At 45.0% G+C, this 115,343-nt stretch carries 114 protein-coding genes, 2 tRNA genes, 1 pseudogene and 1 riboswitch (2 of these 118 cut by a window edge); of the genes and pseudogenes, 78 read left to right on the top strand and 39 right to left on the bottom strand.

Features of this window, described 5'->3' with window-relative positions:
- A protein-coding gene (locus tag ACBP46_RS05235) for a DMT family transporter (RefSeq protein WP_371015686.1) crosses the window boundary here: on the top strand, positions 1-92 show its 3' portion. It extends 868 nt beyond the left edge of the window; only the last 92 of its 960 coding nucleotides appear in the window; the start codon falls outside the window, past its left edge; its stop codon occupies positions 90-92.
- On the opposite strand, the gene ACBP46_RS05240 is transcribed toward ACBP46_RS05235, so the two are convergent.
- A complete protein-coding gene (locus ACBP46_RS05240; protein ID WP_371015687.1) occupies positions 50-424 on the bottom strand; it encodes a YkgJ family cysteine cluster protein in 375 nt (124 codons plus the stop codon). The genes ACBP46_RS05235 and ACBP46_RS05240 overlap by 43 nt on opposite strands.
- Positions 425-575: 151 nt before the next feature.
- Here ACBP46_RS05240 and nhaA point away from each other — a divergent pair, with 151 nt between their 5' ends.
- The 4 genes from nhaA to ACBP46_RS05260 all read left to right on the top strand — a co-directional run bounded on the left by nhaA (position 576) and on the right by ACBP46_RS05260 (position 3,851).
- Positions 576-1,925 carry a Na+/H+ antiporter NhaA gene (nhaA, locus tag ACBP46_RS05245; protein ID WP_371015688.1) on the top strand — a complete coding sequence of 450 codons (1,350 nt, stop codon included), beginning with the start codon at positions 576-578 and terminating at the stop codon, positions 1,923-1,925.
- A gap of 8 nt (positions 1,926-1,933) precedes the next feature.
- Entirely contained in the window at positions 1,934-2,266 is a 333-nt protein-coding gene (fdxA, locus tag ACBP46_RS05250; protein ID WP_371015689.1) for a ferredoxin FdxA, read from the top strand.
- Positions 2,267-2,706: 440 nt separating this feature from the next.
- Positions 2,707-3,198 (top strand): hypothetical protein, encoded by a 492-nt coding sequence (locus ACBP46_RS05255; protein ID WP_371015690.1) that lies wholly within the window; start codon positions 2,707-2,709, stop codon positions 3,196-3,198.
- A 140-nt stretch (positions 3,199-3,338) separates the two neighbouring features.
- Positions 3,339-3,851, top strand: coding sequence for a hypothetical protein (locus tag ACBP46_RS05260; protein ID WP_371015691.1), 513 nt, complete (start codon positions 3,339-3,341; stop codon positions 3,849-3,851).
- 16 nt (positions 3,852-3,867) lie between these two features.
- Here the strand turns inward: ACBP46_RS05260 and ACBP46_RS05265 are convergent, their stop codons facing one another.
- From ACBP46_RS05265 to ACBP46_RS05305, 9 genes are all read right to left on the bottom strand, one after another.
- Positions 3,868-5,715, bottom strand: a complete 1,848-nt coding sequence (locus ACBP46_RS05265; protein ID WP_371015692.1) for an ABC transporter ATP-binding protein — start codon at positions 5,713-5,715, stop codon at positions 3,868-3,870.
- Positions 5,716-5,818: 103 nt separating this feature from the next.
- Positions 5,819-7,546: a ribonucleotide reductase N-terminal alpha domain-containing protein gene (locus ACBP46_RS05270; protein WP_371015693.1), complete on the bottom strand. Its 1,728-nt coding sequence runs from the start codon at positions 7,544-7,546 to the stop codon at positions 5,819-5,821.
- Entirely contained in the window at positions 7,536-8,549 is a 1,014-nt protein-coding gene (locus ACBP46_RS05275) for a ribonucleotide-diphosphate reductase subunit beta (protein WP_371015694.1), read from the bottom strand. Before ACBP46_RS05275 ends, ACBP46_RS05270 begins: the two co-directional genes overlap by 11 nt.
- A gap of 1,092 nt (positions 8,550-9,641) precedes the next feature.
- Positions 9,642-9,932, bottom strand: a complete 291-nt coding sequence (locus ACBP46_RS05280; RefSeq protein WP_371015695.1) for a hypothetical protein — start codon at positions 9,930-9,932, stop codon at positions 9,642-9,644.
- 89 nt (positions 9,933-10,021) lie between these two features.
- Positions 10,022-10,327: a hypothetical protein gene (locus ACBP46_RS05285; protein WP_371015696.1), complete on the bottom strand. Its 306-nt coding sequence runs from the start codon at positions 10,325-10,327 to the stop codon at positions 10,022-10,024.
- Positions 10,328-10,398: 71 nt separating this feature from the next.
- A complete protein-coding gene (locus tag ACBP46_RS05290; RefSeq protein ID WP_371015697.1) occupies positions 10,399-10,824 on the bottom strand; it encodes a hypothetical protein in 426 nt (141 codons plus the stop codon).
- Positions 10,825-10,936: 112 nt separating this feature from the next.
- Positions 10,937-11,275, bottom strand: coding sequence for a PRC-barrel domain-containing protein (locus ACBP46_RS05295; RefSeq protein WP_371015698.1), 339 nt, complete (start codon positions 11,273-11,275; stop codon positions 10,937-10,939).
- A 112-nt stretch (positions 11,276-11,387) separates the two neighbouring features.
- Entirely contained in the window at positions 11,388-11,804 is a 417-nt protein-coding gene (locus ACBP46_RS05300; protein WP_371015699.1) for a PRC-barrel domain-containing protein, read from the bottom strand.
- 341 nt (positions 11,805-12,145) lie between these two features.
- The gene (locus ACBP46_RS05305; RefSeq protein WP_371015700.1) at positions 12,146-13,216 is read right to left on the bottom strand and encodes a linear amide C-N hydrolase; all 1,071 of its coding nucleotides are present in this window, start codon (positions 13,214-13,216) and stop codon (positions 12,146-12,148) included.
- 346 nt (positions 13,217-13,562) lie between these two features.
- Here ACBP46_RS05305 and ACBP46_RS05310 point away from each other — a divergent pair, with 346 nt between their 5' ends.
- The 3 genes from ACBP46_RS05310 (at position 13,563) to ACBP46_RS05320 (ending at position 15,556) form a co-directional block, all read left to right on the top strand.
- On the top strand, positions 13,563-14,171 hold the full coding sequence (locus ACBP46_RS05310) for a tRNA-uridine aminocarboxypropyltransferase (RefSeq protein ID WP_371015701.1): 609 nt from the start codon (positions 13,563-13,565) through the stop codon (positions 14,169-14,171).
- Positions 14,172-14,238: 67 nt separating this feature from the next.
- Positions 14,239-14,625, top strand: coding sequence for a DUF1090 domain-containing protein (locus ACBP46_RS05315; RefSeq protein WP_371015702.1), 387 nt, complete (start codon positions 14,239-14,241; stop codon positions 14,623-14,625).
- 574 nt (positions 14,626-15,199) lie between these two features.
- Positions 15,200-15,556: a YgiW/YdeI family stress tolerance OB fold protein gene (locus ACBP46_RS05320; protein WP_371015703.1), complete on the top strand. Its 357-nt coding sequence runs from the start codon at positions 15,200-15,202 to the stop codon at positions 15,554-15,556.
- Positions 15,557-15,638: 82 nt separating this feature from the next.
- On the opposite strand, the gene ACBP46_RS05325 is transcribed toward ACBP46_RS05320, so the two are convergent.
- Positions 15,639-15,947: an Arm DNA-binding domain-containing protein gene (locus tag ACBP46_RS05325; protein ID WP_371015704.1), complete on the bottom strand. Its 309-nt coding sequence runs from the start codon at positions 15,945-15,947 to the stop codon at positions 15,639-15,641.
- A gap of 183 nt (positions 15,948-16,130) precedes the next feature.
- Positions 16,131-16,207 (bottom strand) — tRNA-Val (locus ACBP46_RS05330).
- A gap of 383 nt (positions 16,208-16,590) precedes the next feature.
- Between ACBP46_RS05330 and thrS the strand changes: the two genes are divergently transcribed.
- The 16 genes from thrS to ACBP46_RS05410 all read left to right on the top strand — a co-directional run bounded on the left by thrS (position 16,591) and on the right by ACBP46_RS05410 (position 31,108).
- Positions 16,591-18,513 carry a threonine--tRNA ligase gene (gene thrS, locus ACBP46_RS05335; RefSeq protein WP_371015705.1) on the top strand — a complete coding sequence of 641 codons (1,923 nt, stop codon included), beginning with the start codon at positions 16,591-16,593 and terminating at the stop codon, positions 18,511-18,513.
- A gap of 38 nt (positions 18,514-18,551) precedes the next feature.
- Entirely contained in the window at positions 18,552-19,091 is a 540-nt protein-coding gene (gene infC, locus ACBP46_RS05340) for a translation initiation factor IF-3 (protein WP_371015706.1), read from the top strand.
- Positions 19,092-19,167: 76 nt separating this feature from the next.
- Entirely contained in the window at positions 19,168-20,130 is a 963-nt protein-coding gene (gene gshB / locus ACBP46_RS05345; RefSeq protein ID WP_371015707.1) for a glutathione synthase, read from the top strand.
- Complete coding sequence (locus ACBP46_RS05350) at positions 20,123-20,542, top strand: PTS sugar transporter subunit IIA (protein ID WP_371015708.1); 420 nt, start codon at positions 20,123-20,125, stop codon at positions 20,540-20,542. Before gshB ends, ACBP46_RS05350 begins: the two co-directional genes overlap by 8 nt.
- An 8-nt stretch (positions 20,543-20,550) precedes the next feature.
- Entirely contained in the window at positions 20,551-20,820 is a 270-nt protein-coding gene (locus ACBP46_RS05355) for an HPr family phosphocarrier protein (RefSeq protein WP_371015709.1), read from the top strand.
- A gap of 5 nt (positions 20,821-20,825) precedes the next feature.
- Positions 20,826-22,571 carry a phosphoenolpyruvate--protein phosphotransferase gene (ptsP, locus tag ACBP46_RS05360; RefSeq protein WP_371015710.1) on the top strand — a complete coding sequence of 582 codons (1,746 nt, stop codon included), beginning with the start codon at positions 20,826-20,828 and terminating at the stop codon, positions 22,569-22,571.
- Positions 22,572-22,820: 249 nt separating this feature from the next.
- Positions 22,821-23,264 (top strand): hypothetical protein, encoded by a 444-nt coding sequence (locus ACBP46_RS05365; protein WP_371015711.1) that lies wholly within the window; start codon positions 22,821-22,823, stop codon positions 23,262-23,264.
- An 89-nt stretch (positions 23,265-23,353) separates the two neighbouring features.
- Positions 23,354-23,629 (top strand): accessory factor UbiK family protein, encoded by a 276-nt coding sequence (locus ACBP46_RS05370; protein ID WP_371015712.1) that lies wholly within the window; start codon positions 23,354-23,356, stop codon positions 23,627-23,629.
- A 90-nt stretch (positions 23,630-23,719) separates the two neighbouring features.
- On the top strand, positions 23,720-25,267 hold the full coding sequence (locus ACBP46_RS05375) for a YifB family Mg chelatase-like AAA ATPase (protein WP_371015713.1): 1,548 nt from the start codon (positions 23,720-23,722) through the stop codon (positions 25,265-25,267).
- A gap of 151 nt (positions 25,268-25,418) precedes the next feature.
- Positions 25,419-25,616 carry a 50S ribosomal protein L35 gene (gene rpmI, locus ACBP46_RS05380; protein WP_077734932.1) on the top strand — a complete coding sequence of 66 codons (198 nt, stop codon included), beginning with the start codon at positions 25,419-25,421 and terminating at the stop codon, positions 25,614-25,616.
- Between the two features lie 14 nt (positions 25,617-25,630).
- A complete protein-coding gene (rplT, locus tag ACBP46_RS05385) occupies positions 25,631-25,990 on the top strand; it encodes a 50S ribosomal protein L20 (RefSeq protein ID WP_077733020.1) in 360 nt (119 codons plus the stop codon).
- A gap of 78 nt (positions 25,991-26,068) precedes the next feature.
- Positions 26,069-27,091, top strand: coding sequence for a phenylalanine--tRNA ligase subunit alpha (pheS, locus tag ACBP46_RS05390; protein WP_371015714.1), 1,023 nt, complete (start codon positions 26,069-26,071; stop codon positions 27,089-27,091).
- 19 nt (positions 27,092-27,110) lie between these two features.
- Positions 27,111-29,516: a phenylalanine--tRNA ligase subunit beta gene (gene pheT / locus ACBP46_RS05395; RefSeq protein ID WP_371015715.1), complete on the top strand. Its 2,406-nt coding sequence runs from the start codon at positions 27,111-27,113 to the stop codon at positions 29,514-29,516.
- Between the two features lie 8 nt (positions 29,517-29,524).
- The gene (locus tag ACBP46_RS05400; protein ID WP_371016052.1) at positions 29,525-29,827 is read left to right on the top strand and encodes an integration host factor subunit alpha; all 303 of its coding nucleotides are present in this window, start codon (positions 29,525-29,527) and stop codon (positions 29,825-29,827) included.
- A gap of 47 nt (positions 29,828-29,874) precedes the next feature.
- On the top strand, positions 29,875-30,258 hold the full coding sequence (locus tag ACBP46_RS05405; RefSeq protein ID WP_371015716.1) for a MerR family transcriptional regulator: 384 nt from the start codon (positions 29,875-29,877) through the stop codon (positions 30,256-30,258).
- A 58-nt stretch (positions 30,259-30,316) separates the two neighbouring features.
- Entirely contained in the window at positions 30,317-31,108 is a 792-nt protein-coding gene (locus ACBP46_RS05410; RefSeq protein WP_371016053.1) for a ferritin-like domain-containing protein, read from the top strand.
- Positions 31,109-31,115: 7 nt separating this feature from the next.
- Here ACBP46_RS05410 and ACBP46_RS05415 read toward each other — a convergent pair whose 3' ends face one another.
- Complete coding sequence (locus tag ACBP46_RS05415; protein ID WP_371015717.1) at positions 31,116-32,675, bottom strand: anti-sigma factor domain-containing protein; 1,560 nt, start codon at positions 32,673-32,675, stop codon at positions 31,116-31,118.
- A gap of 140 nt (positions 32,676-32,815) precedes the next feature.
- Between ACBP46_RS05415 and ACBP46_RS05420 the strand changes: the two genes are divergently transcribed.
- From ACBP46_RS05420 to ribB, 10 genes are all read left to right on the top strand, one after another.
- Positions 32,816-33,304: an SUF system Fe-S cluster assembly regulator gene (locus tag ACBP46_RS05420; RefSeq protein ID WP_371015718.1), complete on the top strand. Its 489-nt coding sequence runs from the start codon at positions 32,816-32,818 to the stop codon at positions 33,302-33,304.
- On the top strand, positions 33,304-34,752 hold the full coding sequence (sufB, locus tag ACBP46_RS05425; RefSeq protein ID WP_371015719.1) for a Fe-S cluster assembly protein SufB: 1,449 nt from the start codon (positions 33,304-33,306) through the stop codon (positions 34,750-34,752). Before ACBP46_RS05420 ends, sufB begins: the two co-directional genes overlap by 1 nt.
- 12 nt (positions 34,753-34,764) lie before the next feature.
- The gene (gene sufC / locus ACBP46_RS05430; protein ID WP_371015720.1) at positions 34,765-35,538 is read left to right on the top strand and encodes a Fe-S cluster assembly ATPase SufC; all 774 of its coding nucleotides are present in this window, start codon (positions 34,765-34,767) and stop codon (positions 35,536-35,538) included.
- Positions 35,535-36,842, top strand: coding sequence for a Fe-S cluster assembly protein SufD (sufD, locus tag ACBP46_RS05435; RefSeq protein WP_371015721.1), 1,308 nt, complete (start codon positions 35,535-35,537; stop codon positions 36,840-36,842). The genes sufC and sufD overlap by 4 nt, the downstream gene beginning before the upstream one ends.
- A 1-nt stretch (position 36,843) precedes the next feature.
- Positions 36,844-38,094 (top strand): cysteine desulfurase, encoded by a 1,251-nt coding sequence (locus ACBP46_RS05440; protein ID WP_371015722.1) that lies wholly within the window; start codon positions 36,844-36,846, stop codon positions 38,092-38,094.
- Positions 38,087-38,539 (top strand): Fe-S cluster assembly sulfur transfer protein SufU, encoded by a 453-nt coding sequence (gene sufU / locus ACBP46_RS05445; protein ID WP_077733030.1) that lies wholly within the window; start codon positions 38,087-38,089, stop codon positions 38,537-38,539. Before ACBP46_RS05440 ends, sufU begins: the two co-directional genes overlap by 8 nt.
- Positions 38,540-38,553: 14 nt before the next feature.
- Positions 38,554-39,111: a putative Fe-S cluster assembly protein SufT gene (gene sufT, locus ACBP46_RS05450; RefSeq protein WP_371015723.1), complete on the top strand. Its 558-nt coding sequence runs from the start codon at positions 38,554-38,556 to the stop codon at positions 39,109-39,111.
- A gap of 115 nt (positions 39,112-39,226) precedes the next feature.
- A complete protein-coding gene (locus tag ACBP46_RS05455; RefSeq protein ID WP_371015724.1) occupies positions 39,227-40,444 on the top strand; it encodes an EAL and HDOD domain-containing protein in 1,218 nt (405 codons plus the stop codon).
- A gap of 75 nt (positions 40,445-40,519) precedes the next feature.
- The gene (locus ACBP46_RS05460) at positions 40,520-41,842 is read left to right on the top strand and encodes an NAD(P)/FAD-dependent oxidoreductase (RefSeq protein ID WP_371015725.1); all 1,323 of its coding nucleotides are present in this window, start codon (positions 40,520-40,522) and stop codon (positions 41,840-41,842) included.
- Positions 41,843-41,955: 113 nt separating this feature from the next.
- Positions 41,956-42,097: riboswitch (FMN riboswitch) on the top strand.
- 86 nt (positions 42,098-42,183) lie between these two features.
- Positions 42,184-42,828, top strand: coding sequence for a 3,4-dihydroxy-2-butanone-4-phosphate synthase (gene ribB / locus ACBP46_RS05465; RefSeq protein WP_371015726.1), 645 nt, complete (start codon positions 42,184-42,186; stop codon positions 42,826-42,828).
- Between the two features lie 95 nt (positions 42,829-42,923).
- On the opposite strand, the gene ACBP46_RS05470 is transcribed toward ribB, so the two are convergent.
- Positions 42,924-43,217 (bottom strand): hypothetical protein, encoded by a 294-nt coding sequence (locus ACBP46_RS05470; protein ID WP_371015727.1) that lies wholly within the window; start codon positions 43,215-43,217, stop codon positions 42,924-42,926.
- Positions 43,218-43,416: 199 nt separating this feature from the next.
- Positions 43,417-43,890: a nuclear transport factor 2 family protein gene (locus ACBP46_RS05475; RefSeq protein WP_371015728.1), complete on the bottom strand. Its 474-nt coding sequence runs from the start codon at positions 43,888-43,890 to the stop codon at positions 43,417-43,419.
- A 252-nt stretch (positions 43,891-44,142) separates the two neighbouring features.
- Here ACBP46_RS05475 and ACBP46_RS05480 point away from each other — a divergent pair, with 252 nt between their 5' ends.
- The 3 genes from ACBP46_RS05480 to ACBP46_RS05490 all read left to right on the top strand — a co-directional run bounded on the left by ACBP46_RS05480 (position 44,143) and on the right by ACBP46_RS05490 (position 46,985).
- Entirely contained in the window at positions 44,143-45,102 is a 960-nt protein-coding gene (locus ACBP46_RS05480) for an alpha/beta hydrolase (RefSeq protein ID WP_371015729.1), read from the top strand.
- 161 nt (positions 45,103-45,263) lie between these two features.
- Positions 45,264-45,461 carry a hypothetical protein gene (locus ACBP46_RS05485; RefSeq protein ID WP_371015730.1) on the top strand — a complete coding sequence of 66 codons (198 nt, stop codon included), beginning with the start codon at positions 45,264-45,266 and terminating at the stop codon, positions 45,459-45,461.
- A 279-nt stretch (positions 45,462-45,740) separates the two neighbouring features.
- Complete coding sequence (locus tag ACBP46_RS05490; RefSeq protein ID WP_371015731.1) at positions 45,741-46,985, top strand: MFS transporter; 1,245 nt, start codon at positions 45,741-45,743, stop codon at positions 46,983-46,985.
- Between the two features lie 180 nt (positions 46,986-47,165).
- On the opposite strand, the gene ACBP46_RS05495 is transcribed toward ACBP46_RS05490, so the two are convergent.
- Positions 47,166-48,107, bottom strand: a complete 942-nt coding sequence (locus ACBP46_RS05495) for a LysR substrate-binding domain-containing protein (protein ID WP_371015732.1) — start codon at positions 48,105-48,107, stop codon at positions 47,166-47,168.
- Between the two features lie 429 nt (positions 48,108-48,536).
- Between ACBP46_RS05495 and ACBP46_RS05500 the strand changes: the two genes are divergently transcribed.
- The 7 genes from ACBP46_RS05500 (at position 48,537) to ACBP46_RS05530 (ending at position 57,141) form a co-directional block, all read left to right on the top strand.
- Positions 48,537-49,730, top strand: coding sequence for an aromatic ring-hydroxylating oxygenase subunit alpha (locus ACBP46_RS05500; protein ID WP_371015733.1), 1,194 nt, complete (start codon positions 48,537-48,539; stop codon positions 49,728-49,730).
- 9 nt (positions 49,731-49,739) lie between these two features.
- Complete coding sequence (locus ACBP46_RS05505; protein ID WP_371015734.1) at positions 49,740-51,182, top strand: aldehyde dehydrogenase family protein; 1,443 nt, start codon at positions 49,740-49,742, stop codon at positions 51,180-51,182.
- On the top strand, positions 51,183-52,496 hold the full coding sequence (locus tag ACBP46_RS05510) for an NAD(P)/FAD-dependent oxidoreductase (RefSeq protein WP_371015735.1): 1,314 nt from the start codon (positions 51,183-51,185) through the stop codon (positions 52,494-52,496).
- Positions 52,497-52,732: 236 nt separating this feature from the next.
- Positions 52,733-53,944, top strand: coding sequence for a glycine betaine/L-proline ABC transporter ATP-binding protein ProV (gene proV, locus ACBP46_RS05515; RefSeq protein ID WP_371015736.1), 1,212 nt, complete (start codon positions 52,733-52,735; stop codon positions 53,942-53,944).
- Between the two features lie 18 nt (positions 53,945-53,962).
- Positions 53,963-54,934 carry a glycine betaine/L-proline ABC transporter permease ProW gene (proW, locus tag ACBP46_RS05520; RefSeq protein WP_371015737.1) on the top strand — a complete coding sequence of 324 codons (972 nt, stop codon included), beginning with the start codon at positions 53,963-53,965 and terminating at the stop codon, positions 54,932-54,934.
- Between the two features lie 23 nt (positions 54,935-54,957).
- Positions 54,958-55,962 carry a glycine betaine/L-proline ABC transporter substrate-binding protein ProX gene (proX, locus tag ACBP46_RS05525; RefSeq protein WP_371015738.1) on the top strand — a complete coding sequence of 335 codons (1,005 nt, stop codon included), beginning with the start codon at positions 54,958-54,960 and terminating at the stop codon, positions 55,960-55,962.
- 78 nt (positions 55,963-56,040) lie between these two features.
- Entirely contained in the window at positions 56,041-57,141 is a 1,101-nt protein-coding gene (locus ACBP46_RS05530; protein ID WP_371015739.1) for an FAD-binding oxidoreductase, read from the top strand.
- An 854-nt stretch (positions 57,142-57,995) separates the two neighbouring features.
- Here ACBP46_RS05530 and ACBP46_RS05535 read toward each other — a convergent pair.
- Entirely contained in the window at positions 57,996-58,265 is a 270-nt protein-coding gene (locus ACBP46_RS05535) for a Fic family protein (protein WP_371015740.1), read from the bottom strand.
- Positions 58,266-58,494: 229 nt separating this feature from the next.
- Positions 58,495-58,571 (bottom strand) — tRNA-Pro (locus ACBP46_RS05540).
- Positions 58,572-58,697: 126 nt separating this feature from the next.
- Between ACBP46_RS05540 and ACBP46_RS05545 the strand changes: the two genes are divergently transcribed.
- Positions 58,698-58,859, top strand: coding sequence for a YodC family protein (locus ACBP46_RS05545; protein ID WP_371015741.1), 162 nt, complete (start codon positions 58,698-58,700; stop codon positions 58,857-58,859).
- Complete coding sequence (locus ACBP46_RS05550) at positions 58,856-60,112, top strand: DUF445 domain-containing protein (protein ID WP_371015742.1); 1,257 nt, start codon at positions 58,856-58,858, stop codon at positions 60,110-60,112. Before ACBP46_RS05545 ends, ACBP46_RS05550 begins: the two co-directional genes overlap by 4 nt.
- On the opposite strand, the gene ACBP46_RS05555 is transcribed toward ACBP46_RS05550, so the two are convergent.
- The gene (locus ACBP46_RS05555) at positions 60,102-60,788 is read right to left on the bottom strand and encodes a putative quorum-sensing-regulated virulence factor (protein WP_371015743.1); all 687 of its coding nucleotides are present in this window, start codon (positions 60,786-60,788) and stop codon (positions 60,102-60,104) included. The two genes, ACBP46_RS05550 and ACBP46_RS05555, sit on opposite strands and share 11 nt — an antisense overlap.
- A gap of 105 nt (positions 60,789-60,893) precedes the next feature.
- On the opposite strand from ACBP46_RS05555, the gene ACBP46_RS05560 reads away from it, so the two are divergent.
- A complete protein-coding gene (locus tag ACBP46_RS05560; protein ID WP_371015744.1) occupies positions 60,894-61,256 on the top strand; it encodes a YgiW/YdeI family stress tolerance OB fold protein in 363 nt (120 codons plus the stop codon).
- On the opposite strand, the gene ACBP46_RS05565 is transcribed toward ACBP46_RS05560, so the two are convergent.
- The 5 genes from ACBP46_RS05565 to pbpG are packed head-to-tail and all read right to left on the bottom strand — an operon-like array spanning position 61,253 to position 65,547.
- On the bottom strand, positions 61,253-62,623 hold the full coding sequence (locus ACBP46_RS05565; RefSeq protein ID WP_371015745.1) for a TrkH family potassium uptake protein: 1,371 nt from the start codon (positions 62,621-62,623) through the stop codon (positions 61,253-61,255). The two genes, ACBP46_RS05560 and ACBP46_RS05565, sit on opposite strands and share 4 nt — an antisense overlap.
- A 5-nt stretch (positions 62,624-62,628) precedes the next feature.
- Positions 62,629-63,282 carry a potassium channel family protein gene (locus ACBP46_RS05570; RefSeq protein WP_371015746.1) on the bottom strand — a complete coding sequence of 218 codons (654 nt, stop codon included), beginning with the start codon at positions 63,280-63,282 and terminating at the stop codon, positions 62,629-62,631.
- 8 nt (positions 63,283-63,290) lie between these two features.
- Positions 63,291-63,710: a carboxypeptidase regulatory-like domain-containing protein gene (locus tag ACBP46_RS05575; RefSeq protein ID WP_371015747.1), complete on the bottom strand. Its 420-nt coding sequence runs from the start codon at positions 63,708-63,710 to the stop codon at positions 63,291-63,293.
- 44 nt (positions 63,711-63,754) lie between these two features.
- Positions 63,755-64,552 (bottom strand): NRDE family protein, encoded by a 798-nt coding sequence (locus ACBP46_RS05580; RefSeq protein ID WP_371015748.1) that lies wholly within the window; start codon positions 64,550-64,552, stop codon positions 63,755-63,757.
- A 26-nt stretch (positions 64,553-64,578) separates the two neighbouring features.
- A complete protein-coding gene (pbpG, locus tag ACBP46_RS05585; protein ID WP_371015749.1) occupies positions 64,579-65,547 on the bottom strand; it encodes a D-alanyl-D-alanine endopeptidase in 969 nt (322 codons plus the stop codon).
- A gap of 171 nt (positions 65,548-65,718) precedes the next feature.
- Here pbpG and ACBP46_RS05590 point away from each other — a divergent pair, with 171 nt between their 5' ends.
- The 3 genes from ACBP46_RS05590 (at position 65,719) to ACBP46_RS05600 (ending at position 67,822) form a co-directional block, all read left to right on the top strand.
- The gene (locus ACBP46_RS05590) at positions 65,719-66,072 is read left to right on the top strand and encodes a hypothetical protein (RefSeq protein ID WP_371015750.1); all 354 of its coding nucleotides are present in this window, start codon (positions 65,719-65,721) and stop codon (positions 66,070-66,072) included.
- 110 nt (positions 66,073-66,182) lie between these two features.
- A complete protein-coding gene (locus ACBP46_RS05595) occupies positions 66,183-66,980 on the top strand; it encodes a motility protein A (RefSeq protein ID WP_371015751.1) in 798 nt (265 codons plus the stop codon).
- 2 nt (positions 66,981-66,982) lie between these two features.
- Complete coding sequence (locus ACBP46_RS05600; RefSeq protein ID WP_371015752.1) at positions 66,983-67,822, top strand: OmpA/MotB family protein; 840 nt, start codon at positions 66,983-66,985, stop codon at positions 67,820-67,822.
- Between the two features lies 1 nt (position 67,823).
- Here the strand turns inward: ACBP46_RS05600 and ACBP46_RS05605 are convergent, their stop codons facing one another.
- On the bottom strand, positions 67,824-71,495 hold the full coding sequence (locus tag ACBP46_RS05605; protein ID WP_371015753.1) for an AAA family ATPase: 3,672 nt from the start codon (positions 71,493-71,495) through the stop codon (positions 67,824-67,826).
- A gap of 1 nt (position 71,496) precedes the next feature.
- The gene (locus tag ACBP46_RS05610) at positions 71,497-72,714 is read right to left on the bottom strand and encodes an exonuclease SbcCD subunit D C-terminal domain-containing protein (protein WP_371015754.1); all 1,218 of its coding nucleotides are present in this window, start codon (positions 72,712-72,714) and stop codon (positions 71,497-71,499) included.
- 112 nt (positions 72,715-72,826) lie between these two features.
- Between ACBP46_RS05610 and ACBP46_RS05615 the strand changes: the two genes are divergently transcribed.
- Positions 72,827-74,131 (top strand): serine hydrolase domain-containing protein, encoded by a 1,305-nt coding sequence (locus ACBP46_RS05615; protein ID WP_371015755.1) that lies wholly within the window; start codon positions 72,827-72,829, stop codon positions 74,129-74,131.
- 17 nt (positions 74,132-74,148) lie between these two features.
- Here the strand turns inward: ACBP46_RS05615 and ACBP46_RS05620 are convergent, their stop codons facing one another.
- Positions 74,149-75,093, bottom strand: a complete 945-nt coding sequence (locus ACBP46_RS05620; RefSeq protein ID WP_371015756.1) for an AraC family transcriptional regulator — start codon at positions 75,091-75,093, stop codon at positions 74,149-74,151.
- Positions 75,094-75,250: 157 nt separating this feature from the next.
- Here ACBP46_RS05620 and ACBP46_RS05625 point away from each other — a divergent pair, with 157 nt between their 5' ends.
- Positions 75,251-76,705, top strand: a complete 1,455-nt coding sequence (locus ACBP46_RS05625; protein WP_371015757.1) for an aldehyde dehydrogenase family protein — start codon at positions 75,251-75,253, stop codon at positions 76,703-76,705.
- A gap of 209 nt (positions 76,706-76,914) precedes the next feature.
- Positions 76,915-77,961, top strand: coding sequence for an AraC family transcriptional regulator (locus ACBP46_RS05630; protein WP_371015758.1), 1,047 nt, complete (start codon positions 76,915-76,917; stop codon positions 77,959-77,961).
- Here ACBP46_RS05630 and ACBP46_RS05635 read toward each other — a convergent pair.
- Both ACBP46_RS05635 and ACBP46_RS05640 read right to left on the bottom strand, forming a co-directional pair.
- Positions 77,951-78,463, bottom strand: a complete 513-nt coding sequence (locus ACBP46_RS05635) for a 2,4'-dihydroxyacetophenone dioxygenase family protein (protein ID WP_371015759.1) — start codon at positions 78,461-78,463, stop codon at positions 77,951-77,953. The genes ACBP46_RS05630 and ACBP46_RS05635 overlap by 11 nt on opposite strands.
- 195 nt (positions 78,464-78,658) lie before the next feature.
- On the bottom strand, positions 78,659-79,120 hold the full coding sequence (locus tag ACBP46_RS05640; RefSeq protein ID WP_371015760.1) for a MarR family winged helix-turn-helix transcriptional regulator: 462 nt from the start codon (positions 79,118-79,120) through the stop codon (positions 78,659-78,661).
- 172 nt (positions 79,121-79,292) lie between these two features.
- Between ACBP46_RS05640 and ACBP46_RS05645 the strand changes: the two genes are divergently transcribed.
- From ACBP46_RS05645 to ACBP46_RS05700, 12 genes are all read left to right on the top strand, one after another.
- Complete coding sequence (locus ACBP46_RS05645; RefSeq protein WP_371015761.1) at positions 79,293-80,252, top strand: PDR/VanB family oxidoreductase; 960 nt, start codon at positions 79,293-79,295, stop codon at positions 80,250-80,252.
- Between the two features lie 34 nt (positions 80,253-80,286).
- Positions 80,287-81,402 (top strand): Rieske 2Fe-2S domain-containing protein, encoded by a 1,116-nt coding sequence (locus ACBP46_RS05650; protein ID WP_371015762.1) that lies wholly within the window; start codon positions 80,287-80,289, stop codon positions 81,400-81,402.
- 77 nt (positions 81,403-81,479) lie between these two features.
- Positions 81,480-82,811 (top strand): MFS transporter, encoded by a 1,332-nt coding sequence (locus ACBP46_RS05655; RefSeq protein ID WP_371015763.1) that lies wholly within the window; start codon positions 81,480-81,482, stop codon positions 82,809-82,811.
- Positions 82,812-83,266: 455 nt separating this feature from the next.
- Positions 83,267-83,443, top strand: coding sequence for a helix-turn-helix transcriptional regulator (locus ACBP46_RS05660; protein ID WP_371016054.1), 177 nt, complete (start codon positions 83,267-83,269; stop codon positions 83,441-83,443).
- A 56-nt stretch (positions 83,444-83,499) separates the two neighbouring features.
- Entirely contained in the window at positions 83,500-84,561 is a 1,062-nt protein-coding gene (locus ACBP46_RS05665; protein ID WP_371015764.1) for a Fic family protein, read from the top strand.
- Positions 84,562-84,619: 58 nt separating this feature from the next.
- Entirely contained in the window at positions 84,620-85,546 is a 927-nt protein-coding gene (locus ACBP46_RS05670) for a GIY-YIG nuclease family protein (RefSeq protein ID WP_371015765.1), read from the top strand.
- Positions 85,547-85,653: 107 nt separating this feature from the next.
- Entirely contained in the window at positions 85,654-87,204 is a 1,551-nt protein-coding gene (locus tag ACBP46_RS05675) for a type I restriction-modification system subunit M (RefSeq protein ID WP_371015766.1), read from the top strand.
- On the top strand, positions 87,201-88,433 hold the full coding sequence (locus ACBP46_RS05680; protein WP_371015767.1) for a restriction endonuclease subunit S: 1,233 nt from the start codon (positions 87,201-87,203) through the stop codon (positions 88,431-88,433). The genes ACBP46_RS05675 and ACBP46_RS05680 overlap by 4 nt, the downstream gene beginning before the upstream one ends.
- A 1-nt stretch (position 88,434) precedes the next feature.
- Positions 88,435-89,658, top strand: a complete 1,224-nt coding sequence (locus ACBP46_RS05685) for an AAA family ATPase (protein WP_371015768.1) — start codon at positions 88,435-88,437, stop codon at positions 89,656-89,658.
- On the top strand, positions 89,655-92,753 hold the full coding sequence (locus ACBP46_RS05690; protein WP_371015769.1) for a type I restriction endonuclease subunit R: 3,099 nt from the start codon (positions 89,655-89,657) through the stop codon (positions 92,751-92,753). The genes ACBP46_RS05685 and ACBP46_RS05690 overlap by 4 nt, the downstream gene beginning before the upstream one ends.
- Positions 92,754-92,801: 48 nt before the next feature.
- A complete protein-coding gene (locus tag ACBP46_RS05695) occupies positions 92,802-93,542 on the top strand; it encodes a HipA family kinase (protein WP_371015770.1) in 741 nt (246 codons plus the stop codon).
- A complete protein-coding gene (locus ACBP46_RS05700) occupies positions 93,539-94,366 on the top strand; it encodes a DUF3037 domain-containing protein (protein ID WP_371015771.1) in 828 nt (275 codons plus the stop codon). The genes ACBP46_RS05695 and ACBP46_RS05700 overlap by 4 nt, the downstream gene beginning before the upstream one ends.
- A gap of 55 nt (positions 94,367-94,421) precedes the next feature.
- Here ACBP46_RS05700 and ACBP46_RS05705 read toward each other — a convergent pair whose 3' ends face one another.
- On the bottom strand, positions 94,422-95,348 hold the full coding sequence (locus tag ACBP46_RS05705; RefSeq protein WP_371015772.1) for a YicC/YloC family endoribonuclease: 927 nt from the start codon (positions 95,346-95,348) through the stop codon (positions 94,422-94,424).
- An 84-nt stretch (positions 95,349-95,432) separates the two neighbouring features.
- On the opposite strand from ACBP46_RS05705, the gene rph reads away from it, so the two are divergent.
- Genes rph through hemW form a run of 3 tightly spaced genes read left to right on the top strand, consistent with a single transcriptional unit; the run spans position 95,433 to position 98,009 of the window.
- Positions 95,433-96,200 (top strand): ribonuclease PH, encoded by a 768-nt coding sequence (rph, locus tag ACBP46_RS05710; protein ID WP_371015773.1) that lies wholly within the window; start codon positions 95,433-95,435, stop codon positions 96,198-96,200.
- A 4-nt stretch (positions 96,201-96,204) separates the two neighbouring features.
- Positions 96,205-96,810 carry an RdgB/HAM1 family non-canonical purine NTP pyrophosphatase gene (gene rdgB, locus ACBP46_RS05715; RefSeq protein ID WP_371015774.1) on the top strand — a complete coding sequence of 202 codons (606 nt, stop codon included), beginning with the start codon at positions 96,205-96,207 and terminating at the stop codon, positions 96,808-96,810.
- Positions 96,807-98,009 (top strand): radical SAM family heme chaperone HemW, encoded by a 1,203-nt coding sequence (gene hemW, locus ACBP46_RS05720; protein WP_371015775.1) that lies wholly within the window; start codon positions 96,807-96,809, stop codon positions 98,007-98,009. Before rdgB ends, hemW begins: the two co-directional genes overlap by 4 nt.
- 88 nt (positions 98,010-98,097) lie before the next feature.
- Here the strand turns inward: hemW and ACBP46_RS05725 are convergent.
- Positions 98,098-98,355: pseudogene (locus ACBP46_RS05725) on the bottom strand (transposase).
- Positions 98,356-98,376: 21 nt separating this feature from the next.
- Here ACBP46_RS05725 and ACBP46_RS05730 point away from each other — a divergent pair.
- The 3 genes from ACBP46_RS05730 to ACBP46_RS05740 all read left to right on the top strand — a co-directional run bounded on the left by ACBP46_RS05730 (position 98,377) and on the right by ACBP46_RS05740 (position 101,653).
- Positions 98,377-99,597, top strand: a complete 1,221-nt coding sequence (locus tag ACBP46_RS05730; protein ID WP_371015776.1) for an RNA-guided endonuclease InsQ/TnpB family protein — start codon at positions 98,377-98,379, stop codon at positions 99,595-99,597.
- A 136-nt stretch (positions 99,598-99,733) separates the two neighbouring features.
- On the top strand, positions 99,734-101,149 hold the full coding sequence (glnA, locus tag ACBP46_RS05735) for a type I glutamate--ammonia ligase (protein WP_371015777.1): 1,416 nt from the start codon (positions 99,734-99,736) through the stop codon (positions 101,147-101,149).
- 192 nt (positions 101,150-101,341) lie between these two features.
- The gene (locus ACBP46_RS05740) at positions 101,342-101,653 is read left to right on the top strand and encodes a hypothetical protein (protein ID WP_371015778.1); all 312 of its coding nucleotides are present in this window, start codon (positions 101,342-101,344) and stop codon (positions 101,651-101,653) included.
- Between the two features lie 58 nt (positions 101,654-101,711).
- On the opposite strand, the gene ACBP46_RS05745 is transcribed toward ACBP46_RS05740, so the two are convergent.
- The 3 genes from ACBP46_RS05745 to ACBP46_RS05755 form a co-directional block, all read right to left on the bottom strand.
- A complete protein-coding gene (locus ACBP46_RS05745) occupies positions 101,712-102,500 on the bottom strand; it encodes an ABC transporter ATP-binding protein (protein ID WP_371015779.1) in 789 nt (262 codons plus the stop codon).
- 10 nt (positions 102,501-102,510) lie between these two features.
- Complete coding sequence (locus tag ACBP46_RS05750) at positions 102,511-104,169, bottom strand: ABC transporter permease (RefSeq protein ID WP_371015780.1); 1,659 nt, start codon at positions 104,167-104,169, stop codon at positions 102,511-102,513.
- 94 nt (positions 104,170-104,263) lie between these two features.
- Entirely contained in the window at positions 104,264-105,304 is a 1,041-nt protein-coding gene (locus ACBP46_RS05755; RefSeq protein WP_371015781.1) for a Fe(3+) ABC transporter substrate-binding protein, read from the bottom strand.
- 270 nt (positions 105,305-105,574) lie between these two features.
- On the opposite strand from ACBP46_RS05755, the gene ACBP46_RS05760 reads away from it, so the two are divergent.
- From ACBP46_RS05760 to ACBP46_RS05785, 6 genes are all read left to right on the top strand, one after another.
- Positions 105,575-106,351, top strand: coding sequence for a ferredoxin--NADP reductase (locus ACBP46_RS05760; RefSeq protein WP_371015782.1), 777 nt, complete (start codon positions 105,575-105,577; stop codon positions 106,349-106,351).
- Positions 106,352-106,428: 77 nt separating this feature from the next.
- Entirely contained in the window at positions 106,429-106,815 is a 387-nt protein-coding gene (locus ACBP46_RS05765) for a Rid family detoxifying hydrolase (protein ID WP_371015783.1), read from the top strand.
- Between the two features lie 17 nt (positions 106,816-106,832).
- Positions 106,833-108,896, top strand: a complete 2,064-nt coding sequence (gene recG / locus ACBP46_RS05770) for an ATP-dependent DNA helicase RecG (protein WP_371015784.1) — start codon at positions 106,833-106,835, stop codon at positions 108,894-108,896.
- Entirely contained in the window at positions 108,897-109,820 is a 924-nt protein-coding gene (locus ACBP46_RS05775) for a LysR substrate-binding domain-containing protein (protein WP_371015785.1), read from the top strand. It abuts the gene before it with no gap.
- A gap of 71 nt (positions 109,821-109,891) precedes the next feature.
- On the top strand, positions 109,892-110,401 hold the full coding sequence (locus ACBP46_RS05780) for a Dps family protein (RefSeq protein ID WP_371015786.1): 510 nt from the start codon (positions 109,892-109,894) through the stop codon (positions 110,399-110,401).
- Between the two features lie 105 nt (positions 110,402-110,506).
- On the top strand, positions 110,507-111,631 hold the full coding sequence (locus tag ACBP46_RS05785) for a high-affinity branched-chain amino acid ABC transporter substrate-binding protein (protein ID WP_371015787.1): 1,125 nt from the start codon (positions 110,507-110,509) through the stop codon (positions 111,629-111,631).
- Between the two features lie 77 nt (positions 111,632-111,708).
- On the opposite strand, the gene ACBP46_RS05790 is transcribed toward ACBP46_RS05785, so the two are convergent.
- A complete protein-coding gene (locus ACBP46_RS05790) occupies positions 111,709-112,494 on the bottom strand; it encodes an RsiV family protein (RefSeq protein ID WP_371015788.1) in 786 nt (261 codons plus the stop codon).
- A 9-nt stretch (positions 112,495-112,503) separates the two neighbouring features.
- The gene (locus tag ACBP46_RS05795; protein ID WP_371015789.1) at positions 112,504-113,205 is read right to left on the bottom strand and encodes a glutathione binding-like protein; all 702 of its coding nucleotides are present in this window, start codon (positions 113,203-113,205) and stop codon (positions 112,504-112,506) included.
- A gap of 19 nt (positions 113,206-113,224) precedes the next feature.
- On the opposite strand from ACBP46_RS05795, the gene arsC reads away from it, so the two are divergent.
- Positions 113,225-113,563 carry an arsenate reductase (glutaredoxin) gene (gene arsC / locus ACBP46_RS05800; protein ID WP_371015790.1) on the top strand — a complete coding sequence of 113 codons (339 nt, stop codon included), beginning with the start codon at positions 113,225-113,227 and terminating at the stop codon, positions 113,561-113,563.
- A gap of 91 nt (positions 113,564-113,654) precedes the next feature.
- Here arsC and ACBP46_RS05805 read toward each other — a convergent pair whose 3' ends face one another.
- The 3 genes in view from ACBP46_RS05805 to ACBP46_RS05815 are tightly spaced (at most 26 nt apart) and all read right to left on the bottom strand, a layout consistent with a single transcriptional unit that may run on beyond the window.
- A complete protein-coding gene (locus tag ACBP46_RS05805) occupies positions 113,655-114,236 on the bottom strand; it encodes a YceI family protein (protein WP_371015791.1) in 582 nt (193 codons plus the stop codon).
- 26 nt (positions 114,237-114,262) lie between these two features.
- Positions 114,263-114,817: a YceI family protein gene (locus ACBP46_RS05810; RefSeq protein ID WP_371015792.1), complete on the bottom strand. Its 555-nt coding sequence runs from the start codon at positions 114,815-114,817 to the stop codon at positions 114,263-114,265.
- Positions 114,818-114,828: 11 nt separating this feature from the next.
- Positions 114,829-115,343: the 3' portion of a cytochrome b gene (locus ACBP46_RS05815; protein WP_371015793.1), read on the bottom strand. It continues 7 nt past the right edge of the window; the window shows 515 of its 522 coding nt (coding positions 8-522); its start codon lies beyond the right edge, outside the window; the stop codon is at positions 114,829-114,831.

The following is a 115,343-nucleotide window of genomic DNA, read 5'->3' on the forward strand; positions in this document are numbered from 1 at the left end:
TTGTTATGGGGGCTGCCTGCGTGGTTTTAGGTATTATTTTAGTCAGTGGCTATGATTGGTTTTTTAAAAAAGGCATGGCTAAGCCCAACTGATAACGTAAACGTAGGCAATCAGGATTCATCATTCCCTGATCATCAAGCACATTAAACTCACGGCAAGGACTGGGTCTGTTTTCGTAAATAGTGCAATGCACGCCGGGCTTGCCTAACTCCCCGCGCAGCGCAATACAGCGGCCTTGGCCTAGTTCTGTACCTTTCATACACGCCCGTAACGGGCCTATTTGAGTGGTTAGTTCTGCAGGGACTAGACCTCCAGTGGGCCCTTTTAGTTCACCACTATAAAAAGACACCCGAAAATGGGCACAACAAGCCCCGCAACTTAAACATGGGTTTGCGTTACTTGGGTTATCGGATAATACATGCATGTGGTAGGAATACAAACAAGTTATGTTGGTAGCAGGTTTGCATAGCTAAAAAATATACGTTACGCTTTACGTGGGTATTTGTCTAGCATGGGGCTAGGTAAATAGGTAACGTACAGGTCGGGCCGCCTGTGCATTTCATTATTTTAAGGTTATGAAAAATAATACCTCACCCAATCAGCTCCCGCTTGGCCATCGTCTTGCTCAGTCCATTTCGGATCAATTCACTCGTTTAACTCATATCGAAGCCTTTGGTGGCATAGTTTTAATTGCTGCCGCTGTGGCTGCTCTTGTGTGGGCGAATTCGTCCTATGCACAGCAGTATTTCGATTTTTGGGGACAAACGCTGGGGATAGAGCTTGGTGATTTCGCCATGTCGGGAAGCCTGCATTTTTGGGTTAATGATGCCTTAATGACTGCTTTTTTTCTAGTGGTCGGGATGGAGATTAGACGAGAAATACACGAAGGGGCTTTATCCAGCTTTACTCAAGCCTCCTTACCCTTGGTAGCAGCAGCAGGCGGTGTGATCGTGCCTGCTTTGATTTATCTGATGATAAATACGGATCCAGTACAGGGTAGAGGTTGGGCTGTGCCCACCGCAACAGATATTGCTTTTGCGGTGGGAGTGCTCGCTTTGTTAGGGCGGTCTATACCGTCTAATGTGCGTATTATGCTTTTGGCAATTGCCATTATCGATGATGTGGTCGCGGTACTTATCATTGCTTTTTTCTATTCAGGAGGGTTGGATTACAGTGGTCTCTGGCTCATCGTAGCGGGCATAGCCTTGGTGATGCTTTGGCAGCGCTTAGGGGTTGCTTCCGCTTTTGCTTATTTGCTACCTGGAGCTGTGCTGTGGTTTGGGGTACTTCAACTGGGGGCACATCCCACTTTAGCGGGTGTAATTCTAGGTTTAATGACCCCCGTGTATGCGCGTCCTTTACGGGCTGATCCACTAACAGTAGTCGAAGAAAACATGCAGCGCATCAAAGCGCAAGCACAATACTCAGATAAAGACGAGTTAGTGATATTGCAGTCTATAGAGAAAGTGCGCGAGGCGCATCGCGAGCTATTACCACCTGTAGCCCGAGTGCAAATGCAGTTGCACCCTTGGGTTGCGTTTCTTGTCATGCCCGTTTTTGCCTTAGCGAATGCGGGCGTAAGCTTTCAAGGCTTAGAGGTCAGTGCCGGAGGAGCGCAATCGGTGATGTGGGGGGTTATTCTTGCTTTGGTTATAGGCAAACCGCTAGGTATTTTTATAGCGTGTCGTTTGGCGGTGGCTTTAAAAGTCTGTCAGTTAGCCGAAGGGGTAACTTGGTCAGGCATCACGCTAATAGGTTTATTGGCTGGGATTGGTTTTACCATGTCAATTTTTATTGGCACGCTGGCTTTTGATAATGAAAGTCTGCTCAATGCTGCTAAACTAGGGGTGTTATTAGCTTCTTCTAGCGCTGCTTTATTAGGATTATTGTGGGGCGCATGGTATGTGCGCCGCCTCAATAAGTAGTAAAAATTATGCCCTTTGTTGTTACTGAATCCTGTATTCAATGTAAATACACAGACTGTGTTGCCGTTTGTCCCATGGATTGTTTCTTCGAGGGGCCTAATTTTTTGGTGATTCACCCTGACGAGTGCATTGACTGTTCTATTTGTGTGGCCGAATGCCCAGTAAATGCCATTGTTAATGCCAGTGAAATCAGTGCGGATCAGGCTGAGTTTGTCGAGCTTAATGCTCGGCTCGCTCAGCATCCTGACTGGAAACGTATTCGCATCTCAAAAGCACCTTTGCCCGAGCACGAGCATTGGAAGCACCAGTCATCTAAAAGACATTTACTCCAACTACCTTAATTCAGCCAGCCACTGCTTAGGCTGGGTAGTAGGGGGTACACTTAGACAATAATGATACACGCCGCACCTATGCAAGGCTGTGTCTTCTAAGGTCCTATCAATAGGCGACAATGCGGTCCTTCCTACTTGAACATAATCGTATAGATCAATCTTTTGGGTGTGGATTGCTCTCGGGCAGTGGGCAACCTGCCTAGTCACGCAGAGCAAGCGCTTTTAGTTATGGGGTTAGCTCTTGCTGGTGCTTTATATAAAAAAGAAAGTGAGTAGGTTGATCTAGTGCACGGCAAACCTCGCCCTAGAGGGTGGGGAAAGATAGCGCAGATGCCATAGGTGCCCTTCGCCTTTAGACGGAAAAAGATATCAAAGAGTACAGTGAATGCAAGTCATAATGAATAAAAAGCATTACAATCAAATCTTTGTTATTTTATTGTGGAATCTTTATGTGGTGGCTAGTCATAGCAATAGTACTGATAGCGGTTGTGCTTATGGTCAAAGGCGGCAGCTGGTATTTTCGCGAAGATAATAGCGTTGAGTACGCACCTATAAAACGTAAAGGTGCCTATTTTATTGGGGTTGGTGCTATTCTTTTATTAAGCTTGGCATTTTGGAATGAGTTTGTTTATAAAAAATCCCAAAGCGCACAGCAGCGCGAGGAGAAACGTATCGCTGCTATTTGCACAGATGTGGTTAAGGCCTTTAATAAAACCAAAGAAGATGTCGAGGCAAGCCTTACCGATATGAAGCTAGTGCAGTTTCCATTTTTACCAAAAACTTCCTCTAAAGCCCTAGGTCAATGTCAATTTTCTATTGTGGCAACGGTAGAGGCTAGTCATAGAACAGACGGCACCCACAGTAAAACGTATAACGCTTTGGTCGAGTTTGAGCCTCAACAAGAAACCTGGTATGTACGTCAGGTAGAGTGGTTAGACTAAGCGCAAAGTTGGCCTCAGATTTCAAGTCGTTGTGTTGTATGGAATCACCTAGATACCGAGTATTAAGATAATTCAGCGATCTTAACCGTAAGGTACGAGATGGCTTTGTTTTTTAACGCTTTATTACGGAGATAAAAGCTATGACAATTACGAGACAAGGAAGTAATGTAGGCGTTTGGTTTCAAGCCGATGAGTGGGGGCAGTTAACTGGGGGGTTGCCTATCTATCGTGGTTTTACTCGACCTCTTGAGTCTGAGACGGTGCATTTAAAAGCCCCCAGCAATCGGCCCCCTAAAAATATCCCTGAACATGATCACCATGCTATTGATGCTTGGTTTCTTGAGCGTTTTGGTGCCCCTTTTCGTTCTGGAGCTATTTATGGCACTGGGAATTTTGAAAAAGCCGTTGCTCATGCGGGGCCGGAAGGAGAGGTAGCATTAATGCGCCCTAATGCCGAGTTTGCGTTTTGCTGGAGTCCGCATAGCTATGACCTAGTGGGTGAGTATGCACAACGCGAAGCGGACTCCGATTTGATTACTTTTTTAGAAGGGCTGCAGTTTCAACAGCATGATCTTGAGCAAGCCATTTTGTCTGGTCATGAAATTATGCTAATTAGTCCTTCTTTTACTATAGAGCGCGTACTAAGTATTTAAGTCGAATTTACGTTTTTTAGGTTGAGCTTTTTGATTCGGTTTCCCCTAAAAAGCCACCACTTTGATGCCGCCATAAACGAGCATAAATGCCATCTAAAGCAAGTAGCTCGTGGTGGCTACCACTTTCTATGATTTTGCCTTTATCCATTACGATTAGGCGATCCATGGCAGCAATGGTTGATAAGCGATGGGCAATAGCAATTACCGTTTTGCCTTGCATTAGTCGATCTAGGCTGCTTTGTATAGCCACTTCGACCTCAGAATCTAAAGCACTAGTGGCTTCATCTAACAGCAAAATAGGTGCATCTTTTAACATGACACGTGCAATGGCTACCCGTTGTCGTTGACCTCCGGATAATTTCACTCCACGTTCGCCAACCTGAGCTTCATAACCCGAATTACCATACCGATCATTTAAGCGTTCAATGAATTCAGCTGCTTCTGCTTGTAGTGCTGCGGCGTGCATCTCTGCCTCTGTGGCATCCGGATTGCCGTACAGAATATTTTCTCGCATTGATCGGTGTAATAACGAAGTGTCTTGGGTCACCATCCCAATGGCTTGGCGTAAACTGTCTTGGGTAACTAAGGCAATGTCTTGGTTATCTATGAGTATTCGACCCTGTTGAGGCTCATGAAACCTAAGTAATAAGTTCACCAAAGTGGATTTGCCTGCCCCAGAGCGACCAATTAAACCAATGCGCTCTCCTGGTTTAATCGTGAGATTGAGTTGATTAATAATGGGTTGCGGGCTGTCTTTATAACCAAAAAGTACGTTCTCAAAACGAATTTCGCCCGTTTTTACTTGTAAAGGCAAAGCATTAGGGTGATCAGTGATGGTTTTAGGTTGGCTTAGGGTATGCATGCCGTCTTGAATAGTACCTATGTTTTCAAAGAGGCTGGTCATTTGCCACATAATCCAATGCGAATAACCTGATAGACGCAATGCCATTGCTATTACAGCTGCTACTACGCCTGCGCTGGCTTGGTTGATAGACCATAAATACAAGGCCGTGCCAGTAGACCCCAGTAATAGGGCAGTGATCATAATATGGTTAGTGGTTTCAAATAGACTGACCAAGCGCATTTGCTTGTAGCCAGTTTGCTTGAACGCATCCATGGCACGTCGGGCATAATCCGCCTCGCGTTGGCTATGTGCAAATAATTTCACTGTAGCAATATTTGTATACGCATCCGTAATGCGGCCTGTCATTAATGAGCGGGCGTCTGCTTGTTCTTTGCCTACTTTACCTAGGCGGGGCACAAAATACCAACAGGCACCACTATAAGCGAGCACCCAAATGATGAAAGGAATAAGCAAGCGGATTTCGAAGCTACCTGCAAGAATCAAAATACCGATTAAATACACCACCACACCCACCAGCACATCCACCACTACAAACACTACATCCCGCACAGCAAGCGCTGTTTGCATGACTTTGGTTGTGATGCGACCGGCAAATTCGTCGGCGTAAAAAGAAAGACTTTGACCCAGCATGTGGCGATGAAATAGCCAACGTAAACGCATAGGGAAATTGATGGCGAGGACTTGATGCATTACCATGGTATGCAAGACTAAAACAGCAATGCTGCCTAGTAAAATGGCCCCTATGCCAACTAAGGCCGACCGCTGCTCGGCCCAAAGCTCTGTAGGCGCAATAGCACCTAGCCAGTCCACAACTTGGCTTAATACAGCAAATAAAAATGCCTCGTAGCCAGCCATAACGGCCGAGGTGAAAGTAAGTAAACCTATCCAACCCCGTATTCCTGTGGTTGAGCGCCACATAAAAGAAAAAAAGGTTGCGGGTAATTTTTGTGAGCTTGGTGTGGGGTAGGGTTGGACGCGGCGTTCAAAAAAAGAAAACACAAGCTACCTATAAATAAAAACAAAATCTATAAAAGTAAAAACCCCGTAAAAGCACAAGATGGATTGGACTTTTACGGGGCCTAATGGCGTGCTTAAAGGTGTTTTAAGCAGAGCAAGATAAACATTCATCTGGTACCACTACACCGCTCTTTGAGTAGAAGTAGTATTGGCTGAGAATGTTTTCATCCAAAAATGCCATGGTGATTAATTCAGCGATTTGGTCTTCGGAGCCTTCATCTGCAACAAAGAAGTTGAGCGACTGACCTTGACACGTGTATTTCTGACGCTGAGAAGCATGGCGTAAAATAATTTTTTGCTCGACCTCGTATGCGTTCATGAAGACTTGCTTTTCTTCATCGGTGAGCCAGTCTACATGTTGGACACTACCGATATGATTAATGATATCGCGAATAGTGTCTTCGTTGTACACCCCTTTTTCTTTCATTTTTTCATAGAAAACGGGTGGGATACGACGTAATTCACCTACAGCTGAGGCCATATCAAAAACCATGCCTGGGTCAGGAGACCATGATTCACTTACACCGCCCATTAATAGCGCTGTGGATTTGGTTGGCGCGTAGGCGGTACGATGGGTATTGCGCACGCCATAACCTTTACACCACTCGGGTTCACCAAATTTTTCAGCTAGCCACTGTGAGGCACGTAATGACTCATCGTGGATGTGCTTGGCCATTTCATTAGAAAGAAATTGGGCTTCTAGGCTTGCGTACGGAATATTTTTTGCTTGGAGGTAGGTGTGAAAGCCCATTGCGCCTAAACCAATTGCACGACCTCGGATAGTGAAGTCACGTACTTTTTCTAGGCCTGGTACACCTTCGCTGTTGCGAATAAAGTCTTCACATAAGCAATCAAGGAACACAGTCGCAATAAAGACTGAGTCAGAGTCTTTGATCTTATCCCAGTTGGCTAAGTTCATTGAAGCCAAAATGCAAGAGTACGTGTAGTCCTCAGAGCTGTGCAGCATAATTTCAGTACAAAGGTTGGTGGCTTTAATGTCTAAGCCATGCGCCTTATACATTTCTGGGCGTTGACGGTTAGCTTTGTCAATAAAGAAAAAATAGCCTTTACCTGTAACAAGCTTAACGTAGAGGGCGCGGGTAAATTTGCGTTGAGCCTCTGGATCACCATTTTTTAATGCTTCAACAAAGGTATCGCGTACTGTCCAGCCAAAGTTTTTACCGTCAGGATCACGCATGAGCAGATCTACGGCTTCGTCCCAATCGGCGTGTTCTATATCTAGGTAGCCGGCTACTGCGCCACGACGGTTACCGCCCTGGCTGATTTTTGAAGCACATGTAAAGAAGTCTTCCATGACAGGAATAGGGCCACTGGCTTCACCACCTGCAGTGATGGGAGCACCGCGTGGGCGGATGGAGCTGAAGTCTGCACTAGTGCCAAAACCATTTTTAGACAGCAATGCCATTTCTTTGAGGCCATCGTAGAAAGACACAACACTGTCACCAATAAACTGACCAGAGCAAGACACATTCATGCCTCGATCTGTACCTGTGTTTGACAGAGCAGGAGTCGCGGGGGACAAGATTCCATCCCAAAGCTCGTTAAAGAAAAGCTCTTCCCACTTTTCTTCCTCGCCCACCATGTATTGGGCTAGAGTTTTGGCAATAGTACGGTGACGGCCTAGTAAAGCAGGCTCGTCTTTGTACTGATACTTTTCTTTGAAAAGTTGCCAGCCTTGAGTGATGTACCAGGAGGGAAGATGTCCAATTTCTTGTAGATGCTTGCGCTCGGCGCTGAGCTGCTCAAACATCTGTACTTTTTCTTCGCTAATCCCTGACTGTCTAAAGGACATTTTCTACCTCATTTCTAAATGTAAGCTTGTAACGATCCCAGTTGCGGCGGTATTGAATTTGGGTGCCAGCAAAGAAGTCTGGGACTTTTACCGTATTAAGTTGGTTGTAGAACCACCCAGAAATAAGCCCAGGTTCTTGATCGAACATAGGGGGCATTTCTAAACGCTCAAGCACGATATTGATACGGTCGCGTACAAACTCGAGAAGCTCTTCTTTGGTAGTGACGCGGTTGCCTGGTACTTCGAACATCAAGTCAATAATGCGACTTTCATGTAAGTAAAGCATCTCCGCCATTTTCCAAATGGATTCACGTAGCTTTTTGTCATCGTCTTCACTGTGATAGCCCATGACTTGGCGTTCGTGTTTGCACTCTTTGTGCAAGAAGCTAGAGGCAATGGAGTGAAAGTTCTCGTCTTTAGCGGATGCATCAATGCCAGAGACAAAATGGGGAATTAAGTTAAAGCCGCGGCTGTTAAAGCCTTTGAAAAAACCAAAAGCGGAATACAACACAACGCCTTCGAGTAGAGCAAGAGCAGCTGTAACCTCGAGAGGACAATCGCCTTCAGCATAACGGTCAATAAAAGCAATACGGTCTGCCAACACAGAATCGCGTTTCCACTGAGAGTAAAACTCGTCAGTTGAGTTACCCATAACGACGTTACCAATATCGTAGAAAGGAGCGTGTACGTGTAGCTCTACGTCTGTGAATTTAGCGCACATACGAGCAATCTCTGGACGCGGAAACATTTTGGGGATTTTACCGCCCCAAAGGTTTTCGCCGCCGAGCATTAATTCGTATTGGGTCAAAATGGACTGAGCGGTGATGACGCCGTGCAATTCGGCTTTATTTAGATTGATCTTGAAATCTTGCTCGTCTTCTTCGACGCCTAATTCCTCGGCAGTCCAATAGATGTCTTGTTGACCAATGGCCATTTCGGTAGCCCATGGATACCTAGCTACGTAGGAATCGGTAGGCGTTTCTATTTGACTTTTATAGATCATAAACTCCTAGTCCTTTTCTGTGTTAGTTCGTAATCTGTGGCGCAGACGCGATATAACAACGCAGCAACAAGCTGTGACTGGTCGCGGTCCGTGCAGCAGGACGTCCCTGTAGGGAATAAGTTAATTGGGAAATTCGGGGTAATTCAGCTTTGGTTCTGAATTTATAACACACTGTACATCTATACAGTGTAGTGTAATCTGGTGTTAACGATACTTAAAAATTCGGTTTATGCGGTGCTGCACGTAAGGTGTTTCGGTACAGCGCTTGTGACTCGATCTGATCTTGGGGTAAGTCCCTGAGTAAAGCTAAAAGGTAGATCACGACAAGTCATGTGCAAATTAATTCAAAATATCTAGTTAACGAGAGAGTATGTTGTGGAGTAACCAGTCAACGAGAAATGTGCGTTGAAACTTGCCCCGCTAAAAGGGCAAGGAGCTATTCTAGTACAACAATTTGTCCCGTTAAAGCCTAAAGTAAAACGCTTGATTATCTGCGAAGCACTGACTTTATGATGTGAAGCCGATGATGCCTAGCTTTGGGCTCGTTACGACGTGAGATGCCAAGGCTTGTAAGGCAGCACATTGGGTAAACTCTGTTGTTTTTAAGCCTTGCTTAGTAACCACAGTTTTTAACCAAAACCACAACATTTAGTGTCGCATGGGTAAATAATACGCCTAGGTTGTGGTTTAAAGCAAGTCGATCACTACGGTTTGTGGGGGTTTAAATTGTGTGCAATTATAAAATTGCAGTGCAACATATAGCTTGTTTTAGCTTCAGCTAAGGACGCCAAGCATATGATTAATCGACGACTTAGACCATTTCTCTTGCTGAAAAAAAGCAGAAAAACTAGCTTTATGGCAGCAATATTTCGTCGTTTTTTTGCTGACATGGTGCATCATTATATGAACAAGAAATTGCGATTAAGTTTTAGCCAAATGGTTGGCCGTAAAAACAAGACATCATTTGGAATGAGCTAGGTAGGCGCAGTCTATCAGAGCAGGCACCCCAATACACTAGAGAGCTACCTCGCACAGGTCGGCCCTAAGCCCAAGTGCTAATGCAGTGGCTACATAACACAGCAAAATGTGTTTTTAGTGAGTATTAGGATTAATAGGTTTTAGATTATTTTTACCAATAATAGCGACTGCCATATCCAACGATTTTTCTATGCGCGCTTGCATGGTGTCTTTAGCTAACTGAGGCAATTGATATTTTTCGCTGATCTCCGTGGCGATTTCATGTAGCAGAGCTAAAGTTTCTTGAGGGTTGGCTGTTTTGGCCGCAAACATAGCAATATGTGAGGTAATTAGAGCTTGATCAGCGAGAGCAATGCCCAATAATGTTTGCTGGTCTTGGACAGAAGTAGGGGAGGAGTCAGACATGGGTAATAATGATAAATAAAAATAAAGGCAAGTTTAAGCCGATTAGGCTTAATGCCAAGCAACACTTGTGGTGTTTAAATACTAAAAGACTATTGCAGACGTTTTTTAGCTATGGTTAATTGTTCTTGAGTAAAAAGGGCCGACCACGGCTCTTGTTGCACTAAGTATTCCACTGAGTACTGCAGATTTTCTAATCCCGTCAAGGCTAAGTTGGCTAAACCATCACCCACACGCTCATTCGCTAGCACGCGGTCTGCAGCGGCCTTGGCTCCGATTTGATTCACCATTTTACTAAGACGTGTAAAACGTACGGGCGGCTCTAAACCGGCGGCATGTTGGATAATAGTACGTAAAGCGGTTTCAAATTCCTGCTCAAGCGTGGTACCAGTAGACATTATTTACTTAATATAAAGACAAAAGCTAAAAATTATGCCCCTAATCGGGAAAGTCTGTCAAATAACGTCTGTCAAAGCACCTTATTGACTTGGTCCTCTGTAAAGAAAACCGAGTCACCTTCTTGGAAAATACTGTTGGCGACCAACTGCTGCGTAATCACCCCACGGTAGTACACACTATTTGTTTGCTCAGGTAGCTCTTTAATGCGGGCGGGTATGTATTTTTCTGTGGTTAAAGCAATAAGTTGCACTTCATCATTTATTTGTAGTTCTAGTGCCCCAGGGTAGCGATCATAGTCATGGTGACCCACTACGACTCGGAAAGCGCTGGGACGATGTTTAACGTAATGTTCTTTTAGTGTTTTATGTAGCGCTAAGATTCGTTGGGCATCAGTGGAGTGTGGGGTAGAGGCAGGATCAAGCAGTTCTTGCTCAAGTTGGGGGCTAAGCGTTATCTGTAAAAGCTGAGCTAATAAAACAAGCTGAGAGGGGCTCATAATAAAATCAAATTACTACTGACTTTAATAAATAAGGCAGAGGTTATTTATACAAAACAAACCTCAGCCCTACGTAAACCATTACGCAGGGCTGAGGTCTTGGAGGCGTTAATTAGATTTGACGTAAATGATGCGAGTTGGGTAATTCTTTAAGCTGATCTTTGGTGTAGCCTTTTAAAACAAAATGGTCAGCATTGTGATGAATATGATCGCATGCAATACGAACGTTATGTTCGCCTAGACCTAAAAAACCGCCTACACCAATAACGTAATATTGAGCTCTACCATCAGCCCCTAAAATCACATCACGTAAATCACCGATTTTTTCATCAAACTCGTTATATATATCACGGTTTAACAAATCTTCCTTTACAGCACATCCGTTTGGATAGTGACTATAAAGAGTGGAGGTGGTGGTAGGAATAGGTTGATTTGGATCGGTGGGGTGCATAATAAACTCCTTACAGCTCAACGGTGAGATCTGGTTGCTTAATTGCTATGTGCTAATTAAGTATTAGAAAAGAATCCGCGACCGAGCGGACATAAAAGCTAAGGCTATTTAATTAATTAACCTCAACTTTAGGCAGCTCTTTAAGTTGGTCTTTGGAATAGCCCTGCAACATGAAGCGATCGTTGCTTGGGTGGAGTTGAGCGAAAGGGATAGCTACATCGTGTTCCCCCACACCAAGGAAACCGCCTACCCCAATGACATAGTGGGTTGCTTTACCTTGGGGGTCTAAAACCACATCACGAATATCTCCCACTTTTTCGTCTTGTTCGTTATAGACGTTTTTACCCATCAGGTTATTTTTTACGCTCCAACCGCTCAACATCTCTTTACCCGGTTCATGGGCAGGAACGGCAGTGGTGACAGGAGCGCCAGGTGTAGAAGGCTCTGGGGTAGCGGGCGTTTGGGCAAATGCAGCAGAGGCGAGTGTAAAAGATAATGAGCATACAGTGATAGCAGTTAATTTCTTCATTGAGCTCTCCTTTTCATTAGTGAAAACAAAACAGCTTAAATAACCAATTAAGGCTGCTTAACTGAATTGTTACCTCCACGCTATCATGCCTGTTACGGCAAAAGTACCCACAAAACATATGTAAATGTTGCAAAAGACAACCTGATTTGCAAAGGGGCTTTTATGCAAATCATTGGCTTTATGCAGAGACCTATATAGGGTAGGGCCGCGATAAATAGTGCATGGATTGTTACATTTATACTCAGGCTTTAAAGAAAAGACGAGATTTATTATAAAGATGCAACCTGTGAATTAAATAAAAAAAACCACCTGTGTGGGCTTTTGATTGAAAACTCAAAGGCTTAGGATGGCAGCCCTAAGAATGTAAATGGTTTTGCTTCAATAAATTGATCATTAACGGCTCCAGCGAAAACATTGGATTGATTCGGACCTAATTCTAATTTTTTTATTTGACCTGAGTCTTTAGAAAAATCAATTTTTTCAAGATCAACCCAAAATACATTGGGTGCAATCGCTGATTCAAAAAAATAACGTTTGTTTTTTTGATCAGAAACCGTACGCCATCGTGTTGATGAAATATTTGGCTCATTTGGGGTGGAAATGCCATACGGCACAGATACATTGCGGATTACGCTAAATACACTAGCAAGCGCTTCGTGTTCTTTGTTTGTTTTAGGAACAGCGTTTACATAAAAAGAAGCACGTGCAAAACGATCGGCGGCTCGATTTGTTCCGGGCAACATGGTTAACCCACCTATTTGTTCCCAGTAACTATTAAGTGTGAGTTGCTGATCGAAAGTTGGAGAGTTAGTCATGACTTGGTAATCACGGCTGTGGTGAATAACTTGCTCGCCATTAATGTATTCAATAATAGCGCTGTCTCCACTTGCATCAGACATAGAAAGATGAAGGGTTGCTAAGCGATTTTCTCCTGGAACATGGTCGGTCACCAATGTAAAAGGTTGCTTTTCTAGAGCTTGTACAGCTTCACTTACTGTTGCGTAGTTATCTAATATATATTGGGCCCAAGCTGAGATAGACAGACCGGGTGACTTGCCATCGTATGCCGGGTATTCTGACTCAACAAGCCACAACACATTGGCTACTAAGCCTTTCTCATTCATGCCATCTGTGGTGGAGATGTCATAGCCTGATGCAATCACGCTTCCATATTTGGAGGTCCAAGTAACGGAGTTTGGACCCGCCATTCCCTCGCGCTGCATACCTTGAGGAAAGATCCAAAGATTTGTTTCTACATCAGATTTCCAGTCCATTGAACGGCCAGTAATCACTTGATTATCTTCGCCTAAATAAACAAAACGGGTACAGGCATCGGCAACGGGAGCAGTTAGAAAAGATAATGACAGGGCAGAAGCCGCCGCATAAAGGGGGAGAGATAATTTGAGCCGCATAGTTGATCTTATCTTTAGTTGAAAGAGACAGCGCTAAGAGAAAACGCCTTTGAGACTTTCTTGTCTAGAAGGCACAAAAGCGTAAAACAGCAGCAATTAAGGGGTAGAGGTACTAATACATAGCATATGCCTAGTCTTTGTTAACTATAAACCACTGTATAAAAAAGAAAATTGAAGCCGCACTAAAAAACGCAAAATGGCAAGAAAGTAAAAGCATGGTTTGTTTACTTTCATAATGCTTTTGTTACGTGCTTAAAAATTAACACAGATTTAAAATGGGCAGTGATCTGACTGTGACATACTATACAGTTTTAGCGTAGTGCGCTAAATCTTATATGCTAGGGTTATGCATAACTCCTTTTCTATACGTTTAAAATGCGTCCAGTGCCTAAGGCCCCAAACACATTGCCTTTGCGCTTATGTGGCTAATATAGCAAACCGGACTCATGTCTTGGTTTTGCAGCATCCCAATGAGCACAAACATCCGCTTAATACAGCGCGTTTGGCAGTGCAGGGCCTAAAAAACGCCGAGCTATTGATAGGCGAGCAGTTCACTGATTTAATAAGTCGACTGCATAGCGTGGATAAGGCGTTTTTACTTTTCCCTGCTCAGTCTCATCATACGGTGCAAGCGCTTGCGCCTTTACCGGTTGATTCAACCTCACTGCTGATTGTGCCAGATGGTACCTGGCGAAATGTACGTAAAATCATTCAGCTTAATCCTGTGCTCGACACCTTGCCGCGTCTGACTTTACCTTTAGGTGAGCCCTCTCTTTACCGAATCCGAAAAACCAAGCAAACAGGGGCTGTTTCTACCATTGAGGCCATTGCACGCGCTTTAACATGCTTAGAACCAGAGCACGATTATGCCTCGTTATTAACACCTTTTCATATTATGGTGGAACAGCAGATTGAGGCGATGGGGGCGGAGGTTTATGCACGCAATCATAAGTAAATGCTTGTAAATATACAGCTTTTTAGCAGGGCTTTATCGTTTTAAAATTAATAGAGTAGGTGGTCTCATGAAAATGAAAACAGTATTGGTACTTATCCTGAGCGTTTGCGCTTCAATGACTGCATCTGCAGCTTCAACTCACTGCCAGCAGAAATTTGCGAACATAGAAAAGCAAATCGACTACGCGAAAAAAAACGGTAACTACCATCGCGTTAAGGGTTTAGAGAAAGCATTAATGAATGCCAAAAGAAACTGCTCTACTGCTTCGCTTATAGATGACAAAGAAAAAGACGTTGCTAAGCAGCAAGAGAAAATTAATAAAACTTTAGAGAAGATCCAAGAAGGAAAGCAGGACGGAAAAGTTGATAAAGTACATAAACTAGAAGAAAAACTACAGCATGAGCGAGAAAAGCTAGACGAGTTACAACGTGATTTACGTGTTTTAGAAAAATAATGATTTATTTTAGCTAGCTGAGTTTTTCATTTTTCCTACCAAGTGACTAAAAGACTGTTTTTCATGCCCAGGCTGATGCGTGTCAGCTCGTTTGGTTTGTCAAGGTAAGTCTTTTCCTCAAGAAGGGGTCTTATTTGTCTGATTAGAAAAGGTGACTGCCCTCATTGTGGGGCAGAAAATATGACCTTTAGCTGCCGTGGTGAGGTTTTAAGAAAGACGTTAAAAGACGGCTACTTAGAGTGGGATCTATTTATGAGCTGCAATAGGTGCTCGTCAGGAATCATTGTTCGAGTTGCTGGGAATGCCAAGCCCCCATTAAGCGCGTTGCCTTTCCGTATTTATTTAGATAAAGGTATTTATGCTGCTCAGGACGGAATCACATTTTAAATTCCTTTGTCTAATCTGACAGAGTCGTGAATTCGTCATAGCAGAGATATACGTAGCTTTCGTAAATGATAGAAAAGTCCCACCAGACGAAGAAAAACAGATAGGATGTAATTTATGCTTATGCAGTAGCTGTTTTATGTAAGCCAATAATGCGCATATTCGTTTTCATAGTAAAGGAGATCGGGTTATGAAAAATCATTTGCTGTTAACAGTATTCTCGGCGGCGTTTATATTTACCTCCTCTGCGCAAGCTCAGTATACGGGGCCATCAGCAGCCCCTGCTGCTAGTGTTGAAGCCATTTTGAAAAACCCTGTAGATGATCAAGAGGTTTTGTTGAAAGGCCACCTTCTGCGCCAAATCGGCCCAAAAAAATACATTTTCTCAGATGGAACCGCGGAAATCGTTGCTGAGATAAAACCTAAGCGGTTTGAAGGTTTACCAAAAATTGATGAAAAAACGAATGTTGAGTTGTTAGGTGAAGTGGATACTAGTTTGTACCGCGCTCCTGAACTTGAGGTGGATTCGCTTCGAGTTATCCAATAAGCCTAAGTCGTAGGTCGCTCTTTCGTTGTAGCCGCTTTGAAAGCACAGGGCAGCAAAACCCGAGGAGGAAATAATGAAAACGTTAGAGCGGGGTAATGGCCGCTTGTTTTAATAGCTCTCTTTCTACTATAGGATCTCGATTTTGGGCTAGAAGAAGTTTTATTTCTTCACGCTGGGCGCGGGCGTTGGCTAGCGATATATCTGGGTAAGGGCCTAAAGAGATAGTACTGTCTTTGCCGTTCAATTGTTTAAATCGCAGATGCCAGATTTTTGAGCCGGACTTGTTTAGTTGTAAATAAAGCCCACCACCATCAAAGAGGCGAGCTTTGCCATCTGATAGCTTTGATCGCCTACATTCGAGATCCGTTAGTGGGGTGATAATTCGAGCCATTTTGGATGTACCCTTATTCTAGATGAACATACCCTCAAACGTACCCTTATTAAGCATGGGCAGCATTGAGCATCATGGAGCAGAATGGGAAACAAACAGGCAATAAAAAACCCGCAAAGCCAATGACTGTGCGGGTTTTAAAGCATCAATGATTCTGATATGGCATCACTGAAACATGAATTCTGGTAGGCAGTACTGGATTCGAACCAGCGACCTCTACGATGTCAACGTAGCGCTCTAACCAACTGAGCTAACCGCCTAAAGATATAACTATAGAATCAAATGGTGACTTGTGTCAAGCCCTTGGGTGAAAATAAATAAAAATAGCTATTTTCGGTCTGAGTTGTGGGAGTTTAATTAGGTATAAAAAGTAGTATTGGCGTAGCAAGATTGCAACAATTGTTTAGCTATTTGAGTAGAGGATGGTTTTTTTCTAGTCGGTTGCTGCATGAAAAGCTGCGCGGTGTTAGACTTATATATAACTAATATTCTTGAATTAACGATGGAAATATACATGAGCACAACGCGAACTACTACCTTGCGACAATAATTTTGGCCGCATGTGTTCGCTCGTTATTCAAGCTATTCACAGATACCTTAAACGCGGCCATGGAGCCGCGTTTTTTATTAATTAGGAAGTTGTATGGTTCAGATTACCTTACCCGATGGTTCACAGCGCTCGTTTGATGGGCCTGTCTCTGTTGGCGATGTGGCTCATTCTATTGGTGCTGGCTTAGGGCGTGCTGCTCTTGCAGGACGAGTGACTACGACGGGTTCTGAGCCTACCTTAGTGGACACAAGCTTTATCATTGATCAAGACGCCGAGTTAGCAATCATCACTGCCAAAGACGCTGATGGTTTGGATGTGATCCGTCACTCTACGGCTCACTTGCTGGCTTATGCGGTTCAAGAGCTATTTCCTGAGGCCCAGGTTACGATTGGTCCGGTCATTGATAATGGCTTTTATTACGATTTTGCTTATAAACGTCCTTTTACTCCCGAAGACCTAGTGGCCATAGAAAAGAAAATGGCCGAGCTAGCTAAAGCCGATATTCCTGTTTCTCGCGAAGAATGGGATCGGGACGAGGCTGTTGCATTCTTCAAGAGTATTGGTGAGGTCTATAAAGCAGAAATTATTGAATCGATCCCATCTGGCGAGACCATTAGCTTATATCGCGAGGGCGACTTTATTGATCTGTGTCGCGGGCCACACGTGCCTTCTACGGGCAAGCTAAAAGTTTTTAAGCTGATGAAAGTGGCGGGGGCGTATTGGCGCGGCGATAGCAGCAATGAAATGCTGCAGCGTATTTACGGTACAGCTTGGGCAAGCAAAGAAGATCAAAATGCGTATCTGACTATGCTTGAGGAAGCAGAAAAACGCGACCACCGTCGTTTGGGTCGTGAGCTAGGTTTGTTCCAGTTTCACGAGGATGCACCAGGTTTGATTTATTGGCATCCAAAAGGGTGGACAGTATGGCAGCAGGTTGAGCAATACATGCGCAAGGTATACCAAGACAATGGTTACCAAGAAGTGAAGGCACCGCAGATTTTGGACTTGTCTTTATGGAAAAAAACAGGTCATTGGGATAACTATGCGGAAAACATGTTTACCACCGAGTCTGAAAATCGAGTTTATGGCCTAAAGCCCATGAATTGCCCAGGACATGTGCAAATTTTTAATCAAGGCTTGCACTCATACCGTGAATTGCCATTGCGTTATGGCGAGTTTGGGCAATGTCACCGCAATGAACCTTCTGGTGCGTTGCATGGCATGATGCGCGTGCGTGGCTTTACTCAGGACGATGGTCACATTTTCTGTACAGAGGACCAGCTCCAAGAGGAGTGTGTGAATTTCACTGCGTTGCTGCAGAAAGTCTATAAAGACTTTGGTTTTACTGAAATTTTGTACAAAGTAGCGACTCGACCTGAAAAGCGTATTGGTGACGATGAGGTATGGGACAAGGCCGAACAAGCCTTAATGGAAAGCTTGCGCCGTACAAACTGTGAGTTTGAAATTGCTGAGGGTGATGGGGCTTTTTATGGTCCCAAAATCGAGTACACCCTTAAAGACGCCATTGGGCGTCATTGGCAGTGTGGCACTATTCAGGTGGACTTTTCCATGCCAGCACGTTTGGGGGCTGAATACGTTGATGCCAACGACCAGCGTCGTACGCCCGTTATGTTACATCGTGCCATTTTGGGTTCGTTCGAACGCTTTATTGGTATTTTAATTGAAAACTATGCAGGAGCCTTGCCTGCTTGGTTATCACCAGTACATGCTGTGGTGTGCTGTATTGCAGAATCATCCGCCGATTATGCTAAACAGGTGGCTGATGCACTTCGTGCAAAAGGTCTACGTGTTAATAGCGATTTGCGTGGTGAAAAAATCACCCGTAAAATTCGGGAACACAGTATGCAAAAAATTCCTTACATTCTCGTGGTAGGGGATAAAGAGCAAGAGGCAGGTGCGGTCGCAGTGCGCGGTCGTGGGGGCCTCGATTTAGGGGTTATGCCATTGACCGACTTTGCGGAACGCATGCAAAATGAGATTGACAGCCGTCAATAAGCTTATTTGTATGCTGGCATAGAACTTTTTATTTAATTTTGGGAGTCTTAGACATCGCAACCGAAAAGAAACATCGCATCAACGGTGAAATCCGTGTTAATGAAGTGCGACTCATTGGTATTGAGGGTGAACAGCTTGGCGTCGTTAAGCTGGCTCAGGCATTAGACATGGCTGAAGAGCATGAGGTCGACTTAGTGGAGATAGCACCAACCGCAACTCCACCTGTATGTCGTCTCATGGATTATGGCAAGTTCCGCTATCAGGAACAAAAACGCCAACAAGAGGCCAGAGCCAAGCAAAAAGTGGTTCAAATCAAAGAGGTGAAATTCCGTCCTGCTACGGACGAGGGCGACTACAACGTAAAACTACGTAATGTTCGTCGTTTCATCGAGGATGGGGACAAAGTCAAAGTGTCACTACGTTTTAGAGGGCGCGAAATGGCTCACCAAGAGCTAGGTATGCGCGTTTTAGAGCGTGTACGTGATGATGTAGAGGATATCTGCCAGGTCGAATCCTTCCCACGTTTGGAGGGTCGTCAGATGGTCATGGTGCTTGCGCCTCGCAAGAAAGCCAGCTAAACCGTCTCTGCGCCGACTACTTTACTACCCCTTCGCGACCTCCGTTGCGAAGGGGTTTATTTCAGGAATCTCCGTCATGCACGTTTTATTTATTATTGATCCATTACCTTCACTTTCTGCATACAAAGACACCTCGGTGGCAATGATGCGGGCGTTGCTTGCGCAAGAGCATACGATTAGCGTAGCGTTGCAAACAGATCTTTATATTGATCAGGGTCGCGTAAAAACCGTGGCACAGCCTATTCACATTGCACCCAGTGCCGATTTGCATGCTGCTGATTGGTGGACTGAGCCTGGGCCAGCTCTAGAGCTTGAGCTTAATCATTTTAGTGCGGTTATTATGCGCAAAGACCCGCCGTTTGATATGGAGTATTTTTACTCTACGCACTTGCTTAGTTTTGCTGAAGAGCAGGGTGCCAAAGTGTTTAATACTGGCGAGGCACTGCGTAACCATCCAGAAAAATTAGCTATCACAGAGTTTCCTGAATTCACTCCGCCCACCTTGGTCACTCGGGATATGAAACGCATTCGTGCTTTCCATCAGGAGTACAAAGATGTCATCGTTAAACCGCTTGATGGTATGGGCGGTATGGGCATATTCCGTATGCGCGAAGGCGAAGTGAACGTAGGTGCTATTTTAGAAACTTTAAGCAAGGACGGTGCTGAAACACTAATGGTGCAACGCTATATTCCTGAAATTAAGGATGGCGATAAGCGTATTTTAATTATTAATGGCCGTCCTGTGCCTTATTGCCTTGCACGCATTCCTTTAGCAGGAGAGACGCGGGGCAATTTAGCAGCAGGTGGTCGTGGTGTGGCACAACCGTTAAGCGAGCGGGACTGGCAAATTGCTAATACCATTGCTCCACATTTAGTAAAGCGCGGCTTGTTTTTAGTTGGCTTGGATGTCATCGGCGATTACATCACAGAAATCAATGTAACTAGCCCGACTTGTTTTGTGGAAATTACGGAACAAACTGATTGTGATGTGGGGGCATTGTTTGCAGATGCTTTAGCCGAAGTGGTGGCTAATGCTTAGGCAATCACCGATTGCTGTGGTGTTGGTAACACATGCTCCGCTGGGTAAAGCGCTCTATGCTTGTGCTGAGCATGTATTGCAAACACCACCTGCTTTGCTGGTGGCTGATGTGCTGCCGGCAGATTTGCCTCAGCCATGGGTGAAAAAGTTAGTTCATGAAATCGCCGAGCTCAACACTAAAAAAGTATTGTTGCTTTGCGATTTATATGGGTCTACCCCATACCATATAGCCACAGGGGTGCAGCGTCGATTATCCCTTCGCGATTATCAGGTGCATCTTGTATCAGGTGTAAATGTCAGTATGGTGCTTAAAGCATTAACTGATGCAGGCCCTAGTGTAGAAGACGTGGTGACGCAGGTGTTAGCTGCAACACAAAGAGGGATCGTTCACCAGTCTCCAACTCTTTCATAAATAGAATTATGCCTTCCATTGACATAGAAATAACAAACCAGCTTGGATTACATGCACGTGCTGCAGCCAAACTTACCAAAGTAGCAAGCCAATACAACAGTGATATCCATATTGCCCGTGGCGATCGGCGCGTCAATGCGAAAAGTATCATGGGGGTGATGATGTTGGCGGCAGGCTTAGGGGTGACAGTAACCCTAGACGCAGAAGGGGATGATGCAGAGCAAGCCCTAGGTGCCTTAGCCGAGCTATTTGCTAATAAATTTGATGAGGAAGCCTAAGGCTTATGCTTGAGCCCAATAACTCGCCCGCTATGTGGACTATGGCTGGACAGGGAGTAGTCAATGGTTATGCCATTGGTAAAGCGGCGGTGATGGGTGCGGCCGCCCTTGAGGTCCCACATTATTATATCGAACCACAAGCGGTGGACGCAGAGTGCTCTCGACTCTATGAGGCCATGGATAAAGCGCGGGATGATCTAGCGTTAATTGCACAGCATTTACCTGCGGACACGCCCTTAGAGGTCATCCCTGTACTTGAGGTGCATCGTTTGTTGCTTGATGACCCTATGCTGAGGCAACAAAGCTGTGTGTATATTACCGAACGGTTGTACAACGCCGAGTGGGCTTTAACCACACAAGGGCAAAATTTAGCTGCCCAGTTTGAGCAAATTGAAGACCCCTATCTGCGCGAACGCAGTGCTGATATACGTCAGGTCATTGAGCGTGTGTTGCTTATATTAAGTGGGCAAACACCTGCCCATCATAGCTTAGCCATTCATGCCGAATCGTACGATGCGGGTCTGATTGTGGTTGCGCGTGATATATCTCCTGCTGATATGTTGCGGTTGCGAAAGATTCGGTTTGCTGCTTTTTTGACTGACTTGGGCGGTCCAACCTCGCATACGGCTATTGTGGCGCGTAGTATGAATATCCCAGCCGTGGTGGGGTTGGGCGAGTTTAGGCGTATGGTGCGCGATGGGGATCACCTCATTGTTGATGGTTTTAAAGGGGTGGTGATTGTTAACCCATCTGAGCAGGTATTGCAGCAATATCGCAAACTCCAAGCCGCTCATTTAAGTCAGCGTGAGCAACTGGTTCAGTTGCGTGATACGCCGGCTGTAACGTTGGATGGGGTGACGGTGCAGTTAGAGGCCAACATCGAGTTACCCCACGAGGCCCAGGCGGCTTTTGATGCAGGGGCAGATGGGATAGGTTTATTTAGAAGTGAGTTTTTGTTTATGGGGCGAGCTGATTTGCCCTCTGAGCAAGAGCAGTACGAGGCGTATGCGTCAGTAGTGCAAACGATGCAAGGCCGTGCCGTCACGATTCGCACCCTTGACCTAGGCGCGGACAAAGCCTTAGATGGAGAGCAAACGGTGGCAACCAACCCGGCTTTAGGTTTACGGGCTATTCGCTATTGTTTGGCTCACCCTGACTTATTTCAAACACAGTTGCGTGCGCTATTAAGGGCCTCCGAGTTAGGCTTGGTGCGTATTTTGATTCCTATGGTTTCCTCTATGGAGGAAGTCAAAGCCGTTCGTATAGCGCTTGAACAAGCAAATCATAGCCTTCGTGCGGACGGCCACATGGGTGCGTTTAACTACGAGTTAGGTGCCATGGTTGAGGTTCCCGCCATTGCTATTGCTATTGAGCCTTTTGCGCAAAACCTTGATTTTCTTTCTATTGGCACCAATGACTTAATTCAATATGTGATGGCGGTTGACCGTACAGATGCTGAGGTGATGGATTTGTATGATCCCATGCATCCTGCGGTGTTGCGTTTAATCGCACATACCATTAATCGAGCTGAAAGCTATGGCAAACCTGTTTCTGTATGTGGGGAGATGGCAGGGGATGCGCGTTTGACTCGTATGCTATTAGGTTTGGGGTTACGGTGTTTTTCTATGCCTGCTTCGCAAATCCTGCTTGTTAAACAACAAGTGCTGCAAGCTCATACAGTAGATTTGCAGCATAAAGTTGCCACGGCATTAAACCGCGCAGAGCGTATTGATTTATTAAAATTGAACTAAGTAGCAGGTTTTGTGCTTGTTATGAGGGTTTACACCACAACTTAAATGTAACAAAACAAGCTAATCGTATCGTTGAAACCTTCAAAACAACTGTTGAGGCAGGCCTTGGCAAATAAAATCTTTACAATGTTACAAATTGGACATGTGCGTTTACACTAGGTAGCTTGCGTCCGAGACAGAGCTAGTTAGAATTAATTGTAACAAGGGGCCTATAGCAGGCACCTACTGCTTTTATATAAAAGGAACGATATGAAAAAGACACGTTTATCTCTTGCCATTCTTGCCTCATTTTCAGTAGCTTTTTTGGCCGCATGTTCTGATGAAAATAAAGACCAGCCAGCACCTGCTGGCGCGCCAGCCGTAGAAGCTCCAGCCCCAGCACCTGTTGTTACGCCAGAGCCTGAAACAAAAACTGAGCAGCTCAAGCAGGACGTAAAAGAAGAGGCTGAAGATCTAAAGGAAAAAGCAGAAGAGCTGAAAGAGGAATCCAAAGACAATGCAGCTGAAGCCAAAGAGGACATCAAAGAGCGCGCTCAGGACATTAAAGAAAAAGCTGCTGACTTAGCTGATAAAGTGTCTGACGATGCGTCTAAAGCTGCCCATGATGCTAATACAGCCATTAAGGATGCTGCTGCTAAGGCTGATGCAGCCATTCAAAATGCAGTAAATAGCGATAAAACCGATACACAGTAAACTGTCTTCTCTGTATCTATCGAAGATTAAGCCGCCTTTGCGCGGCTTTTTTGTTTAAACTAAAGCTATTAATACAAAGGAGAGTCATTATGAGCTCACGCAATGATATTTTTAGTCAAATACAGCAGAATATCTCTGATTTAATCGCTAATAGCCCTGCGGCCGATTTAGAGAAAAACATTAAGGCTTTTATGGGGCAAACCTTTAATCGAATGGACTTACTTACTCGTGACGAGTTCGATACCCAAATAGCACTACTGGAGCGCGCATTAGCGCGTGTGACGGCATTAGAGCAACGTGTCCAAGAGCTAGAGACCAAACTCGCAGCACAAAATACCGCTCCAGCATCAGATAACAATTCTTAGTTTTACTCATAGCTCAAACTAGCCATCTATGCCGTAAAGACCTTGTGTTTTACGGCATAATTTTTTTATTAAACATACACAAGGTGCGCTATGAGTTTGGCTATTTTAAGCAGTGGTGTGTTGTGGGGGTTTGAGCTTATTCCGGTTCGTGTGGAAGTTCATGTGGGTGCCGGTTTGCCCAGTTTTAATCTGGTTGGCATGCCGGATCTGGGTGTGAGAGAAAGCCGTGAGCGGGTGCGCGCGGCTATTTTAAACAGCGGGTTTAGTTTTCCTGCTGCGCGCATTACTGTAAATTTAGCGCCTGCTGATTTACCTAAAGACTCAGGGCGTTTTGATTTGGCTATTGCGCTGGGTGTATTGCTTGCGTCGGGACAGCTGCAGCAAGAAAAGCAATCACCCAATGATCAGGCCGAACCGCCTGATCTGGATGCATATTTTTTTGCTGGTGAACTATCGTTAACAGGGGCTGTGGTGGCGGTGGGAAATGCGTTGGCTTTAGCTTGTGGGGTAAGGCAGCAGTTTCCGCAAAAAACCTTAGTTTTGCCTTTGGTGTCAGCACAGATGGCTGCGCATGTGCCTGATGTAAAAATAGCAGCAGTCCATAGCCTACAGCATGCTGTGCAGTTCTTTTGTGGTGCAGAGCCAGCAGAGCCCATAGAAAAATGCAGTTTGTCTAGTTCATCAACCCCAACTGCTTGTTTGTCAGAAGTATATGGTCAGCAACAGGGGCGATTTGCATTGGAGTGCGCTGCCTCAGGAGGCCACAGTTTATTGTTTAGTGGGCCCCCTGGGGTGGGTAAAAGTATGTTGGCGCAAAGACTGCCAGGGCTATTACCGCCTCTTGATTCACAGCAGCAGCTTGATGTGGCTATATTGCATCAAATGCAATCACACGCTGATCAGGCTGTGCAACTTACCGCTGTGCCGCCTTATCGCGCACCACATCATTCTTGCTCAATGGCTGCAATGGTGGGTGGAGGGCGTAATATACGCCCTGGTGAGATCACCTTGGCGCATCATGGGGTATTGTTTATGGACGAGTTCCCAGAGTTTGATCGACGGGTATTAGAGTCTTTGCGGGAGCCTCTAGAAACCGGGGAAATACTCGTTTCTCGAGTTAATCAGCGTTGCCGTTTTCCTGCTCGGTTTCAGCTTATCGCGGCTATGAATCCTTGTCCATGCGGTTATTTCGGCCATCAAAAAGCGCTTTGTCGCTGTTCAGCGGACCAAATTATACGTTATCAACAAAAGCTGTCAGGGCCGCTGCTTGATCGTATTGATCTATTTGCTGTATTGCCTTACGAGCCCCAGTTCAACAGCTCTTCGCAAAAGCCCGAGAGCTCGTATAGCGTGCGTCAACGTGTGGTGGCAGCGCGTCAAAGACAAAAAGAACGCCAAGGGGGGTTAAATGCCCATTTACATGGCGATGCGTTGCAGCGCCACGTCCATCTAACTAAAGAAGCAGAACGGCTCTTGGGCCACGCAGCGCAAAAATGGAGCTGGTCCTTGCGTGTGCTACATCGCATTCAGCGCGTTAGTCGCACAATAGCGGATATGGCGAATAGTGCCGTGGTTCTCGATGAGCATGTGGCGTCAGCCATGCAATTTAGGTATCAAATGCGTGCTGACAAGCTCTAAGCATAGACAAATCCTTTTTTTACTTTTATAATTTTCTTTTTATTGGGTTTAATTACTTAATAAAAACAATAAGTGCCTACAGGGTTATTGAAGCGTGGCTTATCAGTTTTAGCTGCCACCTATGGGTCACAACTTAATTTTGAGTGTTCTTATGCCTAAAATGAAAACAAAGCGTGGCGCTGCCAAACGCTTTCAAGTACGTGGCAGTGGTTCCATCAAGCGCGGTCAGGCGTTCAAACGTCACATCTTGACCAAGAAAACCACTAAAAATAAACGTCAACTACGTGGTGCTGTAGAAGTACACAGCTCTGACGTTGCATCCGTAAAACAGATGCTTCCTTTTGCTTGATTGGAGTATAAAACATGTCACGCGTAAAACGTGGGGTTAACGCCCGTGCACGTCACAAAAAAGTATTAGCCGAAGCCAAAGGCTTCCGTGGTCGCCGCAGCACCGTCTATCGTGTTGCTAAACAGGCGGTAATGAAAGCGGGTCAGTATGCGTACCGCGACCGTCGTAATCGCAAACGTGTATTCCGCGCATTGTGGATCACACGTATCAATGCTGCTTGCCGCGAACTCGATTTAACCTACAGCCAGTTCATCGCTGGTTTAAATAAAGCCAATATCGAACTCGACCGCAAAGTATTGGCAGATATGGCTGTAAACGATAAAGCCGGTTTTGCTGCAGTAGTTGCTCAAGCCAAAACTGCTTTGGCTGCTTAACAAGCACAAATCGATTCAGTATATGTACAAACGGGCTCTTTATAGGGCCCGTTTGTTTTTGGAAATAGACTTTTAGACATGACTTTACCAGCCGACGATATTATTCAACGTGCGCAGACGCTTTTCGCTGAATCTGCTGACGCGGTGGCTTTGGAAAATGCCAAAGCAGTTTTTTTAGGAAAACAAGGGGAAATCACCGCCCTAATGAAAGGAATGGCGCAACTTAGCCCTGATGAAAAGCGCACTCAAGGAGCGGCGATTAATCAAATTAAACGCCAAATTGAAACCTTGCTTAACGATCGTCGTGCTGAATTAGCTCAAGCTGAACTCAATCAGCGCTTAGCCTCAGAGGCTATTGATGTCAGTTTGCCTGGGCGTGGTCGTCAGGTAGGGGGGATTCATCCCGTCATTAAAACTTGGCAGCGTGTAGAAGCCATTTTCCGCTCTATTGGCTTTGATGTGGCAGATGGGCCAGAGATAGAAAACGACTGGACTAACTTTACTGCGCTCAACAATCCAGAAAATCACCCTGCGCGCTCAATGCAGGATACTTTTTACGTGGATATGAAAGACGGAAGTGGCTTGCCGTTGTTGTTGCGTACGCATACCAGTCCAATGCAGGTCCGCTATGCGCGCATGCACAAGCCCCCCATCAAAGTCATTGCGCCGGGCCGTACCTATCGGGTAGATAGCGATGCCACCCACTCACCTATGTTTCATCAAGTTGAAGGCCTGTGGATTGCAGAAGACATTTCGTTCGCCGACTTAAAAGGTGTATACACCAATTTCCTGCGTGCTTTTTTTGAAACAGACGATTTAGTCGTGCGTTTCCGTCCTTCTTTTTTCCCGTTTACCGAGCCCTCTGCAGAGATTGACATGATGTTTAGCTCTGGCCCAAATAAAGGCAAATGGCTAGAAATCTCCGGTTCGGGTCAGGTGCACCCGGATGTGATTCGCAACTTTGGCTTAGATCCAGAAAAATACATGGGCTTTGCTTTTGGTTCGGGTCTAGAGCGGCTAACCATGCTGCGCTATGGCGTCAATGATTTACGTCAGTTCTTCGAAGGCGATTTACGCTTCTTAAAACAGTTCAACTCTTAATTAGCCTGGGCATTTACGCATGTTAGTTTCTGAATCTTGGTTACGTACCTTTGTTAATCCTACGATGGATTCCGACGAGCTTTGCCATCGCCTTACCATGGCGGGCTTAGAGGTCGAAGAGTCCACGTTAGCTGCGCCTGCATTTAGTGGCGTGGTTGTTGCAGAAATTGTGGAAATTGCTCCACATCCTGATGCTGATCGTTTACGTGTATGCCAAGTCAACACGGGCGCAGAAACGGTACAGATTGTATGTGGTGCACCCAATGCGCGTCAGGGCCTCAAAGCGCCTTTAGCCCAATTAGGGGCTCGTCTGCCTGGTGACTTTAAAATCGGCAAAGCCAAAATGCGCGGTGTTGAGTCATTTGGTATGTTGTGCTCAGCAAAAGAGCTTGGCATTTCCGAGGAGTCCGATGGCTTGCTCGAATTGCCTTCTGATGCACCGGTTGGTACTGATATTCGTTCATACTTAGATCTAGATGACCATGTTATTGAGATCAAAATGACACCGAATCGCGCTGACTGTCTCTCCATGCTTGGGGTGGCGCGTGAGGTTTCAGCATTAACAGGGTTGCCCTTGCAGGTACCTTCTTTTGAGCCCGTGCCTGTAAGTATTGACGATAGGCTGCCAGTCTCAGTCTCTGCGCCGGACTTATGTGGGCGTTTTGCTGGGCGTGTGGTGCGAGGAGTGAATGCCGCTGCGGCCACGCCAGCATGGATGGTCAAACGGTTAGAGCGAGCCGGACAGCGTTCTTTATCCGCGTTGGTCGATATTTCTAACTACGTCATGCTTGAGTTAGGGCGTCCGTCACATGTTTTTGATTTAGATAAAGTAAAAAACGGTTTGGATGTGCGTTGGGCTAAAGAGGGCGAAACGCTCTTGTTGTTAAGTGGTAAAGAGATTGAGCTAACCGAAAACGTAGGGGTGATTGCCTCTGACGGCGTACCGCAAAGCTTGGCTGGCATAATGGGTGGTGAAGACAGCTCGGTCAAGGCCGAAAGTACTACAGACATTTTCATTGAGTCTGCTTTTTGGTGGCCAGAAGCTATTATGGGGCGGGCACGTCACTATAAATTTAACTCCGATGCAAGTCATCGCTTTGAGCGTGGGGTCGATTACGATCATGTGGTCGAGCACCTAGAGCGTATGACGCAGTTGGTACTAGAAATTTGTGGTGGTCAGGCTGGGCCTATTGTTGATCAACAAGTCAATATGCCAGAACAGCCTCAAGTCAGTATGCGTCTAGATCGTTGTCAGCGTGTATTGGGTATTCCCGTTACCGCCCAAGAGGTTCACTCTGTGTTTCAAGGTCTCGGTTTTGAGTTCACCGAGGAAAATAACGTCTTTCATGTGACTTCACCTACCTACCGATTTGATATTCGTATTGAAGAAGATCTGATCGAAGAAGTAGCGCGTATTTATGGGTTTGAGCGTATTCCCGATGTAGCGCCAAAAGCGCGTGCTGATATGCTTATTAAGCCTGAAACAGTGAAAGGTCCTCATTTGTTGCGTGCACAAATCGCAGCACTCGACTACCAAGAGGTCATTAATTTTGCCTTCGTCGAGGAAAAGTGGGAGAGTAACTACGCCGGTAATCAGAATCCCATTCGATTACTGAACCCTATTGCGAGTCAGTTAGCCGTGATGCGATCCTCCTTATTAGGTGGGCTGCTTGCCAATATTGAACATAATGCGCGTCACCGCCAGTCTCGTGTTCGTGTGTTTGAGCTGGGTAAAGTCTTTATGCGCGATGCGCAAATTAAGGACGATGATTTAAGCGTAGCAGGTGTGCATCAGCCATTACGATTAGCAGGGGCTGCCTGGGGGCCTGCGTACCCCGAGCAGTGGGGTGTAAAAACGCGTCCTGTAGACTTTTTCGATGTGAAATCGGATGTAGAAAACTTATTTGGTTCACGTGCTCACCAATTGCGTTTTGTGGTCGCAGAGCATCCTGCTTTGCACCCAGGACGTAGCGCACGTATCGATTTAGACGGACAAGAGGTTGGTTGGATAGGTGAACTGCATCCGCAGTGGTTGCAGCAGTTAGATATCAAATCGGCTCCGATTCTATTTGAACTAGATGCCGATGTTCTTTCTCAAGCGGATATGCCAGCCTTGGCCGTTCAGTCACGTCAACCTGTAGTGCAACGTGATTTGGCATTTTGGGTAGATACTACTGTGTCTTATCAGCAAATTACCGATACATTGCATCAAGCTATAACTGCTGACTCTGCTTTGGCTATAGTTAAGTCTTTCCGCCTATTTGATGTATGGAAAGCCGATGACAAGGCCACAGAGCAAAGCTTAGCTATGCGTTTTTGGCTTCAAGATGTCGAAGTCACTTTGGATGATGAGCGTGTGGATGCTGCCATGCAAAAGCTACTAGAGGCGTTGAGCCAAGCCTATCAAATTCGTCAGAGAGCTTAATACTAATGATGCTAATTGATAAAACCCTAACTAAAGCAGAGTTGACCGAGTGCATTTTTGAGCAAGTCGGTCTAAACAAACGTGAAGCCAAAGAGGTTGTGGATGCTTTCTTTGCGGAAATTAGCGCTGCGCTAGAGCGTGGTGAAGAGGTGAAACTCTCGGGCTTTGGTAATTTTCAAGTGCGTGATAAGTCATCGCGTCCTGGGCGCAACCCAAAAACAGGTGAATCCATACCTATTTCTGCACGGCGAGTAGTCACGTTTCACGCCAGTCAGAAACTCAAGTCAGCGGTAGAAAATGCGCCCCAATAAGCAAAAAAGAAGTAGATAGCTTATACTAGCTGCAAAGGATAATTTAGATGAGCGCTATGGAAAATCACAACTTACCCCCCATTCCTGCCAAACGTTATTTCACTATTGGCGAAGTCAGCGAGCTCTGTGCGGTTAAGCCGCATGTGCTGCGATACTGGGAACAGGAATTTACCCAGCTCAGTCCCATGAAACGTCGGGGTAACCGTCGTTATTACCAGCATCACGAGGTGTTGCTCATTCGTCGCATTCGCCATTTGCTCTATGACGAAGGCTTCACAATTAGCGGAGCACGCAATCGGCTATTAGGGGGGGCGGGGGCTGTTGAAATTAACGCAGAGGCTGCGGTTCGTATTTCAGGCGCTGATCTACAGGCTATACGCAACGATTTGCAACAGGTTAAGCACGTGCTCGAGCAAGCTTTAGCCAATTAAGTTTTTGCTTTAATCACAAAACAGTCCGGGTATAGCCCGGACTTTTTCTATGAAAAAAATGTATTTACGCGAATTGGCTTTACAAGCCTTGCTTATTAATGACCCGGTGGAAAAAGCCACGCAAGTGAAGCGGTTGCAGCAGGTCTGGGGCTTGCCAGTAGGTGCAGAGCTGGTGCTGCATGAACCAACTGAAGGCATACCAGGGCGGCCAGAAAAACCTGTAATTGTAGCGCCACAACAGGTTAAGCAACGTTCATTGCATACAAATGAAGGTCGAGCCGCGCTTTTGCATGCCTTAGCACATATTGAGTTTAATGCCATTAATTTAGCTTTGGATATTATTTGGCGTTATGCACATTTGCCCGATAGTTTTTATGGTGATTGGCTATGTGTAGCGTACGAGGAAGTGACGCATTTTGAGTTGCTTAATGCACACCTACATACTTTAGGTTTTCAGTATGGGGATTTTCCGGCACACGATGGCTTATGGGATATGGCCGAGCGTACTAAAGACGACTTGGTGGCTAGGCTAGCATTGGTGCCGCGCACCTTAGAGGCGCGAGGCTTAGATGCATGTCCAATTGTACGTGCCAAACTGGCTCAGGCTGGCGATAATGAAGCCGCGGCTATTCTCGATATTATTTTACGCGATGAGGTAGGTCATGTTGCGTTAGGCAATAAATGGTTTCGCTGGCTGTGTGAGCAACAGCAGTTAGACGCTATTGCGCTCTATCCGACCTTGGCAGAAGATTATCGTGCGCCCCGATTGCGAGGCCCGTTTAATATTCCAGCGCGCTTGGCGGCAGGTTTTTATGCTGAGGAAATTGACTATTTAAAGAGCCAAGCGTAATACCGATTTAAATATCAGATTGATCTACAGTGGGTTTAAATTCACCAAAACGCACTATACGTCCAAGAAACAAAATAGAGCCCGATGGGGCAGATACCCCTTGGCCTGACTCTAGAGTCATTTCAAAAATCTGGCCCACCTCGACTGGACCAATGAGTTCAGCTGGCAATGTAACCGGTTGATTTGGGTTAATTCGCCCTAAAGAGCGTATCTGAGTGTCATTGGGGAGTTGCGTCCAAAGCTGCACGATTTGATCCGCTTCTAATTCTGTTCTGACTTGTGGGCTCAGTAAAACGTGCCCTTCAGCATCTACACTGAGTATCCAGCCTGGGGTAGCGCTTTGACCAGGAGCTTGCAGTACTGCGCCAGCTTGAGGGCTCATTTGCACTAATTGCACCACAGGAGCCTTGGGCATAAAGGCCCAAATAGCAAAAGCGCTCAGAGCTGCTAACGTACCACCAGCGACCCACCAGCCGATTTTGGTTTTGCGCTTTAGAGGTGCTGTGGGTTCATAAGCCGCCTCAGCTAACTCTGCTTTGGTTTGTTCACCAAAACTGGCTGGCACAGGAGGAGGGTCCATAAACACAGCAGGTGGATCTTCAGGTGCCTCTGGTTCGGGCGTTTTGAAAACAGGGTCAGGGCTACTTAGATTGCCATACGCAGGGGTGGGTGACGATTTGCTGGTAGGGGTTGCTGATACAGACGCGCCGTTTGAAGGTGCCTCGTTATGTAGAATCTCTAATAAACTGGCGCTTGGTGTAGGAGCGGCAGTAGACTGGGTTTTAGGTGTAACTGGGTTTTCAGAGGGCGCTAAGGCTTGGCTTAAAGGCAGACCTAGGTCTTGATAAATACGGCTTAAAACATATGCAGGAGGGGATAGGGTAGGCAAGCACGCAGTTAAATGGCTAAAAACGTCTTCCCATAAAAGTAAATCCTGAGCTGCGGTTGTATCTGTTTGCAGTAACTGATGCGCTGCACTGGCTTCAGTCGCCGTATTGAGTAGACCTAAACAATACTCACCTAAAACAATTAAATGGGTATCCGAGGAATTTTGCCAGCCTGTAAACAAATGGGTGAGTAGCAATAAGCCTTCTTGGACAGCGGCTTGAGTTTCTTGAATAGAGCATTGGCATGCTTTAGCTATTTCGGCATAGTTAAATCCATATAAATAGGCTAGCGCTATTTTATGCCGTGTTTCTGCACGTAGATGTTGGAATTGCAGCAGGTCTGTTGAGGCCGAAGCAGGCAAATAAAAATGATTTTTTGCTTTGGCTAATGGGTTTAAATTGCCTGAGTTTTTTCTTTTTTGCTGTGCTCTGAAGCGGAAAATACTGTAGAGCCAGGCTTTGGCTGAACCAAGGCTGGGGTCGTACGCATTGGCGTTACGCCATATTAAAACAAAGCTCTCTCGTAACAACTCTTCGGCATCAGAGCTACGTTGCACCAAGCTTTGCCCTAATGCTAAAAAATGCGGACCTTCTAGTTCATAAAGCTGCTTTAACGCTAAGCTGTGTTGATGAGCGCATTGCTCTAACAGTTGTTGATAAGAAACGGTGCCAGTAGCCATAAGCGTTGTGAAGTCGATGAATAAAAAAATATTGTAGAGGTGAGTTACGTAGAAATACAGTAACAGAGTGCAGCAATCTATTTGACGTATATAGTACCAAAGCGGTACTATATACATATATTGAAAAAAACGAGGCCTTTATGCTGCGAATAAGCAAAATCATCGACTATGGCACGCTAGTGCTAACACACATGGGGGGAGATCCTTCACGTGTGTTTAGCGCTGCCGAGCTTGCGACGGCACTGGGCCTTGGGCAGCCCACCGTTAGCAAAGTGTTAAAGATGCTTTGCCAAGACGAGCTAGTTGTTAGTTCGCGTGGCCCTAAAGGCGGTTATGCTTTGTCGCGTCCTGCCGAACAAATCAGCGTGGCACAAATTATTGATGCGCTGGATGATCAACCGTTTGGTTTAACTGAATGTGTAGCGCATCCAGGTGCTTGCTCTGTCGAGCAAGATTGCCATATACGCAGTAACTGGCAGCGAATAAACGACATTGTACGCCGAACCCTTGAAGATGTCAGCGTTGCTGATATGATACGCCCAACCCATGAATACCCTTTAAAGCAATCCGACGGATTTATGACTAAATCTCGACGTCAAAGCAGCACTTCCACAGCGGAGTTATCCTAATGAGTACAGTTAATGAACACCTCGACACGTTCTTAGACCGTGATTACGAGGCCGGGTTTATTACCGAAATCGAATCGATCACTATCCCTAAGGGGCTAAGCGAAGACACGATTCGTCGAATTTCGGCACTTAAAAAAGAGCCAGAGTTTATGCTCGAGTGGCGGTTGGCGGCTTATCGTCAATGGCTTGAAATGAAAGAGCCAACATGGTCAGTTGTTAAGTACGAACCTATCGATTTCCAAGACATCAGCTATTATTCAGCGCCAAAAAGCAAAGCCGATGGCCCTAAAAGTCTAGATGAAGTGGACCCAGAGTTACTGCGCACCTATGAAAAATTAGGGGTGCCTTTGCACGAGCGTGCTCGTCTAGCAGGTGTGGCCGTGGATGCGGTGTTTGACTCCGTTTCAGTCGCCACTACGTTTAGAGAGCAGCTCAAAGAAGTAGGGGTGATTTTCTGTTCGTTCTCAGAGGCCGTACACGATTATCCCGAGCTAATTCAGAAATATCTCGGTACCGTCGTGCCTCCTACCGATAATTTTTATGCTGCGCTTAACTCCGCAGTGTTCTCAGACGGTTCATTTGTGTACATACCCAAAGGCGTGAAGTGCCCGATGGAGCTGTCCACGTATTTCCGTATTAACTCACCCGACACCGGGCAGTTTGAGCGCACCTTAATTATTGCCGAAGAAGGTGCTTCTGTTAGCTACCTCGAGGGCTGTACTGCCCCTATGCGCAAAGACAATCAACTGCACGCAGCTGTGGTTGAGCTCGTTGCCTTAGATGATGCCAAAATTAAATATTCCACCGTCCAAAACTGGTACCCCGGCGATAAAGATGGCGTAGGTGGCATTTATAACTTTGTGACCAAGCGCGGTGAGTGCCGCGGTGCACGTTCACACATCTCTTGGACACAGGTTGAAACGGGTTCTTCTATTACGTGGAAATACCCTAGCGTAATTCTACGTGGTGATGACTCGGTTGGTGAGTTTTACTCGGTCGCTCTTAGCAACCATCGTCAACAAGCCGATACCGGCACGAAAATGATTCACATGGGTAAAAACACGACCAGTACGATCATCTCTAAAGGGATTTCAGCCGGTCAGGGTTTAAATACTTATCGTGGCTTAGTGCGTATTACCCCCGGTGCAGAAAACGCTCGCAACTACACACAATGTGATTCGTTACTTATTGGTAAAACCTGTTCGGCGCATACTTTTCCCGTCGTCGAGGTGCAAAACCCCACAGCCAGTGTAGAGCACGAGGCAACGGCATCGCGTATTGGCGAGGATCAGTTGTTTTATGCCATGCAGCGCGGTATTTCGGCCGAGGATGCGGTATCAATGATTGTGAACGGATTCTGTAAAGACGTAATTAAAGAACTACCCATGGAGTTTGCTGTAGAAGCTCAAAACTTGCTTGGTGTCAGCCTCGAAGGCAGTGTTGGTTAAGGAATAATAGAAATGCTAAAGATTAAAGATTTATACGCCTCAGTAGAAGGTAAACAAATTCTACGAGGCCTAAGCTTAGATGTGAAACCAGGCGAAGTGCATGCAATCATGGGGCCAAATGGCTCAGGTAAAAGTACGCTTTCTCAGGTCTTAGCAGGTCGTGAAGACTACACCGTCGATTCCGGTTCAGTCGAGTGGCTAGGCCAAGATCTACTAGACATGAACGTTGAAGACCGTGCCCGCTCTGGTTTATTCCTTGCTTTCCAATACCCCATCGAAATTCCAGGCGTTTCTAATGCTTACTTTTTGCGTACTGCGGTCAACGCGGTGCGTCGCGAACAGGGTAAACCAGAATTAGATGCCATCGACTTTTTGAAGCTGGTAAAGCAAGAAATGAAAGACGTGGGGATGCGCGAAGAATTCTTGCACCGCTCTGTTAACGAAGGCTTTTCTGGCGGTGAGAAAAAACGCAATGAAGTCTTGCAAATGAGCTTACTCGAGCCCAAATTGGCTATTTTGGACGAAACCGACTCGGGCTTAGATATTGATGCTTTACGTGTTGTATCAGATGGGGTGAATCGCTTGCGTTCACCAGATCGCTCTATGGTTGTGATCACACACTACCAGCGCTTGTTGGATTACATTGTGCCTGATTTTGTTCACGTATTGGCAGGTGGTCGCATTGTGCGCAGTGGCGATGCCTCATTAGCTAAAGAGCTCGAAGAGCGTGGTTACGGTTGGGTACTAGAGCAGGCCGGCGTTGATGCCAAAGGAGTAGCAGTATGACCTCATTGCCCACTTGGGTTAATCCATTTGTTGCCCAAGCTGCCGAGCAAACTGGTACGCCCAGTTGGCTTAGCGAGCTACGTCAACAGGCATTAGCGCGTTTTGCTGCAGAGGGATGGCCCACCAGCCGCCTCGAAGCATGGCGTCATACCTCTTTGGCGCTCATGGAGCAAAAAACCTACGAGCTGGCTCAAAATGCGTCTGCTGCCGACGAGCTGATTCGTGCCTGTAAAGAGGACGATGAAGGGTACTGGCTTAGTTTTGTTAACGGCCAGTTCGATGCTAATGCATCAACTACTGCAGGTATTGAGTCTGGTTTACGTTTAGCTTCAGTCGCTCAATTACTACGCGACGAGAGCGATACGCTGAAAGAGATCTATGGCAAGGTCGATATGGGCTCAAGTCCAGAGGCCTTGAACTTAGCTTTGGCTCAAGACGGTGCCTATGTGCGCGTAGCCAAAGGGGTTCAGGTAACCAAACCCATTCACTTGGTTTATATCAATACGGATGCGCAGTCGGCTACGTTTACACGCAGTTTTATTGCACTAGAGGCCGGAGCTCATGCTACGGTTGTTGAGCACTACCTTAGTACAGACGAGTATGCTGGTCTAACCAATTCTGTTAGCCGCATTTGGACTGACCGTGATGCCAACCTGGTCCATCTTAAATTGCAAAACCAAAGCGAAAAATCGGTACACTTAGCTGCCGTGGATGCTGACCAAGAACAAGCGTCTCATTATGAGTCACACTCTTTATCGTTTGGGGCTCAGCTAGCACGTACAGGCATTGAAACGCACTTCAAGGGGCAACAGTGTCATGCCTTGTTGAACGGTTTGTACTACGTGAATGATCGTCGTCATGTGGATCACTTTACGCAAATTCATCACGAGCAACCAAATTGCACCAGCCACGAGTATTACCGCGGCATTATGGCGGATCGCGGTCGCGGTGTGTTTTCAGGTCGTATTATTGTGTACGAAGGCGCAGATGGTACGGATGCAATCCAACGCTCAGACAGTTTGTTGCTATCTAAACTCGCACGCGCTGATACCAAGCCAGAGCTTGAAATTTACGCCGATGACGTGAAGTGTGCGCATGGTGCAACCGTAGGTCAACTAGATAAAGACAGTATGTTTTACTTGCGCTCACGGGGCCTAAGTTACGAAGAAGCCTACGACGTCTTAATTTATGCGTTTGCAGCGCAGGTCCTAGAGCGCATTCAGTCAGAAAGTTTACGTCAACGTGCTACCAAAGGCATTCAAAATTTATTGCCTGGCGGTAAAAAAATCGGAGAGCAAATCTAATATGTCACAGCCGATCAATCAACCTGCATTGCAGCTCGATCGGCGTGCCGATTTTCCAATCTTGGCGCAGCCTATTCGTGGGCAGCGCCTTGTTTATTTGGATAACGGTGCGACCACGCAAAAACCTGCTGCAGTCATTCAGGCAGAAAAAGACTTTTATGAAAAGCATAATGCCAACATTCATCGTGGGGTGCATTGGCTTTCGCAATATGCAACGGATGAATACGACGAGGCACGTGTTGTTACGCAAACATTTCTTAATGCCGCTCGCGTTGAGGAAATTGTTTTTACAAGTGGCACCACTGACGGTATTAACTTAGTGGCATATGCATGGGGCTTAGATAATCTACACCCCGGTGATGAAATTGTACTGACTGGACTTGAGCACCATTCCAATATTGTACCTTGGCAGCTAGTGGCTAAAAAAACAGGCGCAGTGATCAAGGTGGTGCCTGTGTTAGACAATGGCGAGCTAGATCTTGACGCTTACCAAGGTTTATTAACATCTAAAACCAAACTGGTTGGTATCACTCATGTGTCTAATGCTTTGGGTACAGTGAACCCCATTGCGGAAATGATCCAGCAGGCGCATCAGGTCGGAGCCAAAGTTCTTATTGATGGGGCACAGGCGGTTGCGCATACCAAAGTGGATGTGCAAGCTCTAGATTGTGATTTTTACGTGTTTTCTGGGCATAAAATCTATGGCCCAACAGGCACAGGGGCTTTGTACGCCAAATACGATATCCTAGATGCCATGTCGCCATGGCGCGGTGGAGGCGATATGATCCACACCGTCAGCTTTGAAGAGAGCACCTTTGCGCCAGTGCCTCAGCGCTTCGAGGCCGGAACGCCTAATATTGCTGGAATAATAGTATTGGCTGCTGCTTTGCGCTATGTGCAAGACGTTGGATTAGAGCAGATTGCACAGCACGAGGATGCGCTATTGCAGTACGCCACCGCCCAGCTCTCAGCCCTGAAAGGAATCCAATTGGTGGGTACCGCAGCGCACAAAGCGGGTGTATTATCGTTCTTAGTAGAGGGTATTCATCCTCATGATTTAGGCACCATACTGGATATGGATGGTGTAGCAATTCGGGCAGGCCATCATTGTGCTATGCCTTTAATGACCCGTTTTGGAATACCTGGTACAGCGCGAGCTTCATTTGCTCTCTATAACAGCTTCGAGGATGTGGATGCTTTGGTTGCCAGTTTGAAAAAAGCGCAAAAACTATTTGGAGTCTCAGATGAGTGAGGATTTTGGCGGGCTACGTGAGCTCTACCAAGAAGTGATCTTTGATCACAATCGCAACCCACGTAACTTTAATCACATGGAAGACGCAACTCACAAAGCGGATGGTCATAATCCATTATGTGGGGATCAGTTACGAGTCTATGCACACGTAAAAGACAATGTTGTAGAGAAAGTTAGCTTTATTGGGCAAGGGTGCGCCATTTCTAAAGCCTCAGCATCATTAATGACTGAAGCCTGTAAAGGCAAAACCATGGCAGAGGTCGAGCAACTCTTTAAAGACATGCATGCGATGTTGACCACCGAGCACCCAGATCGTGATTTAGGGAAATTAGAAGTGTTGTCGGGGGTTAAAGAGTTCCCTGCGCGGGTTAAATGTGCTTCCTTAGCGTGGCACACTTTAGATAACGCGATTCACCAATCTGATGACGTCGCTAAAACAGAGTAAAGGCTGTATAAATAATGAGTTATTTTGAGCGCGAAGAGGTCATTGTCAGTCGTGATTGTCCTGCAGTGACCATCCCATATGGTTCTCCAGTCACCATAGAAAAAGGCTGTAGTGCAACAATTACCCAAAAACTAGGTAATAGTTTTACCGTCATTGTTGAAGGCAATATGTATCGCATCGAAGGAATTGATGGCGATGCTATAGGCCAAGAAGCCAAGGAAGAGGAAATTTTTGTTCCCGAGCAGCCTGCAACGGAAAAAACCATCGAAGAGGCCTGCTGGGTTGTGTTGGCCGAGGTCTTTGATCCAGAAATTCCAGTGGATATTGTGAATTTAGGCTTAGTCTATAAATGTCATGTGACTCAAGAGGGGCCTGATAACTTCTCGGTATTATTGGATATGACGTTGACTGCTCCCGGTTGTGGAATGGGCCCAATTATTGCCGAAGAGGCTCGTTTCAAGGTGCTCACCATCCAAGGTGTTAGTAAAGCCGAGGTTAACTTGGTTTGGGACCCGCCCTGGAGTCGGGAAATGATGAGCGAGTCGGCTCGATTGCAATTAGGGATGCTGTAAAACGTCTCTTTATAAAAACCGCTAATTAAATATAAATTAGCGGTTTTTTCTTTTATGATGTATAAAATATAAAATAAAAAAATACAAGATTAATATTTAAATAGAGCGTAATCAGATGAGTAATAGCTACTGCATTGCTTTACAGCCTATTTGTGATCAACATTTGAATCATATAGGCGATGAGTTGTTATACCGCTCTAATGCAAAAGACAAGAGTGCAAAATTTAGTGATGCAATGGTTGCTACAGCCAGAGCCAGTAATATAGCTTTTTATGAAATAGGTTTAGAGCAGCTAGTAGGAAAACGGTTGGTGTTTTTAAATACCCCTAAAGAGTGGCTTTTAAAACCAGAGTTATTACCCCCTAGCCCAAAACAAATTGTCATAGAGGTGCTAGAGACAGTTATTGCCGAGCCAGAGGTGTTGAAAGCCCTAGAGGTAATTAAAAACAAAGGCTATTTGATAGCATTGGATGACTTCGTATTAAATGAAAAAACCGATTTGCTACTGGATTATGCCGATATAGTGAAAATCGACACATGGCAAACTATTACTACAGAAGAACTTTGCTATTACAAATCCAGAAAAGTAAAACTACTGGCAGAAAAAGTTGAAACCAAAGAGGATTTTGATTTTTTAGTGCATATGGGCTTTGATTATTTTCAAGGTTATTTTTATGCTGAGCCGCTAGTACACCCTGAGTCCGTTCACGAGCGAGTGACAAATCGGCAGGCTCAGCTTAGATTATTGGCTGAGTTGCAGTATGAGAATGTGGATTATGCCCAGATTGAAGAGCTGATCCTTTTGGATCCGCAACTTACTTATATTATTTTAAAACACACAAACAGTGCTTATTATGCATTGCATAATAAAACCACCTCTATTGCCCACGCTGTAAAGACCTTAGGTCTACGTCGCTTACGTGCTATTGTGGCCACACAGCTTTTTGCAGACTCTGCTACAGGCAGTAATTTACTGTTGCCCCAAGTTCTCACTCGAGCCGCTATGTGTGAGCATATGGCGGAGTTTCATGGTATTGATACTCATACAGCATTTGTTGTGGGGCTATTATCAAAAATGCATGTGATATTTGATGTGCCCTATAGCGAGCTACTGCATCAGCTTTCGTTGCCAGAGGGGATTATTCACCAGCTGGAGTTACGTCACGGCAAATACGGACGACTACTTGGCATGATAGAAAGCTTTGAGCAAGGTGACATCAGCCAACTAAGCCCAGAGGAGGTGGCAATGCTTAACCAAATGTGGTTTGAGAGCCGCGTGTGGGTACAAGATATCTTAGAGCACACAACAGAACAAAAACAAACCGATGGGTAACTTAGCAAACGGGCTCAAGCATACGTCACCTTAGCACTAGTTACTTTGCCTCAAACCCATAGAAAAGGAGACAACATGAAAACCATACATATTTTTCCTGATAACGACCATTCTATTGGTTGGCAAGGCTCAAGTGACAAAAGACACTTGGCATCCACGTTACAACAAGACATTACAGTGGATTTTTTGGTAATAGGCGCTGGGCTAGCGGGGCTAGCGGCGGCGCGACGATTGGCTGAGAACCGACCCGAGGCGCGTATTGCATTGGTTGATGCAGAGCGGGTGGGTGAGGGCACACATGCGCGCAATTCGGGTTTTGCGATTGATGTGCCACATAACACCAGTTCTATGCTTGTAGATCAGGCGCATGCCCAGAGACATTTACGTTTAGCTCGTGCCGCCATTGATTTTTTAGAGCAACAAGTCAAAGAGCATGGTATTAATTGCGAGTGGGAGCGGGCAGGCAAGTTTCATGCCGCTGTATCCCAACAAGGGGTGGAGACGATCCTGCGTCCGAGCCAGAAGCTATTAGATGCATTGCAAGAGCCTTATGAATGGTTAGATCGCTCCGCATTAGAAAAAAAAGTCGGTTTTAATCATTTTCAGGCAGCGATTTATACGCCGGGTACTGTGCTGCTAAATCCGCGCGCTTTAACTCAGGGGTTGGTCGATCACTTACCCGAAAAGGTTGAGGTCTATGAAAACTCACCCATTACAAGTATTACTTACGACACGACTCAGACCAAAGCGCAAACCCCAGCGGGTAGTGTGATCGCGCATCAGGTGGTTATTGCAGTGAATGCTTTTGCTGAACAATTTGGGGTGCTGAAAAATCGATTAATTCCTATTGCGGCCCATGCGAGCTTAACCCGACCTTTAACTGAGTCCGAACAACAAGAACTGCAGGGTCTAAAAACATGGGGCATCACGCCCGCAAATGCTTTTGTGGGTATTACTATGCGTCGCACACCAGATCAGCGTTTACTCATACGCCAAAATATGGCCTATGCGCCCGATCTACAGTCTGATGGCCAACATAAGGCAACGGTGGCTCAGCAGCATCAACGTTTATTTTCTGAACGTTTTCCTATGCTGCCAAATGTGACTATTCAGCATACGTGGAAAGGGATTATGTGTGTATCGGCCAACATGGCCCCCGGCTTTGGTGAATTGATGCCAAATGTGGTGAGCGCGGTTTGCCATAATGGTATCGGGCTGACCAGTGGTACTGTTTCAGGCATGTTAGCTGCCGATTTACTCACACAACGCGACAACCCATTATTAGAAGATATTGCGGCACTAGGCTTGCCCATGCAGTTACCGCCACGTCCTTTACTGGATATGGGGGTACGCTCTAAGCTGGCTTGGGAGGCCTGGCAGCATCGGGCTGAACTGTAGTCTGGTCTGATTAGGCCTGCAAACATAAAAGATGCTGAGTTAAATGCATCAAGTAGGGCTGTTCTTTCTAGCCATTTCTTTAACGTAAACGATAGAGTATACTGAAGCTTCGTAAGCGTCTTCAGGGCGGGGTGAAACTCCCCACCGGCGGTACATACTTCGTATAAGCCCGCGAGCGCCCATGTGTCAATGGGGTCAGCAGATCTGGTTCAAGTCCAGAGCCGACGGTTAAAGTCCGGATGAAAGAAGATCACGAATGTCTTAACGCACGTTGCTTTGCACCAGTGCGTCCTTTCGTTTGCCCCGAAAACGACTTCTCACTGACTCTAGAGGAGCGTTTTATGTCTTTTACTTTGACTTTACAAAGCAGCATCGAGCAGCGTGTTCAAACTGCTATTACGGCTATTCAACAAGGCCTTCCTGTCATTTTGCTTGATGACTATGATCGAGAAAATGAGGCGGATCTAATTATTGCCGCAGAAAAAATCACCCCGCATACTATGGCCCAAATGATTAGGGATGGCAGTGGTATTGTTTGTTTATGTTTAACTGACCCTACACTGGATCATTTGAAGCTACCGCAGATGGTGACCAACAACCAAAGTCAGAACCAAACTGCATTTACTGTATCTATAGAAGCCAAAAACGGCGTAAGCACAGGGGTGAGTGCGCAAGACCGTGTTAACACTATACGCGCTGCCATTCATCCCCAGGCTCAGGCTACAGATATTGTGAGCCCAGGGCATGTATTCCCATTACGTGCTCACCCCCAAGGGTTGGATGCGCGCCAAGGACATACCGAAGGGGCGGTACACTTAGCCCAGTTAGCTGGGTTACGGCCTATGGCGGTACTGTGTGAGCTAATGAATCCCGATGGCACGATGATGCGTGGTGAACAACTATTAAACTATGCGCATCAGCATGCATTGCCGCTTTTGGCTATTGCCGATTTAATGGCTTATTCAGCGTTTAGTACTACGTTATAACGTATATAAAGCAGCATTTTAGTATGGTGCTGCTTTTTTTATCGCTATTGCGTAAGAGGGCAGCTTGTGTTGATAAGTAGATGAATGGTAGTAGGTTATTTTTCAATATGAATATCGAAATATGCCTCGCACTCGCCAAGTTCGCTAAGGCCGGCTAATTGAGCTTTATAAACCGTTTCTGCCCATTTTTGCGCTAGCGTTTTATCGGAAGTGGATAGCTCTGACTCGTCAGACTCTATGACAGCTTGCCAGACTCGATAAAGATGTAATACATCGGTTGGCTCGCCGAGGGTACGCTCTAGCACACGTTGAAATTTAGCTTCGGCGTTGTGCTTGGCCTGCTGGGTTAAATTGGTAGGGCCGTCTTCAAGAGAAATTTTATACAGCATGTCGCACCTTTAAATACGTAAGCAGAATCAGCCATTTGCCATATGACTGTATATTTATACAGTATATTAAAGAAATAAAGAAAAAGGTCAATCGCTATCTAAAGCTACTTCATTTAAACCACATAAAACGCCTACGTGAAATGACGTAGGCGTTTAGTTGAGTTCGTCAGCAACTCTTGGCTGATGGCTGGTTAGGGGGTTAAAGACCTAACTCTGTTAGACCGGGATGATCATCAGGGCGACGCCCCAAGGGCCAGAAAAATTTACGTTCAGATTCAGTTATAGGTAAATCGTTAATACTGGCGTAACGATTAACCATCAGTCCGTCTTCATTAAACTCCCAGTTTTCATTACCATACGAGCGAAACCAATTGCCAGAGTCATCATGCCATTCATAAGCATAACGAACGGCAATGCGGTTATCGGTGAACGCCCAAATTTCTTTTATAAGGCGATACTCCAGTTCTTTGCGCCATTTACGCTCTAAAAACTGGTGTACTTCATCACGGTTATGAATAAACTCAGCACGATTACGCCACCGCGTATCGAGGCTATAAGCCAAAGCCACTTTTTCTGGATCGCGCCCATTCCAACCATCTTCTGCTAGCCGTACTTTTTGTGTGGCCGTTTCTAAAGTGAAAGGGGGACAAGGTGGACGTTGTTGCGTAGTCATTACATATCTCCTTAATTCCTGTTATTGGTTTTACGATCTGCTCTCCTAGCATACAAGCGATTTCTTAGAGGAAAAAGAATCCCCTCCATCGTTCGGTATAACATTGACTTCCGCTGGTTTTGTTGTTGTCTAACACTAGCAGTAAGTTACATCTCTAGGCCGCACTATGCTTTTAAAAGAGAATGATTCTCAATACAATGGTTGTTTTAAATGGGGTGGCAGACTCCACGACTTTTGGATAGGTAATCATATATGCGTGTAGGCTTAGCGATGGTAGTAGGGTGCAGTGTAATGATGGCTACACTTGCTATAGCTCAAGTCCCTTCCTCAGGAACCTTAGCTGGGCAGCGTGTTACACATACCGTAGCCGATCAAGATGTGGAAGGGTATGAGTTTGAAACGCATTATCTGTATTCTGCAGATCAACAACGACGCTATCGTGTGTACTTAGCTTTGCCTAAAAGTCCAGCGCCAGTATCAGGTAGGCCTAGCATTTACATGTTGGATGGTAATGCGGTAATGGCTACCTTAACTGCCTACGAGTTAAACCAATTAAGCCAGCTAACAAATCCACCTGTATTGGTTGCTATTGGTTATGACATCGAGACCCGAAACGATGTCGTCGCTCGCTCTTATGACTATACCCCTCCTGTGTTTGAGCAAGGGCAGCGCGTAGAACAACCCATTGTGAGGGGGCGTGTCGGTGGTGGGGCCGATACTTTCTTAGCTTTTATTAGCGACACCATTATTCCTCTTGTTGCAAGCCGTGCTGTATTGGATTCATCTCAAACCACATTGTGGGGGCATTCCTACGGGGGATTATTTGTTATGCATGCATCGGCTCAAACTCATAGCCCATTCCAGCGCTACAGTGCAGCAGATCCTTCGTTGTGGTGGTATGACCAAGCGTTGCTTAAAACATGGGACAGCTCATCGACTAGGTTCCCTGAGGGGCGTACATTATCTGTGTATATGGGAACTAAAAGTAGGGGTGACCAAGCAGATACTCCCTCGTTACAAGAGGCCAGCCTGAGCCCGTTAATGCAGCGCTTAGACACATTGCAGAAAATGTCATGGCAAATTGCTTATCATGCTTATCCTCAGTATGATCATGGCCAAATGATTGGCGTATCGTTACGGCAAATGCTTAATGAGTTTAAGTTAAGCCAAAGAAATCAAAATGATAATGAATCGGTACAAGATAACAAGTAACAGTAAAGCATAACTAATTATGCGCATAAATAGTATATATTATGTAAAGTTATAGTATTCAGTCAAACAACGAACTAAGCTTGAATTAAAAGAGGACTTTATACTTATAGTTATGAATTTCAAAAAGCAAACAGGCTGATTATTTTATAAAGTATCTATTTATGCCCGAATCTATTTTACGTTTAGGTACCCAAGTACGCGTTATTAACCCTGAACACTCTCTCTACAACCAACTAGGTCGTTATCTGGGTGTGTCAGAAGTCCAAGGCTTATCTCATTTGCATCGAATTTGCTTTGATGGAAAAGTACAATTGTTGCCAGTTGCAGATTTCACTGAAGCAACGTTAGGCTCACCATAAACTGCTAGAAAAATAGTGCATTACGACATTATCTAAACTAATCGTCTTGATAGGGCGGCTCTGCTTTACAAATGAAAGCTAGGCAATACGTTTACTTTAACCGTGACGCCTTATGAGACAAGCATTTAAAATGCTATCCCTTTTGTGCACATGAACTGTGCGTGCTCGTTTGTCTCAACAAAAAGTAAACCACGGATTTTCCTTTAGCACAAACGTATCAAAACTGATATGGTAGCTGCTTACTAACAATAAGAATCACTTAGCTTATAGAGTTCCTAGTTGAAGTTATCTACTATTTACACCACACCCGGATTTTTACCCTTTCTGTTCGCTCGACTTTTCTCTGTATTCGCTATGCAAATACAGGCCATTGTGGTGGGCTGGCAAATTTATGACCTGACACGTGACCCAATAGCTCTTGCCTACGTCGGCTTGGCTCAATTTATCCCTATGGTGCTCTTTCTGCCCTCTGCAGGTGACATCATTGATCGCTTTAATCGTAAAACCGTTCTAGCACTTAGTTGGATTGTTTCGGCAATATGCAGTGGTTTGCTGCTTTGGTTGTCCTACAAAGGGGCAGACAATCTGATCGGTTACTACATAGTGCTGATTTTTTATGGTGCTGCTCGGGCTTTTTCTGGCCCAGCACTACAAAGTCTATTACCACAAATTGTGCCGCGAGATCGTCTGGCTCAAGCATTGGCTACCAATAGCATGCTTATGAAGGTAGCTGTCATCACAGGTCCTATTCTTGGCGGTTTTCTTTATGCCTATGTAGGAGGTATGACATATACGGTTTGTTGCCTATGTTTTGTCTTAGGTATTTTTTTACTTTATGCCGTACCTGTTCTATACAGTAGTCAACATGAAGGGCCAAGCCAAGACCACACAGGCGTATTGCAGCGCTTCTCTGAAGGTCTGCGCTTTATCTGGAAAAACCCCATTATTCTTGGAACCATCAGTTTAGATTTGTTTGCCGTACTTCTAGGTGGGGTAGTCGCATTATTACCCATTTATGCACAGGAAGTATTGCATGTAGACTCCTCTGGACTCGGCTTATTGCGTAGCGCCATGGCTATTGGTGAAATTGCCACCGGCATCTATCTCAGTCGTCGTCCATTTAATCAACATGTAGGCAAGGTCATGTTCAGCGCCGTCGCCATTTTTGGTCTTGCTAATCTCGTTTTTGCTTTTTCAACTCTATTCTGGATGTCTTTCGCTGCTTTAGTGGTAGCTGGCGCAGCGGATATGATTAGTGTCTATATTCGTTCTGCCTTAGTGCAATTTTCCACCCCTGATTATTTACGTGGCCGAGTCAATGCCGTCAACATGCTGTTCGTTAGTTCTTCTAACGAATTAGGAAGCTTTCGCGCTGGGAGCAGTGCAGCATTAATTGGTGCTGTACCCGCTGCGATATTTGGTGGCATTTGTACCTTGGCGGTAGCCGCTGGTATGGCGTGGCGTTTTAAACCCTTACGAAAGGTAAACCGCTTTGAGGATGCGGAGCATTTGAAAAAAAGTTAGGCCTAGTCCGTTGGTGGTTACTAATGAATTCTACGGTGGTGTGCTGCTAGAAATAGGGTAAGACCAACGCCAGAAGAGATTGAGTAGAGCTGAAAACCCATGACCAATTTGGTCATGGGTTTTTCTTTTGCTCTTTGTTGTACGTAAAGTTATGACTGTTTTTCTCACGCGAAAAAGCTATTAGCTCACTGCGTGTGTTGCTGCATTAAATTCTTTTTCGCTGTGATCAATTTGTCCAACAAGCCAGTCTCTTAATGGTTTGATATTTTTGTGTCGTACTAAATCATCGTCCCGCTCAATAATATAAAACTTGTAATTGGTGTGTAGAGTCTGGTTGACCACAGGGATTAGAGCTTTTGAATGCAAATAGGAGTCGATTAGGTTTTTCCAACCTAAAGCAATACCTTGCCCACTGAGCGCAGCCTGAATCACCATTGAATAATTATTGATATTGATTCGACGTTTAGGTTTTAAGGTAGGGAGGTTTTGCTTTGTAAACCAGTCGTCCCAACTAATCCAATGGGTGAGTGACTCATCTAAAGTAAGCCATGTATGCTTTTCTAGGTCCTCTATGGTGTTAATGGTGCCACACTTTTCTAAATAGGCCGGCGAACAAACGGGAACAATTTCCTCGGCATGCAAAGGGGTGCTTTTTCCCTGAGAAGGTGGGTTTCTAAGGTAATAAATAGCCAGATCGTAATCATTAATTTGGTTACCTAAGGGGTTATCTAGGGCCACAATGCGTAATTCTATATCAGGGTATTGGGCATTAAAATCCGATATTCTGGGTATAAGCCACATAGAAGCCAAAGCCGTGCTAGTAGCAATGGTAATTTGTTGTTTTCCCTTCCAGTGAGTAATTTCTGAGGTGATTTGCACCAAAGGTTGCAGGGCTTTTTGAACAGCAAGCAAATACTCTTCACCAGTGGGAGTAAGCCGAACACTACGCGTGGTTCGATCTAATAACGTGGTAGAGAGAAACTCTTCTAATAAGGCGATTTGGCGACTAATGGCCCCTTGTGTCACGTGTAACTCATCGGCAGCTCGTGTAAAGCTTGCCAGACGTGCTGTTGCTTCAAATGAAAGTAACGCTTTAAAAGGGGGAAGAGGATGTAGTTTCATAGTCTTAATTTTTTATAATAGGTGTTACTCGAATGGGTAGGTACTTATCAGAGACTAGGCGTTGTCATGATAAGCGCTAAGTCCTCTGATGAACCCCTCTGGCCCTCCTTGTATGTGCTTCATAATTCTCGTCACATATGGCCATTCCCGACATTAATATACATCATCATCGTTATAGTCCCTCAATGCTTAGAAAGTGAATTACCTTCACTTCTTCCTATCAAAATGTGATAACGCAGGCTGTTTTTATAAATGGACGAAAAACTCATAAACTATTCTGAAAGCGAAGAATGTTAAATAAAAGAGTTATGAGAATTTTTGATGAATAGGGGAAATAAAATCGTTTGTGGTTGAGTCGCATAGTTCTGATAATAAAGTCATCTTATCGAGTGTATTTTGAAGAACATGCTTTTATTTGGAGACACTACCATGAATAATTTTTTTAAAAATCAAGAAGCCATAAAATTACAACTAGAGCGCGTCTTGGAACCAATTGAGCACTCACTTGGTTTATCCAATGCTTTTTATACAGATGAGCAAGTGTTTAATTTTGAGCGTGATCAAGTGATGAGCAAAGAATGGGCTGCCATTTCTTTTTTAAGTGATTTGAAAAAACCCGGTTATGTAAAACCAGTTGATTTTATGGGCTTACCGTTGGTAATAGTGCGGGATAAGAATGACCAAGTTAAGGTTTTTCATAATGTGTGTAGCCACCGGGGTATGAAATTGGTGCACGAGGAGGGGGAGAATCATGGTGTGATGGTCTGTCCTTATCATGCTTGGTCTTATAACCTAGAAGGGGAACTGAAAGGCACGCCCCACATTGGTGGGGTCGATAAGCATACAGATGAGCGCTTTAACTGTAAGAGTAATGGGCTGCGTGAAGTCAGAAGCTTTATTTGGTTTGGCATGGTTTTTGTCAATATTTGTGGTCAAGCTCCAGAGTTTTTAGAGGCCATTCAACCTTTAACTGAGCGCTGGGCTGAGTTTTTGGGCCCCTATGGCATGAGTGCTTGGGTCGAGGCTGACGATTGTAAGCATCAGCTAGAGGTAAATTGCAATTGGAAATTGGCAGTAGATAATTATTGCGAAGCTTACCATTTACCTTGGGTACACCCAGCATTAAATAGTTATTCTCGTCTAGAGGATCACTACAATATTTTATTTGCAGACAATTTTGCTGGGCAAGGTAGCTATGTTTATAACTTAGCAGAAGTTTCAGGTACGGCGTTGCCAGTGCTTGATACATGGCCTCAAGAAAAAATTCGTCATGCCGAGTATGTCGCTTTGTTCCCGAATGTGCTGTTAGGAATACAGGCAGATCATGCTTTTGCCATGATTCTTGAACCTATCAACGCCACAAAAACCACTGAACATTTGCGTTTGTTTTATGTGGGTGAAGCCAGTGCTAAGGCAGATAAATACAAACAAAATCGAGCTGAAGTCCTAGAGTCTTGGCGCGTGGTATTTGCAGAAGATATTGGTGCTGTAGAAGGGATGCAGGCCGGACGCAAATCTCCCGCCTATCAAGGTGGGGCATTTTCCCCAGTCTTAGACCAACCAACTCATTACTTTCATCAATGGAATGCACGGCGTTACTTAGAAGCCTTAAAGAGCGCCTAGGAGAATCTCATGCAGATACCAGCAAAGTGGTCTAATTTTATTGATGGTCAGTGGGTTGAGAATGAGGTAGAGCTTCCTGTTTTTAGTCCTGCTACTGCAGAGCCAATTGCCATGATCTCTTTGGCAAGTATCGAACAGGCTGAACAAGCCCTAGAAGCTGCCCAGCGGTGTGTGGCTGAGCGCCATTTAGTTCACGCTAAACCCGCACAACGAGTCTCTTTATTATTGCGAGCTGCCGAGGAGATACGTCGAGTTGCTGAGTATGGAGCGCATGTTTTATGCCTTGAAAATGGCAAAAACTATGCCGATGCACTCGACGAGTTTACGGAGGCTGCGCGGTACTTTGAGTATTATGCCGGTATGGCGGACAAAGTCGAGGGAGTATCTATTCCTTTAGGGGACGACTACATCAGCTTTACTAACTATGAGCCGATGGGGGTTTCAGTACAAATTGTTCCTTGGAATTTTCCAATATCTATTTGTGCCCGTTCTTTGGCCCCGGCCTTAGCGGCTGGTAATTCTTGTATTGTGAAGTCCCCCGAGTTGTCCCCTTTAGGCTTATGTGTATTATTCGAAGCGCTGGAAAAAGCCGGTTTTCCACAAGGCTCCCTTCATTTGTTGTGTGGACTGGGTTCCGAAGTAGGACAGCATTTAGTTAGTAGCCCTAAAGCCAATCAAATTGTCTTTACCGGTTCGGTGGCCACAGGGCAACGCATTATGCAAGCTGCTTCACAATGGGCCACGCCTTGTGTGATGGAATTAGGAGGGAAGTCGGCAGCCATTGTGCTTGAGGATGCCGACCTAGATGAGCTTTTAAAAAATATTAAAAGTGGTATTTTCTTTAACTCAGGGCAGGTTTGTTCGGCGTTGTCTCGTTTATTAGTTCATGAACATATTTATGAAAAAACATTGCAGGCCATTCGTGGTTTGGTAGGCGAGTTGAAGTTAGGGGATGGTTTTTCCAAGGCAGATATCACTCCTGTCATTTCCGCACAGCAACAGCAGCAAATCCAGAAAATGTGTGAGACAGCTCTTAAAGAAGGAGCTGCCCTCATTGCGAGCGGTAAAACGCCATTACCAGAAAAAGGATTTTATGTGCAGCCCACGGTTTTTTCTACTACTGATAGCTCACTTAGCATTGCACGCGAAGAGGTGTTTGGTCCAGTGTTATGTGTGATGCCCTTTTATTCTGACGAGCAAGCTGTCCAGCTTGCGAATGAGACGAGTTATGGTTTGGTCGCAGGAGTATTTACCAACAACTTAAATAGGGCTTTACGCTTTACTCAATTACTGCGCAGTGGTCAAGTGTTTATAAATGAGTGGTATGCAGGGGGTATTGAAACACCCTTTGGGGGAGTCGGTCTTTCTGGTTTTGGTAGAGAAAAAGGGCAAGAGGCGTTATATAGCTATGTTCGAACCAAATGTGTCACCTTTAAACTTAAAGGTGCCTAAATGAATCTGCCCCATGATGACTCTTGTTCGGGTTGGTTTCACTTATTGTCGGAACAGCGTCCCTTTAACGAGCTATTGCACGACCAGCAGGCAGATGTGGTGGTGGTCGGTGCTGGGTTTGCTGGACTTTCAGCCGCCCGTCAATTGGCCTTGCATTTACCAGATGCAAAAGTGGTTTTGATTGATGCTCAGCGGGTGGGGTATGGCGCTTCGGGCCGAAACTCCGGGTTTGCTATCGATTTGCCGCATAAGTTTGCCCTAGAGAACCCAGATCAGCAGTTTAAACAGCGCTTATTGCGTTTGAATCGCTCTGCCATTACGCAGTTGAATCATTTAATACAGCAGTTTGACATTGAGTGCCAGTGGAGCGCTGTGGGTAAATACCAAGGAGCAGTCGGAGAGCGAGGCCGTCAATTTTTGGCTCACTTTGCCAAACTAATGGATGAGCTAGGAGAGCCTTATCTCTGGAAAACCAAAGAAGAGTTGGCGGAGGTTTTAGGCACGGAGCATTACAGTCAAGCCATTTTTACGCCGGGTGGCTACTTAATGCAGCCTGCAGCCTTGGTGCAGGGGCTAGCTAAAAATTTGCCCTCTAATGTCAGACTTTACGAGAATTCGGCGATTCTTTCTTGGAGCAAAGAGACCTCAGATTACATATTGCAAACGGCTAAAGCCACAATAAAAGCTCCTAAAGTGCTTTTTACTACCAGTATTTATACGCGTGAATTTGGTTTTTTGAAAAATCGTTTATTACCTATAACGACTTTTGCAAGTATTACTAGACCATTGAATGTTAGTGAACAAAAGCACTACACAGGAGAATATAACTGGGGTTTGACGCCAGCAGATCATGCCGGTACGACGTTAAGGATGACCCAAGATAAGCGCTTAGTGATTCGTAATACGTATCGCTATACCCCAAAGTACGGCAGTAGCGTGTCGAGCTATGATCGACAGCTCATAGCTCAAGAGCATCGACGTTCTTTGCAACAACGTTATCCGTTTTTAGCCGAGTTGCCTTTTGCTTATACGTGGGGGGGAACTTATGCGGTTTCACGCAACTTTACTAATTTTTTTGGACAGTTAGCTCCTAATATGTATGCAGTCGCTTGTGATAACGGGGTAGGAGTGGTTTGGGGTACCATAGCGGGGCGTTTGCTGGCTGACTTGGCATGCCAAAAGTCTTCCGAGCTATTGGAAGATATACAAAGCGTTACGGGAATGCCTAGTTTGAACCCACCAGAGCCGTTTGCTGCATGGGGGGCTAAGACACGTATTTATTTGGCGGCGCGAACGAGCCAGCAAGAATTATAAAGTTTGGTTTCAGGTACTTTTTTGGACCACATTTTTTATGTGGTCTTTTTATTTTAAATATGAATACTAAATGCAGGATAAGGAGTAATGATTAAAAAAAGACTTATGAGTTTTTATCAATAATAGCAGCTTTTAAATCATTTGCTTGAACATATGATTTTTCTAATAATGAATATATAGCGATTGACTTAGATCAATTCAAAAAAATTTATATAAATAAAAAGCAGGAGACAAGAATGAGTGATTCCCATCAGAAAGAGGCACTTGTGCTGAAAAACCTCTATAAGGTTTTTGGGGAGCAAGAGCACAAGGCGCTGACCTTGGCTCAACAGAAGATAGATAAAGAGAAAATTTTTTCTCAAACAGGTTGTACGCTAGGCGTCAATGATGTTTCTCTTTCTATTTATGAAAAAGAAATTTTCGTCGTTATGGGCTTGTCGGGATCAGGTAAATCCACTCTAGTGCGTTTGCTCAATCGTTTGATTGAACCGACTGCCGGTAGTGTCTCTTTTAAAGACATCAATATTCTTAGTATGTCTGAGTCTGAGTTACGCGATTTTAGACGGCACCACATCAGTATGGTTTTTCAATCTTTTGCATTAATGCCGCACATGACCGTATTACGTAATGTGGGCTTTGGCTTAGAGTTAGCTGGTGTAAGTAAAGAGCAACGGGAGTCCAGCTCCTTACAGGTATTAAAACAGGTAGGTTTGGATGCTTGGGCAAACAGCTATCCCCATGAGCTTTCAGGGGGTATGCAGCAACGTGTAGGACTAGCGCGTGCGCTGGTAAATAACCCCTCAATTCTTTTGATGGACGAGGCTTTTTCTGCTTTAGATCCATTAATTCGTGCTGAGATGCAAGATGAACTATTGCGTTTACAACGTACAGACAAAAGAACCATTGTTTTTATATCTCATGATATTGAAGAAGCCATAAAAATTGGTGATCGTATCGCCATCATGCAACATGGCAATGTGGTTCAAGTCGGTACACCAGAAGAAATTATAAAAAATCCTGTGAACGATTACGTGCGCTCATTTTTCAAAACAGTAGATATGACAAAAGTGTTGAGCGCCGCAGATGTGGCAACTGAAGTTACCGAAGTCATCAGTATTAACCCATCAGAACCGGTCTTTCAGGTAGAAAAAAAATTACAAGGCAATGCAGCTGTATATGTAGTGAATACGCAGGGCAAATATTGTGGCTTAATTTCTCGTCGTAGTTTACAAACGGCTCTGGCTAAATCTCAGACGGCAAAGGTAAGTGATGCATTTGTGCTGAATAGCGAAGCGATTGCGGAAAAAACATTGGTGACTAAGCTGTTTGGACTGTTGGCGTCTTGCCAACATGATTTGCCCATTGTGGATGCCGAAGGAAATTTGAAAGGGGTGTTACAGCAGTCGGAGGTATTCAAGTTATTAAGCAATCGCAGCGTTGAAGTATAAGGCACAGGGAGTCACGTTATGGAACAGCAACAAACAACAAGTCAAGCTAATGATTTAGAACAGCAATGGGGTTCTCTGTCTAGTGGTTTCGAGGAAAACAGCAGCGGTTTTCTTAGTGCTGTAACACAGGTAGAGGTTGAAAACACATTTGATTGGTTACGCCCTTTTGATGAGGCTTTAATTCCCTTAGGGGACTATGTCATCGCCATATTGTCGTGGGTTGTGGCTAATTTTCGTCCTGCCTTTCAGGCGATTCGAGTGCCCATTGATTACATATTGAAAAGTATCGAGCTAGGTCTGCTATGGATGCCACAGCTACTAATGTTGATCATTGTGGCTCTGATTGCTTGGCACCTAGGCAGGTTTCGTTTGACCGTAGGTTCGGTATTAGCTTTTATTGCTATTGGGGCTATAGGCGCTTGGGATGAAGCGATGGTGACCTTAGCTTTGGTTTTGACGTCGTTATTTTTCTGTATCGTAATTGGCTTGCCATTGGGGATCATCACTGCCAAAAGCAATACGGTAGAACGTATTTTGCGTCCCGCCCTAGATGCTATGCAAACCACCCCGGCCTTTGTGTATTTAGTGCCTATTGTGATGTTATTTGGTATAGGCAATGTGCCTGGAGTCGTAGTAACTATTATCTTTTCGTTACCGCCTTTAGTGCGCTTAACCAATCTAGGAATTCGGCAGGTGAGCCCTAACTTAGTTGAGGCTTCTCATTCTTTTGGAGCCTCCCCACTACAAATGCTGTTTAAGGTGCAACTGCCTTTAGCAACGCCAACCATTATGGCGGGCGTAAACCAATCCTTAATGTTGGCGTTGTCCATGGTGGTTATTGGCTCCATGATTGCAGTAGGAGGTTTGGGGCAAATGGTGTTACGAGGCATTGGACGCCTTGATATGGGTCTAGCTGCAGTAGGAGGCGTAGGAATTGTATTGCTTGCCGTGGTGTTAGACAGAATGACTCAAGCTTTAGTTAAAAAATAATCGAAATAAATTAGGAGACAACAATGTTTAAAAAATTAACAATGACCGCTGCATTTGGTGTGATTGCTTTGACGGGCACGATGGGGCTGAGTGCGGCCTCCTTACCCGGTAAAAATATCAGTGTTATTCCCGTGCAAAGTGCCCAAGACGTGGAATCGTTCCAAACTGAATTGGTAATGGAGGGACTACGTCAATTGGGGTATGACGTAAAACCCAAGGCGGAACTTGAGTATGCTACGGCTCACGTAGCCATAGCAAATGGTGATGCCACTTTGATGGCAGTGCACTGGCAGCCCCAGCATAATTTTTTCTATGCCAACGCTGGGGGTGAGGCCAAATTGTCTCGTGAAGGAGAATTATCACGCTATGGTTTACAAGGTTATTTAATTGATAAAGCCACTGCCGATAAATATGGAATTACTAACATTGAGCAGTTAAAGGATCCCAAAATAGCAGCATTGTTTGACACGAATGGGGATGGCACAGCCGATTTAACGGGCTGTACTCCAGGATGGCCTTGTGAACGTGTAATAGAGCATCACTTGGATGTCTATGGCTTAAAAGGGGCTGTGACGCATAACCAAGGATCCTACGAGGCGTTGATGACAGAAGTATTCAGGCGCTTTCAGGCGGGTGAGCCGGTGTTGTATTACACCTGGACTCCCAATTATGTAAGTGCGGCCTTAGTGCCAGGTAAAGACGTGGTTTGGCTTGAAGTCCCTTTTTCTGCTTCTCCTGAAAACCAAAATGTAGACACGACTATGCCCAATGGTAAGAACTATGGGTTTACTGCTAACACCCAGCACATTGCTGCCAATAAAGAGTTTGTCGAGAACAATCCGGCTGCTGCTCACTTTATAAAATCTATCTTTATTCCAGGTAATGACATTAATGCTCAAAACTACCATATGTTTAAGGGTGAGCGCTCCGAAGCGGACATTGACCGCCATGTCAAAGGTTGGATTCAAGCGAATCAGCAAAAGTGGGATCAATGGATTGCAGAGGCCAAGCAAGCCGCGCAAAAGTAAAAGTCTATTTTAAAGAGCGCTCACATCTTCATGATGTGAGCCTGAAAGAAAAACAAAAAGTAATGAGGTAGGTGGTTTATGAACTATTCAGCATTGAACCCTTTCACTACGCAGGCATGGGCTAACGGTCGTCATACCTTGCGTTGCGCCAAGATTATTCGAGAAACTGGGGATGTATTGAGTTTTTGTTTTGAGGCAGAACAACCCACTTTGTTTTTCTTTAAGCCTGGGCAGTTTGTAACCTTGGAGCTAGAGATCAATGGTAAACCGGTGATGCGTAGCTATACCATTTCGTCGGCCCCCTCATTACCTTATAACTTTAACATTACCGTAAAACGCGCCCCAGGGGGCTTGGTTTCCAATTGGTTGCATGACAATCTAAAAGAAGGAGATCGGGTGGTCGTGCATGGACCAGCAGGATCCTTTAATTGCATTGATAAACCCGCTGAAAAAGCATTACTTTTGTCCGGTGGAGTTGGTATCACGCCAGTGGTGTCCATGGCGCGCTGGTGGTTTGATATTAATGCTGCCGTAGACACGGTGTTTGTTAGTTGTGTACGTACACCTAAAGATATTATTTTTAAGCATCAGCTCGAGTGGATGTCATCACGACTCACCAACTTTCAACTACATATTGTTTGTGAAAAACTAGAAAGCGGGGATGTTTGGGCAGGTTATAGAGGGCTATTCAATACAGATATGCTTAAACAGATGGCCCCTGATGTACTTGAGCGGCAGGTGTATTGCTGTGGGCCTGCTCCATTTATGAAGGCAGTACGTTATATATTGGAAGGCATTGGTTTTCCGATGGAGAACTATCATGAAGAGTCATTTGGAGAGACGCCAGAGGCAATAAGTGAACAAATTCATGATCGCTTGGAGGAATTTGAAAAAACAGAAAGCGCCCAAGATAAATCAGGTTTTGCCGTCCATTTTGTAAACCAAGAACAACCCGCTTATCTGGAGTCAAATCAAGCCTTACATGCAGCAGCGATGCAACTAGGCGTTAATGTGCCTAAGGCGTGTGGTGTAGGTGTGTGCGGGGCCTGCAAAGTGAAAAAAATTGAGGGTGAGATCGAGATTAACCATAATGGGGGCATAAGTGACGAGGAGTTGGCCGAGGGATATATATTAAGCTGCTGCTCGTTTGCTCGTAGTGATGTAGTGCTGGAATTTTGATTTTTTAGAAAAGGGCAAACTCAGCTCTACGTTATCAATCACTAGTACAAAAAATCTCCGTAATCACCTGTGCAATACACTTTATCAAGCGCTCTGTATTAGCTGGTGAACGCAGCAGGAGTATCGTTTCCATTAAACCATTGTAATAACCCAGCAGCATAACAACAGCAGGCTGTGGCACCACAGCGAGTAATGTTCGTGACAGTAGCGTCATCAACGGTGATTTTTTGGAGTTATACCATATTTCACCCAGTGAATTTAAACCATACTGAACCCTAGAGGTCTTTAATCAGGGATGATGCGCTTAACTAATGGTAAAAGTCTACGTAATAGCATCTTATTATTTGATAAAACTGTTAAAAAAGCAGCGAGTTTTTCAAAAAATCGGATGTATTTTTAGCCGTCTAAACCATTGATATAACTCTTATGAGATGGAGTTTTGGACATTGCCCAATACAAAAAAAGTCCAGCTTTAAGTTGGACTTTTTTGTAGGATCGGCAACGACTGAGACAACAAGTGTATATGTTACACCTTAACCGCTATCTAGCCACGCTGCGTCTTAGATGACTCATGGTCTTAATCCAATTCGCCACAACGAAAAAGATAATCAGAGCCGTCTGCAGTAGTCCTGTTTTGATAGACCATGATAATTAGGTTTTCATCATCGTAAATAATCTCATGAGATTTACCTTAGTATTCTTAATCATCCTAGCAAAACGGCTCTCGACGGTTCAGGGTCTTGGGACAATCCGCGATGACTCACCACTAGCAAAAAGATATTGCTTAAATGATGTTATTCAAACTCTAGCTGACCCAATTACCTCTCTACATCCTTTTCTACACCAAGCGCCCATCAGCACGGCTTATAGCTCTGTTCCACACTGTCTGCAACGAGCTCAATAAAATTCCTATAATCGCCAGAGCAATGGGTTGTATCTAATGCTTCGTAATAGGCTAGACGTTGTTCTACTGTGACTACCGTGGCAGGAAAACCCGCTTTCATTAGTTCTAAATTCATTAATAAACGCGAAGCGCGACCATTTCCATCGACAAGCGGGTGGATCTTTGCGAACTCACCACGCACATATGCTGCGCGTTCTATAAAAGTGTAGCAGCTGTGCATCGGTGTTATACCAGTGGATAAAGTCACGCATTTACTCAGAGACTTGCAGCGCTTCAGGGGGTCGGTGCTCTGCACCTGGGATCAGCACGTTAATGTAGCGGTACTGACCCGCATATCAATGTTTTTTTAAGGCTAACTGGTGTAGGAGTTTGGTGGTCCACCAAACGCCCAAAACAAAAAAGCACCTAAAGCTAAAAAGCTCTAGATGCTTGATTTTGTAGGGTAATTTTGGTCGGGACGGAGTGATTCGAACACTCGACCCCTTGCACCCCATGCAAGTGCGCTACCAGGCTGCGCTACGCCCCGAAAGATGTAACTATAGCATATGCTTTTAAATTTTGTCAAATCACTGCTTAAATCAGCGTTTTGCTTTAAAATCCAAACTATAGTGTGCTTGTTCAAAGCAAAAAAGATTATATAGGAAAAAAATAAATGTTTCAAATTGGTGATGTGGTTAAGCTAAATAGCGGTGGGCCTACCATGACAATAACTCAGCTAGGCCTAACCCATGGGCGTGTGGAGTGTGCCTGGTTTGACCTAGAGGGCAATTTTCAAACGGCTTTTATTCATGCTAAAGCTCTACAAAAGGTATGACCTCTAAAAAGCTTTCTCCTTTAGTCAAAAGCAAAGCGTTAGCCACCTCTTTTTTTGTGGCTGCGCTTTTGATTTTTGTAGGGGCTAAGCTTTTACAGACAGATGCTCCTGTGTGGGGCTATGTGATTGCTTTTAGCGAGGCTGCTATGGTTGGGGCCTTAGCAGACTGGTTTGCTGTAACCGCATTGTTTAGGCATCCGCTAGGCTTGCCCTTACCGCATACGGCGATTATTCCGCGTAACAAGGCTCGCATTGCACGCAATTTAGCTGATTTCATTTGCGAGCATTTTTTATCTACCGATCAGGTTTTACAAAAGCTCCAACAATGGCAATTGCCTCGTCAGCTTATGCGGTGGCTAGCACGAAAGGAAAATGCTGAACGTATATCGGACTACTCTGCGCTTTTAGCGCAACATAGCTTAACCGCATTACGTGATAGTCGTGCTCAGCAATTTATTCAACAAACGGCAATCAATAACCTCAAGTCCATTAATTTCTCGGGCTTACTGGCCCAAGTATTAGAGTTATTAACAGCAGATCAACGCCACCAAGAGCTTCTAAATCATGCACTAGAGGGCTTCAGTTCAATTTTACAAAAAGAGGAAATTCAACAATTCATCGCTGAAAAGTTATCTGCCGAAGTAAAGCGTACAGTGCACGTTAAATCCATTAGTAATTATGTAGGGGAATGGGGCACGCAACGCATAGTTAAATTGATAGCAAACGAAGTGCAGGCGGTATCAGAAGACCCGCATCATGCACTGCGTTATAGTTTTAGTGCACATTTAAAAACCTTTGTGATGCGTTTACAGTCAGACCCTAGCTTTGCACTGAAAGTACATACTATTCAAGAGCAAATTATTAATGACCCTGTGCTAACACGGTATTTGTCTTCATTATGGACAGAGGCTTTAGATTGGGTAGAGCGCGACTTAGAGAATGAGCAGTCTGTTTTTAAACAAAAGCTTAATGCTGGATTACGCCAAGTCGCTCATCACATATTGCATGACAAAGCCATGGAGCAGCTTTTAAATGAAAAGCTTTTGCAGCTCGCCCCCCCCTTGATTGCTAAATATCGGGTGCAAATTGCTCATTACATTGCGGATCGTGTAAATGCTTGGGAAGAGGATGAGCTGGTGTATCAATTAGAAAATGCCATTGGGAAAGATTTACAATATATCCGTATCAATGGCACGTTAGTGGGTGGGGTAGTGGGCATTATTATTCATGCCCTTGGGCAATTTATGGGGTAGCCCGTGCTGCTGCTCGTGCTTTTTGAATGGCTAGTTTGATATAGCCATCCATACCATCTTGACGTAATACCCAGTCTTGGTAATCAAGGGGCAGTTCTGCAATGGGTGTGCCTTTGTGTTTACCAAAGGGCATTACGCGCGGTAAGCGAGCTGTTTCAGAAAGCTCCCACAGCTGTTCCCAGCTTTGCACAGGCTGAGGTAATAAAGCCAGTAGCTTTTGCAGCACATAACGGCAATTGTGTACGTCTGCTAATGCTGAATGGGCGGCTTTTAAGCGTTCACGTGCGTGCGGACGGAAAAAATAATACATCAATGCAGACTGCGAGTGGCTATCCAACTGTGGCAACAAATAGCGGCTTAAAGCTAAAGTGCAAATGCGCTTCACATCGGGTTGGCCGCAGACATTCCAGTCATAGTCCACATTATGACCAATCATATACAACGCATTGCCAGGGAATTTAAACTCGGCACAAGGTGGGCAGTTTTCTAGTTCTTCATCATAAATGTGATGCACCGCTAATGCCCCTAAACTGTTTGGATGTGATGGTTTGTAGCGTTGTTCAAACTCGCTAACCACGCCCAACGTTGAGACGTCGTCCAGTTGCAGCCAAGCCGCCTCAATAATATCAGGCTGACTAGTACCAGTGGTTTCTGTGTCAAAAATATATGCGTTCATATGACAGGAATTAATAGTTTCTTACGTTTCAAAGCGCTTGCTTAAAGATGAATTTGGTACAGTAAGTAAATACATAAAAGACTTTAGCCAAACTCAGGAGGTGCCATGAAAAAAAATATCGTATCTGCGATTATTGTTGCTGTTGGTCTAGGCTTAAACACAGTGGGTGTAACCCAAACTATAGCAACACCAACCAGTTTAAGTGAGGCCGTACACACGACCGTGGCAGAAGTTTTGGCTTCGGGCCAAGATGATCAATACGTTTCCTTGAGAGGGCAGGTGAGTCGTCAATTAAGCAGCGAAAAATACATATTAACTGATGACACAGGCGTAATCCAAATAGAGGTAGATGAAAAGCTCAGCCGACTTTTACCTTTGACACCGCCCGTAAATGTAGAGGTATTTGGTGAGGTGGATAAAAAAAGGAATACGGTAGAGTTGGATGTGGATTATTACTCGCTACGTTAACCGACTTGGAAGTGCATTTCAGGATAGCGAATACGACTACGACGCCGTGTAGCAAGGCTATACACTAATGTTAAAGGGCCTAACCGGCCTGCAAACATCAGGATGCTCAACACAAACTGACTAGGTAGGCTTAGCTCGGCCGTAATACCAAAGCTCATGCCCGTAGTCGTAATTGCCGACATCACCTCGAACATCAAGCTATCTAAAGGCAATCGATCAAATAAAGAAATTAATAGCAAGCCTATAAAAAACAAACTAAAGGTAATTAAAACCAACGACAACGACTTTTGTACGGTATCGGGTACGACGGTACGCTGCATTAGTACTACTTCCTCGCGATGCTTTAAATAAGAAACCACTGCAGCAATTAAAACAATAAAAGTACCCAGCTTAATACCACTAGCTGTACTGAGCGAGCCACCCCCAATAAACATATACAGCATAATCAATAGGATCGAACTGGTCTCCATTTGCTGGGGTTCCATGGCAATAAAGCCAGAGGTTCGGCTTGCAACTATCTGTAACCACGAGGCGGCAGCCTGTTCATGTAAAGGTAACTCGCCAATCGTGCTAGGATTGCCAGATTCAAATAACCAAAGAGCGATAAAACCCATTATATTTAAAACTGCTGTGCCAATTAAGATCAACTTAGTGTAGGGCATCAGCAGTGACCAGCGCCGCTTATTTAATAGATTAATAATGACAGGAAACCCTAATCCGCCCAAAGCAATCATCAAAGAAAGGGTTAATAAGCTGATGGGGTCATGCACAAAACCAATCAGGCTGTGCTCATACAGCGATATGCCAGCATTATTAAAAGCCATAGTCACATGAAAATACGCTAAATAGGCAGCCTCTTTGAGCCCATACGCTTGACTCCACCAAATGGTGAGCCAAATCATAGTGATAAACTGAATGCCAAAAGCGATTTTAAATACTGAAAAAGCGGTTTGCTTGATCTTAGAGACGTTGGTTTGGTTAAAAGCCTCGAGCGCAAGAGCCTGTTGTTTTAAGCTTATGCGTTTGCCTAGGCTTAACATAGCTAACACCGCAAAGGTGACAAAGCCAAGTCCTCCGATTTGTACTAACACGGTCATAATGATTTGACCCGTGGTAGTTAAAACTGTGGCGGGTTCGATTACCATTAGGCCTGTCACGGTCACAGCTGAGGTTGCGGTAAAAAAAGCGTCAAACCAGCTAATGGGTGCCTTGGTAGAAAAAGGCATTTTAAACAACAACGTGCCCAAAATAATTAAGGCTAAAAAACCCAAAGCCAGTACCAGCGGCGGGCTAGCGTGAAGATTGGCTTTAGGTGTCGCTTTTAGCCCTAAGTCACGCAACGAGCGAACGGGTTTTTGATCGGGCATAGTGCTTAGATAAGTTTGGGTGCAATATTGCGTAACGCCTGTAGCGGACCAAATATAACCAGTACATCTTTGGCTTGTAAGATGAAATCATCCGCTGGGCGCACGAGAATTTGAGTTTTACGCTTAATTAGCAAAACCTCTACCGTTTTGTTGTCTTGGTGTAAAACCTCGCCCAAACTGATTTCATCTAAGCGTTCGCTAGCAGTAATTTCCACGACAAACTCACCATTACCCAATGAAATGTAATCATTTACCATGGGATAACTAAGCATTTGAGCGACACGCACCCCCATTTCTTCTTCGGGGTGAATAATACGGCTTACTCCTAGCTTATGTAGGATTAAATGCTGTGCATGGGATATGGCTTTAACCCAGATTTTAGTGACGCCTACCGCTTTTAAATGAACCACGCTAACAAGTGACGCTTGAACGTCATCACCAATAGCAATAAGTACCACGTCGTAGTTATCTAAACCTAACTCTTGAACTGCGGCAGAATCCGTGACATCGGCAATTACAGCACGTGATAGATGATCGGCATATTTATCAACTATTTTAGGATCGTTATCTATACCTAAAACAGAATGCCCCATGCGCATTAACTCTAATGATGCTGCTGATCCAAAACGACCTAAACCTATTACAGCAAACTGTGCCATGGCGTGTCCTAGTGATTAGTGGGGAGTTCCGGCCAAACAAAACGCACTGTATGCCCTAATTGCTGAACAACAACTTGTTGATGCAAAGTTTGACCTTCGTAGGTGCCATACACCTGGTAGGTGCCTGGATCAATGTCTAACAAACAAAATGGGCCTTCGCTATTAATATTTACAGCTACCTGATCTTGCTCGTCACGGATAACAACCTGTATGTCTGCAATAAACGCGGTGCGTTCACCCAGTTGCTGTCCAAAATGCAAAGACAAGGGAAAGTTTTTTAGAGCTGCCTTAAATGCATTGGCTTCATCACTGCCAATGCCGCCACAAATATACGCTGTGCTTTGATAGAATTTTACAGCAGGTAGCTCTTGGGCTTGAACTGGTAAAATACTACACATTGCAAGCAGCAAAGAAGACCAGAGGCGCATAACCAATCCTTTTTATAAAGCCATTAATGTATTGTAGAGCAGGCTCAGTAAGCAGCCAGTGTAATTGGCCAACTGTGTCGCTCTGTTTCTATTCCTTGGGAATTATAACTACACTCGTGCAAAACACTATGTCCGCTTTGTGGCACCGCCCATACACTGGAGCTACGCGTGCCATAATCTGGGCTGATGATAAAGGGGCTACTTAACAACTGCTCTCGTTCAAGGCTTAATCCAGTTTGAGGCAACAAATGCTGTGGAGCGACCACAGAGTCCCGTAAAATTTGGTAAACCTCATCAGTAGCCGTAGAGGTTGATGTCTGTAAAAAAGCCCTAAGATGTTGCCCAAGGCGCTGGCTTTTGGGCCAAGGGGTATTTAAAAAATCATTGCTCAACACATAGTGACCAGGTGCAAGGGCAACAGGGGGTTGCTGACGTTGATTGCTGTAATAAAAACAGTCAAATTGCTGCTGGTCTGGATGCCACTGTCCTACAATCAAATTAAACCCAGCATAACGCTCGGCTTGTTGGACTATTTGATGCAGATACTCTGCGGGCGCTATGGTTTGCTCAACAAACTCTTTACAAAGCAGACCACGAGATAAAGGTAAAGCAGGCTGAGGTAAAAGCAGGTTGCGATGGTTGGTCAGCAACGCAAAACGGCCATTTTGGTTTACAGCAAACCATGTGCCACCCGCTTGTAAATCCAACCCGCCGTAAATGGTTGGCTGCTGTGGCCACGGTGCTGCTGCACGAGTGGGCCTAGCATGAAACTCATCGCGATTTGCTGCAATAAATAAAGGCCACTGAGGATCAGTGGCCAGTGCTAAGTATGCTATACACATAAAACACTAGGTATTTGTTATCAAACCTATAGCATAGCAAGTTTATTCGAGCCTTCGACTAAATTGCGTAAACGAATTGCATCACCTATACGTGAGTAACGGCCTTGGGAATTCATCAGCACAATAGCGACCTCGCGTCCTTCCATTTTAGTTAATAACACTAAACATTGACCGGCCTCATTAATGAAGCCTGTTTTTGATACCTGAATATCCCATTTATCGTTTTGAACTAAGCGGTTGGTGTTGCCAAAGACCAGTTGACGCCCTGGTTTAGGCGTGACGGTGAGTTTATCGCTGGTACTGTAACGATGAATTAGCGGCTGTTTAGCTGTAGCTTGTAGCAAAAGCACTAAATCATGAGGACTAGAAACGTTTGAGCTAGATAAGCCGGTAGGCTCGACAAATAAACTTTGGCGCATACCTAGACTGCGAGCTTTATCGTTCATAGCCCGTACAAATGCGCTAAGCCCGCCAGGATAATGACGGCCCAACGCATTAGCCGCTCGGTTTTCAGATGACATTAAGGCTAAATGCAAGAGCTCGGACCGAGTTAACTTAGAGCCTACAGATAAGCGAGAGGTCGTATTTTTCAGGTGGTCGACGTCAGCACTGGTTATTTCTAGAACCTCGTCTAAATTTTGGTTGGCTTCGAGCACCACTAAAGCAGTCATGAGCTTTGTAATTGAAGCAATTGGGCGCACCTGCGTGCTATTTTTTTGGTAGATGGATTTGCCTGTTTTAATGTCTTGTACATAGGCAATTTCAGATTGCAGCGGTGTGGATTGCTTGGGTAATAAGGCTGGAGGTAGGGGACTTTGTGATGGTGCAAGAGCTACAGGCTGTAAATTAGCGCTGTATTGACTATAAGGCGTATGGTATTTAACCGGTATAGGGTCTAGGGTTTGAGCGGTTAAAGGGGTTAAAACAGTGAATAAAGCAAGGAATCTGGCCGTGTTGCGGCGTAAGAGGCGTGTAGAAGAATGATATAAAAGCATAAGCGGTACCCAAGACCTGTATTAAGCATAAGCCATGCCAAGATAATATCAGATATCTTTCATAAAATTAACAACTTATAGGCTAATCTTAAAAAATAAATGAAGACCCGTAACCTATCGTTTCTTTGTCTTTGCTTAATTATGGCAATGGGCCTGTGCACCTCTAGGGTAATGGCCCAGCAAGCATGGGCATTTGAGCAAGTTAGCCCTGCGGTGTATCAGCTTAATCAGCCAGTTACCCAGCGTTACGCAGCTATTAATGCATTACACCCACCTGCTGAACACCAGAGGTTTACAGCCGTTATGGTTCAAGTTTCGCCATCGGTAGCTGCTGTGATTGAAAGTTTTGCGTGTATTAATGACACATCGTCATGTTTGCCCATTGTAGGGGGACGATTATACACCCAGGCCTTTAACCAATACAGTGCGGTTAGCCCTATATTAATCGTACATAAAATCCAAGGTTGGGCAGGGGCACAACCGCCTGTTTTTATTAAATCCCAAGTGAATATTTGGTGGGAATAACTGCATGTCATTTGATTTGTGTTAACATTTTTTAACTATTATTCATTTATTATTATAGTTTTGTTAGAAATAGTTAACGTCTCTACCTAGAGCCGTTATTTAGGCGTGAAATGAATCCATCAACCCTTATTGGCATAGTCGCTAGCGTTCTTTTGCTAGGCGTAGTCATCTTTTACACCGCTGTTGATCCTTCCTTATTTCTTGATATCCCCAGTATATTGGTGGTGGTAGTGGGAACCATGGCGGCCACTTTTATTAGCTACCCTCTTAGCGAGGTGGTGCGCATTTTTGGTTTGATCTGGACCGTATTACGCAATGAAAAACTGTACGCCCAGCACGACATTGATGAACTAATAGATATTTCGCGGTTGTGGGTTTCCGGTGATATACGAGCGGTGGAAAACGCGCTAGAGCAAATCTCTAACCCGTTTTTAAAAACTGGCGTGCAACTGGTTATTGACATGACCCCCGAAGAGGAAATTCTGGAGCTACTTCAATGGCGTATTACACGCATGCGGGCTCGTGAATACGCTGAAGCACAGCTTTTCCGTGTGATGGCTAGCTATGCCCCCGCCTTTGGCATGGTGGGTACGCTCATCGGTTTGGTTAACTTGATGTTCTTATTGGGTGATGGCGATATGACCATTATTGGTCAACAAATGGCCTTAGCCTTAATGACCACTTTTTATGGCATTTTATTATCCAATCTGCTTTTTAAACCTGTAGCTGTCAAGCTAGAGCGCCGTACTGAACAGCGTTTGGTACTTATGAACATGGTCCTCCAAGGCGTATCCATGATGAGCCAAAAACGTGGCCCAGCCATGATGCGGGAAACCTTAAATTCCTTTATGGCCCAGTACCAAGATGAAATTAATGATGGCAATGGCCGTTATTACGGCGAGGACTAGGTATGAACGCGGATAACAAACTGATTGGTCAACTCACCGCCAAAGCCAAATCACTGGAAGCAGAGCTACAACAAGCACGTATGGTTCTGCGCTCACGTAACGGCGGCACCCCACAAAAAAGCTGGTTAGCGTTGGGCGACAGCACTATGCAACCACGCGAAGAGGAAGAAACGTGGTTTGCGACCTACCTAGACATGATGACTTTATTATTAGTATTAATGATCGTCATGTTAGCTTTTGCAGGCAAGGGCGAGTTTGAATACGGTACCGATAAAGACGCCAATGCTATTGTAGTGGGTACCCGTGCAGACGGGCAGTTTGCTGGGGTAAGCATCAATGCCAATGGCACCCCCTCATACCAAGGCGGGGCACCAGCCGACACTCCACTAGCAGAAGATGAACAATCGGCTCATCGCCTAGAGGACTTAGGCTTAGAGGGGCTAAGCGATGATATTGATGTGGTGTTAAACGACGAAACGGTCAGTTTTCGTATCAATAGTGAAATTCTTTTTCCGTCTGGCCAAGCAGATCTAAGTCTGGCAGGGGTTACAGTGCTGCAATCGTTAATTAACGTATTGAAGAAAAACAACTTCCAAATTGCCGTCGAAGGCCACACGGACTCCATACCTATTCGCAGTAGCCGTTTTCCATCTAACTGGGAGCTATCTAGTTCTAGGGCAGGCAGCGTAGTGCGTTATTTTGAAGCGAACGGTATTGCCAGCGATAGGTTACGCGCCGTTGGCTACGCCGACACTCGCGCCTTAGACTCGAATGACACCAGCGAAGGGCGTGCTCAAAACCGCCGGGTTGAGCTCACCATGGAAATCCCTACAGAAAAATAAGCTATGCAATACGTTCACAACCAGGTCCTTCAAGTCGGCTACGTCCACCTTGCAGGGGCTGCACTTGAATTTGTGTAGCAATGCGTTCTTTAAGTGCTGGCACATGCGAAATCACGCCAATGATTTTGCCTTCTTGATACAAAGAACCTAATGTATCCAAGGCAATGTCCAGCGCTTCCTCGTCTAGGGTACCAAACCCCTCATCCAAAAATAACGAATCTAAACGCACATTTTGGCTTGCCATTTGTGATAGTCCAAGCGCTAGCGCCAAACTGATTAAAAAACTTTCTCCACCCGATAGGTTTTTGGTCGACCGCACCTCACCAGCCTGGTAATTATCCACTACGTTTAATACGAGCGCCTCGGTAGGGTGGCGCACCAGTAAGTACCGATCTTGCATGCGCTCTAGCTGTTGATTCGCTTGGTGAATCATGCGATCAAAAGTTAAACCTTGTGCAAAATTCCTAAATTTCTTACCGTCAGCCGAGCCTATTAATTCACGCAACTGCGACCATTTTTCTAGCTCTACTTTTTGTTGCTCCACCAAAGCTTGCTGAGCCGCCGTCTTCTGCTTTTGTTGTTGATTTCGTTTGAGTTGTGCAGTGAGCTGACCCAAATACTGTTGCTTAGCATCATACGTGTGGCGCACCGCTTGTTCATGTGCTCGCACCTGTTCTGTGGTTTGTGTTCCTAATTCCGTATTCAACCCTTGCAACTGTTCTACCGTGTCTTGATGTTGTGTTTGTAAAAGCTGTTCATCCGTCCTTAAACGTTGTTGTTGTGTAGTTAAGTTATCCCGCTCCTCTAAAGGTAACACCGCTTGTTGATACGCAGCCTCTGAATCAAAACCAATACGCTCAAGTTGTTCTACGAAACGCTTTTCGTTCGAAGAAAGTATGGTGTTTAACGCATCTATATGTCGCTTTTGCTCCGCAAGTGCCTCATAAGTGTGGGTCTTATGCGAGTTAATCTCTTGCCATTTTGCTTGAGCCTGTTGCTGCATGACTTGATCTGCTTTCAGTTGCTGCTCGAGCTGGGACTCAACCAAATCAGCAATCTCATTGCCTAGCAAACCATGGCGGTTTTGATGAAGACTTTGGCGCTCTTGGGTTAATTGGGCTAGAGTTTTCTCTATCTGCTTAAACTGCGTATGGGCTTGTGTGTAACGTGCTTGCTGATCAACCTGCGTCAAAGCAAGTTGTTGTAGTTGTTCACGGCTTTGCTGCCATGCTTGTTGCTGCTGTTGCCAGTGTTGTTGGCGAACTTGCAGTTGGGCGATGAACTCGTCAGGTAACTGCGTTGTTGTCAAACCATAGGGCTTACAACTCGTTAGCAGCGCTGTTTGCTCTTGCTCCAATCGCTCATTTAGTTGTTTTACGTCGCGCCCGCATTCTGCCACACGCTCTGCTTGCTCCTTGAGCTGCTCACTACACTGATCCATTTTTAAAACTAATGTTGCAACGCTTTGCTGGTGCTGAGCTGCCTCCTCTTTGACGGAGAGCAGTGCGTTCTCGGCAGCCGTGATTTGGGTTAATTGGCCTTGTGTTTTTTGCAACGCTTCCTTAGCCAATTGCACCTCGTGCTGTAGTTTTTCTGGTTGAGCTAACCGCTGGAGCAGTTCCACGTTCTCAAGCCCTTGGCGCATGGAGAATTGTTCAATACGCTGTGTTTGCCATTGCTGTTCTTGTTCTATTTGGTTTTGCTCACTTTGCAGTTGCCCTTGTGTACGATGCAACTTATCCCGCTTGGCTTGAACTTGTTGCTGTAAGACCTGAAGCTGCTGTTTGCTTTGACTCAACTCTTGTTGTGTCTGCGCTATTTGGGGGGTTATTGCTTGCTCAGCCCATGGGTGCTCCACTGAACCACACAGCGGGCAAGGCTGGTCTTGCTCTAGCTGGGCTCGCTCGTGCTCCATGGTACTGATACGTTGCTCCGAGACAAGCAATCGCTCTAGTGTCTGAGTGGTTTGCTCTTGAGCGCTTAATAAGCTCAACTCATGGTGCAGAGCTTGTTGCGTGCTCTGTTCTAGCTCCTTTAAATGATGAATGCGTTGTAAGCGCTGTTGGTAGTGCTGTTGCCATGCTTTGCTATCTTGCGCAAAATCCATTAAAGCTAAGGCTTTGTCGTACTCAGATTTCCGCACATCTAATTGTTCGTGCCATTGAGTCACACTGCGGCTTTGTATTAATTCCTGCCAATCACGCTCTTTTTGCTTGAGGTTAGCAAGCGCGAGTTGCAGTTGGTTTTCATGCTGCGTTTTAGTCGAGAGGATGTTTTGATGCTGGGCTTCTAATTGCTTTTGTCGCGCTTCAAAAAGCCCTAAGCTTTCTTTTTTCTTATCTAAATCCTTTTGCAGAACGTGTACATAATCAGCGCATTGCATAATAGTACCTAGCTGGGCACTTAACTGACTATCTACTTGATTTTCATCTAAATAATGCTTATGCGCGTCATGGTTACTTTGAGTTTGTTGTACTTGCTTTTGGCAGTCTTCTAAACATTGCCACTCTTTTTGTTGTGTGAGAGCTAAAGTCTGCTTTTGTTCTGCCAGATCGTTTAGCTGAGAGTCCAGACGTTGTATTGCAGCATCTAAAGCACGCACCTCTTGAAACACGGGGCGTTGCTTTTGTAGGTCTTTTTCTGAGTGCAGGGTTTTAATCTCAGCCCGTTCAACTAGTTCTTGTTGCTGCTGTAGTTGCTGCTGCAGTTGAGCTAGGCGCTGGGTTAAGTCTTGAGCTTTAGTTTTGGCTTGACATAATTCTGCACGTTGCGTCATTAATACTGAATGCTCTTTTTCCAATAGAGCCGCTTTTAGCGCTTCTTGCAAACGGTGGGCTGATGCTGCAAATGCTTGTTTTTTTTGTTGTAGACGGCTTAGTTCGTGTGCAAGGTGTAGTTGTTTTTGCTGGCATTGCTCACGTTTTTCTAGGGCATGCAACGTGGCTCGGTATTGAGCTAACTCATCACCCAGAGTCAGCAAGGTCGCTCTTAATTCCTCCAGTTCATGCTGCATATGCTGCTCTTGCTCTGATGACAAAAGCTCAATGTGATCAAGCGCTTGCATCAGGTCTTGCAGAGTTTTCTTTTCGACACTATAGCGCTCATAAGCCAAAATAGATAAGTCACTGTATATGGCTGTGCCGGTGATTTGCTCGAGTATAGGAGCACGCTGATCCGCATCAGCTTGCAAAAATGCAGCAAAATTGCCTTGGGCTAAGAGCATTGAACGCGTAAAACGATCAAAATCCATCCCCGTGATGCGTTCTATTTCACTGGCGACACGGCGTAACTGGTGTTCCAGTACTGTGCCACATTCCATTTTTGCCAATTCATGCCGTGGGGCCTGAAGTTCGCCCTGGGGATTTTTGCGTGCTCGATGCTGAGCCCAATGAACCCTAAACTGGCCGTCATCCGTTTCAAAACAAACCTCAGCAAAACATTCCCCCGTGTGCCTAGACATAATGTCATTTTGCGAAGCCGAAATGCGATCTAAGCGTGGGGTACGCCCAAACAAAGCCAAGCTAATGGCGTCAAGCAGAGTGCTCTTGCCCGAACCTGTTGGTCCAGTAATAGCAAATAACCCATGTGCTTCATAGTCAGGACAAGTGAAATCCAAAAACCACTCACCCTCTAAGGAATTCAAGTTTTTTAACCGCAAAGACAATAACCGCATATTACGACTCGAGGTACTGATCCCAAATTTCTTGGAACGCTGATTTTAAAGAAAGATGCTGGGACTCTGGTATGTTATAGCTAACCAAACACCGCTCAAATACCTCAAGCGGACTAAGCTCATCCAAGCATTGCGTTGTAACAGTCGTTTTTAACGCTTGCTGTACAACCGCTTGATTTTGAATGCGTAATACCTCAATCAGACTTTGGGCACACAAAGCCTCAATGCGCTGACGTAAATCGGTCATTAAGGTGTGATCTTGGTAAATGACCTCCACCCACGTGGATTCACCAGTACGACGTAATTCTATTAACTGTTGTTCTATCTGCGACCAATTGCCCTGTATTTGCACTAAGGTTTGAAAACGCGGTATAGGCAAGCTATGCACTGCGCGCAATGTTGCTTGATCAAACTCGACAATACACACCTCTTTTTGCTGCGCGGCCTCGCCAAACCCCATAGGAATGGGGGAGCCACAATAACGAATATGCGTTTGCTGCGCTACTTTTTGCGGCACATGCAAATGCCCAAGAGCAATATAGTCGAAAACAGTGGGAAAGCGTGCAGCAGAAAAATGCCCTAATTCACCCACATATAAATCGCGCACCCCATCGTCTTTAAGCAGTTTCCCTCCCGCCGTAAACAAATGACCGGTTGCCACAATAGGAACAGCTTGTGGCAAAGAATCGCGTAAAGCCACCGCAATAGCTGCAACCTCGTCATAATGGGCTTGAATTCCTGCAATCAGCTTTTGTGCTTTGTCCTCTACACTTTCTCCCGCTTGGACCGTACGAATATCACGATCACGCAAATAGGGTACAGCACATACAATTAGCTCCACATCGCCCGCTGCATTTTTTAATGCAAGCACCTCATCCTGGCGTTGCGTACAAGCTTGACCCACCACATGAATGTCTAAACTGCTTAACAACTGCTGAGGCGCGTTAATAAAAGAGGGCGAGTCATGATTACCCGCAATGATGACCACATGCCTACACCCAGTCGCCGCCACCTGTGTTAAAAATTGATAGTACTGAGCTTGGGCTTGATTACTTGGTGTACTGGTGTCAAACACATCACCAGCCACTACTAATACATCAATGGCTTGCTCTTTTAAACTACGCAACAACCAGTCTAAAAAAGCCTGAAACTCTGCCTCACGTCGCTTACCATACAAATGACGCCCTAAATGCCAATCCGAAGTGTGAAGTAATCTCATAAAATAGAAAAAATGGTATGCAATGTATGTGAAGTGGGAGCAATGAAATGGTAAGCCGCAATCAACACTTAATAAAAGCAGCCTCTTTAGTGAGCACTAAAAAGAACTCAGAATGAAAAAAGTGATTATAACGTTCATGCTAGCGCTGAGCAGTTTAAGCAACGCAGATACTCAACCCACCCAATATTTAGATGCTCAAGCTTCCGACCCAAGCGTTATGGGCTGGATGACCGGATTTCCCCCGCCCCCAGCAGCGCTTATTATGCAGCCCGAATCCGACTTTTTTAGCTTTCCTAAGCTACGGTGGACGGTCTGCCATATTCGCGAATTAATGCCAACCAAACAAGTAAGTAAAGGCCTAGGCTCGCCCAATACCTTGTCGTATGCCATCGATAACAATATCGATGCCATCACATTTCGCCCTTTAGGCAGTGAGGATGAAATGACCTGGGCCGAATCTTTATCAGCTAATTATACTGACGGCATTTTGATCCTGCACAAGGGGCGTATTGTGTATGAAAACTATGCGGGCTGTTTAACTGAGGCCGGCCAACACGCCGCCATGTCCATGACTAAATCGCTCATAGGGTTACTGGCTGAAGTGCTCATTGTGGAAGGCAAATTAGACGAACAGGCCATGGTTGCCTCTCTGATTCCCGAGCTCCAACACAGTGCTTTCGGTAGTGCCACCGTGCGTCAAGTGATGGATATGACCACAGCCCTTGATTACAGCGAAGACTATGCCGACCCCAAGGCGGATATCTGGCTTTACTCGCAAGCAGCTAGCCCACTGCCCAAGCCCAATGGCTACACAGGCCCCAATGGCTACTTTGACTATTTGCAAACAGTAGAAAAAAAAGGAACCCATGGCGAGGCCTTTGGTTATAAAACCATCAATACCGATGCCTTAGGCTGGATTATTTCTAGGGTAAGCGGTCAAGATGTTGCCACTCTTTTGTCTGAACGCATTTGGAGCAAAATCGGCGCTGAACAAGACGCTTATATGACAGTAGATGCCAAAGGCACGCCCTTTGCAGGAGGCGGGCTAAGTGCGGGCTTACGAGATCTAGGACGCATTGGGCAGCTGGTACTCAATAAAGGCCAGCTGGGTGGGCGTCAGATCCTGCCCGCGCAAGCTATTGAAAACATTCAATTAGGCGGGGATAAGTCCGTATTTGCTAAAGCCAATTACACCACTTTGCCCAATGCAAGCTACAAAAGCATGTGGTGGATCTTTCATAATGACCACAGGGCTTTTGCAGCCCGAGGCGTGCATGGACAAACCATTTATATAGACCCAACGGCGGACATGGTGATAGTACGATTTGCCTCTTTTCCCGTAGCTAGTAACGCTGCCATGGATCCAACCTCACTCCCTGCGTATCAGGCAGTAGCGGACTACTTAAAAAAGCAATAAGTTAATTTCCCTCGCAATTAGCTGGGGGTAGAGTGCAGCCGACGCCCGCTTGGGGTCATGTCAAAACGACGACGGTAGGCTTTGCTAAAGTGGGCCTGGTCTGAAAAGCCAACGGCATAAGCAATTTCTGAAAGTAGTAAATAAGAATGGTTTACTATCAACTGATCAGCAGCAAGCAGACGAAGCTCTAATAAAGTCGCCCTAAATGTTGTATTGCGACGTTGAAAAAGGGCTTGTAAGGTTCTGGGTGCAAGATTGACGTGCTCACAGACTCGTTGAAGACTAAGACTGGAATCCGCCAAATGCATCTTTATATAGGAACAGGCGCGTTCATACAGCACCTGTTGAAAGCTGTCTTGATCTTTATAAGAGTAGGGGTCTCCCTCGACCGTCATCGTGACTAGATTAAGTAAACAACTGCTTGCAAGCCCTACTTGATGGGGCGTAAGCTCGTCAAAATTGTGTACTAAGCTAGTTAAATAGTCTTGTAACAAATGGCTGCCGGCATTGTTGGGTAAAGGCCGAGCTACAAAATCATGAATTAACCCAGAGTGTGCTAAAGGGCCAACTAGCGGCAGGCGCACACATGTCATTACCACCCCATCATCAAAATCAAAGGTAAACGGAGAGCTACCTATATTAATACTGAGCTCGCCAGGAGCAATAGATTGATGCCTGCCATATTGCTGCAATTGACATAAGCCTGCACGATGCTGATTGATAAACAACCAATCATTAAACGGCTCTGAGGTATTACAAATCACCTGGTAAGACTGAGCTTGTAATTGGTTAATAGAAAGGTCGCCTGCTTTTTTTGACTTTAAATACGCATGAAAAGGTTGAGAGGTGTGCCTGAGTTGCGTTTGTACTTTTAAAAAAGCAGACGAAATGGCTTCATTCCATACAGATAAAGCGCATTCAGACTCTAGTTCGTGCGTACTCCAAATTGTAGTCCGTTCCATGGTGCTTTTACTCAGTCAATGCGCCTAAAGACAAATAGATTGGCGCGTAAGTACAAGACAAGGCTTGAGATTTATTGATAATAAACACATAGAGACCCCGTTATTAAAAATGACGAAATATCCATAATTATCAATAGACACCCTTAGGAGACGACAAATGAGTTCAACTGTAAAGACCTATTATCCCTATATTAATGGTCAGTTTTGGCAATCCGAAGGCCAGCCGATGAAAGAGGTAAGAAACCCTTTCAACGGAGACTTAATTGGGAAGGCTTACTTAGCCACAGCAGCAGATATTGAGCTTGCCCTAGCCAGCGCCGAGCGCGCTCAAAAAGACTGGGGTAACACATTAGCCAAAGAAAGGGAGGCTGTCTTATTAAAAGCGGCTGACATTGTAGAGCGTCGTCGCTTAGAGATCGTCAAAGTACTAGTTGAAGAGGGCGGGAACGTCTTTGGTAAAGCAATGTTTGAGTGCGACTACATTATTAGCACTTTTCGTATTGCAGCGGGTCAAGCACGTGATATACGTGGTGAAACCTTGCCTACAGAAATACCAAATCGCTTATCGATGACCATACGTCGGCCCGTAGGAGTGGTGGTAGGCATTGGACCATTTAATGCGCCCTTGTTATTAAACGGCAAAAAACTTGCGCCCGCATTAGCTGCTGGCAATAGTTTTATTTTAAAACCTTCGCCGTATACACCCTTAGCGGCTTTGCTCTTTGCAGAGATTCTTGAAGAAGCAGGGTTACCACCTGGAGTATTAAGTGTTATTCCTACTACAGACGACGCAATGGGCGACACGCTTTTTTCTGACCATCGCGTCAAATTAATTACATTTACTGGCTCAGCTCGTGTAGGGCGCTTTTTAGCCGAACTGGCTGGGCGCTATCAAAAACGCATTGTCTTAGAGTTAGGAGGAAAAAGCCCTTTAGTCATATTAGCGGATGCAGACTTAGACTATGCTGTGCGTTCTGCCGCGTTTGGAATCTTTTTCAACCAAGGCCAAGTGTGTATGGCTAACTCGCGCATCATCGTTGAAGCGCCAATTTATGATGCGTTTTGTGAAGCCTTTGCCAAAAAAGTCAAACAAGTCCCCTTTGGTGATCCTGCTCTAGAGCAAACTGCAGTAGGCCCTTTAATAGACTCCAATCAGGTCAACTTTATACAAAATCATATTAATGATGCTATTTCTAAAGGAGCCAGTTTACTCACAGGAGGCAAAGCTATAGGAAATATACTGGAACCTTCCGTATTGGTAGACGTGGAACCAGGAATGGAAGTCTACAGTGAAGAAAGCTTTGGGCCATTAGCTGCTCTGTACAAAGCACGCGATTTTGATCATGCCGTAGACATTGCCAATGATACCTCCTACGGTTTGTCCTCAGGTATTGTGACGAATGACCTACAAAAAGCGTTTGATTTTGCTTTGCGAGTAGAGGCCGGATCTGTACACATTAATGATAACGCCTTTGACGACGATCCGAACGCACCGTTTGGTGGGTTTAAAGATAGTGGGTATGGCAAAGAAAACGGACGTTATTCGATTGAGGACATGACTGAACTGAAATGGGTCACGGTGCAATTAGGAGAGCGCCCGTTGCCGTTTTAAAACGCAGTTGTATCGCGGCGTGTTTTGTTTTAATAAACCCCATAATCTGCCCATCAAGTAAATGTGATAGACAGCTCACCCCCATGCTTGTGCACGTAGACGAGTGGCTTTCACAAAGCTTCTAGTAGGGTATGCCCATCTGCAGCAGCCATTAGAAACACTCTATCATGCTCTCAGTAGAGGTTAAATCTAAGTAAAGGGTAGACTTTATGCAGACACAGCTTACGCTTGATGTATCGCCTATTTACTCTTATCCCATTATCCAGTCCCGATCTGCGGTTAAATCCCACCAAGAACTTAGTCACAGCATTTCAGGTCATGAATTAGAGTGGCGTAAAGGTAAAGTGAATACTCGACTTTTTCGCTATAACCTCGAGCAAATAAGCATGATGGTACTGGGCTACGGGGCAGAGGTAGAAATTCAAGCCGTAAAATTTCAGGGGTTTAGCTTAGTGCAAATTCCTTTGCGCGGCACAACCGAAATAATAAGTGATGGGGTGTCGGTTATAGCCAAACCAGGAGAAACCGTTATTGTTACCCCAAAAGAAAAAGTACAAACACTGTGGCAATTGGGATGTGAGCAATTGCTTTTAAAAATCCCTCATCATCTAATCAGTCACTTAGCTCAGGAAAGTGTATCACCACAACTTCGCCCCCAGGGCACTTCTGCTTTATGTCCTGCTTATAAAATACAACCTCAAATCACCCAGCAATGGTATGCACTACTTCAGCAACTAGTCATGCTGCCAAACTTGTATGGAACAAAAGGACTAAAATCGGTTTGGCTTCGCCATTTTGAGACCAATATTGCATTGTTTTTACTAAGCCATCAGCCCAGCGTAGACCAAACAGAAATTACGCCCCTGTTGCCCAAGCAAAACCATACCAGTATTACAACCGACATTAATCAAAATCGTTTAATGCAACTAAAGCGCTACGTACAAGCCCATTTAACGGAAAAAATAACGCTAGCCAATTTAGCCCAAGTTGCCGGGGTCAGCACTCGCACCCTAAATGTGCTTTGCCATCGACAAGTAGGCATGTCACCCATGACGTGGTTACGCACAATTCGGCTTGATGCCGTTCGGCAAGCACTTTTAGCTAACTCTACAACAAGTATTACGGAGCAGGCACTAGCACATGGCTTTGATCATTTAGGTCGATTTTCTTCTTATTATCAGGCACGTTTTGGCGAGCTTCCAAAAAACACCAGACAGAATCTCACCAAAACAGCCAAATCCACAATTAACGAATAAAGAGCGCTTCATTAATAGGGAGATTATGCTTCTCACAGTACGTAAGGTAATGATCTATCATCCAAAACACATCGACTATTTCAATAATACGATCATTTTCATCTAAAAACTCAACCGGCGTGCCTAGCTGAAACAGGGTTTCCATTCCTGTGTCTGTCATTAAAGTATGAGCTCGCCCAGGTGCTTCATTAAAATACGATCCGGCCGTAGCCACCCAATCGTATTCTTTATAATAAAGACTACCAGATAACACATAACCCATCACTGGGGCTCGATGTCGATGGCGGCCTAAAGCGCCCCCTTGGGTAGCTCTCATAATATGCACAGAGACATTATTACGAATATCAAAACTTAGATGCCGCAAGGAAACAATATCGTTCATGGGTATCCAAGGAGACGTCTGCTCAGAAGCATCTAAATAACCTTCTTCCGGCGCAAACCTTGCACGTATCTCATCTAAACGTTCTTCAAGAGCGATATAGCTATCAGTATTTTGTCTCATCCAATTTCCCTTTGTTATCAAACACTTGTTTTATAATGGGCTTCACAGTCTATGACTTATTCAGCTCAAAATTTAGTGTAAAGACAAGGGTCTAATAAAAATAGCCATAATACGCATGCGCGATTATCCGTTTTTTGCATTGTAAGGGTAAGTTATGACTTATAGAGAAGGCACTACTTTGAGCATATGTCTCTTTTAAGGTCGATATTCATTTACATAGTCTATTTGACTATGTAAACGGTTAAGTATGTCGACAAAAATCTCTCTTTCCTCTGGAGTTAAGGTTTTTAAAAGTCGCCGTTCTCTTTCCTGAGCAATCTCAAAAATTTCATCATGTAGACGATAGCCTTCAGCAGTAAGACTTAAACACTGCTTTCTAGCATCTTTTTTATCTGGTTCAGACTGTATATAGCCTGCCGTCTGTAATGTTTGCACTGATTTGCTAACAGCGCTTTTATCTAAGCCAATAACTTGGCAAACGCGTTGTGCAGGAATGTGGCTTTCTACTACAAGCATAGATAAAACACGCCATTCAACAATACCAATATTGAAACGCTCCCTATACAGTTGAGAGGATCCGGAGGAGAGCTTGTTAGCAATAAAGGTAAGTAGAGCAGGGGTGTAACGCTCAAGGTCTAGTTTTTTAGTCGACGTCATAATTTATAAGATGCCTTAGGGTAAACATTAGTTGATACATCAACTTATTGTTTTTATAGTTGAATCGTTGGTAAGTCAACTAATTGATGGGCTAAGGCTTAGAAATAAGCCTCTGCACATCACTTAGTTTATTTGATGATAACTGCATCTGAAAAGCTAGGGTTGTACAGCTATGGATACGAATACTTTGAATCTTATTGTCTCACGAAGAGTGCAAGAGGCCGAGGACATAATCAGCTTGGATTTAGTTTCAGCTGATGGGGGGCTACTGCCCACTTTTAAACCAGGTGCTCACCTTGATCTCCACCTGCCTAATGGTTTAATTCGTCAATATTCTTTATGCCATCCTGCATCCAAATCTATAGATAAGTACTCTATCGCCGTTCAGCGAGAAAAAGAGTCTAGGGGCGGATCAAAAGCAGTACACGATCAATTAATAGAGGGGTTCTCTCTAAGCGCTAGTACACCTAGAAACCTATTTGAGTTAGCACCTAAAGCAGATCTGCATGTATTGCTAGCGGGTGGCATAGGTATTACTCCTTTGATTTGTATGGCTCAAGAACTTGCAAGAAAAAAAGAAAGCTTTGAGCTTCATTATTTTTGTCGTTCACAAGAACGTGCTGCCTTTAGAAGTCTCTTAGCCTCCGAAGGTTTAGCGTCCTCAGTTCATCTGCATATACAAACAGATAGTCGCTCTGAAATAGCTAGGATTTTGAAAAAACCTAATCCAAAGACTCATCTTTATATGTGTGGTCCTACTGGTTTTATGGATTATGTCTTAGAGGTTGCTCATCAAAACCACTGGGAGAGCACAAATATACATAAAGAGTACTTTGCTGTAGAGGCAGCTCCGCAGCAAGGAGATCAAAGTTTTGAAGTACGGATTGCCAGCACAGGAAAGACATATCAAATACCTGTGGATAAAACAGTTTTTGAGGTATTAGACGAAGCGGGCGTAGATATCCCTGTGTCTTGTGAGCAAGGGATTTGCGGTAGCTGTGTGACCGGGGTGCTAAGTGGCGTACCTGATCATAGAGATCATTTTCTAACAGACGATGAAAAGGCAGCAGGCAATTGCTTCACTCCATGCTGTTCACGAGCACAAAGCCCAAGCTTATTACTTGACCTTTAAATAAATGAATCAAAATTAATTTTGAGGAACGACAATGACTATTGCAACAGTAGAAACTACAAAAAATACAGCAGGAAAAAATAAATTCCCTCTTAATCAGTGGTATGTAGCAGCTCTTTCATCTGAATTGAAAGATAAACCTATTGGCCGCACCCTGCTTGAAAAACCTATTGTGCTTTTCAGAATGGGAGATGGAACGGTTGCTGCACTAGAGGATCGGTGCTGTCATCGCGCATTACCTCTTTCCAACGGAATGGTAGAGAGCTGTGGATTACGATGTGGTTATCATGGCTTGCTATTTAATCAAGAGGGAAAATGTATTGAAATCCCTGGTCAGGAAAAAATTCCATCTAGAGCTAAAGTGGCTTCGTATCGTGCTCAAGAGCGTGATGGCCTGATTTGGCTGTGGTTTGGTCAAGATCAATATACAGAACCCACTTGCAATGCACCGTCTTATTTCGTGCACAGCGATCCAAAGTACGTCTACGGTGGGGGAGTTTATTATTACAACGCCCCATATCAGTTAATTCATGACAACTTATTGGATTTAAGTCATTTGGCTTATGTACATCCACATACTATTGGCGGGAATGCAAAAATTCACATGAATGCAGAAATGAAAGTGGAAAGTGAAGGGGACAAGGTAAAGGTGGTCCGTTATATGCCTAACTCAGAGCCTCCAGCAACCTATACTGCTGCTTATACATTTAACGGGAATGTGGATCGCTGGCAAGAGATTGATTTTCATGTCACGCACCTTTTAATTTGGACAGGTGCGATTGATCACAATACCGCAGAGTTAACTGACCCCGAACGAGGGGGCTTCCATATGCGTGGATTCCATGGCATCACCCCTGAAACAGAAACGACTTGTCACTATTTTTGGACTATGGCCACAAACCCTAGCAATAATGTTGAGGAAATAAAAAAGAAGGTAATTGAGCAGACTCAACTAACTTTTGATGAAGATAAGGAAATAATTGAAAAACAGTATCAAAATATGCTGCGTTTTGGACCTAAACCGATGGTTGATATTCATGTTGATGTGGGAGCTAATCGTGCTCGCAGGATTATTGAGAGATTATGCCTAAAAGAAGAGCCTCATTCTGAGCCAACGCAAGAAGGTATTTTAGAGGCTGCCATCGCCTAAGCGATTTAAGCAAAGAGCAAGCAAAGTAGTCTATTTCCTAGAAGCACTTTGCTTACAAAAATAATGAGGGGACAAAAATGAAATCTTCAGTCGCTACAGGCATGAGTCAAAAACCAATGAGTATTTTTCAATGGTTTGTTATTTCTCTGTGCTTTTTAATCAATATGCTAGATGGATTTGATGTCTTGGTTATGGCATTCACAGCCTCCTCTGTATCCAATGAGTGGGGACTTGGAGGGGTACAGTTAGGTTACTTATTAAGCGCTGGACTGATAGGAATGGCCTTAGGGTCGTTAATCATAGCTCCTTGGGCAGATCATATAGGACGCCGTCCTTTAATAATGATTTGCATAACAATTACAGGCTTCGGCATGTTGGCCTCGGCGTACGCACAATCAGCTTTACATTTAGGGACTCTTCGCGTATTAACAGGGCTTGGGATAGGAGGGATTCTTGCGAGTAGTTATGTTATAGCAGGAGAATATGCTTCAGACCGTTGGCGTGGTTTAGCAATCAGCCTACAAGCCACGGCCTATGCTTTAGGAGCAACAATAGGTGGATTAATTGCAACTCAGATTATTCCTAGCTTAGGTTGGAGGCCAGTTTTTTTCTATGGCGGTATAGTCACCTTAATTACCCTTCCTATCCTATTTATTTGGCTTCCTGAGTCCCTAGACTTTTTAATGTCTAAACGACCTAAAGATGCTCTTAAAAAGGTAAACTTGATTCACTCCAAAATTGGACTGCAGTTATTTAATAAGCTCCCTGATATTTCAAGCTCGGAACTGGGCCCTAAAACCAATAAAGTCGGAAGTTTATTTTCATCGGGATTGGCAGCTTCTACCTTATTAATTTGGGTAGCTTTCTTCATGATCATGTTCACCTTTTACTTTGTCATGAGCTGGACGCCTAAACTGTTAGTAACGGCTGGTTTGTCTACCCAACAAGGTATTACTGGTGGTGTATTGCTCAATGTGGGTGGAATTGTAGGAACGTCTTTAATTGGGTTCTTAGCTGCTAAATATCGTTTGTCTCGCTTGCTAATCATTTACTTCCTTGTCAGCGCTGTTTTGATGAGCGTCTTTGTCAGCTTAACTAACAATTTACACTTAGCGTTTTTAACTGCCTTAGCATTAGGTGTGTTTGTTAATGGCTGTGTAGCGGGACTTTACTCTATCACCCCTAGTATTTACAGTGTCACGCAGCGTGTAACAGGATTAGGCTGGGCCATTGGCATTGGAAGATCAGGAGCTATTTTGTCTCCCTTGGTTGCTGGTGGGCTCATTGATGCTAACTGGAGCCCAGAACAGTTATTTACCCTATATGCAGGTGCTTTCTTGTTAGCCGCGCTTGCTATATTTCTGTTGCAACGTAGACCAACCTCTTTGACAGTGCCACAACCAGCATAAAGGCATTTATTTTATACCTCATAGGCTCTTTCATGGAGCCTATTTTTTTACGTCGTTCCTCTATATTTATGAACCTAAGCGTGCAGTTAAAAAAGCCGGTCAACCTTGGCTTTTCTCTTTATCTAAGACCTATACCTATCTAACGAACCTGATATAGAAACTCGTCAACAGCTTGAGTACATCAATCGGTAGGAAACTTAACCTCTCATCTGGTTCTGATCAGGCTATAGAGGCTAAAAGTTTAGTTAACAGTTTAGAAATCTGGTTTATTGCTTAAACGATTGTCATGCGGCTACAGTTGAGCGTCATTTTTAATGGTGCTGGTTCATGTTGTAGAAGTGGTGCCGGCCGTCCGGCTTGGCGCGAACTTCTGCCTTCCAAGACAGAAGAGCAACATGACTACAACACACAAAAGCAAATCGACCTATTCAATCCTCGAAGACCAATTTGTGACCATGGAATTCATCACAGGGTTAACGACCTTAACGAATAAGTGGTTTTACAAACTGATTCAAGAAGGCAAGTTTCCCAAACCAATTAAGTTGAGTCGTAGGCCATTGTGGCTAAAAAGTAAGGTAGAGCAGTGGCTCAGGCAGAAGATTAAGGTGCCCAGAGCAGAGGTAAGCGCTTAGATGCCTGTGATTGCTTTAACGCTATACTTAGTAAATCACTTTACAGGTAAACCAAGATGAGTCGTTACGATCCACCAATACAAATTAGTCCCAAAATTTTAAACCTGGTTGCTGAGATTAGTGAGTTGCTTGGGCGATACGCAGAGCGTGAACGTCGGGCTCATTCTCTACGTTTACGCCGAGCTAACCAAATTCGCACTATTCACGGTTCACTAGCAATAGAGGGTAATAGCCTAAGCGTCGATCAGATTACGGCTGTTTTAGAGGGCAAGCTTGTTATTGCCCCCCCTCGAGAGGTGCAAGAAGTTAAAAATGCTTTAGCTGTTTATGACAACTTTCATATTTATCAGCCAGACAAAGAGTCAGACCTATTGGCAGCACACGAGGTCTTAATGACAGGTTTGATGGATGAGAGCGGTCGATATAGAAGTGGTGGCGTTGGCGTAATGAGCGGCAAGGAGGTTATTCACATGGCACCTCCTGCTAATCAGGTGCCTCGTTTAATGCATGACTTGTTTAACTGGCTTCAACACACTGAACACCATCCTTTAGTAGCAAGTGCTATTTTTCATTATGAGTTTGAGTTCATCCACCCATTTGCCGATGGCAAGGGGCGGATGGGCCGCTTATGGCAAAGTTTGATTTCAGCGAAGTGGAATCCCTTATTTGCTAACTTACCGATTGAGTCCCTCGTCTATGCTAATCAGCTAGATTATTACCAAGCCATTGCAAATAGCACCGCACAAACCAATAGCGCACCTTTTGTTGAGTTTATGCTAGGCGTTATTAGCCAAACGTTAAGGCAGCAAATACTAAGTGAAGAGCAAGAGAGCACTCAAGATCTAGAGCAACGGCTAGAGTCGCAGCTAGAGTTACGGCTAGAGTCAAACCTTGCCGCTAAAGTCTTACTCTTCATTAAAGATCAACCGTTGAGTAAATCAGAGTTGGCAGCTTCATTAGGGCATAAGTCCATATCAGGTGAGTTAAATAAACAGGTAAAAGCTCTGTTAGAAAAGCAATGGATTCAAATGACGATTCCTGACAAGCCGACTAGCCGACAGCAAAAATATGAGTTGACGACACAAGGCAAAGAGCTCTTGCAACAGTTAAGTCAATGATGAATACAAATGAAATAGTTAAAAAAGGGGTGGGGCTGTTACAAAAAGGAGAAGTAAAGTGGGGCAAGGTCGTAGTGTTAGATTATTTTTAGTAGACGGTTCACCACAAGGGCTAATTACCGCTGAGATTATGAATTGGACAGGGCATGTCTTAACAGGCCCTAGAACTAAGTTAGCAAAGTTAGTGCAACGTCCAGAGAGTAAACGCACCGGTATCTATTTTTTAGTGGGTAGTGATCCTGAAGGTGGGGCATTGCCTTTAGTCTATATCGGTGAAAGCGATGATGTCAGCACCAGACTCAAACAGCATAATCGCACTCAAGAGTCTGGTGGCAAAGACTTTTGGGAACATGTGTGGCTAGTCACAAGTAAGGATCAAAACTTAACTAAAGCTCATGCTAAATACTTAGAAAGTCAGCTGATTCGTAGTGTGAGTAAAAGTGGTTTATGTAAATTAGAAAATGGTACCTCTCATGACTACGCAAACTTGCCTGAGTCAGATCAAGCCGATATGGCTTTTTTCATTGAGCAATTACGTACCATTTTGCCCGTTTTAGGTTTTGCGCATTTGCGTAGTCCAGAGCCTGACTCTAGTGAGTGCAGTAAGGCGGTAGCTGCTACGACGACAGAGTCGCCTTTGTTTACCTTTTCTCTGCCCACCAAAGGGATTAAAGCTCAAGCTAAAGAGTTAGATGGACAGTTTGTTGTTCTAGCAGGCTCATCTGCTCGGGGTGATTGGGAAGGTGTTGCGGGTGGCTATGAGGGGCTTTATGAGCAGTTGTGCGCTAGTGGTGTGTTAGCTAAGACAGAACTGGGGCAGCGTTCTTTTACGACAGACACGGTTTTCTCTAGCCCCAGTGCAGCAGCAGCGGTAGTTGCAGGACGCAGTGCCAATGGCCGTAAGTCTTGGGTGATAGATGGAAAATATTTAACCTATGGAGCGTGGCAAGAGCAGCAACTCAGCGATGAATTTATCGATCAGTAGCCCCCTCATTATGTAAATGAGAAAAACCTAGCTAAAATGAGTCCATTTGTAAATTAAGCAATCACTGTCTAAGACAGTGACTTAGAGTCAGTCTTTTAGGAAGTAGTATGACAGGTCAACAACAACGTGCTGAGCTTCAGCGCCGTATATGGCAAATCGCTAATGATGTGCGCGGATCCGTGGATGGGTGGGATTTTAAGCAGTACGTACTGGGTGCTTTATTTTATCGCTTCATCAGTGAAAATTTTTCTAATTATATTGAAGCAGGTGATGAAAGCATTAATTATGCCGCCTTGCCTGATGAAGTCATTACTCCAGAAATTCGAGATGATGCGATTAAAACCAAGGGGTATTTTATTTATCCTTCCCAGTTATTCGCCAATGTAGTTAAAGACGCGCACCGTAATGAAAGCCTAAACACCGACCTTGCTCAAATTTTCTCTGACATTGAGAACTCTGCGAATGGCTATGCTTCAGAAAAAGATATTAAAGGCTTGTTTGCTGACTTTGATACCACGAGTAACCGCTTAGGCAATACCGTTAAAGATAAAAACGCACGTTTGACAGCAGTACTAAAAGGCGTTGCAGAGCTTAATTTTAGTGATTTTAGCGGTAGTCAGATTGACCTGTTTGGCGATGCGTATGAGTTCTTAATCTCTAATTATGCAGCAAATGCTGGTAAGTCGGGTGGTGAGTTCTTTACACCGCAGCATGTCTCTAAACTCATTGCCCAGCTAGCCATGCACGGTCAAAAAAGCGTGAACAAAATTTATGACCCTGCTTGCGGGTCCGGTTCTCTATTGCTCCAAGCGAAAAAACAGTTTGATGAACATATCATTGAAGACGGTTTTTTTGGTCAAGAGATTAACCATACGACCTATAACTTAGCTCGTATGAATATGTTTTTGCACAACATTAACTACGACAAGTTTAATATCCAGCTAGGCAATACGCTGACCGATCCGCATTTTGGTGATGACAAGCCGTTTGATGCCATTGTGTCTAACCCTCCGTATTCAGTGAAGTGGATTGGTAGCGATGATCCGACACTGATTAATGATGAGCGCTTTGCTCCAGCAGGTGTCTTAGCACCTAAATCCAAGGCAGACTTTGCTTTTGTTTTACACGCGCTGCATTACTTATCCAGTAAAGGGCGAGCAGCGATTGTGTGTTTTCCTGGTATCTTTTACCGTGGCGGCGCAGAGAAGAAAATCCGTCAATATTTAGTAGATAACAACTACGTTGAAACGGTTATTTCTTTAGCCCCTAACTTGTTTTTTGGTACTACGATTGCTGTGACTATCTTGGTACTGGCGAAAAATAAGGCTGATACCAACATTCAGTTTGTTGATGCCAGCGAGCTGTTTAAAAAAGAAACGAATAACAATATCCTTACCGATGAACATATAGAAAAAATCATGGCAGTGTTCGATAGCAAAGAAAACATCGACCACTTTGCCCAATCTGTACCAGTTGAAAGCATTGCTGCCAATGATTACAACCTATCGGTGTCCAGCTATGTAGAGGCGGAAGACACTCGCGAGAAAATTGATATTAACGTGTTAAATGCTGAACTTGAAACCACGGTGGCAAGAATTACTCAACTGCGCAATGAGATAGATCAAATTGTGGCGGAGATTGAGGGAGGTGGGGTATGAGTCAGCTAAATGTATCGCGTTTTATGGAGAAGCTGCTGGGTGGGGTTGAGGTAGAGTGGCAGCCATTAGAAGATATTTCGGTAAAAATATCCTCGGGTGGAACACCTAAAACTAGTGTCGCCGAGTTTTATAATGGTGATATTCCTTGGTTGAGAACTCAGGAAGTCGATTTTGGTGAGATATGGGATACGGAGATAAAAATTACGGAGGCAGGGTTAAAAAATTCCAGCGCTAAGTGGATTCCAGAAAACTGTGTGATTGTAGCAATGTATGGTGCGACTGTTGGAAAAATAGGAGTTAATAAGATTCCAATGACTACTAATCAGGCGTGTGCAAATATAGAGCTAGATACAGAAAGAGTCAATTACCGGTATGTTTTTCATTTTTTGTTAAGCCAGTATGAATATATAAAATCACTTGGTGCTGGGTCACAAACTAATATTAATGCGGGGATCGTTAAAAAAATAAGTATCCCTATCCCCTGCCCAAACAACCCCAAAAAATCCCTAGCAATACAAGCGGAAATCGTCCGTATTTTAGACGCATTTACCGCTATGATCACCGAGCTGACCACCGAGCTTAACCTACGCCAACAGCAATACAACTACTACCGTGACCAGTTGTTGAGTTTTGATGAGGACGAAGTGGAGTGGAAGACGTTGGGGGAGATTGCTGAATATTCAAAAAAACGTGTTAGCTCTGAGGTGTTGGATGAATCTAACTATGTTGGTGTAAATAACCTTCTACAAAATCGAGCAGGAAAGACAGAATCTGACCATGTGCCAACTGAAGGCAACTCAACTGGCTATAGCTATAACGATATCTTAATTAGCAATATTCGACCCTACTTAAAGAAGATATGGCATGCTGATCGTGACGGTGGAACAAATGGTGATGTTTTAGTTGTGCACCTTACAGATTCAGCAGTTATTCCAAGATATTTATATCAGGTACTGGCTGATGATAAGTTTTTTGAGTACAACATGCAGCATGCCAAAGGTGCGAAAATGCCACGAGGCAGTAAAGCAAAAATTTTGGAGTACCTAGTTCCAATCCCTAGTAAAAAAGAACAAGCCCGCATCGTCGCCATTCTCGACAAATTCGACACGCTTACCACGTCGATCACCGAAGGTTTGCCCCGCGAAATTGAGCTGCGCCAACAGCAGTACGAATATTACCGCGATTTACTGTTGAGCTTTCCTAAGCCAGATAGCGAGAAGGTAGCCTGATATGAGCAAAACGTTGGAACAAATTGCTCAGCAGTTAAAAGATACCAACAAAAAAGTGCAGTTGATTTATGCCTTTAATGGTACGGGTAAAACGCGCTTGTCACTTGCCTTTAAGAAATTAATCGCCCCTGAAGATAACGATGATGGCGACGGGGATGGCGTAGAGTTATCTCGTGAAAAAATTCTCTACTACAACGCCTTCACCGAGGATCTCTTCTATTGGGATAACGACTTGGAAGAGGATGCCGCTCCTAAGCTGAAAATACAGTCAAATACGTTCACTGATTGGATTTTGAGGGAGCGCGGTGACACTGACATTGTAAAAAACTTTCAACGCTACACTAGCGATAAGCTAATGCCGTTATTTCATGAGCAAGATGTTATTCAAGCCGGAAAAAAAACGGGTTATAAAACCTATCCAGAGGTTACATTTTCTTTTGAGACTGGTTCTGAAAGCTCGGGTAATTTGAAAATTTCAAAGGGCGAAGAGCGTAATTTTGTTTGGAGCGTCTTTTACACACTGCTGCAAGAAGTGATAGCAACGCTTGAAGAGCCAAACCAAGCTAAGCGAGAAGATAATCAATTCGATAAACTAGAATACATCTTTATTGATGACCCTGTGAGTTCGCTGGATGACACTCACCTTATTGAATTAGCTGTTGATTTGGCCAACTTAATTAAAAGAAGCCATTTTTATGAGGGAAAGGGCCTAAGATTTGTTGTTACAACGCATAGTCCCTTGTTTTATAATGTCTTGCATAATGAGTTGAATAACGATCTTAAAAATCCAATTCAAGATGGAACTCCAACATGGCTATATAAGCGCGGGCAATCAGAAAAATACAAAATGGAAAAAAAACTTGATGGTACGTTTGAACTAGTTAAATCTAATGATCGCCCTTTTTCCTATCACTTGTTTTTATTGTCAGAAATTCGTAACGCAATAAAAAATCAGCAAATTAGTAAGTATCACTTTGCTTTTTTAAGAAATATCTTAGAGAAAACGGCCACTTTTCTAGGTTATCCACGCTGGGAAGATCTACTTGAAAAAACAAACGAAGGCTTTCCAAATTCATTCGCTAGCAGAGTTATGGACCTTTCCAGTCATTCTGCACATGCAGGTGAAGAAATCTCAGATATTGAGGTGAAAGATAAAGAAAAATTGGATGAGTTAGTAAATTATCTTATCGAAACCTATGGTTTTAATAAGCAGGAAGCACAATGATTAATTACAAAACCATCGCTGAATCAAATAACTTTATTGTTTTAGACTCATACCAAAGAGATTGGCAGGTCGCTGAAACTTACCAGAGCGAAGATGCCCTAGAGCATGAGCTAATCCAAGATTTGCAGAATCAGGGCTATGAGTTTGCCGCCTCGTTAAATACGCCTGAGAAGATGCTAGCTAATGTGCGTGAACAGCTACAATCGCTTAATGCCGTACAGTTTACAGATGGTGAGTGGGCGCGTTTTGTAGAAACGTATTTAGACACCCCTAGCGATGGTATTGTAGAAAAAACCCGTAAAATCCACGACGATTATATTTTTGATTTTGTGTTTGATGATGGCCGAATACAGAACATTTATCTAGTAGATAAAAAGAACATTGCCCGTAACAAACTACAAGTCATTAAGCAATTTGAGCAAGTCGGTAGCCATGCTAACCGTTACGATGTCACCATACTGGTAAATGGTTTGCCTCTAGTACACATTGAACTAAAAAAGCGTGGTGTGGCGATTCGTGAAGCCTTTAACCAAGTGCATCGCTATAGCAAAGAGAGCTTTAATTCAGACAATTCACTGTATAAGTATTTGCAGCTGTTTGTGATTTCAAACGGTACGGACACGCGTTACTTTGCTAATACCACTAAACGCGATAAGAACAGCTTTGATTTCAGTATGAACTGGGCTCAAGCGGATAACAGTCTGATTAAAGACCTGAAAGACTTTACCGCGACCTTCTTTCAGAAGAGGACCTTGCTCAGTATCTTGCTGCATTACTCCGTATTTGATGACAGCAACACCTTGCTCGTGATGCGGCCCTACCAAATTGCGGCGACTGAACGCATTTTGTGGAAAATTAATAGCTCTTATCAAGCTAAAAAATGGAGCACTCCAGAGGGTGGCGGTTATATTTGGCATACTACCGGTTCAGGTAAAACCTTAACCAGCTTTAAGGCTGCTCGCTTAGCCACAGAGCTAGAGTTTATTGACAAGGTCTTTTTTGTGGTGGATCGTAAAGATCTCGACTATCAAACCATGAAAGAGTACCAACGCTTTTCACCTGAAAGTGTTAATGGTTCTGACAGTACCTCTGGACTTAAACGTAACTTAGAGAAAGACGATAACAAGATTATTGTTACCACCATTCAGAAACTGAATAACTTAATCAAGGGTGACGAGCCGCTTCCGATTTATAAAAAGCAAGTGGTCTTCATTTTTGATGAGTGTCACCGCAGCCAGTTTGGTGAGGCTCAGAAAAATCTACAAAAGAAATTTAAGTACTATTACCAGTTTGGCTTTACGGGTACGCCCATCTTCCCAGACAATGCTTTAGGCGCTGAAACCACCACTAGTGTATTTGGACGTGAACTGCACTCGTATGTGATTACGGATGCGATTCGTGATGAGAAAGTGCTCAAATTTAAAGTAGACTACAACGATGTGCGTCCCCAGTTTAAAGCGGCTGAAACCGAAAAAGATGAGAAGAAGCTAAGCGCTTTAGAAAATAAACAAGCTCTGTTACACCCTGATCGTATTCGTGAAATATCACGTTATATTCTCAACAACTATCGCCAAAAAACACACCGTTTGCGTGGTAACAATAGCGGCTTTAATGCCATGTTTGCGGTCAGCAGTGTCGATGCAGCAAAGCTGTACTATGAAACACTGAATCAGCTGCAAAAAGACAGTGAGAAGCCACTTAAAATTGCCACGATATTTTCTTTTGCCGCGAACGAAGAGCAAGATGCCATTGGTGACATCGCGGATGAAAGCTTTGAAGTATCGGCCATGAATAGCAGTGCCAAAGAGTTTTTAAGCGCCGCGATAGATGACTACAATGCTTACTTTAAAACCAACTTCAGTGTGGATAGTAATGGTTTTCAAAATTACTACCGTGATTTAGCGAAGCGGGTCAAATCACAAGAGGTCGATCTGCTAATTGTTGTCGGCATGTTCCTGACCGGCTTTGATGCACCAACTCTAAATACTTTATTTGTCGACAAAAACCTGCGCTATCACGGTTTAATGCAAGCCTACTCACGGACAAATCGTATTTATGATGCTACCAAAACCTTTGGCAATATTGTCACTTTCCGTGATTTGGAAAAAGCGACCATTGATGCCATTACTTTATTTGGCGATAAAAACACGAAAAATGTCGTCTTAGAGAAAAGCTATAAAGAGTACATGGAGGGCTTCACGGATCTGGTCACCGGTGAAGCAAGACGTGGGTTCATGGATGTCGTGACTGAGTTAGAGCAGCGCTTTTCCGACCCAGCAGCTATTGAGACAGAGGCAGATAAGAAGTCATTCGTGAAGCTGTTTGGTGAGTACTTACGAGTAGAAAACATTTTGCAAAACTACGATGAGTACGCCAGCCTTAAAGCGTTACAAAACCTCGATATGAGTGATACAGAGGCGGTAGAAGCCTTTAAAGCGGAACATTACCTTGATGATGAAAAGCTAGCGGAACTACAAATAATACGCTTACCAGCTGAACGCAAGGTTCAAGACTATCGCTCGGCTTACAATGACATTCGTGATTGGCAACGTCGTCAAAAAGCAGGGGAAGAGCAGAACCAATCTGGCATTGATTGGGATGATGTGGTCTTTGAGGTCGATTTGCTCAAGTCTCAAGAAATCAATCTGGATTACATTTTAGAGCTGATTTTTGAGCACAACAAAAAAAACAAAAGCAAAGCGCAACTGGTCGACGAGGTGCGTCGAACTATCCGTGCTAGCTTGGGCAATAGAGCTAAAGAAAGTCTAGTGGTTGATTTCATTAATCAAACGAATTTGGATCAGATTAAAGATAAAACGGGTATTATTGAAGCCTTTTTTACCTTTGCTCAAGCTGAACAGTATCGTGAGGCGGAGGAGCTGATTAAAGATGAGAACTTAAACACAGAGGCAGCTAAGCGCTACATTACGGTATCTCTCAAACGGGAGTATGCCAGTGAAAACGGTACAGAGCTAAATGCCATTTTGCCTAAAATGAGCCCCTTGAATCCACAGTACTTGACCAAAAAGCAAAGTGTTTTCCAAAAAATTGCTGCTTTTGTTGAGAAGTTTAAAGGGGTTGGGGGTGAGGTTTAGAAGAAAGTTCTTCTATGTATAAAAAAACCAATAAGGAAGATGTGTTACGTGCAAAAGAGACAGCCAGTTTCAATTATTTCAGTGCTTGAAAAAATGAGACAGGGTCAGACTGAGCCTTACCTCTGTGTAGCTGAAAACAACGAGGAGTACATTGTAAAAGGGCTAGGGGCGACACGTCGTAGTCAAATATCCGAATGGATATGTGCTAACTTGGCTCTTAGGTTAGGCCTACCTATTGCCGATTTTACCTTGGTTGATGTTCCTGTAGAATTGTATGAAGAACTAGAGGACACATCTTTTAAAGATATAGGCTCAGGCATTGCTTTTGGATCTAAAAAGGTACAGGCATCAAACTGGTTTGAGGGGCGTAGTCTTGGACTGGTGGACGAGGAACTACAGAGAAAAATACTAGTGTTTGATCTTTGGATAAAAAACATGGATCGAACACGCATTAACCCCAACCTTCTTTACCAAGCCGAGCCCAATCGCTTAATTATCATCGATCACAATTTAGCTTTTGATCAGGATTTTGTATTACGTGACTTTTTAGAGACACATTTGTTTGCTGATCGTTTTACTGAAATTGCCTACGACCTTGTAAAGCGAATGGAGATGGAAGATTGGTTGCAAACAGCATTAGTTGCCCTTGATGAAATATGTAATAATTTACCTTTAGAATGGGAATGGTCAAACATGGAGTGTGACATTCCTGCTAGCTATGATTTTGATTTTATGCGACAGGTTTTAGGTCGTTGTGCAGTAAGGGGAGCATTATGGGAGGACAAATGAATAAGCAGCTTGCATTGCGTTATGCTGTGATTCGTTACATGCCTTACCTCGAGACCCGAGAGTTTGCAACGATTGGAGTCGTAGCGACCTGCCCAAAGACAGGTTATTTTGATTATAAAATAGCATCGCGTTATGGTCGGCTCAGCGGCTTCTTTCCTGAGTTTGATGCTAAAAATTATAAAGCAGCAATAAATTATTTCGCTAAAGAACTAGATGAAATAAAAAAAATTACTCTGCAAGAAAGCCTGAGTGCAGATTTTTTGCGTTCTTTATTTACTCAAATCACACGTGATAGAGAAGCGATAGTCTACACCTCAAAACCTAGGGTTCGCTTGGTAGCGAATGAGGCACAGGGATTAGATTATCTATTTGAGCACTATGTGAATCATAGCTTTGTAACAAAAGAAAACGCTCAAGAGATCTTAACCAAGCGAGTCGTGAATTTAGTACGAGGGTTGAATTTACGTAAGCCTTTTAAGCAATTAAAGCTTGAGGGTGGGTTGTTTCATGCGACTTTTCCTTTAGTTCAAGTCGATGACACTAATCACCCTAGAAAGATAATTAAACCCTTGGCACTACAACATGATGATCCCAACAAAATGTATGAAAGTGCTGAGACATGGGTAGGGCGTGTAAATCGTTTAAAACAAGTTGAGCAAATTACTGATAAAACATCAGTCCTTTTTGCGTATGAAAAGCCAGAAAAAATGACTCCCTTACAAACAGAGGCTTTTAAGATGATTCTAGATATAATGGATCGGTCCAATATAGAGTCAACGGAAGCTAAAGAGAAAAAAAATATATTAGAGTTTGTGAAGGCATAAGTAAAACCCTACTAATCGATAGGCTTCGTTGACCATCACCGAAGCCCCGTAATCATCACTCAATATTCTGCGCCTGCTCACGCAGCTGTTCTATCAGCAACTTCAAATCAATGGCGGTGCGTGTGACCTCGATGGAGCCGGCTTTAGAGCCTAAGGTGTTGGCTTCGCGGTTCATTTCCTGAAAGAGAAAATCAAGGCGTTTGCCAATGCTGCCTGCACGGGTTTTACCGTGTTTGGCTGGTTTTTTATCAGGCGCTAATATGACGGATAGCTCTTGGATATGCGAACGCAAGCGGGTTATTTCCTCGGCCACATCAATACGCAAAGAAAATAGCGAGGATTCCTGCGCGATACGTGTAGACAGCTCTGTGCCAGTAATTTGGGCAAAGCCTTCTGGGCTGATAGCAGTTAAGGCTTCGGTTAAGCGTTGCGTGATTTTGTTTTGATGCTCAATTAACAGCTCGGGCAAATGTTGCTCTACAAAGTCCACTAATTCGGTCATTTGTTGTGCTGTTTCGAGCATGGTGGCCGCTAAACGCAAGCCTTCGCGCTCTTTAGAGGCATCTAAATCATCCAATGCTGATTTTAAATTATGCAGTAGGGCAGGTAACCAAACCTCGTGATCCAGACCTTGTTCTTGTTGGCTTAGGGCAATAATTTCCCCTAGGCGCGGCGCGGGGACATCGGCAATCACTGCACGCGTTTGTTGCAATTGTTTGGCTAGCTGCTGTAGTAAATCAGGGTTAATTTGTTGGGCTTGTGTAGTAAAAGCCCGTTGAAAATTAACACGCAGTTCTACTTTTCCGCGCTGTAAACGCTGACTCAGCATATCTCGAATGGGGGCTTCGCTAAAGCGCAATTCTTCGGGCAGACGAAGCTGTAAGTCCAAATAACGGTTGTTTACACTACGGAGTTCCATAGTGATTGTGCCAGCCTCTAGTTCTGTACGGGCATTAGCAAATGCGGTCATGCTGCGAATCATAGTATTCCTTATCTCTTTACGCGCGAATGATCTATTGTAGGCTAGAGCATGGCTCGTAGTACACTATGGGTTTAAGGGATTTTTATGACAGTTATGCAGCGTTTTAATGGGCGTGCCGCAGATGCTTTACGTCCTATTCAGTTCGAGTTAGGTCTCAGTAAATACGCCGAGGGTTCCGTTTTAATAAAAATGGGCGATACTCACGTTTTATGTAATGCCAGTGTACTTGAAAAAGTACCATCATTTATGCGTGGGCAGGGCAGGGGTTGGGTAACAGCCGAATACAGCATGTTGCCGCGCTCAACGCATACACGCTCAGATCGAGAGGCAGTACGGGGCAAACAAAGTGGGCGTACGCAGGAAATTCAACGCCTAATTGGTCGTAGTTTACGTGCTGCATTTAATCTAGAGGCTTTAGGCGAGCGCACTATTCATCTTGATTGCGATGTCATTCAGGCCGATGGCGGTACACGTTGCGCTAGCATTACCGGTGCGTGGGTGGCCGCTGCATTAGCTGTAGCCCACCTAAAGCAACAGGGCACACTGGTTGCAGACCAGTCTGTTATCACTAGTCAAGTCGCTGCTGTGTCCGTAGGGCTTAGCCAAAACCAAGCCATTTTAGATTTGGATTACATTGAAGACTCTAGCTGTGGTGCTGATGTGAATGTGGTTCTTTCTAGTCAGGAATTGCGTGTGGATGCGCTAGAAATGATTGAAATCCAAGGCACAGCCGAGGGCCAAGTCTTTAGTCGTCATCAGCTTAATCAGTTATTAGACTATGCGGAAAAAGGGGCGCTAGAGCTCATGCAAGCTCAGGCCCAGTTACTTCAAGCCCATCAAATCCATTACTAATCATATGCAAAAAATTGTCTTAGCCTCTAATAACAAGGGCAAGCTTGCTGAATTTCAAGCTTTATTTGAACCTTTACAGCTGACTATTATTCCGCAGGGTGAGCTTGGCGTAACCGAGGCCGAAGAGCCTTTTGGGACTTTTGTGGAAAACGCGCTCGCAAAAGCACGTCATGCTAGCGCTCAGACGGGTTTGCCTGCAGTGGCAGATGATTCCGGATTATGTGTGATGGCATTAGACGGCGCACCCGGTGTTTATTCAGCGCGTTATGCGGCATTACACGACGCCGGTCAGGGCGATGCCGCGAATAATGCGTTGTTATTAAAAAACCTAAGCAATCAGTCCAACCGCAAAGCGTGTTTTGTCTCTGTATTGGTTTATGTGAATAGCCCTACTGATCCGCGCCCTTTAATTGCTGAAGGGGTGTGGTGGGGCGAAGTTGCACACCAAACCACGGGCGAGCATGGCTTTGGTTACGATCCTTTATTTTATGTTCCCGAGCAACAGCGCACAGCGGCTGAGCTCAGCCCCACTGAAAAAAACACCTACAGCCATCGCGCGCAAGCTCTGGCTGTGCTAGTTAAACAGCTTGCTGCTGTTCGCTCTGAATGATAGATTTACCTCAAGTTCGTATTCGTGCTGGTAGTACAGCAAAAAACAGTTTACTGACTAGTTTGCCGCCGTTGGCTTTGTATATTCACGTGCCTTGGTGCGTGCGCAAGTGTCCATATTGTGATTTCAATTCACACAAAACCCCCGATGTATTACCCGAGGCGCAATACCTAGACGCGCTTCGTGCCGATCTCGAGCAGGCGCTGCCGCTGATTTGGGGCCGTCCTATTGTGTCGGTATTTATAGGTGGCGGAACCCCTAGTCTACTTAGTGCGGCCGCATTAACTGATATGCTCAGTATGGTGCGCGCTTATTTGCCACTATTGCCCACTGCCGAAATCACACTTGAGGCCAACCCCGGCACTGTAGAGGCCCAAAAGTTTTTAGCGTATGGCGCTGCTGGTGTGAATAGGCTGTCTTTGGGTATTCAAAGCTTTAATGATCAGGCGCTTAAAGCGTTGGGCCGTATTCACGATAGCCAACAGGCCAAAGCTGCGATTGGCTATGCCTTAGATGCGGTAGAGCAGGTGAATTTGGATATTATGTATGCCTTGCCTCAGCAGTCCGTAACCGCAGCCCTAAACGATATCCATACGGCGTTAAGTTTTGACACTAAGCATTTGTCTTTGTATCACCTAACCCTAGAGCCTAACACCGTCTTTGCGAAGTACCCGCCGCTTTTACCCACCGACGATGAGAGTGCATTAATGCAAGACGCCATTATTGATCTCACCGCTCAACACGGTTACGAGCATTATGAAGTCTCCGCCTATGCCAAACCCGGTTTCCAAGCCGAACACAATCGTAATTATTGGGAGTTTGGGGACTACCTAGGTATTGGCCCTGGAGCCCATAGCAAACTGTCTTTCCCTGATCGCATTTTGCGTCAGTCGCGCACTCGCAACCCACAAAACTGGATGGAGCAGGCCGTCCTACGTCAGGACAGCCATATTGCTGAACATAAATTAGTGGATACGGACGATTTGTCCTTTGAGTTTATGCTAAATGCACTGCGTTTACGCAATGGGGTACCCGCGGAATATTTCGAAGAGCGCACAGGTCAAGCCCTAACTAAAATCACTCCTACTATACGCAAGGCCATAGAAAAGGGGTTAATTGATGCTCATCCTTCCCGTATCCGTACCACAGACCTTGGGTGGCGCTTTTTAACGGATGTACAAGAATTGTTTTTGGATTAGGGTTTCTTTCCTAACTTTATCAAATCGCGCGGAAAACCCCGCCGTTCAGGGTGGAGAGGAATAGCGCAGACGCGCTAGCGTCTTCGTATTAGCTTGGCGTCTGTTGTTGCTCAATGTATTGTCGGACGACCTCGATAGGCGCACCGCCACAGCTTGCGGCAAAGTAGCTAGGCGACCAGAGGGCACCACCCCGTAGTTTGTTGTGAATGCTCGGATGCTTCTTTTTGCGAATCATCCGGCACGTCTTTAGTGAACACACCACGGCGGTACTTTGTCACAAAGACCAAGTGAATGCGCATGTTAAAAACCAGTGTCTACCGCGTCGAATGTCGTTGTTTTTCTTCATAGGCCAAGTATAATTCTTCGTATGAAACGATTGCAAGCCTATCGATACGAACTCAAGCCTAACAGCGCTCAGCAACGCGATATGCGCCGCTTTGCTGGGGCGTGTCGTTTCGTATTCAATAGGGCGTTGGCGTGGCAAAAAGAGCGTTATACCACCGATAATACGACGAAATTCAGCTATACCGTTCTGGCTAATTTCCTGCCCGCTTGGAAGAAGGATAAGGAAACAGAGTGGCTGAAACACGCACCAAGCCAGTGCTTGCAACAAACGCTTAAAGACCTCGAGCGTGCCTACAAGAATTTCTTTGCCAAACGCGCCGCGTTTCCCCGCTTCAAGAAAAAAGGCCAGTCAGACCGTTTCCGCTACCCGCAAGGCTGCAAACTCGATCAGGAAAACAGTCGTATCTTTCTGCCGAAACTTGGCTGGGTACGCTACCGCAACAGTCGCGAGGTACTGGGCACGGTGAAAAACGTCACCGTGAGTCATAAGGCAGGCAGATGGTTCATCAGCATCCAGACCGAACGTGAGGTGGAGCAACCGGTTGCGCAGGGCACGTCAGCGGTTGGCATCGATCTGGGTGTGGCGCGTTTTGCCACGCTATCGGACGGCACGTACTATACACCGCTCAACCGCTTCAAGCGGCACGAAACCGCCCTGCGTAAAGCGCAGCAAGCCGTCAGCCGCAAAATCAAATTCAGCCACAACTGGAAGAAGGCGAAAGCCCGCGTCCAGCGTATTCACTCCCGCATCGGTAACGCCCGCCGCGACTACCTACATAAAGCCACGACCGCTATCAGCCAAAACCACGCGATGGTGTGTATCGAGGACTTGCAGGTACGCCACCTGAGCAAGTCGGCAGCAGGCACAACCGAGCAACCGGGGCGAAACGTTCGGGCCAAGTCCGGTCTGAATAAAGCCATTTTGGATCAAGGCTGGTTCGAGTTCCGCCGTCAGCTAGACTACAAACTGGCGTGGGCAGGAGGTTGGCTCGTTGTCGTACCCCCGCACTACACCAGTCAGACCTGCCTTGAATGTGGGCATTGCAGTAAAGAAAATCGCCCTACGCAAGCGCAGTTCCGATGTGTTGAGTGTGGTGTCGAGGAAAACGCCGATGTGGTCGGCGCGATCAATGTGTTAAGGGCGGGGCACGCCCAGTTCGCCTGTGAAGTGAGTGGTGCAGTAATGCCGCCAGCAGCAGGAACCCACCGAAGCGACTCTGGGACGGCTCAATGCCGCCCTTGAGCGCTGTAGGAGTCCCCGGCCTTTAGGCGGGGGAGGATGTCAAAAAAAATGTACGCAAGCTAAATAGAATGCTTTAACATAATAAAAGGGTAATCGTTGAGTATTACCACATTTTGCTTAACTATTTGGAGCCTTCATGTCTAGCGCTGATGAAGTCCTTAGCCGGATTACTGATAATGACATTGCTTTTGTGGACTTTCGTTATACCGACACCTTAGGTCGTGAACACCACTTAACCATTCCTGCTCACCGTTTTGATGAAGACCTCATTGAATCTGGTATCCCTTTCGATGGCTCATCCATGCCAGGTTGGAAAGGTATTGAAGCGTCTGACATGTTGCTTATGCCCGATTTATCTACGGTGCGCTTTGACCCTTTCCGCGAGGAGTCCACTCTGATCATTAGTTGTGATGTGGTCGACCCCGCCGATTTGAACGGCTACGATCGCGATCCACGCTCTATAGCTAAACGTGCAGAGGTGTATTTGCAGTCCACGGGCATTGGTGATACGGCTTTTTTTGGACCCGAGCCCGAGTTTTTTGTTTTTGATGGGATTCGTTGGGACGATAACCCTTCTGGCAACTTTGTAAAAATTGAATCCGATACCGCCCCTTGGGCGAGTGGTAAAAAATACAGTCACAAGCAAAATACAGGGGTACGTCCAGGGCATCAAAAAGGCTACGCACCCGTACCACCAGTAGACCATCACCACGACTTGCGTTCAGAAATGTGTCTGCTCTTAGAGCAGCAGGGCGTCCCTGTCGAGGTTCACCATGCCGAGGTTGCATCTTCCGGTCAACTGGAAATCGGTACCCGTTTTGCCACTTTAGTGCAGCGTGCCGATTGGAACCAAATTCTTAAATACACCGTACATAACGTAGCGCATGTGTATGGTAAAACTGCTACCTTTATGCCTAAACCTGTTATTGGTGATAGCGGCTCAGGCATGCATGTGCATCAATCCATTTGGAAAAATGGTACCAACGTCTTTGCAGGGGATAGTTACGGTGGTCTTTCAGAAACAGCTTTGTATTATATTGGTGGCCTAATTCGTCATGCGCATGCACTAAATGCCATTACAAACCCCACTACCAATTCCTATAAACGTTTAGTCCCGCATTACGAGGCACCCGTAAAACTGGCTTACTCGGCGCGTAACCGATCCGCTTCTATTCGTATTCCTTATGTTAGTAGCCCTAAAGCGCGTCGCGTTGAAGCCCGTTTCCCCGACCCAATGGCTAACCCGTATTTAGCTTTTGCGGCATTATTAATGGCTGGCTTAGACGGTATTCAAAATAAAATCCACCCAGGCGATGCCGCCGACAAAAATCTATACGATTTACCTCCCGAAGAAGACGCAAAAATCCCAGCTGTTTGCCACAGCTTAGAACAAGCTCTAGAGGCGTTGGATAAAGACAGAGAGTTCTTAACTCGGGGTGGGGTGTTTAGCAATGAAATGCTTGACGCTTATATCGAGCTAAAAATGAAAGAGGTAACGCGTTTACGCATGACGCCGCACCCAGTTGAATTTGATATGTATTACACTCTTTAATCGCTACGCTTATACTAGGTACCCACGACAATAAAGCGTTTCGGGTACCTAGAATCATAAAGCAAACAGCTTATAAATCAAAGCCCTACCCAAGGTGTAACCGCAGCTCACACACATTGTTATAAATCCACAAACATTTTTGATCTTTCATCGCTACACTAAAGGCATTAGCATGATCTTTAGGAGTAAAAGATGAGATTCCCTACGTGGTTAATAGCTTGTGCACTATTAACTGTGCCTTTTACAGCCAGCGCTGACCGGTGGCACACAGACTTTGACCGTGGCTATTACGGCGGCAAAGGCAAATACGAATACTGGGATGGCAACTGCAAAGTAAAGCGCGAATTCAAGAAAAACGGGCGCTATAAAGAAAAAAGAGACTGCAGACCACGGGCTCGTTATGCGCCACCACGTCACCGTCCTCACCACTCAGACCGTCAATACAGTAGTGGTATTAATATTCCAGCTATTATTATTGAACCCATTATCCGTATTGGTCGCTAACGTATCCGTGTGGTAATTCAATGACAACCACACGGATTTTTTATAGCTTCACTGGCTTTCAAGCGGCTTCACCACGGGTGAAAGCTTGAGCGCGTTGCGTCATCAACGCTTCACGCCGGATAAAATCCGACACAAATTCATTAACTGGGTTGTGATGCAGTCCATAGGCGGTGTCCCATTGCACAATAACCCCGTCTTGCATCACCCCAATTCGATCGGCAATAGCAAAGGCTTCGGCTTGGTTATGGGTAACTAAAATCGCAGTTAAACCTGTTTTTTGTAAAATTTCTCGAACCTCAAACGCTAAGCGTTCACGCGTGTCCACATCTAAATTAGAAAATGGCTCATCCAGCAATAATAAAGAGGGCTCTGGCGCAAGAGCACGAGCCAAAGCCACGCGTTGTTGCTGACCGCCAGATAATTCATGTGGATAACGTTGCGCTAGGGTTTCAAGCCCAACTAAATGAAGCATTTCTTCAATGCGTTGACGACGAGCCTGTTTAGTTTGCTTGCGTAGGCCAAAGCCTATGTTTTTCTCTACACTGAGATGCGGAAAGAGGGCATAGTCTTGAAACATCATGCCCACTTGTCTTTTCTCAGGCACCACACTGTGTTCGGGCGTAGATAACACCTGTTGATTAAGTTTAATCACACCGTGCCGTAGCGGCTCAAACCCAGCAATAGCGCGTAATACCGTAGTTTTCCCACACCCTGAAGCACCTAGCAAGCAGCCAATATGGCCTTGATCTAGCTGCAAATTTAATTGATCCACTACCGTTTTTAAACCCTCTGGCGTGTTGTAGGCCAGAGAGATATTTTGTAAATGAAGAAAAGCAGAAGAGGTCATGAATCCCACCCTAAGCACGTAATGTTTTCAATTGAGAGCGCGCTAAAATAATTACGGGTAAAAGCCCGGCCAGCACAATAGCCAAAGCAGCCACTGCACCTTCTTCATAGGTGCCTCGAGCCGCTTCGGCATATAACCAGGTCGCCAGTGTTTCAAAGTTCATTGGGCGTAGCAGCAACGTAGCGGGAAGCTCTTTCATAGCATCCACAAAAATCAATAGCGCTGCCGCCCCAAGCGCAGGGCGTAACAAAGGCAAGTGAACCCGCTTTAATGTGCTGGCTGGTGTTTCACCTAAAAGCCTAGAAGCCTGCTCTAAAGAAGGGGGAATGCGTGCAAGCCCAGCCTCTGTACCACCGATCGCAATGGCGAGGAAGCGGATCACATAAGCCAGCACCAGCGCTGTCATGGTCCCCATTAAATAAAGTTGGGGTGGCGTTTCCTGAAACCAGTTTATTACCTGGTTAATACCAGCATCGACCCACACTAAGGGTGTGAGCAAACCAATGGCCAAAACCGTACCAGGCACAGCATACCCAATGGAGGCTAGCTTAGCCAACAAATGGCTAAACGTATTTTTTTGACCATAACGTACTGTTCGAGCGGCCCACGCCACAATCAACCCCGCCGCAATGGTTACTACCGTAGCAACCAAAGCAATGGATACGGTGTTCCAAGCGCTCGCAATCAGTTGAGTCGATACGGCTCCTGTTTGTTTTAAGTGTTTAATCGTTTGGCTAAATAAATACCACGCAGGCGCAATAAAACCAATGATCACAGGAATCCAACCTAAAGCCATAGCTATCAATGCAGCGCCCCCTTTTAAAGCAAATGGCTGCACAGGATGCGAGCGTTGATTTTGGCTATAGCGTTGATGGCGTCGGCCGTAACGCTCGATGCTGATAAGCGTAGCGACTAATAACAGCATAGACAAGGCGATTTGGGCCGCTCCAGCCAAATCGGAACGGGTCACCCAAGTGGTATAAATGGAAACGGTTAATGTTTGAATACCTAAAAACTCCGAGGCACCAATATCATTTAAGGTTTCGAGCAAGGCCAAGCTGACACCTACAGCAACAGCCGGGCGGGCCATTGGTAATGCTACGCGGTAAAACACACTACGCTGACTTTCGCCTAGAACGCGTGCGGCCTCAAGCAGGCTAGCGGCTTGGGTAGCAAACATAGCTCGGGTGCTTAAATACACGTAGGGGTACAACACAAAACCAAGTAAAAAAATAGCGCCTGCTAAAGAGCGTATATCGGGCAAGCGAAACTGACGCGGACTACTGTAACCCAGCAATTCCCGAATGATGGTCTGTACTGGTCCAATGGGGTGCAAAATATCCAAATAAGCAAAAGCGACTATATACGTCGGTACTGCTAGGGGTAGCAACAACGCCCATGACAAAATGCCACGCGTAGGGAATTGGTATGCCGTAATCAGCCATGCGCTGCCCACCCCTAAAGCCGTAACCAGTACACCCACACCGATTAATAAAACCAAGGTATTGCTGAAAGCCGTGGGCAGCACATGTTGCAATAAATGCTGCCAATGATCGGTAGCGCCTTGTAAGCTGTGCCAACCAAGCACTACAACGGGAGCTAAAACAATAAAAGTAATGAGTAACGAGCTGACTGTCCAGCCTGAGCTCACGCCATAGTGCGCACGCATAAAAATTGTAGAAAAAACAGATTGATAAATACACAGAAGCCGCTGAGTCAATGTCATAGACTCAGCGGCCACAAGCGACGACGTAGAGTTGACCTTAGTTGTTGAATCCAACTTTATCTACGAGCTCGCTTGCCTGCTTGCGGTGTTTGGCTATTTCAGTGAGGTCTAGATTGTCGACCTTTAGCTCACCAAAACTAGCCACTGTAGGATCTAGCTCTACACCTGCTTTAACAGGATATTCGTAATTGGCCTTGGCGTACAGATTTTGGGCTTTATCAGACACCAAGTACTCAAGTAAACGCACAGCGTTGTCTTTATTGGGCGAATTCTTCGCTAGAGCTGCGCCGGAAATATTAACATGTGTACCACCGCTTTCTTTAAAAGTAGGGCGAACGACTTTAATGGCTTCGCCCCATTTGTAGGAGTCTGAACCTGGCTCGGCGTTTTTCATGCGACCCACGTAGTACGCATTAGCAATACCCACATCACAAATACCGCCTAAAATATCACGAGCCACATCGCGATCTCCCCCAGCAGCGGGACGACCTAGATTGTTTTTTACGTCTTTAAGCCACTGCTCGGTGGCCTCGACACCGTTGTGGGCAATCATGGCTGCAATTAAAGCGGTATTGTAAGGATGCTGCCCAGAACGAATACACACTTTGCCTTTCCAACGGGGATCGGCAAAATCTTCATAGGTAAGAGCGGTCACATCGTTAAGATCCGTAGCCACATAACCCACACGATCGCGCATAGACAAGGTAAACCATTGGTTATCTTTACCGCGTAAGTTAGCGGGGATGGCTTCAGCCAGAACATCAGACTCTACAGGCTGTGTGATGCCTGCCTCGACCAAATCGAGCAAGTTACCGATATCCACCGTCATGAGAATATCTGCAGGCGACTGCGCCCCTTCGGTTTTCACGCGTTCAATTAAGCCATCTTTAACAAATACCGTGTTGACTTTAATATTGGTGTCAGCGGTGAAGGTTTCCAATATAGGCAAAATTAAATTGGGTTCACGAGTTGTGTAAATATTAATTTCTTCGGCAGCGAATACCGGCGCTGCACTCAATGCAACCGATGACAAAACCAAGCCACCCATAAGGGCACGCAGTGAATAATTCAAACGCATTCAGAAACTCCACCAAAGAGTAAAATAGAAAGTCAAGCTAAATGATAATTATTATCATCATGTTTGTGCGAGAATAGCAAGGCTAGACCCAAGTTGCAAGGACTTATGCCCTGATGTGCCCACTTTAGGAAACTTCTAACGCTATTTTTGATCTGAATTAATAACCTTGTAAAAATTTGGCTTATTTGCACTACGTTCATGTCCTATTAGGGTTATCCCCTCAATACGAGTTAAACTAGTCATTATTACTTTTATTACTAAACTAGACCTATGGCAGCTTTTAATACAGAAACTGTACTAAGCGTACATCACTGGAACGACACCTTATTCTCTTTTACAACCACACGCGATGCCGCACTGCGTTTCACCAATGGCCATTTTGTGATGATTGGTCTTGAGGTAGACGGTAAACCATTAATGCGTGCTTATAGTGTTGCCAGTCCCAACTATGCTGAAGAGCTCGAGTTTCTTAGCATTAAAGTTCAAAACGGCCCACTCACATCACGCTTGCAGCATTTAAAAGTAGGTGATGAAATTCTCATGAGCCGCAAACCCGTCGGCACGCTTGTTGTGGATGATTTACGTGCAGGCCGCAACCTGTATTTGTTTGGTACAGGCACAGGTCTAGCGCCGTACATGAGCATTATTCAAGATCCAGAAACCTACGAACGTTTTGAAAAAGTAGTACTGGTTCATGGTGTACGCTACGTAAGCGAATTAGCTTACCGCGACTATATTGAAAATGAGCTACCCAATCACGAATATTTCGGTGAGCTCATCCGCGAAAAACTCATTTATTATCCAACGGTTACTCGTGAGCCGTTCCGCAACGAGGGTCGCATCACCACACTGATCAATAGTGGGAAATTTTTCACCGATATCGGTTTACCTGAAATTGACCCAGAGCATGATCGCGCCATGATTTGTGGTAGCCCAGCGATGCTTGAAGACATCAGTCAGCTTTTAAATGAACGCGGTCTATCTATTTCCCCCGGAGTAGGGCAACCCGGCGACTACGTAATTGAACGTGCTTTCGTCGAGAAATAAGCAGCCATTTGCTTGTTAAAATAGGCGGTTGCTGCGTAAAATCAAATTTGTACTAATTTTTTGCCTAAAGGCCTTTCATGAGTAAAGAAATTATTCAAACAGATGCAGCACCTGCCGCAGTAGGTCCCTACTCACAAGCCGTGGCTGTGCCAAACGGTAAAATGGTTTTTACCTCTGGGCAAATTGGCCTAGACCCTAAAACGGGCGAACTCGTGTCAGATAACTTTGAAGCCCAAGTGCGTCAGTGTTTCACCAATTTATCTGCTGTTATTCAGGCCGCAGGTGGTAGCCTAGAAAACATAGTCAAATTTAATCTATACCTGACTGATCTCAGTAAGTTTGCAAGTGTAAACGCCATCATGACAGAGCTCATGCCCCAACCTTATGCTGCACGTTCTACTCTAGGCGTTGCCAGCCTACCTAAAAACGCTCAGTTTGAGGTTGAAGCCATTTTAGTCATCTAATTACAGCGTCTTTAGTCTTGGCGGACACTACTCAAAAAAAAACATCGAAAAAACCCACGCAAGCGCAATTGCTCGAACGCTTGGGCTTGGTGCAAGATATGGATTTTATCGTGCACTTGCCCTTGCGATACGAAGATCAAACGCAAATTCACGAAATTGCCACTTTAGCTATTGGTGAATATGCACAGATCGAAGGCACGGTGGTGCAACAACACATTTTGCAACGCCCTCGAAAGCAATTACAAGCTCTGGTTCGTGATCATACTGGCGAGCTTTTAGTTCGCCTTTTACATTTTTACCCAAATCAAATTAACCAATTTGCCGAGGGCAATTTTATTCGTTTACGTGGCGAAGTACGACGCGGTTTTCAAACTGCAATTGAAATGGTACACCCAAAGGTGTCGCAAGCCGGTGCACCTTTATCACAAACCCTAACCCCTATTTATCCCACCACCGAAGGTTTAACTCAGCCTAGTTTACGCAAAGCGATCCTAGCCGCATTAGATCGTGCTAGCTTAACGGATACGCTTTCAGATGCCATTCGCCAACGCTATGGGCTGTTGGATTTTGCCAGTGCGGTCACCCAATTGCATTACCCCGCAGTGGAGCAAAGCGCTGCACTATTAAATCAAACCCACCCAGCATGGGACCGTATAAAGTTTGATGAACTACTTGCTCAACAGCTGTCCTTAACAGCAGCACGAGCGCGACGAGCTCTACTGAAAGCACCATCGATTGCGCCTACGCGCCATCTTGCAACCCAGTTAGAAAAAAAATTAGGTTTTCAGTTAACCCAAGCTCAACAACGCGTCATTGCTGAAATCAGTACCGACTTACAGCGCCACCAGCCCATGAACCGTTTGCTACAAGGCGATGTGGGCAGTGGAAAAACCATTGTGGCTGCGTTTGCTGCTTTGCAGGCCCTAGAGCATGGCTTTCAAGTCGCTTTAATGGCACCCACCGAATTACTAGCAGAACAGCATCAACAAAAGCTTAATGCTTGGTTAGAACCATTGGGCATACAAGTGGATTGGCTAAGCGGTAGTTTAACGCCTGCACAAAAACGCCATGCCCACGAGCGAGTAGCCACAGGCGCAAGTCAACTTATAGTAGGTACCCAAGCCTTAATTCAAGAGGCGGTGCAATTTCATCGCTTAGGGCTTGTCATTTTAGATGAGCAACACCGTTTTGGCGTAGAGCAGCGTCTAGCATTAAGCCGTAAGGGCACCCAAAGCCTACAAGACTTAGGAGCAGAGCTCTTACCGCATCAACTCAACATGAGTGCTACACCTATACCACGCACCTTAGCTCTTACTTTTTACTCTGATCTAGATGTGTCGGTAATTGATGAGCTACCACCAGGCCGTACCCCTATTCAAACTAAATTGCTTTCTGCTGATAGACGATTAGAAATGATGGATCGTGTTCGTTTAGCAGTTCAAGAGGGGCAACAAGTCTACTGGGTCTGCCCATTAGTAGAGGAAAGCGAGGCACTACAGCTGGAAACCGCGGTGGATACCTATGAGCAGATGGCGCTAGAGCTAGCCCCATTACGTGTGGGCTTACTGCATGGGCGCATGAGTGCAACTGAAAAACATCAGGTTATGGAAGCCTTTAGGGCTGCAGAGCTTGATGTGCTTGTCGCCACCACAGTCATTGAAGTGGGAGTTGATGTGCCAAATGCTACCATTATGGTAATAGAGCACGCCGAGCGTTATGGTCTAGCACAACTGCATCAGTTACGAGGGCGAGTGGGGCGCGGTCACAAAGCCTCTTTTTGTGTGTTAATGTACCAACCCCCTTTATCTGCCATTGCACGCGAACGTCTACGAGCCATGTACGAAACCACAGATGGTTTTGAAATAGCACAACGCGATTTAACTCTACGTGGGCCGGGTGAATTTCTGGGTGTGCGCCAGTCGGGGCAGATGCTCTTGCGTTTTGCTAACTTAGATCAAGACAGTGAGCTCATCCATCAAGCCAAAGAGTGTGCTGCTTACCTTTATCAACATCATCCTGACCAAGCCGCTGCGCATGTGCTGCGCTGGTTGGGTGCAAAAGAAGAATTTTTACGTGGTTAAATGACTCTTACTGAACTTAAATATATTGTTGCGGTAGCCAGAGAGCGCCATTTTGGGCGAGCTGCTGAGGCCTGTTACGTCAGCCAACCCACGCTGTCAGTGGCAATACGTAAACTAGAAGAAGAGCTCGATGTCACCATTTTCGAGCGTGGTGGGGCCGAAGTAGGCATTACACCTATTGGGCTGCGCATTATTGAGCAAGCCCAAAAGGTACTTGAAGAAGGTGCCAATCTAAAAGAAATTGCCAAAGAAGGGCAAAACCCACTAAGTGGGCCTTTACGAGTGGGTATTATTTATACGGTAGCACCGTACTTATTGCCCTTATTAGTGCCGCAGCAAATTAAACTAACGCCAAAAATGCCATTGGTCTTACAAGAAAACTATACAGTGCGCTTGTTAGAACTGCTCCGACAGGGCGAGCTCGATGCTGCTATAGTCGCCTTACCCTTGAACGACAGTGGTTTTATGGTGCGCGAACTGTACGATGAGCCTTTTGTTGTGGCCGTGCCGCATGGTCACGTATGGAGCGGTCGTGACTACGTCGATGCGTCCGAGCTTAAAGACGAAACCATGTTATTGCTTGGCACAGGGCATTGCTTTAGGGATCAAGTACTGGATGTTTGCCCCGAGCTTTCTCGGTTTTCAGCCTCCAGTGAAGGAATTCAACGTACATTTGAAGGTTCCTCTTTGGAAACCATTCGGCATATGGTGGCGACTGGCATTGGTGTAACCGTTTTGCCTGCCACGGCACTAAATAGCACGGTTCAAGACAACGCACTTTTAGATTACATTCCTTTTAAAGAACCTGTACCAGATCGCCGTATTGTGCTGGTATGGCGCAAAAGTTTTCCTCGAGCAGCTGCTATTGAAGCTCTGGCAGAAGCCATCCTAAGCTGCGGTTTGAAAAATGTGAATTATTTGTAGAACAGGGCACTAAACCCATTACACTAGTGTCAGGCGTTTTCGTTTTGCTTTATCAACAAAGGAGTTTTACTATGGCTAAAAAAGTTAAATCAGATGTAGTTAAGCAAGATAGCATTGCCGTAAACATCGGTATCCCAGCAGAAACACGTGCTCAAGTCGCTACCGAACTTTCTAAAGTATTGGCTGACTCATATACGCTGTATCTAATGACGCACAACTTCCACTGGAACGTCACTGGTCCTATGTTTAACACCTTACACACCATGTTCATGGACCAATACACCGAGCTTTGGCAAGCGCTTGATACTCTAGCTGAACGCATCCGAGCTTTGGGCTTTTTTGCCCCAGGCACGTATGCTGAATTCACTAAGCTTTCTTCCATTAAAGAACCCGAGCATGTGCCCAATGCCGAGGAAATGATTCGCTTACTACTTCAAGCAAACGAAGCCGTGGTGTGTACTGCTCGTGCGGCTTGCGAGAAAGCCGAACAAGCTAGCGACCAGCCTACTGCAGACATTCTCACGCAACGTCTTGATATTCATGAAAAAAACGCATGGATGCTACGTGCTCTTAGCGCCTAATTAAGCTCAAGCAAAATCTAGTCGTAAACCCTAGATTTTGCTTTCAATTTGCAATAATTAGATTATTTCGGTGTATGCTGTGGTGCACTTATTGGAGGTTTTTTTATGAAAATTCGCATTACCCCTTTAGCTGCAGCGCTAGGTATGGCTGCCGGTATGATGATGAGCTCAGCCGTATCTGCTGAGAACATTAAATTTGTGATTGCTGGGCCATTTACCGGCGCACTTACACAATACGGCGACATGGTTAAACAAGGTGTTGACACTGCAGTCGAGCAGATTAACGCCGATGGTGGTGTACTTGGTAAAAAAATCGAAGTCGTGGTCATGGACGACGCATGTGAACCCAAACAAGGCCCTGTGGTGGCTAACCGTGTAGTCAACGACGGTCACCATTACGTAATTGGGCATGTTTGCTCGGGTGCAACCATTGCCGCTGCCGACGTCTATAATGATGAAGGCGTTATTATGATTTCTCCATCAGCCACTGCGCCAGCTGTCACCGAAAACAAAAACTACGAAACCATTTTCCGTACTATTGGTCGCGATGACCAACAAGGCCCAGCTGCTGCTGATGTAATTATTAATCAAATTAAACCCAAAAAAGTCGCTGTACTGCACGACAAACAGTCTTATGGCCAGGGTATTGCAACAGCGGTCAAAAATGATTTAGAAAAAGCCAATATTGAAGTGGTTCTTTTCGAGGGTATTAACGCTGGCGACAGCGACTACTCAGCCGTTATTACTAAACTAAAAGGCTCTGGTGCCGAATTCATCTACTATGGTGGCTACCATCCTGAAATGGGCTTGTTATTGCGTCAAGGCGCAGAGCAAAACCTAGGCATTACGTTTATGGGTCCAGAGGGCGTAGGCAACCCTGATATTAACGCTATCGCAGGTGATTCCGTTGCAGGTATGTTAGTTACACTTCCTGCCGACTTTACCCAAGACCCAAGCAACGAGGCATTAGTTAAGGCCTTTAAAGACAAAAGGCGTGATCCCGGCGGTGCTTTCCAAATGACGGCATACGCAGCGGCGCTTTCTATTGCCGAAGGCATCAAAAACGCAGGTAAAGACGACCCCATCGCCGTGGCCGAATACTTACATAAAAACCAAGTTAAAACTCCTATTGGTGAAATCTCCTGGAACGAGCAGGGCGATTTAAACGAGTTTAAATTTGATGTATTTGAATGGCACCCCGATGGTTCTAAAACTATCTTTACTCAGTAAAATCTCAGCTTAATCAAACAAAAAACCGTCATTTACGACGGTTTTTTGTTTTAAGAGCAAGAAAACAAATACTATTCCTACTTAGGTAAAAACTGTGGCTGCAAAATACCTACCAGTTGGGGGTAGGGGATAAGCAGCTCGGGTTGCCCAGAGGAATACGGTGCAATTTCATACGAATTATACTTTGCCACCAAACCACTATCTGTTAGACCGACGTTATGAGTCATTTGAAAGGGCCACAAGCGATTGTAGTTTTCTGGGTTTTCTTGGGCAGCCTCTTGGGTAGCTAACCACTTTTGATGCGCCAAACGTAGCTGTTGCTCAAAAGCGCCTAGCTGACGAGGTTGTATTATTTGCTCAAGGGATAGCGGTTTGTTGGTGCGATTATCCCAGTTAATCAACCGAATCTCACTCATTCCATGGGCTGCCCCAGTCAGGTATTGCCAAGCCCCTAGCTCAAGCACCGTGATGTTTTGATTTCTATAACGCGTTTTCGCATTTAAAATCACCTCATCACGATCATTGGCTTGGAGCCAATAATAATCCATGAATTCCTGTACGGTTGCACTTGGGGCTCGGCGCGATTCAAACGTAGCCATCTGCGCTAACTGTTGATCTACATACGCGGTTAGAGCCCGGTTACCAGGAAAAACAAGAGATTCAACTTGAATACGAGCGCAACTACCTTTACAGCCTGGTTTGGTTTTAGTTAGGGTTAAGGGCTGGGTAAACACCCCATCTTTAGAGGTAATATCCCCTGTTTGAGTAGGTATTAAAGAAATATCTTTAGAGGGAGCTGCGCAAGCAGCCAGCATAAGCGCAGTGCCAGTGGCAAGGCCCAAACGAATAAGAGATCTTTGCATAGCGTGCCTTTATTTTCTTACGCTAGAGGCATCTTGACCAAACAAATGCTTGCGCGACTCGTCATCTGATACCGAAGGTTGGGTATTAATGGCTTTGGCTTTTTCATAAGCTCGTTGAGTCGCAGGCCGTGCTGCAATTCGTTCGAACCACTTTTTTAAATGGGGGAAGTCATCCAGGTTTTGGCCTTGATTCGCATGAGGCACAATCCATGGGTAACATGCCATGTCTGCAATGCTGTATTCACCCGTAATAAAGTCTTTATCAGCTAGCTGTTTATTTAACACCCCGTACAAACGGTTAGTTTCTTTAATGTAGCGTTGCTGCGCATACTCAATTTTTTCTGGAGCATAGATATTAAAATGATGGTTTTGACCCGCCATCGGCCCCAAGCCACCCATTTGCCAATTTAACCACTCGAGGGCTTGCACACGTTGGCGTAGATCAGTGGATAAAAACCGACCTGTTTTTTCTGCTAAATACTGCAAAATCGCCCCTGACTCAAACACAGAAATTGCAGGCCCACCGTCTTGTGGACTATGGTCTACAATAGCAGGAATCCGATTATTGGGCGCTATGCGTAAAAAGTCAGGATCAAACTGCTCACCTTTGCCTATATTAATTGGGTATATGGTGTAATCCAACCCTGTTTCCTCTAAAAACAAGGTGATTTTATGCCCATTAGGTGTAGTCCAGTAATACAAATCAATCATGTTTTAATCCTTAAATTTAATGACTAAAATCTACCATAATCCGCGTTGCAGTAAATCACGGGCTGCACTAGAACTGCTAAACCAACGAGGTTTAGAGCCTGAAATTATTCTTTATCTACAAAATCCGCTTAGTGTAGAGCAACTTCAGCAGCTTGTTGCTCAATCCAATGGGTCATTGCTGGATTTAATCCGTACCAATGAAGCGATTTTTACTGAGTTAAACTTAGCTACGGCCTCAGAGCCAGAGCTGTATGAAGCCGTCGCAGCCCATCCCATTTTATTAAATCGCCCTATTGTGCAAACCACCAAAGGGGTGCGATTAGGCCGACCGACCGAGATCATCGAAGAAATTCTCTAATCGTTGGTCTAGGCTTTTATAGTACGCCAACAAAACAAAAACCCCAAAATAACATGCTGTGTATTTTGGGGTTTTGATTAAGCAAAGAGCATTAACCGCCAATTGCTTCAATAGCAATGCTAATCGTCACATCATCACTAACGGCAGGAACAAATTTGTCAGCGTTAAAATCAGAACGTTTAATTTGAACTTCAGCATCTGCCCCTAAAGTTGGTTTTTTCAGCATGGGGTGAGGCTTGGTCACAAACGAATGAATGGTGAGTGTCACAGGTTTGGTGATGCCTTTAATAGTTAAGTCACCCTCAACAGCAGTAGGGGTATCACCGTCAAAAACGATTTTGCTGGACTTAAATGTAGCGGTAGGGTGGCTGCCGGTATCAAGAAAATCTGCACCTTGGATGTGCTCATTAAAAGCGCTTGAACCAGTATCTACTGAGGTGGTATCGATTTCAATTGTCACTTCACCCGTTTTGGCCTCGAGATCTAAAGCAACAGTTCCTTTAGTAGAGTTAAAGCGGCTGATTTGTTGGCTTAGCCCCATGTGGTTATAGGAGAAGCGAGCAAAGGTATGATTAGGATCCACCTGATAGGTAACGGTTTCAGCTAATAGTGGTGTGCTAAACAACGTCGCTACAACACCTGCCGTTAGTAAACGCTTCAAATTCATTTTCATAACATAAAACTCCAAATAGTTAATCGTTATTGAGTAGCAACAATAGAAAACTCAATACGAACTTCGTTTGCTACGATATCAAACTTAGACCACGCGCCTTCGCCAATAGCGTAATCGCCGCGTAGCATATCAAAACTGCCCTCAAACCGAGCACGCCCGTCTTCTTCGACAACAGTAGCAGGGAACTCGATGGTTTGTTCATTGCCTTTGATGCTTAACACACCCGAGACCAAAAACGTGTTGTCGTCGGTTTGTTTGATCTGTTTGGAGACGAAGGTTGCATCAGGGTGCTCGGGCACATTAAACCACTCTGATTTTTGAACCTCTTCATCTGCCTCGTCGGAACCGGTATCTACGCTGTCCATTTTGACGCGTAAAGACACGCTTGCCTTTTCTGGCTGGGCCGAATCAAAATCTATTTGACCGTCGACCCCAGAAAAGATTCCCTCCATATTTACCCCCATCTGACCATAGAAAAAATCAATCTGGCTTGATTGAGTATCAATCTGGGTATATGTAGCAGCAGAAGCTAACAAAGGAGCAGCACATAAAGCAGCAATAAGTACACGTAATTTCATCATCAATCCTTTGATTATTTTATTCGGCCCAATATATTATCTTTGTCAATAAACTGGTGTTTGAGTGCGGCACCAATATGACCAACAATAGTAATAATAAAAGCCACATTTAAATAAAAGTGAGCCGATCCGAACCAATTCGCTAAGGTTTTGTCTTTGGGGAGTAAATCAGGCAGGGGCACGATTCCAAACCAAACCGTTTGAAAACCCATAGCTGAACTCATCAACCAACCGGATAACGGAATTGCAAACATAAAAAAGTACAACGCCCCATGCCCTAACTGAGCGAGCCGACGTGCTTGGGCGGACATAGAGGAGGGGAAAGCAGGAGGGCGATGGAGATGACGCCAAAGTAAACGCAGTACAGCCAGAAAAAAAAGACTGACCCCCGCCCACTTATGCCATGAGTAAACCTGAAGCTTGGTCGGTGATAAGGGTAAACCTGTCATGTAAAACCCTAGACCGAATAACGCGAAAAAAGCGAAAGCCATCAGCCAATGCAGAGAAATTGCAGTTATAGTATAGCGTT

Origin of the sequence: Paenalcaligenes hominis (assembly GCF_041359055.1) — a bacterium.
GTDB lineage: Bacteria > Pseudomonadota > Gammaproteobacteria > Burkholderiales > Burkholderiaceae_B > Paenalcaligenes > Paenalcaligenes hominis_A.

Coding starts and splice junctions, on each gene's coding strand:
- ACBP46_RS05240 (WP_371015687.1), bottom strand. CDS start 424: ATGCATGTATTATCCGATAACCCAAGTAACGCAAACCCATGTTTAAGT.
- nhaA (WP_371015688.1), top strand. CDS start 576: ATGAAAAATAATACCTCACCCAATCAGCTCCCGCTTGGCCATCGTCTT.
- fdxA (WP_371015689.1), top strand. CDS start 1,934: ATGCCCTTTGTTGTTACTGAATCCTGTATTCAATGTAAATACACAGAC.
- ACBP46_RS05255 (WP_371015690.1), top strand. CDS start 2,707: ATGTGGTGGCTAGTCATAGCAATAGTACTGATAGCGGTTGTGCTTATG.
- ACBP46_RS05260 (WP_371015691.1), top strand. CDS start 3,339: ATGACAATTACGAGACAAGGAAGTAATGTAGGCGTTTGGTTTCAAGCC.
- ACBP46_RS05270 (WP_371015693.1), bottom strand. CDS start 7,546: ATGTCCTTTAGACAGTCAGGGATTAGCGAAGAAAAAGTACAGATGTTT.
- ACBP46_RS05275 (WP_371015694.1), bottom strand. CDS start 8,549: ATGATCTATAAAAGTCAAATAGAAACGCCTACCGATTCCTACGTAGCT.
- ACBP46_RS05280 (WP_371015695.1), bottom strand. CDS start 9,932: ATGTCTGACTCCTCCCCTACTTCTGTCCAAGACCAGCAAACATTATTG.
- ACBP46_RS05285 (WP_371015696.1), bottom strand. CDS start 10,327: ATGTCTACTGGTACCACGCTTGAGCAGGAATTTGAAACCGCTTTACGT.
- ACBP46_RS05290 (WP_371015697.1), bottom strand. CDS start 10,824: ATGAGCCCCTCTCAGCTTGTTTTATTAGCTCAGCTTTTACAGATAACG.
- ACBP46_RS05295 (WP_371015698.1), bottom strand. CDS start 11,275: ATGCACCCCACCGATCCAAATCAACCTATTCCTACCACCACCTCCACT.
- ACBP46_RS05300 (WP_371015699.1), bottom strand. CDS start 11,804: ATGAAGAAATTAACTGCTATCACTGTATGCTCATTATCTTTTACACTC.
- ACBP46_RS05305 (WP_371015700.1), bottom strand. CDS start 13,216: ATGCGGCTCAAATTATCTCTCCCCCTTTATGCGGCGGCTTCTGCCCTG.
- ACBP46_RS05310 (WP_371015701.1), top strand. CDS start 13,563: ATGCATAACTCCTTTTCTATACGTTTAAAATGCGTCCAGTGCCTAAGG.
- ACBP46_RS05315 (WP_371015702.1), top strand. CDS start 14,239: ATGAAAATGAAAACAGTATTGGTACTTATCCTGAGCGTTTGCGCTTCA.
- ACBP46_RS05320 (WP_371015703.1), top strand. CDS start 15,200: ATGAAAAATCATTTGCTGTTAACAGTATTCTCGGCGGCGTTTATATTT.
- ACBP46_RS05325 (WP_371015704.1), bottom strand. CDS start 15,947: ATGGCTCGAATTATCACCCCACTAACGGATCTCGAATGTAGGCGATCA.
- thrS (WP_371015705.1), top strand. CDS start 16,591: ATGGTTCAGATTACCTTACCCGATGGTTCACAGCGCTCGTTTGATGGG.
- gshB (WP_371015707.1), top strand. CDS start 19,168: ATGCACGTTTTATTTATTATTGATCCATTACCTTCACTTTCTGCATAC.
- ACBP46_RS05350 (WP_371015708.1), top strand. CDS start 20,123: ATGCTTAGGCAATCACCGATTGCTGTGGTGTTGGTAACACATGCTCCG.
- ACBP46_RS05355 (WP_371015709.1), top strand. CDS start 20,551: ATGCCTTCCATTGACATAGAAATAACAAACCAGCTTGGATTACATGCA.
- ptsP (WP_371015710.1), top strand. CDS start 20,826: ATGCTTGAGCCCAATAACTCGCCCGCTATGTGGACTATGGCTGGACAG.
- ACBP46_RS05365 (WP_371015711.1), top strand. CDS start 22,821: ATGAAAAAGACACGTTTATCTCTTGCCATTCTTGCCTCATTTTCAGTA.
- ACBP46_RS05370 (WP_371015712.1), top strand. CDS start 23,354: ATGAGCTCACGCAATGATATTTTTAGTCAAATACAGCAGAATATCTCT.
- ACBP46_RS05375 (WP_371015713.1), top strand. CDS start 23,720: ATGAGTTTGGCTATTTTAAGCAGTGGTGTGTTGTGGGGGTTTGAGCTT.
- rpmI (WP_077734932.1), top strand. CDS start 25,419: ATGCCTAAAATGAAAACAAAGCGTGGCGCTGCCAAACGCTTTCAAGTA.
- rplT (WP_077733020.1), top strand. CDS start 25,631: ATGTCACGCGTAAAACGTGGGGTTAACGCCCGTGCACGTCACAAAAAA.
- pheS (WP_371015714.1), top strand. CDS start 26,069: ATGACTTTACCAGCCGACGATATTATTCAACGTGCGCAGACGCTTTTC.
- pheT (WP_371015715.1), top strand. CDS start 27,111: ATGTTAGTTTCTGAATCTTGGTTACGTACCTTTGTTAATCCTACGATG.
- ACBP46_RS05400 (WP_371016052.1), top strand. CDS start 29,525: ATGCTAATTGATAAAACCCTAACTAAAGCAGAGTTGACCGAGTGCATT.
- ACBP46_RS05405 (WP_371015716.1), top strand. CDS start 29,875: ATGAGCGCTATGGAAAATCACAACTTACCCCCCATTCCTGCCAAACGT.
- ACBP46_RS05410 (WP_371016053.1), top strand. CDS start 30,317: ATGTATTTACGCGAATTGGCTTTACAAGCCTTGCTTATTAATGACCCG.
- ACBP46_RS05415 (WP_371015717.1), bottom strand. CDS start 32,675: ATGGCTACTGGCACCGTTTCTTATCAACAACTGTTAGAGCAATGCGCT.
- ACBP46_RS05420 (WP_371015718.1), top strand. CDS start 32,816: ATGCTGCGAATAAGCAAAATCATCGACTATGGCACGCTAGTGCTAACA.
- sufB (WP_371015719.1), top strand. CDS start 33,304: ATGAGTACAGTTAATGAACACCTCGACACGTTCTTAGACCGTGATTAC.
- sufC (WP_371015720.1), top strand. CDS start 34,765: ATGCTAAAGATTAAAGATTTATACGCCTCAGTAGAAGGTAAACAAATT.
- sufD (WP_371015721.1), top strand. CDS start 35,535: ATGACCTCATTGCCCACTTGGGTTAATCCATTTGTTGCCCAAGCTGCC.
- ACBP46_RS05440 (WP_371015722.1), top strand. CDS start 36,844: ATGTCACAGCCGATCAATCAACCTGCATTGCAGCTCGATCGGCGTGCC.
- sufU (WP_077733030.1), top strand. CDS start 38,087: ATGAGTGAGGATTTTGGCGGGCTACGTGAGCTCTACCAAGAAGTGATC.
- sufT (WP_371015723.1), top strand. CDS start 38,554: ATGAGTTATTTTGAGCGCGAAGAGGTCATTGTCAGTCGTGATTGTCCT.
- ACBP46_RS05455 (WP_371015724.1), top strand. CDS start 39,227: ATGAGTAATAGCTACTGCATTGCTTTACAGCCTATTTGTGATCAACAT.
- ACBP46_RS05460 (WP_371015725.1), top strand. CDS start 40,520: ATGAAAACCATACATATTTTTCCTGATAACGACCATTCTATTGGTTGG.
- ribB (WP_371015726.1), top strand. CDS start 42,184: ATGTCTTTTACTTTGACTTTACAAAGCAGCATCGAGCAGCGTGTTCAA.
- ACBP46_RS05470 (WP_371015727.1), bottom strand. CDS start 43,217: ATGCTGTATAAAATTTCTCTTGAAGACGGCCCTACCAATTTAACCCAG.
- ACBP46_RS05475 (WP_371015728.1), bottom strand. CDS start 43,890: ATGACTACGCAACAACGTCCACCTTGTCCCCCTTTCACTTTAGAAACG.
- ACBP46_RS05480 (WP_371015729.1), top strand. CDS start 44,143: ATGCGTGTAGGCTTAGCGATGGTAGTAGGGTGCAGTGTAATGATGGCT.
- ACBP46_RS05485 (WP_371015730.1), top strand. CDS start 45,264: ATGCCCGAATCTATTTTACGTTTAGGTACCCAAGTACGCGTTATTAAC.
- ACBP46_RS05495 (WP_371015732.1), bottom strand. CDS start 48,107: ATGAAACTACATCCTCTTCCCCCTTTTAAAGCGTTACTTTCATTTGAA.
- ACBP46_RS05500 (WP_371015733.1), top strand. CDS start 48,537: ATGAATAATTTTTTTAAAAATCAAGAAGCCATAAAATTACAACTAGAG.
- ACBP46_RS05505 (WP_371015734.1), top strand. CDS start 49,740: ATGCAGATACCAGCAAAGTGGTCTAATTTTATTGATGGTCAGTGGGTT.
- ACBP46_RS05510 (WP_371015735.1), top strand. CDS start 51,183: ATGAATCTGCCCCATGATGACTCTTGTTCGGGTTGGTTTCACTTATTG.
- proV (WP_371015736.1), top strand. CDS start 52,733: ATGAGTGATTCCCATCAGAAAGAGGCACTTGTGCTGAAAAACCTCTAT.
- proW (WP_371015737.1), top strand. CDS start 53,963: ATGGAACAGCAACAAACAACAAGTCAAGCTAATGATTTAGAACAGCAA.
- proX (WP_371015738.1), top strand. CDS start 54,958: ATGTTTAAAAAATTAACAATGACCGCTGCATTTGGTGTGATTGCTTTG.
- ACBP46_RS05530 (WP_371015739.1), top strand. CDS start 56,041: ATGAACTATTCAGCATTGAACCCTTTCACTACGCAGGCATGGGCTAAC.
- ACBP46_RS05535 (WP_371015740.1), bottom strand. CDS start 58,265: ATGCACAGCTGCTACACTTTTATAGAACGCGCAGCATATGTGCGTGGT.
- ACBP46_RS05545 (WP_371015741.1), top strand. CDS start 58,698: ATGTTTCAAATTGGTGATGTGGTTAAGCTAAATAGCGGTGGGCCTACC.
- ACBP46_RS05550 (WP_371015742.1), top strand. CDS start 58,856: ATGACCTCTAAAAAGCTTTCTCCTTTAGTCAAAAGCAAAGCGTTAGCC.
- ACBP46_RS05555 (WP_371015743.1), bottom strand. CDS start 60,788: ATGAACGCATATATTTTTGACACAGAAACCACTGGTACTAGTCAGCCT.
- ACBP46_RS05560 (WP_371015744.1), top strand. CDS start 60,894: ATGAAAAAAAATATCGTATCTGCGATTATTGTTGCTGTTGGTCTAGGC.
- ACBP46_RS05565 (WP_371015745.1), bottom strand. CDS start 62,623: ATGCCCGATCAAAAACCCGTTCGCTCGTTGCGTGACTTAGGGCTAAAA.
- ACBP46_RS05570 (WP_371015746.1), bottom strand. CDS start 63,282: ATGGCACAGTTTGCTGTAATAGGTTTAGGTCGTTTTGGATCAGCAGCA.
- ACBP46_RS05575 (WP_371015747.1), bottom strand. CDS start 63,710: ATGCGCCTCTGGTCTTCTTTGCTGCTTGCAATGTGTAGTATTTTACCA.
- ACBP46_RS05580 (WP_371015748.1), bottom strand. CDS start 64,552: ATGTGTATAGCATACTTAGCACTGGCCACTGATCCTCAGTGGCCTTTA.
- pbpG (WP_371015749.1), bottom strand. CDS start 65,547: ATGCTTTTATATCATTCTTCTACACGCCTCTTACGCCGCAACACGGCC.
- ACBP46_RS05590 (WP_371015750.1), top strand. CDS start 65,719: ATGGCCCAGCAAGCATGGGCATTTGAGCAAGTTAGCCCTGCGGTGTAT.
- ACBP46_RS05595 (WP_371015751.1), top strand. CDS start 66,183: ATGAATCCATCAACCCTTATTGGCATAGTCGCTAGCGTTCTTTTGCTA.
- ACBP46_RS05600 (WP_371015752.1), top strand. CDS start 66,983: ATGAACGCGGATAACAAACTGATTGGTCAACTCACCGCCAAAGCCAAA.
- ACBP46_RS05605 (WP_371015753.1), bottom strand. CDS start 71,495: ATGCGGTTATTGTCTTTGCGGTTAAAAAACTTGAATTCCTTAGAGGGT.
- ACBP46_RS05610 (WP_371015754.1), bottom strand. CDS start 72,714: ATGAGATTACTTCACACTTCGGATTGGCATTTAGGGCGTCATTTGTAT.
- ACBP46_RS05615 (WP_371015755.1), top strand. CDS start 72,827: ATGAAAAAAGTGATTATAACGTTCATGCTAGCGCTGAGCAGTTTAAGC.
- ACBP46_RS05620 (WP_371015756.1), bottom strand. CDS start 75,093: ATGGAACGGACTACAATTTGGAGTACGCACGAACTAGAGTCTGAATGC.
- ACBP46_RS05625 (WP_371015757.1), top strand. CDS start 75,251: ATGAGTTCAACTGTAAAGACCTATTATCCCTATATTAATGGTCAGTTT.
- ACBP46_RS05630 (WP_371015758.1), top strand. CDS start 76,915: ATGCAGACACAGCTTACGCTTGATGTATCGCCTATTTACTCTTATCCC.
- ACBP46_RS05635 (WP_371015759.1), bottom strand. CDS start 78,463: ATGAGACAAAATACTGATAGCTATATCGCTCTTGAAGAACGTTTAGAT.
- ACBP46_RS05640 (WP_371015760.1), bottom strand. CDS start 79,120: ATGACGTCGACTAAAAAACTAGACCTTGAGCGTTACACCCCTGCTCTA.
- ACBP46_RS05645 (WP_371015761.1), top strand. CDS start 79,293: ATGGATACGAATACTTTGAATCTTATTGTCTCACGAAGAGTGCAAGAG.
- ACBP46_RS05650 (WP_371015762.1), top strand. CDS start 80,287: ATGACTATTGCAACAGTAGAAACTACAAAAAATACAGCAGGAAAAAAT.
- ACBP46_RS05655 (WP_371015763.1), top strand. CDS start 81,480: ATGAAATCTTCAGTCGCTACAGGCATGAGTCAAAAACCAATGAGTATT.
- ACBP46_RS05660 (WP_371016054.1), top strand. CDS start 83,267: ATGGAATTCATCACAGGGTTAACGACCTTAACGAATAAGTGGTTTTAC.
- ACBP46_RS05665 (WP_371015764.1), top strand. CDS start 83,500: ATGAGTCGTTACGATCCACCAATACAAATTAGTCCCAAAATTTTAAAC.
- ACBP46_RS05675 (WP_371015766.1), top strand. CDS start 85,654: ATGACAGGTCAACAACAACGTGCTGAGCTTCAGCGCCGTATATGGCAA.
- ACBP46_RS05680 (WP_371015767.1), top strand. CDS start 87,201: ATGAGTCAGCTAAATGTATCGCGTTTTATGGAGAAGCTGCTGGGTGGG.
- ACBP46_RS05685 (WP_371015768.1), top strand. CDS start 88,435: ATGAGCAAAACGTTGGAACAAATTGCTCAGCAGTTAAAAGATACCAAC.
- ACBP46_RS05690 (WP_371015769.1), top strand. CDS start 89,655: ATGATTAATTACAAAACCATCGCTGAATCAAATAACTTTATTGTTTTA.
- ACBP46_RS05700 (WP_371015771.1), top strand. CDS start 93,539: ATGAATAAGCAGCTTGCATTGCGTTATGCTGTGATTCGTTACATGCCT.
- ACBP46_RS05705 (WP_371015772.1), bottom strand. CDS start 95,348: ATGATTCGCAGCATGACCGCATTTGCTAATGCCCGTACAGAACTAGAG.
- rph (WP_371015773.1), top strand. CDS start 95,433: ATGACAGTTATGCAGCGTTTTAATGGGCGTGCCGCAGATGCTTTACGT.
- rdgB (WP_371015774.1), top strand. CDS start 96,205: ATGCAAAAAATTGTCTTAGCCTCTAATAACAAGGGCAAGCTTGCTGAA.
- hemW (WP_371015775.1), top strand. CDS start 96,807: ATGATAGATTTACCTCAAGTTCGTATTCGTGCTGGTAGTACAGCAAAA.
- ACBP46_RS05730 (WP_371015776.1), top strand. CDS start 98,377: ATGAAACGATTGCAAGCCTATCGATACGAACTCAAGCCTAACAGCGCT.
- glnA (WP_371015777.1), top strand. CDS start 99,734: ATGTCTAGCGCTGATGAAGTCCTTAGCCGGATTACTGATAATGACATT.
- ACBP46_RS05740 (WP_371015778.1), top strand. CDS start 101,342: ATGAGATTCCCTACGTGGTTAATAGCTTGTGCACTATTAACTGTGCCT.
- ACBP46_RS05745 (WP_371015779.1), bottom strand. CDS start 102,500: ATGACCTCTTCTGCTTTTCTTCATTTACAAAATATCTCTCTGGCCTAC.
- ACBP46_RS05750 (WP_371015780.1), bottom strand. CDS start 104,169: ATGCGTGCGCACTATGGCGTGAGCTCAGGCTGGACAGTCAGCTCGTTA.
- ACBP46_RS05755 (WP_371015781.1), bottom strand. CDS start 105,304: ATGCGTTTGAATTATTCACTGCGTGCCCTTATGGGTGGCTTGGTTTTG.
- ACBP46_RS05760 (WP_371015782.1), top strand. CDS start 105,575: ATGGCAGCTTTTAATACAGAAACTGTACTAAGCGTACATCACTGGAAC.
- ACBP46_RS05765 (WP_371015783.1), top strand. CDS start 106,429: ATGAGTAAAGAAATTATTCAAACAGATGCAGCACCTGCCGCAGTAGGT.
- ACBP46_RS05775 (WP_371015785.1), top strand. CDS start 108,897: ATGACTCTTACTGAACTTAAATATATTGTTGCGGTAGCCAGAGAGCGC.
- ACBP46_RS05780 (WP_371015786.1), top strand. CDS start 109,892: ATGGCTAAAAAAGTTAAATCAGATGTAGTTAAGCAAGATAGCATTGCC.
- ACBP46_RS05785 (WP_371015787.1), top strand. CDS start 110,507: ATGAAAATTCGCATTACCCCTTTAGCTGCAGCGCTAGGTATGGCTGCC.
- ACBP46_RS05790 (WP_371015788.1), bottom strand. CDS start 112,494: ATGCAAAGATCTCTTATTCGTTTGGGCCTTGCCACTGGCACTGCGCTT.
- ACBP46_RS05795 (WP_371015789.1), bottom strand. CDS start 113,205: ATGATTGATTTGTATTACTGGACTACACCTAATGGGCATAAAATCACC.
- arsC (WP_371015790.1), top strand. CDS start 113,225: ATGACTAAAATCTACCATAATCCGCGTTGCAGTAAATCACGGGCTGCA.
- ACBP46_RS05805 (WP_371015791.1), bottom strand. CDS start 114,236: ATGAAAATGAATTTGAAGCGTTTACTAACGGCAGGTGTTGTAGCGACG.
- ACBP46_RS05810 (WP_371015792.1), bottom strand. CDS start 114,817: ATGATGAAATTACGTGTACTTATTGCTGCTTTATGTGCTGCTCCTTTG.